This is a genomic window from Neobacillus ginsengisoli, assembly GCF_030813055.1.
The window spans coordinates 115,344-230,686 of record NZ_JAUSTW010000005.1 but is presented as its reverse complement, the minus strand read 5'-3'; the positions used below and the strand labels follow the sequence as shown (position 1 = coordinate 230,686).

Genomic DNA, 115,343 nt, shown 5'->3' with positions numbered 1-115,343 from the left:
TGTTAGCATTTTATCTAAGTATTTGATAATCTCTTCTGGATTTCCAGCAATTTTTTCTTCGCGAATTTGATCTGTCTTCAATTTTTCCAGTGATTTGGCTAAGACTTCTTGTTCAATGGATTGTGGAATGACAACGACACCGTCAGCATCCCCGACAATGATATCTACGGGATGGATCGTAGTGCCACCGCAGGAGATCGGTACGTTTATTTCGCCAACTCCAGCTTTACCGCTTGCTGCGACAGCCGTACCTTTTGAAAAGACGGGAAAATTCAATGCTTTAATACCGACGATATCGCGGATGACACCATCGACGACTAAGCCTGCAACACTAAGGGTTTGTGCCATTCCGACAACAAAATCGCCTGCAATCGCCCGATATTGATCACCTTTTGCATCAATGACGATAATATCGCCCGGTTTCGCTTCTCTAATAGCTTTTAAGACAGCTAGATTATCCCCGACAGGAATCTTAACCGTTAAAGCTCTACCGACAAGCTTGTATTCTTCCTTTAGAGGTTTAATAGAGGGATGTAAATTGTTTAATCCATCCATTGCATCAGAAATACAGGTAGTTGGAATATTTCGGAATTTTCTCACAAGTTCACCCATCAAAATTTCTCCTTTATTTGTTATTAATGATTACATTATACAGCGTTTTCAAAAAAATAGAAAAATATGAAAATACATTAGGGTTTGCTAAAATAAATTTATAAAAAAGCAGTCTGAATTTGTAAATAAAATGAAGGTCATAGCTTTACATGTCCCTATTTTCTAATTAGCCAATAAAGACCTGGCTAATACAAATTTACTCGTAACCATCAAGCATCAGCAATGTTTTGCATTTTCACTATGAAAAAAGAACAATCTTCATGTATGATGAAAAAGATAAATGATATAGGAGTGACAGCCATTGAATCAGCTTCATCTACATTGTAAAAAAATCCCTTTTGAGAATTCGAAGTTTTTTTCACAATACCTATGTATTTCTAAAGAATACAGCCATCATGTATTGCTAGAAAGCGGCAGAGGCGGAAGATACAGCATTGCCGCTTTTCAGCCTGATAAGATTATATTTGGAAAAAACAATCAATTAACCATCCAAGATCATCATGGGACTAAAATACTCAACGGAAATCCACTATCCTTATTCAAAGAATGGATGGGGCAATATCACGTTGAGAAACTTGAGGACGTTCCCGATTTTCAGGGTGGGGCGATTGGATACATAAGTTATGATTATGCACGTTATATTGAAAAACTCCCGGCACTAGCAAATGATGATTTGTTGCTCCCGGAATTATATTTCTTTATTTTTAAAGAATGGTTTGTATTTGATCATCAAAAACAAGTTTTATGGCTTTTATTTTTGTATGAAAAGGATGAAGCTATAGAAGAGAGAGTTTCGGTATGGGAAACATGCTGGATGGAAGAGCATTCTCAATTAACACCGATTAAAGCACAACCGATAAAAAAAGATGATTTAGAAGTGTCTATGAATGAACAACAATTTATTGATGCGGTGAAAAAGGTTCAACAATACATTGCCCAGGGGGATGTGTTTCAGGTTAATCTCTCTGTGCGGCAATCAAAGCCCATTCAAGTGGAAGCGATTGCTGTATACGAACAATTAAGAGTATTAAATCCTTCTCCCTATATGGCCTATTTTCACACACCGGACTTTCAATTAGTGAGCGGTTCTCCGGAGCTGTTAGTGAAAAAAAACGGAATGGAAGTAAGCACCCGCCCGATTGCAGGCACTCGTTCGCGAGGGAAGGACGAAGCTGAAGATTTAAAACTAGCAAATGAATTGATTGAAAATGAAAAGGAACGGGCCGAACATGTAATGCTCGTTGACTTAGAACGAAATGATCTGGGAAGAGTCTGTACGTACGGGACGGTGGAAGTCAATGAATTTATGGTCATCGAAAAATATTCCCATGTGATGCATATTGTTTCCAATGTAAGAGGAGAGTTAGCGGAAAATAAGACGAGCTATGATATTATTAACGCCACATTCCCCGGCGGAACAATTACCGGAGCCCCAAAGGTTCGAACCATGGAAATAATCGAAGAGCTAGAGCCTGTACAAAGGGGAATTTATACAGGATCGCTCGGCTGGATTGATTTTAGCGGTGATTTGGAATTAAATATTGTGATTCGGACCATGCTTATTAAGGAAGGAAAAGCACATGTTCAGGCAGGGGCAGGTATTGTCATCGACTCCAATCCGAAGCATGAATATAAAGAGTCACTTAAAAAAGCGGCAGCATTATGGAAGGCAAAAGAAATGGCGGAGGAAAAGCGATGATTTTCATGATTGATAATTATGATTCTTTTACCTTTAACTTAGTTCAATATTTAGGTGAACTAGGGGAAGATTTAATTGTGAAGCGAAATAATGAAACCACCATTGAAGAAATATCAAGGCTTGGCCCCAAGTTTTTAATGGTATCGCCGGGTCCTTGCAGCCCGAATGAAGCAGGCATTAGCCTTGAGGCGATTAAGGCATTTGCAGGTGAAATTCCGATCTTTGGTGTGTGTCTTGGTCACCAATCGATTGCGCAAGCCTTTGAGGGAGAAGTTGTTCAAGCCGAGAAGTTAATGCACGGGAAAACATCAGATATGTTTCATGATGGGAAAACGATTTTCGAAAATCTCCCAAATCCCTTTCCAGCTACAAGGTATCACTCCTTAATCGTAAAGAAGGAAACACTGCCTGATTGCTTTGAAATTTCTGCCTGGACGGAAGAAGGAGAAATTATGGCCATCCGTCATAAAGAACTGCCGATCGAAGGAGTTCAATTTCACCCGGAATCGATTATGACTATCGCCGGAAAAGAGCTTTTACGAAATTTCGTTCACCATTATGAAAATTTTTCAGAAAAAAAACTAGAGCTAAAGGGTTCTTAATATGTATCTATACATCAATGGTCAAATCGTAAATAAAGATGAAGCTAGAATATCTCCCTTCGATCATGGTTACTTATATGGGATGGGACTTTTTGAAACGTTTCGAGTGTATAAACGGCATCCCTTCTTACTAGATGACCATTTAGAGAGGCTAAACGCCGGGTTGGAAGTTTTGAATATTAAGAAGCAATTTCATCGAGAGAAAACAAATAAGGTACTGCAGCAATTATTAGAGGCAAACAAGTTAACAAATGCTTATATCCGGTTTAATGTATCTGCGGGAATAGGAGAGGTTGGGTTGCAGGTAGCACCGTACATGGAACCCAACATTGTCATATTCGCTAAATCACTGCCGGCAACGAAAGAAATGACCGAAAAAAAAGCAGTCATCCTAAAGCTGAAACGAAACACTCCCGAGGGCTTGGATCGCCTAAAGTCACATCATTATATGAATAATATGTTAGCCAAAAGAGAGATTGGGGACGCTACAGGCTTAGAAGGTATTTTTTTAACAGAAGAAGGGTTTATCGCAGAAGGGATTGTCTCCAATATTTTTTGGAAACAAGGCAACACCTTGTATACACCTGCGCTTAGTACTGGCATTTTAAATGGTATTACCCGCCAGTTTATTATCCAACTAGCAAAACGTAATCGGATGAGGATTGTTGAGGGCTTTTACCGATATCAGGATGCTGCTTCCGCGGAAGAAATGTTTGTCACGAATTCCATTCAAGAAATCGTACCGATTTCACAATTTGAAGATCTTCAAATGCCCGGTAAAAATGGTCTGTTTGTACAACAGCTTCATACCTACTACCGTGAATCCTGTGAGCTGCTTTGGTCGAGAAGTGGAATCATTTAAGCAATGTGCAATAAGTTTCCATTTTTAAAAGCCATTTATATTTGCTTTTTGCAACTTTAAAGAAAAAATATTCTTATAGGAAAGTATTTACCAAATATAAATAAGGGAAATAAAACACAATTAATTCCATTTAGTCATATTCTATAGCAGTCAGGCATTCAGGAGGTGTGGAATGGCTTTAGTCAGAAATTTAATTTGTAACATTAACAACTTTAAAATTATAGCCTTAAATGGAACAGTGAATGTCGGAATGACGTTAAATAAATATGGAGAATCACATGGGGATACCATTGTTTTTGGAGATGAAAAATTTCCAGTTGACGATATAAAACAATTAGAAAACGCAAAACTCCCGCAGGCAGCGATTCCTTTAGACTCAAGTGGACTAAAACCATCGAACGATGAATATTAATATTGGTTTGCTAAAGGTTAATTATGTTGCAGGTGGCGGAGGGATTAATATCGGTACGACCTTCCACATTAATCCTATTACCCACACCCAAAACCAGATTGGTACGCAAAATAACGGCGACGGTAATTCAATGGTTACTTACAACCCAATTTATGATCCTGATGTTATCGATTTTCCAGCCTATACAAATGGTTACTATTAGGAGGTGTAATATGTTGCCAATCTTTATTGGCGCCATTAAGGTCACAACTGTCCAGCATGGGGGTTCCTTCAATATTGCAGGTCTTGGGGGAATTCTAAATGCTCCTGCTTTTAATCAAAAGTTTCAAACCGGTGCGTTAAATAACGGCGATTTCTGTCTTAACACCCCCGTAACATCTATCATTGATCCGGATGTAATTGAGAATCCATCATCGATTATCAAAGGATTATAATCTTTATGATTAATTTAAATTTACCTATGATAACGATTACTTATAACCAAACCGGTGTATTTAACGCAGGAAAAAACGTTAATCTAATAAAGGTTAAAACTGCTTCTATTGAAACAAGTCCTTACAATGTGCCTCTTGGTTTACCTTTAGAATTACAAAAATGAATTAAAAATAAAGATTACAAAAAATAAAGTGAAACATAAAGAGTAAAGGAGTCCCAGTGAGGGCTCCTTTATTCTTTCAGATGTAAGTTTTTGGATTTGTAAGCGCTTTTAAATTAACAAAATAATAAAAATAGTCAAAAAATATTGACGTAGTCCTTTTCCAGTGGTACCCTTATTAATAATTTAACATGAGTCTATGAAGAGAAGAGTAGGATTTGCCCCTTGTTCTCCAGAGAGTCGACAAATGGTGGAAGTCGATGGCAGGACATATCTGAAAATCATCTCTGAGATGCTTAGCTGAAAAGTGAAAGTAAGCTATGCCGGAACAGTCCGCCGTTATAATGGAACACGTATTATTGTACGTTGATCGAGAGCCGCAGCTGTAGTTTGGTGTTTTGCTGCGGAAGTAGGGTGGTATCGCGAGTTAACTCGTCCCTATACATTATGGGGGCGGGTTTTTTGTTGTATAAAAATCGATAGGAACTCATGAAAACAATTTAAACAGCATATTTCCAATTTGGAGGGAACACATGATGAATCAACAAGTTGATAACAAGGAAAAGGCCGTAACGGTAGAGGATATTATTATTGCAAGCCACACCATTAAGGATGTTATTTCTCCAACACCTCTGCAATACAATCATTTATTGTCCGAACGCTATGGCGCGCATATTTATTTAAAGCGGGAGGATTTACAGAGTGTTCGTTCATTTAAAATTCGCGGAGCCTATAATCGTATCAAGAAGCTCAGTGAGGAAGAATTAAAAAACGGAATTATTTGTGCAAGTGCGGGGAATCATGCGCAAGGGGTCGCCTACTCCTGCCACATCCTCAATATCAATGGGAAGATTTATATGCCGAATACTACACCGAAACAAAAAGTCAATTCGGTTAAATTTTGGGGTAAGGAAAATGTCGAAATTGTTTTAGTGGGCGATACGTTTGACGATGCTTATGAAAAAGCGGTGGAATGCAGTATAGCGGAAAATCGTGCCTTTATTCATCCTTTTGATGACCGTGATGTAATTGCCGGGCAAGGTACCGTTGCCGTTGAGCTTCTCAATGATTGCGAGGAACACATCGATTATCTCTTTGCGGCAATTGGCGGAGGCGGACTCGTTTCAGGTGTCGGTACCTATATGAAACATGTTTCCCCGTCAACGAAGCTAATTGGAGTAGAGCCGCTTGGGGCACCGGGGATGAAAGAATCGATTTCGAAGGGAGAAGTGACTTCTCTAGTGGATATTGACTCGTTTGTCGATGGGGCAGCGGTAAAAACGGTCGGCACGAAAACCTTTACCATTTGTAAAAATCTTGTCGATGATATTGTAGTTGTACCAGAAGGCAAAGTCTGTACGACCCTATTGTCTTTATACAATGAAAATGCCATTGTCGTTGAACCGACTGGTGCCCTGTCGATTGCTGCATTGGATACATATGCCGAAGAAATCAAGGGCAAAACAGTGGTCTGTATCGTCAGCGGCGGGAACAATGACATCGGCCGGATGCAGGAAATCAAAGAACGCTCGATGATCTATGAGGGATTGCAACATTATTTTATCGTTCAATTTCCTCAGCGCCCGGGAGCATTACGCGAGTTTTTGGACAATGTTCTCGGACCAAATGATGACATTAGCCATTTTGAATATACGAAGAAAAATAATCGTGAAAGAGGACCGGCTTTGGTTGGGATTGAGCTAAAAGATAAAGAAGATTACCTTCCATTGATTGAGCGAATCAAAGCAAAAGGATTTTTATACCGGGAAGTAAATAAGGATAGTACGCTGTTTCAGATGCTGGTATAGAAATTTCAAAAAAAGAAGAATGCCCCTAATCAAAAAATCCCTGAATCCAAAACGATCCAGGGATTTTTTCTTTACCTTATAATAAGTGAAATCGTGTTGCGGATAGCTACCTAAAGTTGCGAATAAGCATAGTAATGAAGTTAAAGCTTGTTGAATATATAACAATACGAGCATTTTTGAAACAAAGGCGGGGCAATTTTAAGGTAAGGTACTACGCAGTATAAAGGTTTTGTTTAGATTTTAGCCCTAGAATTTTGTGTGAACCAAAAATGTATTGCTTTACCTTACACTCGGTCAAGGTTTTGTGTTTGCAATGATTCCATTGATACTTTTCATTTTGGCGGGATTTATTTTTCGGGCAAAAGAAATAGAAAAAAACACTTTAAAGGGAGTGTATTTCAATGAATATTGCCTTATGGATTGTTCAGCTGGTTTTAGGTCTAGCCTTTATTGCGTTTGGATCAACAAAAGTTCAGTATGATAAAGCCCTGGCAAGTCTGCCTTGGGTAGAGGATACTTCAAAGGGATTGGTCGTTTTTATCGGTGTTGCTGAGCTGCTAGGCGGAATAGGATTAATTGCACCGGGGATTTTTGGGATTTGGAAATTATTAATCCCAATTGCTGCTCTGGGAATCGCATTAGTCATGATTTTTGCTGCAATATTTCATGCAAAGCGCAAGGAAAGTAAAGCAATATTGATGAATATCATTTTTTTACTATTAGCCCTCTTTGTGGCATATGGTCGATACTAACGATAGATAAAAAAAGCACTCAGCTGAGTGCTTTTTTCACCCTAGAAAACTTATTTCACTTATTCTTCACCATTATCATTTTTTTCTTTATCAAACCAAAGTGGTTCATCATCATCCACATCGCCATTATAGTTGATTAATATTTCGTCTCCGGCCTTAATATCCGTGTAAGCATAAAACTCAAATGTATGATTATTAAAATTAATATCATAATGGGCATTAGGCTTATACGAATGATTAAATAGCATACCGTACCCTAAAAGGATGGCAGAATGGTTCTTTCCGTATTCAAATGCGTAATCAGCAAGAAGCGTTTTTTCAATGTGTTCATGCTCCCTGTTGGGGTAGGGAAGGACAGGCGCTTCGTGGATAAGCTCACCTTTTGCGATATCACGCGTCGCAAATACTCCTCTATTTAACTCTCCATCGCTAAGTGTTGAAGTCTTGATCTCAATCATGTTAGTCACCTTTATGTTTTTTCTATTTTGTCTAGTTTCTCCTTTAGCATGACAGTTAATGAAGATGAAAGCAACTTTTTTTAAACCCAACATTATTAAAATGGATCATTATATGGAAGAATACAAGCAGTCGTGTCACTATCCGACTGCTTGTTTCTTACCATTAATCAGAAGATTTATCTCCTCTAAATTTTACTTCTTCATTTCTTTTAGAAAAAGATTCACTTCTTTTATAATAAATCATTTTTTCTGGAGGGGTTTATGTGTCAAAAACGATCTATACAAACGGATTCATTTACACATTAGATGAAAACTATACCCAGGCTCAGACGGTGGTAGTGGAGAACGGAAGAATTCTTGATGTTGGATCACATAATGACATGGTCCTGCAATGGGGGAGATTTGGGTCTGACATTATTGATTTACAAGGAAAGATGGTAACTCCCGGGCTAATTGATAGTCACCTGCATCTTTCAGGTGTTGCTTTCAATTTTTTAGATCTGGATCTAACGGGAGTTAAATCAAAAAATGAAATGCTTGAAAAAATAAAAGTGAGAGCGGGTACGATTCATCCAGGTAACTGGCTGATTGGTATGGGCTGGGATGAAAATCTCTTTGAGGATGGTATCATCCCAACGATCGAGGAATTGGATTATGTCGCACCACATTGTCCCATTTATTTAAAAAGGATATGTCATCACGCATTTTTAGTGAATAGCAAAGCGCTTGAACTGGCGCATTACCATCCAGCAATTGAAGTTCCGAAGGGGGGGAGGGTCGTTGTTGATCCATTAACGAGAAAACCAACTGGACTCCTTCTGGAATCAGCTTCACAGCTTATTACAAGATACATACCGGAGAAAACATATGAAGAGTTAAAGAGAGGTTTGGACCAAGCAATGAAATTTGCTGTTAAAAAGGGGCTTACGAGTGTCCATTCCAATGATCCCGCTTATTTGGGCGGGCTGGGGCAAACCTATAGGATGTATGATGAATTAATAAATCAAGAACAACTAGGGCTGCGCTGCAATCTTCTTATTGATTATCCCTTCCTAAAAGAATTGAAGGAAAAAGGAATGTATGCCGGATACGGAAATGAAAAATTACAAATTGGCGCAATTAAAATTTTTGCCGATGGAGCGTTAGGAAGAAGAACCGCGCTGTTATCAGAACCGTATGCTGATGAACCGAACCAATACGGGGAAGCCATGCATAGCCAAGAAGCATTGTTAGAGATTGTAAATAATGTTAGAGACCATGGTTTACCTATTGCTGTACATACAATTGGCGATCGGTCTTTGGAAAATGTCTTAGATGTCCTGGACCGATTCCAACCTTCTAAACATCGAGATCGATTAATCCATGTTTCCGTGCTTCGAGAGGATTTAATTAAGCGCATGGTTTCTCCTAGCCGAATTGCCGACATCCAGCCACGATTTGTGGTAGGGGACTATCCATGGGTAAAAGAAAGACTAGGGGAGAAGCGAGAAAATAATTTATATGCATGGAAAACCTTGCTCTCGTCAGGTGTTTTATGTGCGGGTGGATCTGATGCCCCAGTGGAACCAGTTGATCCGTTGCTCGGTATTCACGCAGCTGTTACGCGTAGAGCACCTGGCCAATCACATGAAGGTTGGAATGAAAAAGAGAAATTATCGATGTTGGAAGCCCTAAAGTTGTTTACGATTGGCGGCGCCTATGCTACAAACGAAGGGCACCTAAAAGGAACAATCACCAGAGGTAAATTAGCTGATATGACGGTGTTTTCTAAAAATATTTTGTCTCTGGAAGACCCTGATGAACTATTACAAACGGAGATTGTCATGACCATCATTGATGGAAAAATCCAAAAAGGATAAAGATTTTGGATGGCGCTAAGCGCCATCCATTTTTTGTTTTTCCTGTAAAGGGTAACTGGAATCCGGACAAGTCCGTCTATGAATTTATCGGACAGTTTCTTAATCATGAAAACCTATTGTGAAACCTTAACCTGGTAGTTAAATTGTTTTTTAAGGGGGCGAAACGGAATGAGTTTCGTCCTCTTATTTTTTGAAAAAGTGTATTAATTTGTAGGTTGACCGATTTGAAAAATAGTAATAAAATAAGGAAAATTTCAAAAATTACGTAAACGCAATTTGAAAATTGTTTTCTTAAGGAGCCGTGACTGCTAAAGAATAGGACCAATCTTTTTGCATTAATCCTTTGATCAGTAACAGATTACCCAGTAAGATTGAAATGAACCTAAAGGGAGAGATGGGATAATGGTTATTGAAAGTATTTGTCCTAAATGTGGAGAGATTAATAATGTTGAGCATAAAGGTGAAGATATTCTTATCGTAACATGTAAGAACCTTCATATGTATGACCATATCGTCATCCCTTATTCGAGAACGGCGGGGATTAAGGATGATAAACGGAGAAAGCTAGAGGAAATGATAGTTGAGAAGAAGTTTCATCGAATGAGCGATAAATCAACTATTTGTCTTTTAATCTTTGATAATGGGTATGAAATTGAAGGGCGTTCTACTGTTCGAGATATGGCAGATTTCCGGTCAGTAATTGGTAAGGATAAAGCCTATGAACAAGCGCTGAAGAAAGCGATGGTTGCATTAGGAGCATTTTTAGTATAAAAAGGTTAAGATCGGGATCAATTTGTTATCGGATTCACTTATTAGCTACAAAAATATCATAATACAGGAATAAGTATGAAGGACAAAATTCCAATGCACCTCAAGGATTTTGTCCTTCTAAATCAATTTGAAGGACGCTTTCCCTGTTGTCATGGTAAATTTTGTCCTTGAAAACCAGTTTCAAGGACATTTCCCTTTATCCCTAGGCTGTTTTTGTCCTTGAAAGCCTATTTCAAAGACAATTTTCCCTTCCACTTGCTGGGTTTTGTCCTTGAAAACCCAGTTGCAGTTAATCTACTAAATTTTCATCAAACCTATTCCTCTTTTAAACTCTTTCCCATCCCTTTAAGGAAGTGTATTCCAAAACCAATTGCCCGATTGATGTCAGGATCGTTTAAAACCTTCATCAAATCCAAAATTCCCACTTTTTTATTACTTTGTACATATTTATTTCCTTCATCTATTCCTGAAGCAACACTGCTTACGAGTTTCGTCGTTTGTTCCGGCTTGAAATTTGTGAATGCCACCGACGCCCCTAAAAAGTTATTGATAAAGTTTGTGACCGGTTCACGGTTCACTTGATGAAGGGCGATTTTAGCGATATCTTCCTTCGTTTGAAGCATCGCATTGGCAGCTTCAAGGACACCGCTTTGATGTAATTCACCGACAATATCCATGATTTTATTTAATGCATCTTCATTTTCAGTTAGGAGCATTTTTAAAGAAGCTAATTTTTGTTCCGCTTGTTCTTCCACAGTTGGGATTTCTTTTTTTATGATTGTAATGGGCTGTGCCATACAATACCTCCTCATTAGTCTGTTAACTGAACGTAACCCGGACGCTTCCACTTTTGTTCGACTTCCACACCATTTTGCGGGAAGCGGTTTTTGTTACGAGGGTTCGTTTTCGGAAGTGGCTGTTCACCGGTTACGCTTAATACTTCCATTCGTACCTTTGTTTGCTTATAAGCTGGAGTATTTGTCCGAACATCCTTCGCCGGGCCTGTCAAAAAATTAATCGCAGAATCTTTATCCACTGAATTCATCGGTAGATAAAGCTCATTAGCCTTGACTCGGTCGGTCACCAGTGCATTTAATTTCAGTGCACCAAAAGGGGAGACTAAGCGGACAAGGGAACCATCCTGTAGGCCGCGTTCTTTCGCAAGCTCAGGTGATACTTCAACGAACACTTGAGGTACCTTAGCTTGAATTCCTTTTGATTTGTTTGTTAAATTTCCTTCATGGAAGTGCTCAAGCATCCGCCCATTGTTGATATGAAGGTCGTATTCTTCCGGGAATTCAGCAGGGACAACCCAATCTGATAGAGCAAACCGAGCTTTTTTATCAGGAAAATTAAATCCGTCTACATAAAGAAGCGGGGTACTAACTCCTTCGTGGCTCCCCCATAAAAAGCTGTTCCAACCCGCAAGAACCTCATAACTCGCATCTCCGAAAAGAGGGGTGAGGCTGGCCATTTCCGCAAAGATATTGCTTGGATGCTTGTAGCTCCAACCCGCACCTAAATGGTTGGCGATTTCTTGGACGATCCACCAGTCAGGCTTGGAATCTCCCAGCGTCGGGAGTGCTTGATACAATCTTTGGACACGTCGCTCGGTATTGGTAAAGGTTCCTTCTTTTTCAAGTGAAGGGGCTGCAGGCAAAATGACATCCGCATATTGAGCCGTTCTCGAAAAGAAAATATCCTGAACTACAAAGAAATCAAGGCTGGATAACACTTCATGAACATAATTAGCATTGGAGTCGACCAAAGCCATATCCTCTCCGATTAAATACATTGCTTTCATGGAGCCTTTTTCAACCTCATGAAGCATTTGAATATTGTCCAGTCCCGGTAGTCCATCAATCTTTACGCCGTATTCCTTTTCAAATTTTTCGCGAGCAATGTCATCAGTAACGTGTTGATATCCCGGAAGCCAGCCTGGCAGGGTTCCCATATCGCAAGCGCCCTGGACATTATTATGTCCGCGCAGCGGGTAGCCACCTGCGCCAGGACGGCGATAGTTTCCCGTGGCAAGAAGAAGGTTTGAAATCGCTGCAGAGGTATCAGAGCCTCCTGTATTTTGGGTAACGCCCATTCCCCAAAGAATGCACGTACCGTCTGCATCTCGAATCAATTCAGCTACCTGAATCAAGGTTTCTAAAGAAATTCCAGTAATTTCCTCAGCGTATTCAAGGGTATATTTTTCAAGGACCTTTTTGAAATCTTCGAAGTAATGCACATTTTCTTCGATGAATTCTTTGTCATGCCAGCCTTGATCAATCAGGTATTTCGATACCGCCATCAGCCACACCTGGTCAGTTCCTTGTTTTGGACTGATAAAGATATCGGAACGTTCTGCCATTTCATGTTTACGAAGATCCGCAACAATTAGTTTTTGGCCATGAAGCTTATGGGCACGTTTTACCCGAGTAGCAAGAACGGGATGACCCTCTGTCGGGTTGGCGCCGATAATGATAACAAGTCCTGCTTTAGCAATATCTTTAATCGTTCCGGCGTCACCGCCCATGCCAACGGTTCGGAATAATCCATCCGTTGCGGGGGATTGACAATAACGCGAGCAGTTATCTACGTTGTTTGTTTCAAACACCTGTCTGGCTAACTTTTGCATTAAATAGTTTTCTTCATTGGTAATTTTCGACGAAGAAATAAATCCAACAGAACCTGGTCCATATTCTTGTTTAATGGAACCTAATCTGCTTGCCACTAAATCAAGTGCTTCTGCCCAAGTTGATTCCACAAATGCACCATTTTTACGGATTAACGGCTTTGTGAGGCGCTCTTCACTGTTGACGAAATCCCAGCCGAATTTTCCTTTAATGCAGGTTGAGATCGCATTTACGGGTGCATCATGGGACGGCTGTACTTTAAGAATCTTTCGGTCCTTGGTCCAAACCTCGAAAGAACAGCCGACGCCGCAAAAGGTACAAACGGTTTTTGTTTTTTTCGTCCTTGTGTCACGCATGGCCGCTTCAATATCTGATACCGCAAGAATTCCGCTATATCCCGGTTCAACCTCCTTTACTAAATCAATCATTGGCTCAAGGAGGTCCTTCTTCAGTCCCGTCATAAATCCCGCTTCACCGAGCATCGATTTTTCCATTAGCGCGTTACACGGGCATATCGTGACACATTGACCGCAGCCTACACAGGAGGAGTCATTGATTTGAACTCCGTTATCCCAAATTACACGGGGACGATCTGCCTTCCAGTCAATGGCCAGCGTTTCATTCACCTGAAGGTTTTGACATACTTCCACACATTGGCCGCAGGCAATACATTGGTTTGGGTCATAGCGGTAGAAGGGATGTGACATATCCACGGCTGTTGAGGCAGCTTTTAAGGTATAAGGATATTTTTGGTGCTCGATTTCCATTAAATCAACGGTATTATGCAATTTACAATTTCCGTTGTTATTGTCACATACCGTACAGTAAAGCAAGTGGTTCTCTAATAACCGGTCCATTGCTTCTGTTTGTGCGGATTTAGCACGTTTGGAAGAAAGGGATATATTCATGTCATTTACAGCGGTAGTAGAACAAGACCGTGCCAGCTTTCCATCCACTTCGACGATACAAGTGTCACAGGTTTCGATTGGGTCAACTTCGGGAACGTAACAAATTTGTGGATGGGGGATCTCGTTTTGATTGATGATTTCCAAGATCGTTGAACCTGACTTTGCCGTATATTTTTTGTTATCGATTGTAATATTCACGATGTTAACGTCCATGGCTATGGCCTCCTCCATTTAGGAAAATAAAAAACTCCACCATGAAGACACATACCTCTTAAACAGGCAGTATGAGTTCATGGTGGAGTAGTGTATCAGCAGTCCTTGCAAATAAACCAATCCAATTTTACGGACAACATGATAGAGACAATACAGTCTATATATCGATTCCATCTTTAACACTATTATTATAGCGTTTACATGAAATATTCGCAATAAATACTGAAAATTAAAAGTTTTCGTTATTTATTTATTTATTTTTTTAAAATGATGTTTTATTATTAAAAGTTAATTACTCATTATAATTTTCAAATCAATACGGGGGATTTAGGCATGTCTAAAATGGTTCATGAATTTAATGATATTATTCGAAAGCTTCGAAAAGATTTATTTGGAAAAGGTCCTGAAAGAATCCATACCGTATTTGCCGAGAACATGGCGATTTCAACTCTTTATGGAAATTTGACGCCAACTGAAAAATTCATATCGCAAACAGCGGACGGGAAGGACATGGTTCATCTGGCCAGAACTAAAATGATTCAAGAAGTTTATTCTGTCAATCTTCCTGAAGGCTTGGAAAAGGTTGTTGGCGCCAAATTGATTCATCTTTTTTCAGATATTAAAGTGAAAGAGGATATAGCCGTGTCTGTGTTTGTGTTTGATAAAAACATCACATCATAGGGAAAACAGTATGAAACTAGTAAAAAATCAGCACCGACCGAACTGGCTTTAGAGCTAGCAGAAGAATTGGGGATCACGACCATTGGTTTTATCCGAAATCAGTCGCTTAACGTTTATACTCATCCAAAACGGATCATAAAAGAATAATAATCCCCGTATCCTTAGTGGAATAGGGGATTATTATTTAAAGCAATTATCTTGGTGTTAAGGTTTTTACTGAAATCGCCGGGGAGTAAGTCGTTATCAGACAGCCCTCTAAATGCTTTTCATTCAATAATCCCAGATTAAGAGCTGATTTGATTTTACGATCATCCGGTTTTTTAACCACCTGAATGAGATCATTCATTTGCAATTCCTCTAACCTTTTAATCGTGACTTCTTCATTATATTTCTCTGTTTTTCTCATCTGTCTTTGCAGTTTGTAGCCATTAATCGTCATTTCCCCTTTATCATTAGAACCTATTAATTTATCAAAATATTGATGGAATACATCTTTTAATTCATTCATCTCTACCTCAATTTCTTTTTTCTTCTTATTTAGTTCGTAATATCTGCGCAACATTTCTCCTGTAATCAAAGAATCATTGTTTTTCAACAACATCCTCTCCTTTTATACGAACATATATTCCATTTTATGAAACCAACCAAGAAAATATTACCTTTTTGAATGAAATTTCTTTGAATCAAACATATCTGCCTGAAGCTGCTTGGATAGGAAATGATGAAAAATTTTTTCGCGATAATCACAAAAAAAGATTCATCTTATTGAGAACTTTCTGTATAATGGTAAAAAAGTTGTAGAATTGAGGAAATAAAAGTGATAGGTTATGTAGAAGAAAGAATTAAAAATTATCAAGCACAAAATCAAAATAGGGGTCGTTTATTAATTAACTGTCCTGATGCCCCGGGTATTGTTGCGGCTGTCTCACGCTTTTTATATGAAAAAGATGCGAATATTATCGAGTCAAGCCAATATTCGACAAATCCTCAGGGAGGAACTTTTTTTATAAGAATTGTCTTTGAATGCCCTGACTTAAGACAAAAATCTGCTGCAATGGAGAGTCAATTTGAAGATATTGCTCAGTCCTTCTCAATGGAATGGTCCTTTACCTATGCCTATGAAATCAAAAAGACAGCCATCTTTGTTTCAAAGGAGCTTCATTGTTTACGTGAGCTTTTGTGGGAATGGCAAAGCGGTGACCTTTTGACTGATGTGGCATTAATTATCAGTAACCATGAAGATGCCCGGGTAGAGGCAGAAAGATTAGAGATTCCATTCTATTACATACCGGCAAGTAAAGAAAATAGGATGGAAGCAGAAGAAAGACATCAACAGCTATTAGCTGAATACGATATCGATTTAATTGTCCTTGCCCGTTATATGCAAATCTTAACACCGAATTTTGTGAAACAATATCCGAACCAAATCATTAATATCCATCATTCCTTCCTTCCTGCGTTTGTCGGGGCAAAGCCATATGAACGCGCCTACCATCGCGGGGTAAAATTGATTGGAGCGACTTCTCATTACGTTACCAACGATCTCGATGAAGGACCAATTATTGAACAGGATATACACCGTGTTGACCATCGTGACAATGTGGAGGAATTAAAGAAAATCGGCCGTACGGTAGAGCGAAGTGTTCTTGGCAGGGCGGTAAAGTGGCACTTAGAGGATCGGATTATCGTTCACGGAAATAAAACGATTGTATTTTAAATTTAACCTTTTAAAGAACGAAGGAGAGTTGCTCTCCTTCGTTTTATATTGATGTTTTTCTATTTTGATGTTTAAACTGATAAATCATTTGCTCAGAAATGGCCGAATATCCCGCCGAATTGGGATGGACTCCATCAGAAGATAAGTTTTGCGGATTGTCACCGTTAATCACACTCGTTGTTTCTACTACGATGGAGGAAGGGGAGTGATTCGCAACCTCATATATTTTTAGATTCCAATTTGGCAGCAATTTATTCGATAAGGAATACATTTGATTGGATGGAGATAATGGATTATACAATGCTAAGAACACGATGGTGGCTTTTGGATTTAGATCATTAATTCTCGCTGATATTACTTTCAGATTATTTGAAAAGGTGGATTGTAATTGATCAAATGTTTGGAAAACGTTATGGAAGTTCCAACCCTTTGCAACCCGTAAAATATCATTGCCGCCAACATTAATCGTTACAATATCTGCCTTTTTGATTTCCTCGTCAAACCTGCCTTGTTGGACAAGTGACTTTAATTCACTACTTGTAATTCCATTAATTCCTTCATTTTGGAATACAACCTTTTTATGAATTTTGATTTCTAATTTGTTTGAAAATTGAAAGACTAAATCCTCATTTTGTCGGGCACCCACACCGCGAATAACAGAATCTCCCAACCCCAGATGATAAATTTGGGGTTCTTTTGAGTTTCGAAAATAATTGATATATGAGACTTTTGAAGCGTAGGTGTTTACAGAATCAGCTTGTTTTTTCATTTTATTAATTTGATATTGCGGATAATAAATCCATGCAGAAACACCAAAAGCAATGATCACGACAAAAACAATCATGTATTTAAAAATTTTCATAATTTCCACTCCTAGATGTTCCTTATTATAACAAAGTGAACAAAAGAAATATTTAGGAGTTATTTTCCAAGCGACAAAAATCCTTATATTCTAATTAAGAATGAATGACAGAATGTGTGGAGAGGCTATTTTGTGAATGGGAGGAGGGGCTGGCTTGACGAAAAAAGAGGTTCTCAAGATTTTGGTGTTAATTGAAACGGTTTATTCCTATTGCATGACAAAGGATGAGACGGTATCCTATTGGTTTCAATATTGTTCTGAGATGGAATTCGATAAAGTAATGGCCAAACTTTTAGTACATATTCGAAAAAGTCCCTATCCTCCGTCAATTTCTGAACTTACAGAATTTACTTCCGAAAATACTAAACAAGCTTGGATCAGTGAATATACACCAAAAAAATCAGTTTAAAGCAGTGAGTAAGTAATCTTCTTTTATAATAAAACTTATGTTATTAAACAGGATAATTCAAATAAATAACCGCCGGGATGTTTGTTCCTAGCGGTTATACATTTTTTCCTTTAGTTATAATGACAAAGCATTTGCGAGAAGTCCGTTGGGACGGAATCGACTCATGATGATTTCATTAATAAACTTGCCACCCGTTTTTAAACTACCTTTTCTAACACCCTCTACGGCGAATCCAAACTTTTCATACAGTGCTTTAGCTCCGGGGTTTATGGTGAGCACACCAAGTTCAACCCTTTCAAGCATGAGCCAATTATCAGCAAGATCCAGCATTTTTGTTAATAGCGCCTTCCCGATACCCTTGTTATGATATTCACTGTCAACTCCAATGAATAGATCTCCTGCATGCGACCTTCGACCTTGCCCCTGGGTTAAGCCTACAAATCCAACAACGTTGCCATCAATTTCAGCAACAAATTCAAATTGGTTTGGACCCAAATTCCTAATTCTATTTTCTACTGCGTCCACTCGCATACTTGGAAGAAAAACCATGTATTGAAGAACAGCCTCTTGTGTATAAATACGATGGATTCCCTTAGCATCCTGGATTTGAATAGCACGAATATTGACATTCATAAATTTCCACCCCTTTAAACCTAAAGTATAGTAATAATAATCATTCTTCACTTATACAAAAAATTCCTACCAAGATTAATTTTTTATAAAGGTATTTTATAATATTCGAAGAATAATAATGTATGTATGTGCTAGAAAAAGTCACCATTATGGCCTTTTTTCTATTAACAGCATATAACGACTAAAATGAAAAAGGAGTGTTGTATAAATGGGAGCTTGGGGTACAGGGATTTTTGATGCTGAAACTACATGTGATGTTCGAGAGGATTTTATTAACTACCTGGAAGAAGGTCTATCAACTGAAGATGCAACACAAAACATTTTAGAAGAGTATATTGATGAATTAAATTTAGAGGAAGATTTAGAAGTAATTTCGTTAGTTTTTATCGGATTGGCTGCTGTACAGCTCGAGAAGAATTGCCTACAGGAACAAGTACGGATAAATGCAATTGAATTAATAAAACTTGGAGCGGACCTTGAACTATGGGAAGAAGCCCAACAAGTAGATTTTGAAGAAAGAATCACTGTTTTGACCGAATTTAAACAAAAGCTGCTTAATTATGAAGTTAAGTTAAACTAATAATTAGGTGACATCGAAGCTGTCGTTTAAGGCAGCTTTATTTTTTCTTATAAAACTAGATATGAATTGAGAGGTAATCATACATGAATGATTTAAGGTACCCAATAGGTTATTTTAATACTCAAATAGGAATTAGTGATATATTGATTGAAAACTGGATTAATGTAATTGAAATGACACCGTCGCTATTAAGAGATGCTGTTAGAGGGTTAAATGATGAGCAACTGGATACACCTTATCGCCCGGGAGGATGGACAGTTCGGCAGGTAGTTCACCATCTTCCGGATAGCCACTTGAACAGCTATGTTCGATTTAAGTTAGCATTAACGGAAGATACTCCTACTATCAAGCCGTATATGGAAGATAAATGGGCGGAACTCCCTGATTCTAAGCTGCCGGTAGAGATATCGTTAAAACTATTAGAAGGACTACATAATCGGTGGGTAAATTTATTGCGCAGTCTCGGCCCGGATGATTTAGAAAAAACCTTTCTTCACCCTGATTCCGGTGAAATCTCATTAGGGCTAAATATTGGTCTTTACGCATGGCATTGTCAGCATCACCTGGCCCATATTAACTCTTTGCGCGAACGGCAAGGGTGGTAAAAGGAGCTAGCTTTCAGGCTCCTTTTCAACAGAATTATTATTTTATCTGTTTTAAAATCACACGTTCAATCATTTTCCAGGGAAGCATGTTTTTTAGAAAAAGATTCTTTTTAACGCCCTTACCAATTGGATATCTGAGGTCAGGGCTTTTTGTTTGTGCGGCGATTTGAGCAACCAATTTTGCTACATCCTGCGGATCTCCATGTTCTGCTTTTCTGGATTCTATTTCATTTAAGAGGGCTGTCATATAGGGCAGGTATGGAGACTCTTGATCATTATTTATTGTTTCGATGCTTGACCAAATATTGGTTTCATAAGAGCCCGGCTCAACCAACATGACATCAATGCCAAATGGTTTAACTTCCAGCCTTAAGCTTTCACTAAAACCTTCAAGTGCGAACTTGGAGGATGTATAGGCAGATAATCCGGGGAATCCCATCCGCCCGCTGATGCTGCTTATATTGATGATTCTTCCTTGACCGTTAGCTCTCATAAACGGAAGGACCATCTGCGTAACTGCGATAACTCCGAAAAAATTGGTCTCAAATTGTTTCCGATAAGCTTCAACTGAAAGCTCTTCACTAAAGCCTCCGACAGCCAGTCCTGCATTATTGACAAGAACATCAATTGAAGAAATACGAGTCAGATAGTTTTTCAATTCAAGGATAGACTCAGTTAAAGTGACATCAAGAGGTTGGATATCTATTAAATCCGATACATTTTGGTCTTTTGCCATTGCTAACAAAGGAGCTGACTTGTTCAAATTTCTCATTGTCGCGATGACCTGATAGCCTTTCACTGCCAGTTCTATTACACACAAAAGCCCAAAACCACTAGAGGAACCTGTTACGATTGCTGTTTTTCTGCTCATTCATATCTCCTTCAACCCACGTTTTCTCTTATTTTACCTTTTATTCTTAGAAAGCAGCATATTTCCTGATTAATCAAAATTTAAAACAGCTAAAAATCGAAAAAAATAATTTATATTTGGTTAAATAGGTAAAAAACAGAGACTAAATTGTCTCTGCTAGTTTCTCAAATTATATACGTTTTCCTTTTTAACCCTTTTTTCTATCTTAAAAGCTCCTGACTCAGTTTTATATTTTTTTTCGTAATTAACAAACATGGAAACATTAACTAAAATACCTACAGCAATTGCTAATTGAATCAAAGACGATCCACCGTAGCTGACAAACGGTAACGGTACACCAGCAAGCGGGAGGATACCGGAAACACCTGCAAGATTAACAAAGCCTTGAATTCCAATCATACTTGAAATACCAATGGCTAATAAGCTTCCAAATGGGTCCTTGCAACGCGTTGCAATAATAAACCCTCTTAATACGATATAGGCTAGAGAAATAATGACAAAACCAACACCCCATATTCCTAACTCTTCTGCAATAACAGCCATAATGAAATCAGTATGTGGTTCTGGTAAATAACCTAATTTTTCAATGCCTTTACCTAACCCCAAGCCATTAATACCACCTGATCCTATTGCTATGTATGAATTTACCAGGTGATAACCGGATGTTTTCGCAGCAGCAAATGGATCCTTTAGGACAGAAAATCGATCCATACGCTTAGATGTAAAAACTTTATTATGAAATATAAGAATGATTGGTATTATGGAAACTAATGCCATAATAATAAGTTTTTTAATATTTTTAAAGCTTATTCCTGATGACAGAATAATTGAACTCGAAAATAATAAAATCAGCTCAACAGTACCAAAGTCAGGTTGACTTGCAATCAATAAACAAACTAGCCCTAAATAGATTAACGGAGGGACAGTTCCTTTATTAAATTCATTTATGTATGCTTGCTTTTTGGCGTAAACAGCAGATAAATATATAATGACACAAAGCTTAACAAATTCTGAAGGTTCAATACTTATTGGACCAAGTCTAATCCAACTTTGTGCTCCTCCTGCCACATGGCCGAAGAGAGATAGTGCCATTAAAAGAAACAATGATCCAAAAACCATAGTTCCCAGTATTTTATTGTTTATCAAAGCCTTGTAAGGAAATAAAGCGGTAAGTAGAAATACAAAAAATGCTACAATTAGAAAGAGCTTTTGTTTTTGATAAAAATAATCACTGGAAACACCGTATCTTTGGACTGCCATAGCCATACTCGCACTATAGACCATTATTAAACCAAAGACAGCTAAAAGAAACACAGCAATTACTAAAGAATAATCATACGATTTTAGAATTTTCCTAAACATAATCTCTTCCTTTCTTTTAAAATAATAATCCCTCATCATTCAACTACTTTTTTTAGCAACTGAAGAAGAGGGATTAATTTTATTTGGTCTACTTAACAGTGTTAAATTAAAATGGAAGCTCTCTTTTAATTAATGCGGAATGACCACCCAAGCATCTGGCAGGTAACGCATTCCAACATCCGTGTTAGTTGCAGGTTTTAATTGAAGCGTCCCATCCTTTATCATCGTAGTAGAACCGCCGCCATCCATTGCAATTGCATTGGTTACATTGTATTTCTCAAATAAATGAGCCATATCTGACATAGAAGCACCGCGATGGGTTTTATCCCAATAAAAACGGCCATCAGTTATGATCATTACAATACTTCCGTTTGTTTCTTGACCAATAGCTGTTCGCGGTGCCCAGCCCCATGCACCATTAATAGTTGGAGTAACACGATTTACTCCATTAACAATTAGTTGAGGGCCAAAGCTTACAGCATCTTTCACTCCTAAATGTAATAATTGATTGGTCGAATAATTTCCGGTAATAAATTGACCATCTTTTAAAAATCCACCTACAAGTGATGGCACGTTTTTACCACCCTTTGGAACCGAAAGGATGTTTCCGTTACTAATAACAATTCCTATCATATCACCACCGGACCCATTTCCCCTAGGGTCAAAAAATCCACCAGCGTTGATCCCGGCGATTCCATTATTTTCTTTAATTAAATCAGAAAGAGGTTGTCCTTTGTCTGAAAACTTTGTTCCCTCAATGTGAACTGTTGTTGGATCAGGAATTATCATTATTTTTGCCGTGTAATTGGGAGCATTTACCGTTTCCACTTGGATGTTCTCGGATGAACTTTTCTTAAAAGTAGATTTATTTCCTTTTGCAATCGTTGATTGTACAGCTTGTGGATGATTCCTTGCATTGTATAACGCATCGATTTCCGATTGTGGTAATAAAAGTCTCAAATATTTTTCGTATTGTGGATGGTAGGTTGAAAATACCGTCCCTAATAACATTCTACGTATTTGTAATCCTTGATTTGTACCGTATAAAAATCCACCCCCACCTAAGACGAGGATTAAAAAGACCGTTAAAAATACTCGCCAAATACGTTTTAGTTTTCGTTTTGGTTTTGGATTTCGGTTTGTGCGTGTAGTACTGACTGGATTAGTTGTTTGTAGTTCCATGATGCATCTCCTTTTTAAATAATTTGATAAAAATATGATTCTAATGGAAGCCTATTAAACTAACAAGTTAGCATTCATAATCATTTTTAGAGTGGCTGCTTTCGAAGTAGTTTCAATGTACTCTGAAAACGAGTTGATATTATGCAAAACGATAAAATAGCCTTTTTTATCAACTAGTGAAAATATATGATGTTATTGTCAAATTGTCAACATAAAAGCGAAATTCATTTAATAGATTTGTTTTGTCTATTAATCCCATATTGAAAAATTTATGTTAAATAACAACAATTTTGATTTGTTGACGAAATGTCAACGGTGATATATATTTTTAAAGAATACAAACCTTATTAAATGCTAAACAATTTACTATAAGAAAAAAATAATGAAAGGAAACTAGCGTATGTCTGAAGTCAATAAGTTTAGTAGCATTGGTTTGCTTCTAAAGGATTTATTGAAGGAAAAGTCTTTATCAATGAGGAAGCTTAGTGAACTTACTGAAATTGATACAGCTACTATCTCACGGATAATAAATGGTAAACGTAAAGCAAATCCAGATCACATTCAAAAATTTGCTAGATGTCTTGAAGTACCTATTGCTGATTTATTTGAGGCTGCAGGTTATCCTATCGAACAAAAGAATGAAACGGAACTAACTGATGATTTTCATTCGTCCATCGAGAGCATTCAAAAAATACTCGAAAACTCAAATATGTATGACAAAAAATTTTCAATTGAAAGTGTGGAACAACAACTAGCAAATTATATACAATACGCACAAACAGATGAGGGGAAAGAGACTATTCTTAAGGGTTTTGAGGAAAAACTTCAAAAGGTAGGCAGCATTGGCCCATTTATTAACAATTTAAAAGAAATGTTTGTAAAATTTAGCATGAAGAAGGGTACCCCGGTTCAACTCGCCCTAATGGGAAGCGCACTATTATATTTCATTTTACCGGTAGATGTGATTCCGGACTACATTTTTCCAATTGGGTATTTAGATGATGCAATCGCTTTACAACTTATATTAGGTTTAGTATCAGTAAAAAGATGAGTATAAATTTATTTAACATCATGAGTCAAACACAAAATGTATATTAAGGTGAAGATATGAAAACATCCAACTTTTTAAGAAGATTAGATGGTACAATACTATTAATCTTGTTTGCGTTTTTATTTATTAGTTTAATATTTATTTATAGCAGTCAACAAACAGGTGAATATGGAACACAGAATTTCGCAATGAAGCAGGGGATTAATTACATCATCGGATTTGTCCTTTTAATTTGTGTCGCCAAGCTTGATGTTGATCAAATAGAGAGAGTAGCTTGGCCTTCTTATATTATTTTATTTTGTTCAATAATCTTTTTGAAATTTGCGCCAAGTTCAATTGCACCCTCGATACTCGGGGCCAAAAGATGGTTTAGTATCCCTGTCTTAGGTTCCATACAGCCATCAGAGTATTTTAAAATTTCACTGATTATTTTAGTTGCTAGTTTAATTTCTAAGCATAATATTACTTACATTACAAAAACAATAAAAACTGATTTACTTCTCATCGGAAAAATCCTGCTAGTAACCATCCCACCATCTTTTTTTGTTTACCAGCAGCCGGATACAGGAATGGTATTCCTATATTTTATTGCCATCGCGAGCATGCTATATTTATCTGGACTTAAAAAAAGATTGGTTGCTGTTTTGGTCATAGTTCCACTTCTAATCATGGGTGTGCTCGTTTATTTGTATTTTTACCATCCAGACGTTATTTATAAACAGTTAATTCCCTTATTAAAGCCGCATCAACAAGAGCGAATCATCGGGTGGTTAGATCCAACGGGAAACAGTGATCAGGCGTATCAAACCCAAAGATCTCTTTTAGCAGTTGGGAGTGGCGAAACTTTCGGTAAAGGAATCATGCATGGCAATGTCTATATTCCTGAAAAACATACCGATTTTATCTTTTCCACGGTAGCGGAGGAAAGCGGATTTTTTGGTGCATCTATTGTCATTACTTTGTTCTTCCTGTTAATTTACAGAATCATTGTAATCGGGCATACATCCGAGACCCTCTTTGGTACCTATATTTGCGCTGGAATAGCATTTAGTATGACAGTCCAAATTTTTCAAAATATCGGGATGGTTGTTGGGATTATGCCTGTTAAAGGAATTTCATTACCTTTTCTAACCTATGGAGGAAGTTCTTTGTTTTCAAATATGATTTTACTGGGAATTATATTATCAATTAGAAAAACATTTGGACAATATATTTTTGCGAAAAAAAACGAAATCACTTAGGTTAAAATGCACATTTTTAAAAGTTTACAGAAATAAAGGTACGTTCCTTGTTTAAAAATTATTTTACAAAGAACAAAGCTTTTCTAGACGAAGGAATGAAAACATTGAGTAAAAAAAAGATTTTTTATGTGAAGCCTGAAATCAAAGACGACGCGTCAATTATTCAAGGTTTTGATATTGAAATTAATAAAAATGATGCACAGCGAATTGATCGATTGGTGGATAACTACGAAAGCAGTATCATGACTCATCTCGATGAAGAATATGTCAAACGAACAACGAGAGCAGACCGTCTTGCAGACCGAATTGCTGAATTTGGCGGAAGTTGGAAATTTATTATTTGGTTTGGAGTATTTCTTGCTGTTTGGATAGCTTGGAATACGATTGTGTTTACCAAACAAATTCATTTCGATGAACCACCTTTTATCTTATTGAATTTATGCTTATCCTTTATTGCTGCTTTTCAAGCCCCTGTAATCATGATGAGTCAGAATAGGCAGGCTGCCCGTGATAAACACGAATCCATTATTGACTTTGCAATAAATTATAAAGCCGAACAGGAAATTGATGATATGCAAAGTCACCTTCATCGGATCGAAGGGGAGTTAATTCAAATTAAACAACTTTTAGCCTCTATGCATCAAAGTGGTAATTTTGGATCAGAAGAAACCAAAAATTAAAATGAAAGAAATCCATAGGAGAAAATTCTCATTTTTAAAAAAGATACTTTCCAAATAGTGAGCACTGTGTTAGTATCAAAACGAAAGTTAAAAATTAGTTTCATATGCTCTACTAGGGGGGTCCGATGGTTCGGACTGAGAGAAGAATGCGTGAAATTCTTTGACCCTTTGAACCTGATCTGGATGATACCAGCGTAGGGAAGTAGTTTCGACGGCGTCGCTTGTTTATTTTGAGAATACGCCACTACTTTTTGACGATTTATCAGGTTCTGTGCAAACAGAACCTTTTTTTATTGTCATTCATTTACTCGTTTGTCCATATGGCTGCTTGTAATGAACTATGTTGTGACTTCCAGATCGCAAAATCTTATCCATTAAAGGAGGAAGTTATATGCAAAAGCAAGCAGAAGTGAACATTGAGTTAAAATCACAATTTACTGGAAGTAAAAAGGTTTATGTTGAGGGGTCAAGACCAGATATTAAAGTTCCAATGAGAGAAATTAAATTAAATCGTACAGTAACAACTTTTGGAGAAGAAGAAAACGCACCTATACGAGTATACGATACAAGCGGCCCCTACACAGATTCGAATTACGAAATCGATATTAGAAATGGGCTGCCTTCTTTACGCAAGCAATGGATCCTTGAACGAAATGATGTTGAGACTTATGAGGGAAGAGAAATAAAGCCTAATGATAATGGTTACCTTGATGGTGATGAACGGGCGAATCTTGAATGGTTTCCAGCTATTAACCAAACCCCGCTTCGTGCAAAAGAAGGGCAAAACGTTACGCAAATGCATTACGCTAAAAAAGGCATTATTACGCCTGAAATGGAGTACATCGCCATTCGTGAAAATATAGACCCGGAATTTGTACGTGATGAAGTGGCAAGAGGGAGAGCAATTATACCTGCAAATATTAACCATCCAGAGAGTGAACCAATGATAATTGGGAGAAACTTTCATGTCAAAATAAATGCGAATATTGGGAATTCGGCCGTTACTTCGTCAATTGACCAAGAGGTGGAAAAAATGACCTGGGCAACACGCTGGGGTGCCGACACCATTATGGATTTATCTACAGGAAAAAATATTCATACAACTCGAGAATGGATTATTCGTAATTCCCCAGTGCCATTAGGGACTGTGCCGATTTATCAAGCATTGGAAAAGGTGAACGGTATTGCGGAAAATTTAACATGGGAAGTCTATCGTGATACGTTAATTGAACAAGCTGAACAAGGTGTTGATTACTTTACGATTCATGCCGGCGTTTTATTACGCTATATTCCATTAACAGCTAAACGGACAACAGGTATTGTCTCCCGCGGTGGTTCGATTTTGGCACAATGGTGTTTGGCACACCATCAAGAAAACTTCCTTTACACCCATTTTGAAGATATTTGTAAAATTCTTAAGAAGTACGATATTTCTGTTTCACTTGGGGATGGATTACGCCCGGGCAGCTTAGCAGATGCCAATGACGAAGCGCAATTTGCTGAGCTTGAAACATTAGGAGAATTGACGAAAATTGCCTGGAAGCATGATGTTCAGGTAATGATTGAAGGACCGGGTCATGTACCGATGCACATGATTAAAGAGAATGTCGATAAGCAAATGGAGATTTGTCAAGAAGCACCTTTTTATACTCTAGGACCTTTAACAACTGATATTGCCCCAGGATATGATCATATAACATCAGCCATTGGCGCTGCAATGATTGGCTGGTTTGGAACCGCTATGCTCTGTTACGTGACCCCAAAAGAACATTTAGGCCTTCCAAATAAGGATGATGTCCGCGATGGTGTCATTGCTTATAAAATTGCCGCTCATGCTGCCGATTTGGCCAAAGGCCATCCGGGTGCGCAAATTCGAGACAATGCCTTATCGAAAGCGCGTTTCGAATTCAGATGGGAAGATCAGTTTAATCTTTCCTTGGACCCTGAGCGGGCAAGAGAATACCATGATGAAACACTTCCAGCAGAAGGAGCAAAAACAGCTCATTTTTGTTCAATGTGCGGGCCAAAATTTTGTTCAATGAGAATTTCTCATGACATTCGGGGAATGGCAAATGGAGATAATCTTGACATTGACGAGGAAATGAAGAAAAAGGCAGAGGAATTTGTAAATGATGGATCAAACATATATCGATAATAGCCATTACTCAGAGATAAAGATTTTAAAAGAAGAAGTGGAACTATTACAGGAAAGAGTTTGTCATTTACGGCAAAAAATTGATCACCTCCAACGCCATTGCAAGCATCTATTTTTGGAAACTGCCGGAATGAGAGAATGCCAAAAGTGTGGTTTTTCGGAGAGTACTTATTATTGATTTTCAGGAAGTATTTCCCATGAGCATACCTTCTTGGTGATTGGGGCCAGGGAAAGATTAGCGCATTTTAAAGCTGTCACTGGGTCACTTTCGTCGAGGAGCTCCCAAAAACAGCATCAGGGAAAATTCAAAAAGTCCACCTTCGCCATGAATACTGGGATGCCCAAGGGAAGTGCGGACGATTTGTAAATTAACATTCAAAAAAGAAAAAGCTGGTTTGCCCCAGCTTTTTCTTTTTATATGATACTATTTTTGATCGAACTACTATCAAGGAAATCAGAATCAAACACATAAGAGATAGGAATAATGACCGGTACGATATCCCCGTTTTGTTCCCCAAATCCTTGGTTCCGTTTATAGGTAATAAAATGGTCAATCCATTGGTTTGGGCCAAAATTCATTAATGAAGAATGGTCGATTGCATTAAGTTTAATCCCCAAAAAATTAACCATCATCGGTGCGAACATTATATAACCCCCCAGCTTAAAAATTGGCCATGATTCCTGCCGAACTTGTTAAATAATACTGTTTTTTGCCGAATTGCTATCCGTTACATCTGGGTCAACAACCCATGAAATAGGAATATATATTGGGGAGATATCGCCGTTTTGTTCGCCGACTCCTTGATTCCTTTTATAACTAAGAAATTGATCTAAATATTGATTGGGGCCAAAATTAACATTCGAAGCATTATCAATTGTATTTATTTTAAATCCCAAAAAGTTAATTGCATAAGCTCCAACTAACAAAAAAATCACTCCTAATCGTATTTTTAAACCTCAACAATTTAGCGCATAGTTAATTGCTATTAGTTAGATAGCAAACGGATATATGAACATAGCTCGTGGCTATTAGTTTAATAAATCGAATACTTTTACAAAATGGTTTCTTTTATTGATGGGCTATCTAAGAATTCGTCATCTAAAATAATGGAAATGGGAACAGCTACTTTGGTACAATCAGCCATTTGCTGGCCATACCCTTGATTCTTTTTACCGGAGACTCGAATACCAACTAAACAATTAAAACCAAACGAAACTGCACTCCCATGATCGGGACTGTTGACCTTGATGCCGCCAATGTTAACAATTGTCGGGATAAAAAACATTTTTCTTTCTCCCTTCTTTGTCCCAAATTTTCAATAGAAGTAATCTAAACTTGTATTCTTAAAGTTTATTCGAATTCATCAAGAAAAATGTGCAAATATATTCGTTCGCTTTGCGGCAGCCAGGTTTATGTGAAATTTTATAAATTTTCTTTCCCTTTTTATCCAATAAATCTGCTAAATTAAATTTTAGGAATAATTAAAATTGCTAAAAGAAGAGTCTGGGAGGAAACAGAAATGCTAAAGGATCAGGACACGAGATTAGCGTTTTATCAACCCATATATAAGCACTGGTTGGAGCATTACTTTTTACCTGAAGAGCAAAGTAAATTTTCGGCACATCCTTTGGATGCAATTGCGTTATGTGAAGTAGAGGATGAACGTTATCCTATTTTAATTTTCCATCATGATGTGCCTGCCGGCTTTTTCGTTCTTCATGGATGGAATGGAGTGCAGGCGTACAGTGATAATAAAATAGCTTTACTGTTGAGGGCATTTTCCGTAGACGCCTCTTTCCAAGGGAAAGGAATTGCTAAAGAGTCCTTAAGATTGTTACCATCATTTGTGAAGGAGCATTTTCCAGGGAAAAACGAAATCATTTTAACAGTAAATCATAGGAACGCTGTTGCGCAGCATGTTTATACGAAAAGTGGATTTGTGGATAAAGGGCTGCGCACAATGGGGTCTAAAGGTCAGTTGTTCATTATGCATTTGAATCTTTGACAAAGGAAGTTGGATTACAAACTCCATTCATTAAAGAATCTGTAATGAACATAATAAGTAAAGGCTTGGATTCTTTTTAAAGGATGGGAAGTTATGCATTTTTTTTTTTGAGGTAATAGGCCAATTTATAATTGAATGTATAATTGAAAAGGTTTTTCGAGGTATTTATTTAGAGTGAGTAATAAAAAAGGAAAATATGGGATTTTTTAGTATAAGTTTATCGGCTAATATACAAACTACTAGTTATGTGAAAATGGGGATGGGGGCTTAAGATGATTAAACTTTTTACTGACATCGATTTAGATGGTCTTGGCAGCGGGATCATCGCAAAATTAGCGTTTGGAGAAAACGCAGATGTGGAGTATTGTTCATATCGGATTTTAAACCAAAGAGTTGAGGGATTTATAGAAAACCTGCACCACAATCGTGATGAAGTATATATAACGGATCTTGCCGTGAATGAGTCAGTGGAAAAAAAATTAGACAAGCGTTTTCGTGATGGAAAACACGTAAGAATGCTTGACCATCATGTAACAGCCTTGCATTTTAATGAACACAAATGGGCTTTAGTTAAGCCGGAATATGATTCTGGAAAAAAGACCTGTGCAACTTCTTTATTTTATGATTTCATTATTGAACATAAAATGATGGAGCGGAGTAAAGGACTCGAGGAATTCGTTGATTTGGTTCGTCAATATGATACTTGGGAGTGGCAGGAAAATAATAATGTTACAGCAAAACGGCTAAACGATTTATTCTATATCTTAGGCCGGGAGAAATTTGAAGAAGAGATGTTACATAGATTGGCTTCAAACCAGGATTCATTTTCATTGTCGGATATGGAAAACAGGCTTCTTGATATAGAGGAAACTAAAATTGAGCGTTATATTCATTCAAAAAACAGACAGTTGGTTCAAACCTTTATTGATGATCTTTGTGTCGGACTTGTCCACGCTGAACAATATTTGTCTGAACTTGGGAATGCTTTAAATCAAATGAATCCGCATTTGGATATGATTGCCCTGTTAAATGTGGGCAGTAAAAAAATGGGATTTCGAACGATTCATGATGAAATCGATGTTTCTGCTTATGCCAAAAAATATGGCGGAGGAGGGCATCCAAAAGCATCGGGTTGCGGATTAACGGATGAAGCATTTAAAAAGTATGTTATTAATGTTTTTGATATCCCACCATTAAAACCTGAACCTGACCGCAATGAGTTGAATATTAAAGGGGCAGGCTATGGGACCTCCTATCAAAACGGCAACGGGGAGATTTCCTTTATTTATCCACAACAGGATGGGAAGTATGTGATTACCCATATAGGAAAAAAACTGTCTCAGGTCTTTCCTTCGTTTGAGGAAGCAGAACTGTTTCTTAAAAGAAAACATGCATCAAGACTGCGCTATGACCAGGATTGTCTCAAGGAGCTCGCGAGTTCAAAAAATATGCCGATCGAGGATATTAAGAAAATGTATCCCGAAATCGTGAACACGATTCTGAATGAAGTGTAAATGGGAGAATTCTAAAAAACAATCTTAGAAACAGCTAACTTTTTATCATCTGAAAAATAAAGAACGGACCATATTGTTTTGAAAATTCCATTAAAACTGATAGTATTGAGCATATCGAATGAATGGATAAAATTATTTTTGAATAGTGAGGTACCGCATGACATTTGTAAAGGTTCGCGACTATGTTAAAAAATTTGATGAAAATTTGGAGCCATTGGAGTTCAAAGAAAAGACAAATACGGTTGAAGAGGCAGCGAATGTGCTTGGAGTAAAGGGTGCGCAAATCGCTAAGTCAATACTTTTTAAAGCAGGGGGTCAATTTGGCTTGTTTGTTACAGCCGGCGATATCAGGGTTAATCAAAAAAAGGTTAAAATGCTTCTAGGAGCGGGGAAGCCAAAGCTTGCAACACCTGAAGAAGTTGAAGATATTACCGGTTTTAAAGTAGGCGGTGTCTGTCCATTTGCTTTGAATAAAGAAGTTCCGATTTACTTAGATGAGTCAATGAAAAGATTTGATTTAGTTTATACTGCAGCAGGTACTGCCCAGTCAGCATTGCCGATAACGTTTGAAAAGCTTCAGGAAATTACGAACGGATTGGTAATTGATACTCAAACTGCAGATTAGTATAAAATTAATTTTTATTTTATTGATAGCACACTTCAACATTTTTTTATTTTACATATGATAATAAAAAGGGGGAAGCATATTTCCTATAGAAAAATTCCCCCTAATCTTTTTTCTTGACTTTTCAAACTGTAAACAATAAAATTACAGTAATCTTCTTGAGGAGGTGATTACACTGAATAGTGATTTTACGATTGCCGTTCATAGTTTGGTCTATTTAGCTTATTTACCGGATCACATGGCAAGCAGTGATTCAATCGCCGTAAATGTATGCACAAATCCGGCAAGAATTCGTAAAATCATGAGCTGCTTACGTAAAAATGGCCTGGTAAAGACGAAAGAGGGAATAGGCGGTGGCTATATTCTGGACTGTAATCCTCAAGAGACTACCTTAGCAGATATTTACCGCACCGTATCACATGGAACTTTAAAACCAAATTGGTGTACAGGAGATCCGGAACAAAATTGTGTGGTATCATCTAATACCCAGGTGGTCATGGATGAAATCTTCACTGAAGCAGAGTTGTATTTTGAAAAATATTTAGAAAAAATTACGATTAGTTCTGTTTTAGAAAAAATTAAATTATGTCCCTAATTTGATTTAATTTTTTCTCTGCACATACTGTATATTTATTTATAACAGATTATTAACATTAAACTGTAACTATTTTTATAACAATTTAGGAGGAAAATAAAATGGCTATTACACATGTAACCGATCAAACTTTTGCGTCAAATATCAATGAAGGACTAGTATTAGTGGATTTTTGGGCACCTTGGTGTGGACCTTGTAAAATGATTGCACCCTTGTTGGAAGAAATCGACAGCGAAATGGTAGATAAAGTAAAGATTATTAAGCTGAATACAGACGAAAATCCGGAAACGACAAGTGACTTTGGTGTGATGAGTATTCCGACATTGATGTTTTTTAAAGATGGAGAAGCAGTAGAGAAGGTAATTGGCTATCAACCGAAAGAAGAATTAACTGATTTAATTTCCAAGCACTTTTCAAACTAATAGCGGATTTGTTTTGTGATTAGCGACACACTATTTTTGAAAAATAATTTGGAGGATTTGAAAATGAATATAAAATATGGACCATTATTTGAGGGATTCTCGTTTTCAAACGGAATTCAATTGAAAAATCGAATTGTTATGGCACCAATGACCAATTTTTCATCTAATCCGGATGGAACCGTAACGGAAGCTGAAGTAAAGTATTATGCACGCCGTGCAGGTGGAGTTGGTATGGTCATAACGGCATGCACCTATGTAACTAGGAATGGTATGGGATTTCACGGTGAATTTGGCGGGGATACAGATTCATTAATTCCAAGCTTGCGCCAATTAGCTTCAGCAATTAAAGAGCAGGGTGCTAAGGCAATTCTGCAAATTTTCCATGGCGGTCGCCAAGTGCCACCGGAATTAGTGCCGAATGGAGATGTGGTTAGTGCAAGCGCCGTTCCAGCAGAAGGAGCGGGAAAACCGATACCAAGGGAGTTATCTGAGAAGGAAATTGAATCAATCATCCACGATTTTGGTGAAACTACTCGCAGGGCAATTGAAGCAGGGTATGACGGGGTTGAAATTCATGGTGCCAATGGGTATTTGCTTCAGCAATTCTTTTCCCCTAACTCTAACCGGCGAGAGGACCGTTGGGGCGGCAGCCTTGAAAAACGGCTGGCATTTCCGATGGCAGTGGTAGATGAAGTGACAAGGGTTGTGGAAGCACATGCAAAAGAACCTTTCATTGTCGGCTATCGTTTTTCCCCGGAGGAGCCTGAAACTCCAGGAATCACAATGGCAGACACATTAGTGTTAATCGATGCATTAGCTGAAAAAAACCTTAACTATCTGCATGTTTCTCTACAGGATTTCTGGTCCACTCCAAGACGGGGTGTCGAGGATACTCGTTCACGGATTGAAATTATTCAGGAACGCGTTGGTAATCGAGTACCTGTCATAGGTGTTGGTTCGATTTATACTGCGGATGATTCATTAAAGGCCATTCAAACTGGGGTGCCATTGATTGCTTTAGCTCGTGAGTTGATCATCGATCCTGACTGGGTGCAAAAAGTGGAGCAGGGAAGAGAAGACGAAATCGTCACTAAAATAGATAAAAATAAGCAAGCGGAACTTGTCCTTCCGGATCCGCTCTGGCAAGCAATCATTAATAGCCCGGGCTGGTTTCCCGGGGTTGAATAAAAAATACCTTTAGGCATTTAATGTAATTTTGATTTTTAAAGGGTAAACAAACGAGCGTATGGTTTCATTTTTGAAATCATACGCTGTTTTTATGCAAAAAAAAAGAGACCCGGATTTTTTCGGATCAAAAAGATTTTATTTAAAAGGGGGTCGTTCATGACTCTATACTACAAGATGAACCTTAACATATTCTTAAGATAATTTTTAAAGTCATAGATATTAGATTTTAATGATTATTTGAACCATTTGGGCAAAAAAACCATTGGTACGTTTTTTATAGGTTACTACTTTTTTATCTTTAATTTTAGGCAGTTGCCCATGCCATTTTACTTCCTAAACATAGTCTAGACTGAAACCTATACGAAGGAGAGATCAGAGATATGTTTCATGGAGGATTTGGAGGTATGGGAGGTTTCCCAGGCCCAGGTGGAATGATGGGCATGGGTGGTTTCCCAGGCCAAGGTGGAATGATGGGCATGGGTGGTTTCCCAGGTCCAGGTGGAATGATGGGCATGGGTGGATTCCCGGGTCCAGGCGGCATGATGGGTATGGGCGGTTTTCCAGGCCCAGGCGGTATGACTGGAATGGGCGCATTCCCTGGGCATGGATTTGATGGTATGGGCGGATTCCCGGGCCATGGCGGCATGACAGGTATGGGCGGATTCCCAGGCCAAGGCGGTATGGCTGGCATGGGTGGATTCCCGGGGCAAACAGGTATGACAGGCATGGGTGGATTTCCGGGCCAAACAGGGATGACAGGCATGGGTGGATTCCCGGGCCAAACAGGTATGACAGGCATGGGTGGATTCCCGGGCCAAACAGGTATGACAGGTATGGGTGGATTCCCGGGCATGTAAGGGCTTAGAAAGGTTCCTGCTTGTTATTTAATAAGACAGGAAGACTTTCACAATATCGATTTTCATACTATAAAAAGTGTTTTAGAGTAAAATAAGCTCGATGATATTATATAAAAATTGAACTCTGGGATTACATTAATCGCGGAGTTTTTTGTATTGATTAAACAAAGAAAAAGAAAGTGGCGGCAACCACTTTCTAAAGAAGGAAAATTCACGGGATTAATACAACATATGAAATGGCTTGTACGTGCGTATAGTGAACTTGTCCCGAGTAGAAAAAATATTTACATATTTGGGGGCATAATTTTTTAGCAAGACAGGAGCAGTCCCCGTCAGGAAAAATGCATTAGCAAATCTTCCGGATGATTTCGATTGTATTGTTCTTCGGTGAGTTGACTTCGGGGGAAACTTCGTATGCTTCCATTTGATTTTCATCGAACGGCATCAAAAACCGGTTTAGAAAATTTGTATCAGAAATGGAAGGATCTAACCATTTTTTCTCATCTTCCGGCTTTAAAATAACTGGCATTCGATCATGTATGTCCTGCATTAATTTATTTGGCTTAGTTGTTATGACGGAGCAAGAAAACACTGAATTTCCTTCAGGAGATTTCCAATTTCCCCATATTCCTGCCATAGCAAAGAGGTCATCTGTTTTAAGTTTAATCCTCATCGGCGTTTTCGATTTATCTTCATGTCGTTTCCATTCAAAAAAACTATCTGCGACAATGATGCAGCGTTTCCTTTGGAAGGCATTTCGAAAGCTTGGTTTTTCGGATAAGGTCTCGGCCCGTGCATTAATCATTTTATAGCCAATCGACATGTCTTTTGCCCATGTTGGAATGAATCCCCATTTTAAAAAACCCATTCGATTAGATCGACCGTCATTTATCACTGCTAACACAGAATGTGAGGGAGCAATATTAAAACTTGGAGCATAATTCTCTTCATCCAGGAAGGATTGTATATCAAATCGGTCCATAATTTGTTCGATAGTAGCAGTTAAAGTGAATCGCCCGCACATAAAAATCACCTCATCAATTCCAATAATCTAAAAACTTTAGATTTCAGTATGAATCCAACTATACATTTTATCTAGATCCATTTTAACGGATTTTATCCATAGAGTACAATATAGGATGAGGCAATAAAAATGCTGGTTGCAAGGAAAACATTTTATGGGTAAAATAGTCTTCAATACCCATTATTTTTTAGTACTATAGATTTAAATTGTACTTTAACACTTTAAACTATTGAAAGAAAATTTAGAAAATGATATTATTAACTTGTTTAAATTCTTCTGAGTTTAGACCTCCTAAAGTGAAAGCTTAGCATAGACCACTAAGCTTTCTTTGAACCTTTGATTCTATTGATCAAAGGTTATTTTTTTGCTCCTTTGTTCATTTTTCTATGTTAAATGGTTAATTTTCCTATCCAAAAAGGTTTTATGCGACCGGAATAGCAATCATTGTAAAAGTGTGAATTTCTGTGGTAGAAATAATAAAGGAAATAGGCCGATATGGAGGAAATGTACATGAAGTTAATAACCATTGATCAATGGGACAAAGAAATTTGGGAAATGGCAAGCCCTGTTTACCAACAAGCTTTTGGGGGAAAGGGAGCAAAGCCGGAGAAAATCATCCAGAATATGTTAATGAAGCGAATTTGCTATCTTCATTTAGCGATAATCGGTGAAGATGTACTAGGAATGGCTTTGACAGGTAAGCTCAAAGGCACCAGTGCCCTTTTAATTGATTATCTGACTGTTCACAAGGATTGGCGGAATAAGGGTCTCGGACTGAAAATTATGGACTTATTAAAGGACTGGGCAGCTACGGAAGGGAACTTCGACAGCATGGTCATTGAAGTAGAATCAGACAAACATCCGCAAAATGCAGCAAGAATTCAATTTTGGGAAAAATGCGGATTTTCATTAACAGAATATATTCATCATTACAAATGGGTGCCAGAGTCCTATCAAGCAATGTACTTAAAACTTCACATAGATTCTTTATTGCCAATAGAGGGAGAGGTATTGTTTAAATATATTGGAGAATTTCACAAGGCTTCCTATAGGTGACAGGCACCGTTCGTGGACAGTTGCATGGTTTTGTCCACATGGAAAGGACAGAGAGCTATTGTGCTCTCTGTCCGGAATTGTAAAATATGTGTGTACCGAAACCTCAAAGGACTAAATCTCTTAATGCAGCTTCTAAATTACTATATTGAAAGTTAAAACCATGATTCCTCAGGATGCTTACCATCCCATTTTACATACTTGATTCCACACCTCTCCTTTTAATCTAAGAATCTTTTCTTCCATTCCGGAGGAGGGAGCATACAGCTCTCTTTTTTACCAAACCATTTGTATCGGTTTTCAGCAACTATATCGTAAAAGAAGTCCCTGATAAATCGAGGGATGATGCGGAAAATTGATAACAACTTCACAGGACCTTTTAGGTTTATGCATACCCGTAAAGCTGCTTCAGATTTAATGAAAATCCTTTCATTTTCAATTAAAATAATGCTATTGATCTCTTTATCATAGTCATACTTTTTGAATAGTATTTTCGCAGCTTCACCTTGAAGAGAAGCAAATTTAAATCGCCCATTTGGATCTCTTTTTAATATAAACTGCACGCTTTGATTGCAAAAATTACAAATACCATCAAATAAAATAATTCGTTCCATGTATTCACCAACTTACTATTCCATATTAATTTAGCATAGCATAAATTACCGGAAAGTCCATCCACTTGATTCCATCTATGTTAAAATTACCCATATCCTGAACGTTCCAATTTGAAAACAGTAACCGAATGGAATTTAGAATCAGTGGTAGCCAGTTGGTAGAAGGGGATGAAGGGAAACTACTATTTCACGGTATGTCTCGATGATCTATGAAAAATTAAATCAACATACTCAAAATGCTCTAGATATTTCTACGTCATTTGACCACGCTATTCCTTTCCTACCTATTTTCATTATTCCTTATGGACTATGATATGAATATCTATTTTTTTATTTAATTTACTTTTGTTTTAAGGAGACAAAAGTTTATCTTAAAAGAAGTCCAAAACTATGTACATTGAAAATGATTCATAGCTTTTAAGAGATGGAGAGCGAGCAGCAAATGTCCGTTTTTTTTTAAAATGGGGTAGAGGAGCACTAGCTTCGTTAAAACCTATTTTCTTATTTCAAAAAAAAGAGCGCCGTTAGACACTCTATTGGTTGTAAAAGCTTGTTTACTTTGGAGGCAAAAAAATGAAAGATATTATGTCATGTGAACAGTTTTGATATGGTGAAAATTTATAAACACAGGTTCTTCTTTTGCTCTGATTATTTCAACAAAATTATTCTTAATTACTTGTATTTTTCCGAACATTTTTTCATTTTCACCGATATTAAAAACAATTAATTTACCAATTAATTTTTCTATTTGAACCTCAAATGACCTTGCAAATGTAATATTAGAGGGGTTAACAGGTAAATTGGAGTTGCTTAATCCGTACGGCTTTTGATTGTTTGTGTAGGGAATTAACCATTTTAGGTGGTTTAGGGAAATAAACATCGTCTTATAAATTGGGGAATAAAAAACAAAGTAATTATTCATAATGCTAATAATGTAACCATGCAAGGATTGTGTGCTGGTTACAAAAATTTCTGTGAAAATCCCCTTTGCGGCAATAAGGGTTTTCCTAAGGGAAATTTCTTCATTATGATTATAAATGGGCGTTGGTTCATTTGTAATAAAGATTTCATCAATTTCATCTTGCTTTAAGAAAACCCAATTTTGTATATGAATAATTGGAATGTAAAGATAGTCATTACCATCGAAAAGAACCCAAATATCACTGCCAATATCAATTAGGATTCCAATTAGGTTTTTCTTTCCGGAAATCTCCAGTTTAATATACTGGCCAAGATGCTTTTTCAAATCCATTTACTCACATCCTTTCCATTTTAGTCCACGTTACAAAAAGAAAAGGGCTGACTGGTTAATCTGTTATAAAATTCATAAATCAGCAGGCCCAGCACTTTTTGTAATGGTTTTGGAAAAATAAAATACCATAATTACTTAGAAAAAATTATCGAAGCTTTTAAATCTTGTTTGACTTTTTCTCCTATTATTTGGCCAACCTGCAAACGGGAAAGCTCTCTCATTATCACGATCACGCGCAACTGGTTCACCAGCAAATCGGAATTGCTTTACTTCTTGCTCAATTTGATTCGTTTCTTGCTTATTTTTCTGATCCGTCTCCTGCCTCGTATTTGTTGGTTTTCTGAGTGATTGATTTTGTGAGTTGTCTCTTACTGAATTGGCAAAAGTTAGTGGCTCTAGCGGTTTAAAAACTTTAACTTCTTTCTCTATAGTTACATTCGTTTCTTTTTTGGTTTCTGATTTCACTTCTTTTTTCGTTACTTCCGAGAAATTTTCTTTCTTGGTTTCAACTTTTACTTCTTTATTTAATTTCGGTTCCATTGTTTCTTTTTTAACTTCTTCTTTTTCCTGTTTGATTTCTTTTGAAGAAGTCATTTGCTTTTCTTTCAATTCCTTTGGCTCTTCTGTTTTCGTATTATTTTGGTAATTTACACTTGTTTGCTTTTTCGTGGATGGTTGAACCTTTGGAGCAGTTACCTCAGTAGTAGGTACCACTACACTCTTTGTTTGTTCGGAAGATTCTTCATTCGTCTTTTCAGCTTCCATTTTTATTGAATGTGACCAAACGTTTGTTTGAATTGGTTCATCTTTTATAGCTTCAGAATATACTTCTTCCTGTTGAGCAGATACTGTAGTTTCCTTTTTTTCCGAAGAGGTTGATTTCGTTTCAGAACTTTTACTGTCCTCATTTGTCGATGATTTTGATTTATTCTCAGACTGATTTTTCATAGTGTTCTCTGAATTTTCTTTATTACCATTTTCACTATTTTTTCCTTGGTTATTGTCCTGTCCATTTTCTTTTTTGGGTTCAGGTTTTTTTTCTTCCTCCTTAATAAATCCTTTTAAGATATTGGAGATATGCGTTAATTTTATTAAAATCCGCTCTTCACCATTTATTAAGGTAACAAAATCTGGATCAATGTCACTTAAGACACCGCTGAACCTTTGTTTATTTAAAGTCAGAATGCTAATCCAGCAATTTTTAAAAGATTCTAATAGTTCTGTTAAGCTCTGGGTCTTTTGAAAAGTCGTGGCTATTTCCTCACCTTGGAACTGTTTCGTATTTTTGGTGACAGCTTGTATCTTATCAATGCTGTAATAAAAAATATAATTATTTTCATTTTCTATTACCACATGATCGGATTCAACACCAATCAATTTTCCTTTTATTACCTCTTCACCCACATAAAGATTTACGTTAAAACCTTTTAATAATTCCAATGCAGCTGAAAATTTAGCTAAGACCATTTAGTAATCCTCCTTTAGGAAAGTATGTCGCTCCTCGATTAGAGAAGCGACGTAGTGTTAATCGTTTTTATTTTCGCTATTGTCGTTTTCATCATTTTTTTCTTTTTTTTGTTTCTCGATTTTTAAACCATAGCTAATATTTCTGATGTGTTTCATGGAAAAACGGACAACTTCTGCATTAACAATTAAAGATGCAACTTCTTTATTTACGTCATTAAGGACACCTTCTAGAGATTCTGGACCTCCGCGATTAATTTTCACCCATTGATATTTTATCCCTTCTAAAAGCTTATGGAAATTTTCTTCCCATTTATACTTGAAATCTTCTGGAATAGCTATTTCAAACTTCAATTGGTCCTTGGTACTTTCCGTAACACTTTTGATATGTTCTGTTTTATAATAAACCACCCCATCATTTTCAGTTAAAAGGACAAAATAATCCTCAGCAACATCCATTAATTTTCCTTGCCTTGATTCCGGGCCTCCCCGATCAACCCTGATGGTTTTGCCCAAATATAATTCCATCACTTCTTTATTCATAATCCCAAAATGCCTCCTTTAAATTTTATAAACTTATACACTGCATCTATATGTATCATAGCGTGATGTTGTACTATTATAAGAGCCTTTTTTTACTATTTAGAGAGAAAAATAGGCAAAAAAAATATATGGTTATGGACCATATACCTAAATTAATGTTCCAAAATTTTGTTTAAGATACGAATTTCGCTTGTTAATGAAATCTAACATATAAATTTTTTCCTTTTTCAATTTTTCATTATCTATATTTATATAAGGATCTAGACTAATGTAGGGAGTTAATTTTTGGAAGAGCTTTTCTATAATTGGTTCTTGGGTTTCAATGGTAAATTGTTTTTCCAAAATTTCTAAAAGTGTTTCTACATACATCTTTTTGAATTTTGAAAAGTAAAGTAATCTACCAGTTAAGGTGTTATATCCAGTTATTGGGATATAATCATGTTCCAGCTTTTGCCCATGAAGATCTCTTCCCCAAGTCCCATCATAATCCCAAGGGGTGATTTCATACAAATTTGTTTTACCATTACGGTAAAGTGCATAATTATGGATAAAACCGTCGAAATTTTGTGTACAGATAACCCCAGAAAGCCAGGTGAAATACTGTTCCACGTCAAGAACTTTCGGTATTTCTTTTTCAAATTCCTCATTGTTAAGTGAATTGATCATTGCGATCATATATTCCAATTCTGTTAAAGAGCTTTTATCGCCATATTTTAACGTATAACCTTCAATTAAACTGGTTTTTAATTCATTTTCGGGATTTAGTAAAGAGAAATTGGCATAATAATTGGTGGCGTAGATAATAGGACCATCCGGTAATTTTCTTTTTTGCAAAAGATATTGGTCGAATGATTCAAGCTCTAGGTAAATTCCTTTACAAAATCCGTTGATATTTAAAAGAACATGTTGGGATTGTGGTGATATGACGCCAATTCGATCAAAGAAATCAAGCGAAAGTTTGTTTCGACTAAGCGATATATCATTATATTCGGCATTTAAATGAATTTCATGTGCGCCATTGACAGTGAAGGGTTTTTGAAAAATAATATGATAGGATTTTTTTTTCTTCTTTCTAATCACATTTCCCCGATAGGCAAGTTTAATTGAATATTGGTTGTCACCTATCTTAAGCACTGCAGGTACATGGTCATCCATCCAAATATCATTTTCCAATTTCTTTATCCATTTTGGATTAATGAATATTTCATATTTTTGCAATGTTAATACCCCTAAATATCATTTTTTTCTAGAATAATATGCTTTTTTCTGAATAAATGTGCAATATCTATAAATTTAGCATTATTTATTAAAAATATATAAATTTCAATGTCAAGCACCATCAATTCTCCATAAACTAGAACGGTAAAATACTTTTGGAAAGTGGTGGGAAAATGGTATTAAAAATTGACATTGATCAATTGCTTTCGCAGGCTAAAGAAAATGGAATTATTGGATTTCTAGATAATAATCCAGTAGAGGTAGAAGATGAAGTTCTAAGGATGGGCCCTAAATCACGTGGTAAAAAAGGACCTCTTTCAAAGGGAAAACGTAAAGGGTCTAAAGGCAGCAAAGGGTCTAAAGGCAGCGGCGGATCTAAAGGCAGCAAAGGGTCTAAAGGCAGCGGCGGATCTAAAGGCAGCAAAGGGTCTAAAGGCAGTGGCGGATCTAAAGGCAGCAAAGGGTCTAAAGGCAGCGGCGGATCTAAAGGTAGTAAAGGGTCTAAAGGCAGCGGCGGATCTAAAGGCAGTAAAGGGTCTAAAGGCAGCGGCGGGTCTAAAGGCAGCAAAGGGTCTAAAGGCAGCGGCGGGTCTAAAGGCAACAAAGGGTCCAAAGGAAATCGAAGACAGTAAAATCTCGTAAACAAAGGCAGTAACATTTATCCGATACAAGGTTTGTATCGGTTTTTCTATTGGATTCAAAATCTTACTTCATCATTACTATTCATGATTATTTTAGGAAATCACTTAAAATATGTATACTCCTAGTTCATTTTGGCTGTTTTCGTTAACATTGTTGTTTTTATAAAACTAAATCGTATTCAAGTCGATAGGCTACCTTTACTTGTGAATATGAAGCAGCTTTTATTTACGAAAAAGCCACAATCTTTTAGTAAAGAGCCTTTATTTTTGGGTATTGTGGCTATATTTCTTAAAATAAATATTTGTCTAGGTCAAGAACAACCATTTTTCCATAAATTAGAAAGAAAAAATATATTTGAAAGTGGTGTGATGATGTTAGTAAAAATTGACCCTCACGATTTGCTTTCTAAAGCAAAGCAAAATGGAGTAGATGAGTTTTTAACCAATAATCCTGTAGAAGTTGTAGCCATGCATAAAAAAGGTCGTAAAGGGAAACGAGGACCAAAAATCAGTAAGGGAAGCCGCGGCTCACAAGGCAGTAAAGGAACTCAAGGTAGCAAGGGTTCAAAAGGTAGTAAAGGGAAACGGGGACCGAAAATCAGTAAAGGAAGCCGCGGCTCACATGGCAGTAAGGGTACTCAAGGTAGCAAGGGTTCAAAAGGTAGTAAAGGGAGCTCGGGCTCTCACGGATCTACCGGTAGTAAGGGCAGCCATGGAAGTCACGGATCTCAAGGAAGCCGAGGAAGTCGTGGAACGCATCACACTAGTATCAGCCACGGTTCACACGGCAGTAAAGGCAGCCATGGAAGTCACGGATCTCAAGGAAGCCGAGGAAGTCATGGAACGCATCACACAAGTATTAGCCACGGTTCACACGGCAGTAAAGGCAGCCACGGTTCGAAAGGCTGTAAAGGTTGTATTTGCTTAAATATAAAACAAGATTCAAAAGGATTTATATGGTCATAGATTTAACGGGATATAGACAAGCACAAGGATAAAAGCTTTCACTACTCTCATAAAAAAAATTCTTAAAACCGGTACTTTAAAAGTATCGGTTTTTTAGTTTTCAATATCCTATCCACTAATAATTATTATTAATTGATTATTTTAATGCCAAAGCTCTATAATAGGTAATCTGCCTCGTTCTATAGGGTACTTAATCTATTTAATCCATAGGGGATACTTGTCTAAAAGAATAAATATAGGTAAAAAACTATTATTTTTATCAATTATTTTTTACCGTATACCTTTCAAATATTTTTGGTAGTGATTTCGGTTCGATAATACTACCAATTGGAACATTGGCAACATTGATATGGATGCATATCCTTAAGAAAAACCACATCAAAATCACTTGGATGGAATATATCAAAGTCACCTTCATCGTCATTCCATTAACACTAATTTTTACCCTACTCTGCTTATACCTATGGCTTTTGCTTGTATATGTCTAACAAACTCTAATTGATATGAAGGAAACACCTTTGGTGAGTCCTATTGATTTATAAAAAAACTGGCAAAAAAATCTTTTTTCTTTGGGACTTTTCCAAGAGATCATTAATATATTATCAGTAAAGAAACAAAGGGAAATTATTTTTATACCAAACTTTCTTTTTTTCATGATCATCATTATGGGGGGGGGATGAAAATGGAGAAACGATTGGCTGATATTCAAAAACGAGTAAAAAAAGAACACCAAGATATTGTAAAATTTGTTAAACACGTATTTGATGCGTTGGATCAAAAAACAAATGAGCACCGTAGATTAGCAGCATCTAATGCATTAGCAGGAATAAAAATAAATGGGCATGAAGAAAAAATTTACTATGATACCATTACAGAAACCAAAAAACTATTATTGGATGTGTTAGAAAAAACAACAGAGGATTTCGAACATCTAGGGGATAAACGCTGGGATAAATTCTTTAAGGACGGTGTGAAAGAATAAAAATTTTATTTTTAATACTACCTGTAAAGGGTCGATGAAGGGAGTCGTTTTCACATATGCGGCTTTCTTTTTTATAGTCCTAATTAGTTGGTATCTCGTATAACTGTTAATGACTAAAATTCTTAATGTGTATAATATTGAAAAGTTTTTTATAGACTCGTTCAGATTATTTTCATTATCCTTAAATTACTACATTAAAAAAGATGAAACAAAATCCCTCTTATAACTAAGAGAGATAGAGAAAAAAGAATGATTATATGCTTAATTTGGAATCTACCTCCATGAGTTTATTTCATTATTTCTATAGATCTAATGAAATTAATAATCTTAAAATAAATCATTGCCATTTCTTCAGGAGAATGGATCATACCATTTTCTAACCACTGTTCAATTACACCAAAATTTGCAGAAGTTCCAATTGCAGGCAAATATTCTTGTGCTATTGAAACATTCTTAAGAGTACTTTCTTTATTCTTAACCAGTTTCTCATAAATATTGTTTCTTATTAAATCTTTCATTTTTTTTGGAAAAGCGGGATCTCCTTTTGAACTTAATAATACCTTAAGGATTCTTCCGTACCCCTTTAGATAGTCAAAAATTTGAACCATTATTGGGTAAGGAGCATTTTGTGAGAAATATTTAATTGCCTCAATCGGATTTAGTTGAAGAATAATTTCCAGGAATCCTTGAAGAATATCACTTTGAAGCTTTTCCATTAAGTCATATTTATCCCGATAATGAAGATAAAATGTTCCCCGGTTTATCCCAGCTTTTGCCGTTAAATCTCTTATGGTAATCCCCTCAAAACCTTTTTCTTCAATCAATTCAATTAGAGCCTCATTTATTCGTTTACGCGTCCTGAGGACCATTTGATCATGAACGTTTTCAGTCATTTTAGTGTCTCCTCGTCCAATAATAAAAAGCCTACATTCTATAATGAACACTTTTCATATTATTGTTGATTGTAATATATTCAGTAGCATTGTAATCTAAATCTATAGCAACGGTCAACACAGTGTTCATTTTATTAAAATGTACACGTATAGGAGGTTTTTTAGATGAATCCTACCATTAAAGTCGAGCAAGTCACTAAAAGCTTTGGAAAAAAGACAGTTTTAAATGACGTAAACGTAACGATTCCAAAAGGCCAATTATTCGGTTTAATTGGGCCGTCAGGAGCTGGAAAGACCACTCTGGTAAAAATAATAGTCGGCATGGATAAAGCTGATACCGGAACCATTCATGTATTAAATGAAAAAATGCCAAATCTAGCTTTACTTCAGGATATCGGTTATATGGCTCAATCTGATGCCTTATATGTCGAGCTGACAGGCGAAGAGAATCTTAAATTTTTTGCGTCTCTTTACAAACTAAAAAAGGAAGAACAGATAAGGCGTATAGCATATGCCGCAAACTTGGTGAACTTGACTCCTGATTTAAAGAAACGAGTATCCGCTTATTCGGGAGGAATGAAACGGCGGCTATCTCTTGCGATTGCGTTAATTCAAAATCCCAAAATATTAATCCTGGATGAACCGACCGTAGGAATTGATCCTGAATTAAAGCTGTCAATTTGGAATGAATTATTACGGTTGAAAAATGAAGAGGAAAAGACAATTATTGTGACCACTCATGTTATGGATGAAGCGGAACGATGCGATTTTGTTGCTATGGTTAGGGATGGCCGCATTTTAACCAGCGGGTCACCAAAAGAATTAAAGGCATTATTTCATACAGATAATTTTGATGAGGTGTTTTTAAAAGCGGGGGTGAAGCAATCATGAGAACCTTTGCCTTAATTAAAAGAATTTGTCAGCAAATGCTCCGTGATAAAAGAACATTAGCATTGCTTCTTGTTGCACCGCTGTTAATTTTAACACTTATGTATTTTTTATTTAACGGAAACACAGTAAAGCCGAAATTAGGTGTAGTAAATATTGATAATAATATTGTAAAAGTATTAAAGGATTCCAAACTAAAAGTTATCCATTATGATAAAGTAACGGATAAAACGGTCGTCAATGACGACCTCGATGGCTTGCTGCAAGTAGAAAATGGAAAAATAAAATTAACTCTCCAAAATGATGATCCATCTAAAGCTAAAGAACTGCAAATTAAGGTAAACCAAGCGATTGGATCACAGGTTCAAGCCAACCTAATGAAAAAGATTGCTTCCCCTGTAGATTTAACGAAAAATAGACTTGAAACAAACTATGTTTATGGGAATAAAGATACTGTCTTTTTTGATGTATTAAGCCCCATTTTAGTAGGATATTTTGTATTCTTTTTTGTATTTATTATCTCCGGTATCGGTTTATTACGAGAGCGGACAACAGGAACGTTAGAACGGTTATTGTCTACTCCAATTCGAAGGGCAGAAATTGTAACGGCTTATTTGGTAGGGTACGGGATATTTGCCGTTATTCAAACGATTATCGTCGTGATCTATTCAATAAATGTATTAGACTTGGTCCTAATGGGTTCCATTTGGAATGTGATATTAATTAATTTGCTCCTGGCTTTGGTCGCTCTATCATTGGGAATTCTGTTATCGACATTTGCGGCTTCAGAATTTCAAATGATGCAATTTATCCCAATAGCCGTTATTCCACAGGTATTTTTTGCGGGGATTTTCCCACTAGAAGGGATGGCAAATTGGCTGCAGGCTTTTGCAAAAATCATGCCAATGTATTATGCCGGTGACGCATTAAGGGGAGTCATGTATAAAGGTTTTAGTTTAAGTGAAATTAGCGGAGATATTTTTGCTTTAGTAATTTTTGCAGCCATTTTTATTATCCTTAATATCTTTGCACTAAAAAAATATCGAAAATTATAATCAATCAACAGGAAGGCATAACCCACTCGGGTTGTGTCTTTTCTATTTTTGGGAAAACTTAAAAGTATATTTTTCATATATTGAAGGAAGTGAAATTTATGAATTTATTATCCTATACAGAAATTATTTTAGGATATATAAAAGAGTATTTAATCTTAAGGTTACTGCTAATGGCTTTGTCTTTATTGACCATTTCATTTATTATCAATCGCTCAATATGCCGGCGGCGAATTTGTTTTTTCGAACGGAGACAGGTAATTATCAAACTTCTGAAAGATAAAAACTTGATTCCTAAGGGTGTTATTTAATAAATCAGAACAGAAAGGATGTACCTAATTTACACCACGGATTGCTTTGCAATTTAGCTCTCAGTATGTTTTAGCTTTATAAAATGTCTTTTCAAGGGGATGATAAACAGTAAATGTCCAAGGAAGTGATGATATGTCAGAGACAGATATGTCAAAATACGAGAAGAAAATTGTTGTGCGTAACACAAGGATGGAAGACATTGATGAAATAATTGCTTTAGGGAGAAAATGCTTTCCTAACATGGATCCTTGGAAGCGGGAACAATTGGTGAGTCACATTCGAATTTTTGCTGATGGCCAGTTCTGTGTGGAATATGAGGACAAAATTGTGGGTTCCTGCTCGAGTCTAATGGTGAATTTTGATGAATATGAAGATCAGCACACTTGGAATACAATTACTGACAACGGTTATATCACCAATCACGATCCTGATGGCTTTAATCTGTACGGGATTGAAGTGATGGTGGACCCGGAATACCGTCGGATGAAACTAGGGCACCGTCTTTACGAGGCACGAAAGGAACTGGCCCGTGAGTTAAATCTTCAAAGCATTATCATCGGCGGAAGGATCCCGAATTATCACAAATACAAAGAGGAAATGACAGCTCGTGAATATGTTGCAGCAGTAGAGAAACACAGTATTTATGACCCGGTGTTGTCTTTCCAACTCCTTCAGGGGTTTACCATTAAACGGATTAACACAAGGTACCTCCCGGATGATAAAGCATCTGACTCTTTCGCGACACTGATGGAATGGAACAACATAGATTATCGTCCGAAGTCCCGTCGTGTATACCGTGCATCTTTCCCTGTGAGAATTTGCTCCATCCAATATATGATGAAAAAAATAGATTGCTTTACAGAGTTTACCCGCCAAGTTGAGTATTATGTTGACGTTGCCGCTGATTTCGGTTCAGATTTTGCCGTGTTTCCGGAGTTATTTACAACCCAATTAATGTCGTTTCTGGAAGAAAAACGCCCGGACAAGGCGATTCGTCTACTTGCAACTTTTACAGATCAGTATATAGAACTGTTTACAGAACTGGCTGTACGATATAATGTCAATATTGTCGGGGGATCACATTTCGAGGAAGTCGATGGGGATATATTCAATGTCGCTTATCTATTTCGTCGTGACGGAACGATTGAAAAACAGTCCAAGATTCATGCAACTCCAAACGAACGAAAGTGGTGGGGGATTTCTGAGGGGAATGAAATTAATGTGTTTGACACAGATTGTGGAAAAATCGCTATACAAATCTGTTATGATATCGAATTTCCGGAACTTGCCCGAATCGCCGTCGATAAGGGAGCTAACATTATTTTTGTCCCGTTTTGCACAGATGATCGCCAAGGATATTTAAGAGTTCGTTATTGTGCACAAGCTCGAGCGATTGAAAACCAAGTATATACCTGCATCGCAGGAACTGTAGGCAACTTGACACATGTAGAAAATATGGATATACAATACGCACAATCCGGGATTTTCTGCCCTTCAGATTTTGAGTTTGCAAGAGATGGGATTGTTGGGGAATGTGATGCAAATGTAGACACAGTTGTTGTTGGTGATGTTGACCTTGAGAAGTTAAGACGTTCACGAAACTCGGGTTCAGTACGCCAATTGCATGATCGCCGACATGATTTATACCGAATTGAATTGAAAGACCTGAAGACTGGAAAATGAAAAACTCATTGGTGTAAATCAAGGACCTATCACTCAGATTCCAGTGTATCAAGGACAATTTTTAGAAGAAAAAAGACGGAACTGGACCGTCTTTTAAGAAAGGCTTTTTTCGTAAGTGTTGTTTTTACAAAACTAAATTATTTTCAGGTCGAGAGGATGGATTAATTGACGTATTGTCTGCTTTTACTGGCGAATTTGCCGATTTCATTTGCGAAAAAGTCACTTTTATTTGCAGATAGCAGTTTTCTATTTCAAAAAGCGATTATCTTTAAGAAGAGCCTTAAGAAAACACGAAGGAATAATTTAGTCCAATTCTCTTGCAAGTGCCCGACCTGCCTGCCTTCCTGTGAAGAGGCACCCACCGACAAAGGTTCCTTCCAGTGAGCGATAGCCATGGACACCGCCTCCGCCAAACCCTGAAACCTCACCCGCGGCATAGAGACCCGGTACAGGACCTCCGGATGAACTGAGAACCCGGCCGGATAAATCCGTTTGCAAGCCGCCAAGTGTCTTTCGGCTGACAATATTTAAACGAACCGCAATTAATGGGCCGTTTTTTGGATCGAGAATTTTATGAGGCGGGGCGACTCTGATCAGTTTGTCTCCCAGATACTTTCGGGCTCCACGCAATGCCGTGATTTGCAGGTCTTTCGTAAATTGGTTATCCATTTCCCGGTCCCTTGCACGAATTTGCCGCTCAATGTCGGAAAGGTTAAGCAAGTTGTCACCGGTAAGTTTGTTCATTCCTGCAATCAGTTCAGGGAGTGTATTCGCGATAATAAAATCCTCACCTTTATCCATAAACGCTTTTACTGGTGCAGTAGGGCCGGGGAGGACTCTGGATAAAACTTTTTTTATGCTTTTGCCTGTTAAATCAGGATTTTGCTCAGAACCTGAAAGGGCAAATTCTTTTTCAATGATTTTCTGTGTCAAAATGAACCAGGAATAATCATAGCCGGTTGCTTGAATGGCTTCTAAAGTACCTAATGTATCGAAACCGGGAAAATTAGGTGCAGGAAAACGCCTGCCTTTTGCATCTAACCAAAGGGAGGAAGGACCGGGGAGAATTCGGATGCCGTGATTTGGCCAGACCGGGTCCCAGTTTTTAATGCCTTCCGTATAGTGCCACATCCGATCTCGATTTACAATTCGGCCGCCAGCTTTCTCTGTTATGGCCAGCATACGTCCATCCACGTGCTCCGGCACACCGGAAACCATATTTTTGGGTGGTTTGCCAAGCCGAACAGGCCAATTTTTACGAATCAATTCGTGGTTTCCGCCGATCCCGCCGCTTGTTACCATTACAGCTTTGGAATGGAACTCAAAATCACCGGCAACTTCACGTGAGCTTGCTTCACCCCGTAGGGCAGAGCTTGGAACAAGAATATTCCCGCGTACTCCGAAAACGGTACCATTATCTGTTATTAATTCATTAACACGGTGACGGGGACGATAGTCTACAAGATCATTTTTTATTTCTTTACGGACTCTTTCTTCAAATGGTTTAACAATCCCCGGTCCGGTTCCCCATACGATATGAAATCTTGGAACAGAGTTTCCATGGCCTTCAGCCAGATAGCCGCCACGTTCTGCCCAGCCAACTACTGGGAAAAAGCGGACTCCCATCGCATACAGCCACTCGCGTTTTTCTCCGGCAGCGAAATCGACATAAGCCTCGGCCCATTTTTTGCCCCAATAATCTTCGTCATCTTCGCGATCGAACCCGGCGGCTCCTAACCAGTCCTGCCAGGCAAGTTCCTTAGAATCCTTAATACCTATCCGCCTCTGCTCTGGAGAATCGACAAGAAACAACCCGCCAAAAGACCACCATGCCTGTCCGCCGATATTGGATTCAGGTTCTTGATCGAGAAGCAGCACCTTCTTTCCTGCATCTGCAAGTTCTGCTGTAGCCACTAAGCCTGCAAGTCCGGCACCAACTACAATCACATCAAAATTCAATGTTATACCTCCCTTTGCTTTAAGAATCTAGTATTATTTCAATTTTACAAAAAGTTAGACAATTATTTCTACCCGATTGATTATATTTTTTTAGAATAAGTGGTGAGAGTGGGGGTTTGTCTCTTACATTTATATATTTCTCGAATACTATTGATATAAAAGGCCGGTGAATAAAATGTACTTGGTTGGTTTCTATTCGCCAAAAGCAAAATCAGGCGTGACTGAATTGTGTTTATCTATTTACAATTGGCTTAAAATGAATACAACCTTATCAGCTGCCTATATTTCCTATGGGACGTTAGAAAAAGAAGAGATTTCCAATGAAATCATCCATGAATTCTCCAAATTATCATTAACCGAACAAAAACAAAAGGTTAAAAAGTTGAAGAAAGAATACGATATTGTTATTTACGATGCCTCCAGCCAGCTTTCAGAGGGAGTATTAAAACTACTACCAATAGTGGACAGGTTATTTGTTGTAGGTGAAGAACATAAGGATTTTGCAGTAAAACTTCAACAAATCATTCAATTTGACAAAATTTTTGATAAGACCGTAAAAAATTTTATTACCCATTTACAAGGTAATAAAACCTTTATTATCCGTGAAAAAAAGGAAGATCATGTAATTGGCTTTAATTACTCAAAAAAAGAAACTACTGATATTGGGCAAATGATTTATACAGATTATGTAACACATTATTTAAATGAAAAATTTATTAAAAAAAATGAAAGAGTGTTAAAGATAGTTAAACAAATTCCCAAAGATGAGTTGTTTCAAGGCATATATGGGTTAGGTGTTGATTTTGAAAAAGCGATGCTATTTCATAAATATGTGATTTTGCGGGAAGTATTAGGCCAGAATTACACAGATGCATTAGAATCCCTTTTTCCACTTTTAATTGATTCCCCATTCGAAGAGTTGTTAGAAAAGTTTCAAAATGAATTATTTTTTATAACGAAGCTTAAAATTTAACAATTTTCATTTACTCGAAACCGGGCAGAAATCTTTTTCTCTTTCCATATGGACACATACACTAATTTGCAACCAGTTGAGGAGGAGATTAGAATGGAAGAACAATTCCTAAGAAATATTAGTGCTTATCCTGATCATGGCTATCACCATGGTCACGGGGGTTATTATCCTGATCATGGCTATCACCATGGTCACGGGGGCTATTATCCTGATCATGGCTACCATCATGGGCATGGCGGTTATTATCCAGGTTATGGCTATCATCATGGGCATGGCGGTTATTATCCAGGTTATGGCTATCATCATGGACACGGCGGTTATTATCCAGGTTATGGCTATCATCATGGTCATAGCGGTTATTATACAGGACATATGTAAGACACATAAATTCATTAAACAAAGGCTGCTTAGGGCAGCTTTTATTGATTTACACGGATCTACGGTTTTACATTTCTTAAAGATTTTATGTGGGATGTTAATTGAATAAAAATGGTAAAATAACTTATATTCAACGGAGGAAGGAAGATAAAAATGGATATAGTTAAAACACTAAATAAAACGAGAATCTACATATTTTTTCTGATTTTACTTCCCCTTGTTATCGCTTCAGTATTTTATTTTAATAAGCATGCAAATGGACAAGCGGTCAAAAATTTACATCTAAAATATGGGGACAACGCTATGCAATCATTCGATCTTTATGCGCCGAATGTTACTAGCACGGCAAAAATGCCTGTGATTATTTATGTACATGGCGGGGGATGGTCGGGAGGAGATAAAGATAACGTTGCAGAAAAGCCGTCCTTTTTTACAAATAAAGGCTATGTATTTGTTTCTGTCAATCATCGTCTTTCTCCAAAAGCAACGTACGAAGAAATGGCAAATGATATTTCTTTATCGGTTAAATGGATTTATGAAAATGCAGACAACTATCATCTCGATAACACCAAAATCAATCTGATGGGACATTCTGCCGGCGGGCATTTAGTGATGCTTATCGGAACGAATCCAAAATATTTAAACAAAGTCGGCCTATCCCCAAATTCATTGAAATCTATCGTCAACCTGGAAGGCCCTCTTGATTTGACAGATTTTATCCAAAGATTCGGTACCTATAAAAAAGTATTTGGGAATGATCAGAAGGTCTGGGCTGAAGCATCTCCTATTACCTATGCAACTAATAAAAACCTTCCGCCTATGTTTTTAGTTACCCGACGGAAAGATTCCATTTCCACATTTGTTCAAACGACCACTACAGCCGGCAATACGGCTGAGTTTTTTGAATGTAAGACACTCTCTCATAGCGGAGTCACCAAATTCCTTGGGGCTGCCAAATCAACAGAGGAGGCAAAGAATATGACAAATGAGGTAGTAGCGTTTTTGAATAAATATAATCGGTGATGGCTATAAGGAAGGCGAGTTAGGGCAACTCCTAATTCCCCATTGAAAAAGGATTTTATAAATAAATCTATAACTTACCGAATACAAATTACCATAATACTTATTTTGAATTTTCAATATTATTGAAAGTAGGTATTAGGTGATGAAGTCCAAAATACATCGATGTAACTGCCGAAAAACTTGGTCAATTCAAAACAGAAAAACGCGTCTAACCGCGAGTACCGTACTTCTTAATGGAAAATGGATAGCAGAAATAAAACCCGAAAGAACATGTAACCCGAAAGGCTTTGTTTCAACCAATAGCATCCAAAATATCATTTTTAATCCTGCAATTGAATTAGTCGAGCAATTTGTAAAGGTCACAAAACTGATTTATGACAAAAATAATGTTAATTTTAATGTGAATCAGGGAGAGTATTTATATTTTGCGGAAGATGGCAGCTGTTACATTCTTAGAAAAAAATGAACAATTGAGTCAATTCTTAATAGGATCGAGCTAGGAGCTGTCACTGAGGCAGCTTTTTTTATTTACTCTCCCAGGTTTATATTTTTGGTAAAAACGAGAAAACATGTATTCATGTTTGGATTTTTCACGAGAATATAGGTACAATCTATTACATGAAAGTTTTATCGACAAAATTATTATGATTGGGGAAAGGATTCATGATTGCAAAAACACCTGAGGATTTTAACGGTTTGAAAGAAATTGGCAAAATTGTTGCAGCCATTAGAGATGAATTGGTACAAAGAACGGTTCCAGGCATAACGACCAAAGAACTTGATGATATAGCCGGTGAGCTTTTTGAAAAGGCGGGAGCGATTTCGGCTCCAAAGGGTGAATATGAATTTCCAGGCTATACCTGCATTAGTGTTAATGAAGAAGTGGCACATGGCATTCCGGGTAAACGGATTATTCAGGAAGGGGACTTAGTTAATATAGATGTTTCAGGCTCCAAGAACGGTTATTTTGCTGATACGGGGATTTCGATTGTAGTTGGCGAAGGAGATGAAATGTTAACTAAAATATGTGAGGTTGCAAAAGAGGCATTTGAAGCAGGACTTAAGAAAGCTAAACCTGGTTCCAAAATAAGCGGTATGGGGAAAGCAGTATTCCAAACGGCAAGACGGCATGGATTAACAGTTATCAAAAACCTTACAGGCCATGGGATTGGCCGAAAAATTCATGAAACACCTGAGTATATTTTTAATTATTACGAACCGTCGTATGATAATTTGCTAAAGGAAGGAATGGTTATCGCTTTCGAACCATTTATCTCAACCCGTGAAGAGGAAGTTTTGGAGCTGGAAGATGGCTGGACCTTTGTTACCGAAAACAGCTATGTAGCTCAGCACGAACATACGATGATCATCACTAAAGATGGTCCGATTATTTTAACACTTTAAGAAAAGCGGAACCGCCAGTTTAGAGACGTACACTAGTCGCTGGGCGCCGGGGCTGGACGCAGTGTGTTTTATCCTTTTAATCCACTGCTTTTTAATATTTTTGGTATCGATTCATTGCTTGGGAACACGTGAAATTGATTAATTAACATTTGAATTTAAAAGATTTTTGGGTATATAATAATTAATATTCAATAGGCGATGGAGTTCGCCATAACTGTCTCTTGTGACTAATGACTCCTACCAGTAAATGTTATGTTGTTACTGGTAGGAGTCTGTTTTTTTAGACGATATACGAAGGAGTGTTTGGATGAATATAATAGCAGTCGGGATAGGCGGGTTTTTTGGTGCCGTTTTGCGGTATTCGATTGGAAAAGTAATGCCTTCTCCGTCAGGATTTCCGTTTGGAACCTTAATGATCAACCTTTTGGGGTGTTTATTTCTTGCATGGTTTTTCACCATTTCAGCAAAAAAGTGGAAGATAAACCCAAACTTAAAATTAGCTATTGGATCAGGATTCACCGGGGCATTTACCACATTTTCCACTTTTTCTGTTGAAACATTGAATTTGATAAAGAATCATCAATATGTATTTGCTATCCTCTATTTGCTGCTGAGCATAGTTGGAGGAATAACTCTGGCCTTGTTTGGTTCAAAATTGGCCACATATAGTTCACAATCTAAAAGGATATCAAAAGGAGAGTCGTAACGATGTTATTTGTTGGGATCGGGGGTATATTTGGCGCAATTTCGCGGTTTGTACTTGGAAAATGGATTACAAGCAAGACAAAGGGGAAACTCCCATATGGCACTTGGATCATTAATTTGAGCGGTTCACTTGTACTTGGTTTTCTTGCCGTTTTGCATCTGCGACATCTAATTTCAGATTGGTTATGGTTTTTTTTCGGTACTGGTTTCATTGGAGCTTATACTACTTTTTCAACCTTTGGCTATGAAACCATTCAGCTGTTACATAAAAAGGAAACAAAAACGGCACTAATTTATGTTACTAGCTCAGTATTATTAGGGGTCCTTTTCGCATGGATTGGAGGATGGGTTGGAAGTACGTTTTAACAATCATTTTAAGAGTGAAATGAATCGGAACTTAGCCACCTTTCCCTTGCACATTGCCAATGGCAGTCCTAACCAAGGCTTAGTCGGCCAGGACAAGTAGGAAAATGCCTATGTCAGTCCGAATGCGAGGGTTGTTCGGACAGAACAAACAGGAAAATTACTTATGATAGTCCGAATAAGGGGGGTGTTCGGACAGGACAACCAAGAATTTACCTATGGCAGTCCGAATGCGAGGCTTATTCGGACATGCCAAACAGGAAAATTACTACTGGTCCTTAAATTTGTTCTTTCGGTGTTTACGATGTCCACGTTATCAGGATTTATATAACTTTGCCATCCAAATTTCTAAAAATCCTTCCTAATGTTAAGCACATCCGCAGCAGGGCTTAATTTGTGGTTGTGTTTTTGCTTGAGAGTTTAATGGTTTATTTTCATCGTCTGTAACAGTGTAGAACTTCCAAGCGTCTCTGGCATTCCTTTCAATTTCTTCCTGACGAAATTTGATCCATTGTAAAACTCCATATTCATTAAACATCCTTAACTCCTCCTGTTAATCAAATTATATTGATATATTAATCAAAAAAAGTTGATGAAACGATGAAAAAAATAGCAATCAGCTTGGTTTGAATAGACAAGAAAGGTCATGATACAAAAGATGGTTGAGTTCTTCTTGATACAGTTCGTAATAACTCCAAGTTTCTTTTGTGATAATGTTTGCATCTTATAAATCTTTTATGATAAGACAATTTTGATTTGAATTTTTTTCACCAACTTCATAAATCAAATAATCTTGATAAATTTATATTATATCCAATATTTTCTTTTGTCAACAATATTTATCAAAAAAATTTGATTTAGGTTAGTGCCTATTCAAACGTAAGAAGATGCCAATTTCTTTAAATGAAAAAATGTATAAACACCAATGACATAAATAGGAAGGTAAGTGAATAAAAAATTATTATTACTAAATAAATTTAATAGATAGGATGGTATTATATTGAATTCAGAAGAAGTGCTATACAATGGAAACCTCTACACCATTATTTATAAATATACTTCCGGCTATTGTGAAATAAGAGAAGTAGATAACAAATTAAATGTGGTATTAGTCCATGAATCAGAAGTTCATAGGGTACATGAAAGGCCGTTATCTAGGTAGGGGAATGGCCTATTTTACTATTCATCATGATATAAGGATATAGTTCTAGAAACTATCATAAAGACACATTCATATAAAAATGAGGTGTCTTTTATCTTTAGCCATCGATAGGAGGGGTTAAAGGGATGTTCGTGCAAAACGTATAGCATGTTTTATATAAATGGAATATCTCGGAAGACAAACAATATTATGAATATATATCAAACAATACATGGAGGTGTTCTTGATGTTAAATAAAAAAATGTATCGTTCTCTTTTGCTGGTAGGAATTCTCACCACAAGTGTATTAGCCGGATGTGGTACAAGTTCCTCATCATCCTCTCAATCACAGGCATCTAAGCAACAGATAATCAAAGTGGCTGCTGACACAACTTTCCCTCCATTTGAATCCGAAAAGGATGGGAAGGTTCAAGGGTTTGACATTGACATGATCAACGCTATAGCTAAGCAGGAAAATCTCAAAGTAGAGCTTTCGACGATGCAGTTTACTGGACTTATTCCAGCTCTGCAAGCTCAGTCGGTTGACGTGGCTGTTGCGGGAATCACGATTAAGAAAAGCCGATTAAATGCAGTCGATTTCTCCAATGCATACTATAAATCGGGTCTTTCGGTCCTAACAAAAACCAATTCCCCAATTCAAAGTGTCGACGATCTCAAGACCAAACTCGTTGCAACAAAAAAAGGAACGTCATCTGTCGATTTGTTGAAATCTAAAGGGATTCCGGAAAAGAATATTAAACAATTTGATAATATCAATGATGCATATAGTGCACTCGCAAGCGGGGGGGCCGAAGCTGTTGTTTTTGATAACCCGGTTAATTTAGATTATGCCAACAGCAATAAAGATGTCCATGTAGTCGGAGGTTTGTTAACCGGTGAGTATTATGGGATTGCTGTAGTTAAAAATAATCCGGAATTGCTAAAAAAAATCAATGATGGGTTGAAAACAATCAAAGCAAATGGAGAATATAAGAAGCTGTTTGCCCAATACTTTGGCGGGGATCAAAGCGGAGCGGTTCAGGAGGAGCTTGACCCAGCTAAAGTTGCCTTGGATGATTCAAAAAAATAAGCATCAGGCGTAGCTCTCTTTGCTACGCCTTTGTTTTCATAAGGGGGGAATTTTCTTGAACTCTTGGAGCATTATGGTACATGCCTTTCCTCAATTACTGCATGGTTTAGGGAGAACCGTAGAATTTTCGCTTGTCGCTATTTTTCTAGCAAGCATTATTGGACTTATTGCCGCATTGTGTAAACTTTCCCGTTTTCCAGTGTTAAGAGGAATAAGTTGGCTATATGTTGAGGTTTTCCGCGGAACTCCTCTGTTAGTCCAACTCCTTTTTATCGCATTGGGTTTACCTACGATTATTCCATTAAATAAATGGTTTGGGGCAGACGTTTATCCCTTTATCGCGGCTGGAATCGGATTAGCCTTAAACGAAGGAGCATATATTACAGAAATTATTCGTGCCGGTATACTGGGTGTGGACCGCGGCCAAAGCGAAGCCGCTCATAGCATTGGTATGACTCGGATTCAGACTATGATCTATATAATATTACCGCAAGCCTTTAAACGAATGATTCCTCCTTTGGTCAATCAATTTGCACAAACAATTAAGGATACGTCGCTGTTAGCTCCTATTGCGATCGTCGAACTCCTATACACAGGCCAAATCATTATTGCTGAAAACTTTGCGGGATTTCAAATTTATGGAGAAGTCGCGATTCTATACCTCGTCATCATTTTCACTCTTACTCGAATAGCAGGTTATCTAGAGAGGAGGCTGCAAATTGATAAACGTTGAACATTTGAAAAAATCCTTTGGTTCATTGGATGTATTAAAAGATATCAATGTTCAGATTCAACTGAAAGAAGTAGTCGTGGTTATCGGTCCATCCGGAAGTGGCAAAAGCACTTTTCTTCGGTGCTTAAATGGGCTAGAAAAGGCAACGGGGGGGACGATTTCGATCTTTGGCACGGAAATCACCCATCCAAAGACAAATATAAATCAACTTTGTCAAAAAGTCGGAATGGTTTTTCAACGATTCAACCTGTTTCAGCATTTAACTGTCCTTGAAAATATTACGATTGGAACCCGGAAAGTGCTAAAAATGTCTAAGGAAGACAGTGAAGTGCTGGCCCGACAGCTGCTTCAAAAAGTAGGGTTATCTCAAAAAGAAAGCAGTTATCCGGATGAATTATCCGGAGGTCAACAACAACGGGTAGCAATCGCTCGTGCCCTGGCGATGAAGCCGGAGGTCATGTTATTTGATGAACCGACGTCTGCGCTTGATCCTGAAATGGTAGGCGAAGTGTTGAAAGTAATGAAAGATTTGGCAAAAGAAGGCATGACCATGATTGTGGTTACGCATGAAATGGGATTTGCAAAAGAAGTGGGGGATCGAGTGTTATTTATGGACGAGGGTACTATTATCGAGGAAGGGAAACCAGAGGACTTGTTTCATTACCCTAAGTATGAGAGAACCAAAAGCTTCCTTGGGAAAATTTTGCATTAACAGAAAACGTCTGCCATTGAGGTAATCTTTTTACTAATGCTGATGTTTGGCGAATTAGTTGGAGAAACTTAAAGATTGATATTTTAGGATATCACCTATTAGATCTCGGTATTCAATTTTTAGCCCTGGGTAACCAGGGCTTTTTTGGTAATTTCATATTTTGTTATTTTTCCTTCATATATTTAAGCTATTGCTAAAAAAATGAAGGGCTGGGAATGATTCTATGATCCAATGAACCAAGTAAAATTCCAGTCCAACTGGCATTATCGTGAGTTAGAAGCAGCACTAAAGTTAACGAGGAGGAATAAAGATGAGTCTTTCCCATATATTTGAGTGAGTACTCAATCAAGAAGGGAGAGACTTAAAATGTCCAAAGTGGAAGGAAATCCGTTTTTACATGTGGATTTTAAGAGCATACAATTTTCTTTTTCTGAAATAAAGGATGAACTTAGCAGTGAAATGAACTTTTCCAAAAAACACTGGGAAATTATTGAGGCAGCGATCCGGGTGTTCTCTGAAAAGGGGTTTTCTGCAGGTCGAACAAGTGAAATCGCTAAAGAAGCCTGCGTGTCAGAAGGAACCATTTTCAACTATTTCAAGACGAAAAACGACTTGCTGCAAGCTTTATTGCTTCCATTTTTTCAGCTAGTTACTCGTCCTTTCATCCTCAATGGTATCGATTCATTCCTGACTTCACGACCAGAGATAGGGGTTGAGGAGGGCCTAGCTAATCTTGCGCTAGATCGGGTAAAACTCATAGAAGAACATCGTGGCTTGGTAAAAACTGTGTTTGCCGAAACGATGTTTCACCCAGAGTTGTTCGAATCCATTCGGGAAAAGATACTTCCTGTTGTAGTTGAGGCAACTCAAACGATTTTCGATTCAGAAGTCGAGCGCGGGACTTTTCGTAAAGTGGATAGCCTGGCAACAATGAAGGTTTTTATGGGGATGATTTTTGCACATGCAACATTTAAGCAACTGAAGTTGTTTTCAGAAAATTATGATCAACAGGATGATGAAGTAGAAATTCGCCGTATGATCGATATTCTTCTTTATGGTGTGAGTACTAATCAAACCACTCATTTTTCAGAGGTATGCACGAAGTAAACGAAAATATATGTTAAAAACTATCAAGTAATTACTCAATCTAATGCTCTATTTTTGCTTAAATTGATTTTAACGATGGAGGTGACAGAGCATGAATCAAACACCAGACTCAATCTATGAATTAGAGCGGATAAAATCCCCTGCTATACAAATGACACTCATTATTCTCGGAGTGTTTATGGCTATTTTGGACACAAGTGTAGTCAATGTGGCGATCCCCAAAATGGAGACAGCGCTGAACGCTAGTACTGATCAAATTCAGTGGGTTGTGACAGCCTACATGCTCGTACTTGGGATGCTAATTCCAATTTCCGGGTGGCTGACCGATAAATTTGGAGCAAAAAAGCTCTTTCTGTTTGCCTTAATCACCTTCACTATTGGATCAGCACTATGCGGAGTTGCATGGAATCTGGACTCAATAATTTTATTTCGAATCGTTCAAGCCATTGGAGGGGCTTTGATGCAGCCAGTTGCTATGGCGATGATCTTTCGTATATACCCACCTGAACGACGGGGGACAGTAATGGGCCTCTTTGGTATTGCCATGATGGCGGCACCTGCCTTTGGTCCTGCACTGAGTGGCTATTTGGTGGAATATTGGTCTTGGCGTTTCATTTTCTACATTAATGTTCCAATCGGTATTGGAGCAGTGATTCTTGGAGCGCTTATGATGCACGAATTTCCACACGAGGCGAAAGGCAAGTTTGATATTTTGGGCTTTATCTTCACGGTTATCGGTTTCGGAAGCCTATTGTACGGGTTCAACCAAGTATCTTCCAATGGGTGGGGTTCGACAGAAGTTGAATCATTGCTTTTTGTTGGTGTAGTTTGTTTAGTCATCTTGGTCATCGTTGAACTAAAGGTAAAGAATCCGATGATTAAATTGCAGGTGTTTAAAAGCTACCAGTTTAATATGAGCCTCATCCTTATTTCGATTATGAGTATTTCGATGTTTGTGGGGATTTTTTTCCTTCCGATCTATCTTCAAAATATCCGGGGATTTACGGCTATACGTACAGGACTTTTTATGACACCTGCTGCTTTAGCCTCGGCGGTCATTATGCCAATCAGCGGCCGATTATTTGACCGGATTGGAGCACGCCCGTTAGGTATCATTGGACTCGTTATTGTTACACTGGCCACACTGGGATTTACCAATCTAGGATTGGATACAAGTTCATCAACTATCCAATGGCTATATATTATGCGTAGTGTTGGAATATCCGTTGCCATGATGCCTATCATGACAGCCGGTATGAACGCGATTCCATTTGAATTGACCAGTCAAGGTACGGCTATGAACAACACAATGCGGCAAGTTGCGTCCTCATTTGGCACTGCAATCCTCACGACCTACATGATCACTCAATCAAAAATACATGCTTCGCAAGTTTTATGGCAAGTAACACCGACCTCCCAATCTGGTCATTATTTCATGAAGATTCAACAATTATTACAGTCTCACGGTATGTCGGTTTCCAAATCTAAACAGACAGCCCTAACTATGATGAATGGAATGATCCAACAAAGGGCAATTGTTGCAGGTATGAACGAGGCATTTATGGTAGCAGCCATTTTAACAGTGGTAGGTGTCATTCTTGTCCTATTTTATAAAAGAAAAAAGGAGGAGATAGAGGAGTCTAAAAAGACAAGAGCTGCGGTAATAGATTAGATCATTGATACCAAATATTGAAGGAGATCACACTTATTAATTTAAGTGAAAACCATAGGGAGTGACTAATTATGAAAGAAACTAAACGGTTGATACTCTTTAATGTTGTAATCATTCTGATTGTTGTTATCGCTGGATTTGCAGGCTACTACTTTTATAATCAATCTTCACTATACTTAAAGACGGATAATGCCCAGGTCACGGGACAGCAACTAGTCATTGCAGCGCCGGAAGCAGGTAAGCTTGTTTCCTGGAATGGTTCAGCTGGCACAAAATTCAATTCAGGGGATACAGTTGGTCAAGTTCAACTATCCAATGGGAATACGTCTAAAAACATTAATATACCGATACCACAGGACGGGACCATCGTTCAAAACAATGCAACGACGAATGAATATGTTGCACCGGGTACACCACTGGCTTATGCCTACGATATGAATAAACTCTATGTGACTGCAAACATTGACGAAACCAAGATTCAGGACGTAAAAGTTGGAAATACTGTTGACGTATACGTAGATGCATTCCCTGATACTACTGTTACAGGCACTGTAAATTTCATTGGTCAGGCTACAGCTTCAACATTTTCTTTGATTCCTTCATCAAGTACGAATGCCAATTTTACTAAGGTTACTCAAGTCATACCGGTTACAATTGAACTGAAAGGTATACCAGCAGGCCTTGAGCCAGGTATGAACGTAAGTGTTCGGATACACAAATAGCAAAAAAAACTCTACTCTCATTTATTATGATGAGGGTAGAGTTCATATGAGTGACAAAACTGCTTATCGAAAGGTTCTTTTTGGAACTAAGTTTAATTTCGTTTCCTTATTCTTATTCTCCGCATCCGTTACTTCATCCATTAAGCTTAAACACATTCCAAACATTAAGGTAATTAAAGAAGCAATGACAACGCCTATACCTGTTGCGGTATAAAAATAGCCTCCATTGGCAGCGCTTACAAAAAAGCTTGTAAAAAAAATGATGATACCTAAACCTACCCCATAAATAGACGCTTTAAATATCTTTAAATATTTATATTGCATGGTCATCATCTCCTTTACTGAATATTCTACCAATTGTCACAAAATTGTCAAACTTTTTTAAAAAAATACTTCCGACAAAACAAAATATTTGCAATTTAAAGTTTCCTATAGACAACTTTCCGAAAGAGGGAGTCTTCATTCAGGAAATGATAAAAAAAAATCCTAAACTTTGAATTTAGGATTTTTTTAACTACTTTGAAAGCAAATAATACTGTGTATTCCAACAAGAAGGGACAAAATGGAAACATGAATGAGGACTGCTCCCAAACTCAAATGAGTATAAATCAAAAGAGCGCCACTTAATCCTTGCAGGAGAATGAATAAAAAACTAATGAGACTAAAGCGATAGATGTTTGGTCGAACTTGGCGATATTTTTTGGCCATCCTTATCAGTAAGAAAAATAAAATGATTAAACCGAGTGCAAACAATCGATGAATCACGTCGATCCAAAAGGCATTTCCGACTGCTGCGTAGTTTTCAGTTGGAATGGGAAAACCGCGAAAGGCTTCACCCGAACCAGTTTTGGCCACATATCCTCCAAAATAAATGGCTGCATATAAAAATAAAAAAGTAAACCATGAAAGAATTCTAAAAGAAGATGGCATCTTTCCTAAATGATGAATGTCCCTTTCTTCCAGATAAATAACATAAGCAATATTCACTAAAGCAGAGAATGATATGAGGGCAATGCCAAGATGAGCCGCCAGAAGCATCGAAGAAAGAGAAATCATAACTGTCAATGCACCTAAGGTCGATTCCCCAAGGATTCCTAAAATAGCAAAAAGAACCAGCCATTTAATCTTACGTGATCTGTAACGAAACCAAGCGACGGCCGAAACAACGAATAATAAAATACTCGCCAGGCCAACAACCACTCGGTGGGTGTATTCGATAACAGAATGATAGTCTGAAAAGGTAGGAAAGAGACTTCCGTTACATAGAGGATATCCACGTCCACACCCCATTGCCGAATGGGTCATGGTATCAACAAACCCAATAATATTCACCAAAAATAGTGTTGCAGCCGCAATAATAGAGAGCCAAAAATAGCGCATCATTACACACCTCCTAAAAGATTCCGATTACCATGGTCGAAAACATCCCTAAAATATAGAATAATGAGCAAATAAATGTGCGTTTTGCCCAGATAAATTGATGGTCATCCTCTTTCCACATTTTCCATGTGCAATAAAGAAGAAAGCTATTAAAAATGATGGCACCGGCAAGATAAAAATAATTAAAGTTCCCGCTTACAAATAAGACTAAGGAACAAATAAATAAAAGAGCCATATAAAATAGACTTTGAATTTTTGTTGAACGAGGGCCTTTTACCACTGGCATCATTGGAATCCCTGCTTTTGTGTATTCCTCATTTTTATATAAAGCAAGTGCCCAAGAATGGGGAGGAGTCCATAGGAAGATAATCAAAAACATTAACCATACCGTAATGTTCAGACTGTCTGTTACGGATGCCCAGCCAATCAAAATGGGAAACGCTCCGGCTCCGCCTCCGATGACAATATTTTGAGGTGTCCGCCGTTTTAGCCACATGGTGTAAACAACAGCATAATAAACATACCCAACAGCATTTAATAAAGCTGTGAGAGGATTCACAAAGACAAACGCAACAACCACAGATAAAATTCCTAAAAAGATACCAAAGCGAAAAACAGATGGGTGAGTAATCAACCCGGCAGGAATAGGACGTTTTGCTGTCCGTTCCATCATTACGTCTATGTCTCGATCATACCACATGTTAATGGCCGCTGAGCCGCCGGCGGAAAGAGAAGCACTTAAAAGCATAGCAATTATCACAGAAATAGAAGGAACTCCTCTTTGGGCTACTATTGCTGCACAAAGCGAAGTAAAAGTTAACATGATCAATATTTTTGGTTTCGTTACTTCTATGTATGCAGAAATAGCCTGAGTCCATAGATGCATTCGAGAGGGCGATTCCTGACGAATTTCATTTAAAACTGACATTGACCCCTCACTCCTTTTTGTCTAACTCTAACGCCCAGCGATTAAAGTCCTTCGCTGGGCGCTTGAGCTATTTTTTGTATTATCAGAATTTCTATCTTTACTTCGATAACTGTCTAGCTCCAGCTCCGCAAAACGGACACTGGAGTTCTTCTTATTTTATTGAACTTGAGAATTAAACGACATAATCCACATTGCTCCGGCTACAATCGTTACAACGAATACTAGACCCAAAATCAATGCCATGACATTGTATCTTGGTCCTTCTCCATCACGGATATGCATAAAGAAGAACAATTGAATTACAAATTGCAATACAGCTGCAAGCAAAATACTGACCACGAGAGCAGATTTTGCTAACAAATGTTCTAAGACAAGTACAAGTGGGATGATCGTCAAAACAATCGAAAGAATGAACCCGATGATATAAGCTTTTATCGATCCGGTATGTTCATGATTTGACATTTACATCACCCCCATCAAATAAACAACCGTAAAGATAAAGATCCAAACAGCATCTAAAAAGTGCCAGTACAGACTAATAATTGAAATTTTTCGTTTCGTCACAGGAGTAATCCCTTTACGAGAAAGTTGAAAAATTAACCCAATCATCCAAAATATCCCAAACGTAACGTGAATACCGTGTGTGCCAACAAGAGAGAAGAAGGAGGTTAGAAAAGCACTCTTTGAAATGGTAGCTCCTTCAGCAACCATATGGGTAAACTCATTGATTTCAAGTCCTACAAATGTTGCACCTAGAGCAACAGTGACAACCAACCAGCTAATTAGTGCTTTTTTGTTTCCTTTATGCATTGCTAAAACAGCTAAACCGCTCGTAAAGGAACTTATTAATAGAATGAAAGTTTCGATGATAAAACCAGGGATATCGAAATCCTTAGCTGTAAACCCGCCATTTGTATGAGTGTGCAAAACAGCATAGGCAGCAAAAAAAGTAGCAAATAATAGACAGTCTGTTACAAGGAAAATCCAAAAACCTAAAACTTTTAACCCTTCCTGGTCAACATGACCATGATCGTGGTCAGAAACATGAGCAGAAACGCTTTGTTGCATGTTTACAACCTCCTAATTTGCAGTTCGTTGAACTGAAGTGTAATTCCTTAATGCTTTTTCAGTTCGCTCAATTTCTTCAACCGAAATGTAATAATCTGTATCGTACTGGAAAGAACGAGCGAATAATGTAGCGACTACACCAATTAAACCGAGAATTCCCATCCAGATCCATTCAAACGTAAAGCCAAACCCAGCAATAAAGAAGAAGCATGACATGATGAAAGGAATTCCTGTATTTTTCGGCATATGAATCGGTTCATACTTAATCGGTTCTGTTTTATAGCCTTCTTTTTTCATTTCTTCTTTTTGATACCACCAAGCATCGCGACCTTTTACAGTTGGTAAAATAGCGAAATTGTAAATTGGTGGAGGAGATGGAATCGACCACTCTAATGTTCGACCATCCCAAGCATCACCGGTTACATCACGTTCACCGTGTTTGAGGCTATAAATGATTTGCCATGCTTGGAAGATGAAACCAATACCCATTAAAAATGCACCAACGGATGAGATCATATTAAGAGGGGCCCAGCCCATATCCCATCCAGCGGATTGGTTATACGTATAAATCCGGCGTGTCATTCCCATGAAGCCAAGGGCATATTGAGGCATAAAGCATACATAGAAACCAATTTGCCACAACCAAAATCCCCATTTTCCTAACCGATCATTTAATTTAAAGCCGAAAATTTTCGGGAACCAATAATACATACCTGCTAGATAGCCAAACACGACACCACCGATTAATACTTGGTGAAAGTGGGCGATAAGGAAATAACTGTTATGATATTGATAGTCCGCTGGAGCAGCAGCAAGCATGACACCAGTTGCTCCTCCTACAAGAAAGGTAGGAACAAATGCATAGAACCAAAGCATTGGTTGTGTTAGACGAATTCGACCGCGGAACATTGTAAATATCCAGTTAAATACTTTAACACCTGTTGGAATAGCAATAATCATCGTACAAATGGCAAACACAATATTTACATCAGCACCGGCACCCATTGTAAAGAAGTGGTGTGCCCATGTGTAATACGAAACAACACTAATGGCAATCATTGAAAATACCATCGAGCCATAGCCAAAGATTCGTTTTTTAGAGAATGTCGCTACAACCTCAGAATAAACTCCGAAGGCAGGCAAAACCACGATATATACTTCAGGGTGACCCCACATCCATATCAAATTTACATACATCATTGGGTTTCCGCCGGCGTCCATAGTGAAGAAGTGACCACCGAGTAAACGGTCAATCGTTAGCATGGCTAATGTAACAGTTAGAATAGGGAATACTCCTAAAATCGCGATAGACGATGATAAAACTGACCAAGAAAATAAAGGCATATCTCTTAAACGCATAGAAGGTGTGCGCATTTTTAAAATAGTCACAATAAAGTTGATTCCTGTTGCCAAACTTCCAATACCGGAAATCTGAATGCCCCAAATCCAGAAGTTTTGACCAGGACCCGGACTAAAAGCATTTTCAGATAAAGGCGGATATGAAAGCCATCCTGCATCTGCCGAACCACCGATGACAAAAGAAATATTAAAGAGCATTGCACCAATGAAGAACAACCAAAAGCTGACTGCATTTAACATCGGATAGGCAACATCTCGTGCTCCAATTTGTAATGGTACAACCATGTTAAATAAAGCAAACATGAATGGCATAGCCATAAACAAAATCATAATCGTTCCATGCGTAGTAAAAATTTCATTATAGTGTTCAGACGGTAGAAAATGATTATTCGGAACAGCTAGTTGGAGTCGCATTAAAACTGCGTCTACCCCACCACGAAAAAGCATTATTAAAGAAGAAAGAAGATACATAATTCCAATTTTTTTATGATCAACGGTTGTTATCCATTCTCTCCAAAGATAGCCCCATTTTTTAAAATAGGTGAGAGAAAATACAATCGCAATTATTGCTAGAACAATAGAAACATCGGCACCATAAATCATTGGATCGCCTGTGACAAAAAAATGCGATTTATCCATAGAAATTTCCTCCTGATTTTTTATTTTCCCATATCCATTCCAGGCATGGACATTGACATACTGCCATCACCCATACCATTCATGTGGTGATAATATTTTCCGCCATTTTTATTAACAATGTCTTCAAATAGACCCTTTGGATAGGAAGAAAAGCTTAACTCTTTTTCTGTACTTGGTTTGGCTAATTTTTTATATCCATCATTAGTTAAAACAGGGGAGGTTTGCTTAACGCCATCTGCCCATTTATTGAAATCAGCTTGACTTACAGATTTGACCCTAAATTGCATATGTGCAAATCCTTTTCCTGTGAAGTTGGCACCCGAGCCAAAATACTCTCCCGTTTTATCCGCTTGGAGCCACAACCCCATTGACATACCAGGCATGGTATATTCCTGTCCACCTAATTGCGGAATCCAGAAGGAATTCATCGGCGCATCAGAAGTTAAAATAAACTGAACTGGAACACCTGCAGGAATCTCAGCATAATTGACAGTGGCAATCTTTTTGTCAGGATATGTAAACATCCATTTCCAATCCATTGATGTGACTTGAACCACAATCGGTTTAACATCCGTAACAGGTGGTTTTGTTAAATTCAAAGTTGTTTTAGCGGTGAATACACCAAGAATAGCGATAATAACAACAGGAATTCCCCACCAAATGATTTCCAGCACTTTGCTATCTGCCCATTCTGGTTGATAAGGAGCTTTGTTGCCTGGTTTATCACGATACCGAATCGCAATATAGACGAAAATACCTAAAACAGGAATAATAACGACAGCACATAAAATTACCGAAATGATAATTAAATGTAATTCTTGCTGGGCGACAGGTCCTTTTGGGTCAAGAACAATATATTTACTCTTATCGCAACCAGCCAAAAGTACCATGCCCAATAAAGCTAAAACAGAAAATTTAGCAAATTGGATCGATTTACTCAATGTAAGTTCCCCTTTCATTTGAATTGATTTTTAATCTAATCACTTTAATAATAGTAAAAAGCTATACAAATATATCAAAAGTAACAAAATTTGAGAATGGTATTTTTGAAAAAATAGATAGTTGTCACAAAAAGTTCATTATTGAATGCAAGATTATTCCTTTCATGTAAAAATTTTAATTAAAATCAAGAAAAATTATTTTCGTAAATACCCTAATAATCGGGGAGGCTTGTAACCATTTTTAAGTTTAAATTATTATTATTTTTATAGGTTAACTTGCAGATATTTTATAAAACCAAAAATAGGTCTCCCCATATAGGAAGACCTACAAACAAATATATCTTGTTTTAGAGTTTTAAAAGATTTCACTTTTTCTTCAGCGGCTCGTGCTCCTCCGACATTTCCATTCCATAAGCTAGCCTATCGGTAGCTAGATTCCTATTTCTGTTTCCTTCCCGCATGGATCCAATAAGCAATCGGTGAACGAAATATTCCCCAGTTGTTATGATTAAAGCTGAAATAATACTTCCCCAGGCGATTTGCAAATAATTGTCGAGAAGTACGCTACCAAAAATCCAAACAACCATATATGATAGAAGAAAATCAGCAATAAGTGCGTTCTTATTTCCGATCCGCGACAGCAAAATTCTGTCCCCGGCAAGATAGGAGACGACGGTCATCAGCACACTAAACAAAACAATATCCATCCAAGTGGCATTGAAAAATAGGTCAAGACCTACCGCATAAGCAACCAAGCACGTCACAAATTTCACAATTAAAGCTATAATATTATTCATTATTACTACCTCCTCAGCTTTCATTTTAGACAATATTAATAAAATCCATTCATCCACCCTATTAACTATAAATTGAAAAGGAAAACTAGTTATCCTTTTTCCAGAGACTGCACATTTTTAATTATTTTTTAAATAAAACAATAATCCAAGTTTGTTATAATGAAAATGCACGTTCTTTAAGATTAATTTTAATAATTTGATTTATGGGAAGGAGTTAAGATGTTAGAACTTATTTATCCATTTAATCCAATTGCACTTCATTTAGGACCTGTTGCTGTTCATTGGTACGGTGTTATTATCGGCTTCGGTGTTATTTTGGGACTATTGTTAGCAGACAAAGAGGGGAAAAAGAGAGGGATACCTTCAGGAACAATTTCCGATTTAATTATTTTAGCATTACCTATCGCAATAATTTGCGCTAGGACCTATTATGTTCTTTTTGAATGGAGTTACTATAAAAATCATCCGAGTGAAATCATTGCTATATGGCACGGTGGAATTGCGATTCACGGTGGAATTATCGGTGCTGTTTTAACTGCTATTTGGTTTTGTAAAAAAAGAAATATTTCTTTTTGGAAAATCTCAGATATTTTAGCTCCTAGTTTGTTACTAGGGCAAGCGATTGGACGATGGGGAAACTTTATGAATCAGGAAGCTCATGGTGGACCTGTATCTAAAAGTTTTCTTGAGTCACTACATTTACCTGGCTTTATTATTAACCAGATGAATATCAATGGCATTTATTACCATCCGACATTTTTATATGAATCAATCTGGAGTTTCACAGGTGTAATAATTTTAACCCTACTGAGAAGAACAGATTTTAGAAGAGGAGAGATTTTCTTAACATATCTGCTTTGGTATTCAATCGGAAGATTTTTCGTCGAAGGACTACGAACAGATAGCTTAATGTTAACATCTCATATTCGAATTGCTCAATTGATATCTGTTGTTTTAGTTATCGTTAGTTTCGTCCTTGCTTGGTATCGAAGAAAGAAAGGATTTGCACTTTTAAGTTCTGCTGCTGATTAAAAAGCTTACGATTTTTTCAAAAAGTCGTATAATATCAAAAATCTGAAAATAACATCGTCTTTTCTTCGGAAAAGGCGTTTTTTTGTCATCGACGAACTTCGTTTCATTTTAAAAAATGGAATGCTTTGGAGAGTAATATTCATTAGGAGAATAGAGGTCATCATACAATTGAATAATATAGAAGATGATTATATTATGAACATTTTAACGAATAATGTTAATTTGATTAGGTTATTGTAATAGTATCAAATATAAATCCTTTAGGAAGGATGTTTTTTTTTGGAGAAAAAATTGTTAAACCTTCTTTTTGCTTTGTGTATTGTTTCCTTGCCATTTTTATTCAAAGGGTCAAAAATGAGAGAAAATCTAGTTATTTTTTTCTCAAAAGGAGTTATAGCAACTTTATTTGATGCATATGTTGTCGGTTCCAAAAGAGTTGAATATCCAGTTCGTCCATTTCCAAAAATTTTTAAGACTAACATCATTTACGACATTTTGTTTTACCCCATTTTAAGTGTCATCTGGGTTAAACTTTCATATAACGATAATATAGGTAAAATTCTATTGAAAAGCTTGATATTTAGTATCCCTATGAGTATCGGTCAATGGTACTTTGAAAAAAATTCCAGATTATTCAAATGGAAAAAATGGTCACCATTCCATACTTTTGGAAGTGTGAATATTACTCTGTTTATAATTAGAGGTTTTGTTGGATTACTAAGAAAATTGGATAAACTCAAGAATGCATAGGTAAAGCTAACTATATAAATGTAAAAATCAGAGGAACTGATATTGTTCCGAGTGAAAGCGCAATTTATGATTGTAATGAAGTTTTTAATGGAATATTTAACTAGCAAAATCACCGACAAACGAATGAAGAAATTTAAAAGCTTGGATACCCAAGCTTTTTTATTATGGCTGAATCAATATCGTAGTTTAGAAAAATTACTTACAACTTCTAATTTTAAAACCACTACTCGATCTTTACACCAACATCAAACACATAAGGCTGTTTTGGAGCTGTAATTTTTGAAATCTGTATTATGTTTATAATCGGGATTGCAGAGCCATCATATTGGGTTTGCCCAATCGTTCCAGTAACCTGTACCCATTTATCCTTCGGTAAGGCTGCTACATCTCCTTTTGCCATAAATCCAAATACGGAAGCATCCGCCACACAACAAGTAATGCCAAATCGAGCGACGATAATTTGGTTTTGGATGAAATTCTTTTCTCGATAAACAAACCCTTTTGCGGTAACGGTTTTACCAATCATACCCTTTAGATTATCTTGAATGATATTCATCATGGGTACATATTGATCATCATTAATATTAATCATTTTTGCTTTTAACAGTTTCTCCTTCAATAAGGTGTATTCAGATTCAGATAACGGCTCAGGTTGATTATTGGGTGTTGTTGTAGAATTAGTGGTAAAAGAATTTATTTTTTGAGAATTTGAGATGTTTTTAACATTATTGGTTTTGTTCGTAACAAGTGAATCTGCTCCAAGTTTAATGGTTCGATTCATTGCCACAGAGCTATTAAGAACGTTGTTTGCAAAAAGAAAGCCAGTTATGATCGGAAGAATAAACAATAAATAAAATAATAGGCTTTTAAGGATTGAATTCGGATAGGAATGTTCTGCATCACATTCACATTGGTAATGATCTTTCTGATTCGAAGTTCCTCTAATTATTAATAGAACGCCTAAAATTAGAAAAATAAAAAGCGTAAGGTAAATGAAATGAACCATTTTGGGTGCAATCAAAAGTGTAATATCCTGTGTAAGGAGTAATTTAAATAACAATAACATAAATCCTATAAGAATAATTCCCCTAATAAGAGGATGAAAGGATGCTGCTTCTTCATTTTCCTTCTTCATCATTTACCTCCTATAAAAAAATCATCTGAAATATTAATACGGTAATATAGACGGTTACAGGCGTTACCAATAGTAGTGTAACAACCAATTTTTTCTTAAAATAGGCGAATAGCATCAGAGTGTTTTTTATGTCAATCATCGGTCCAAATACTAGGAAAGCAAGCAGTGCTCCTTCTGTGAAAGTTGAACCAAACGAGGAGGCAACAAAGGCATCTGCTGAAGAACAAACGGAAAGAACATAGGCAAAACCCATCATAACCCCTGGAGCTAATGCGGTGTTTGTCCCTAATGATAAAAGTGCATTTCGGTCAAAAAATGCCTGAAACAAACTTGCAAGGAATGCACCGATGAATAAATATTTTCCGGTATCAAAGAGTTCATCACTGGCATGATATAACGTTTCAAAAAATTTATTTCCCTCTGAATGATGGTGAGGATGGCGGTGTCCATCTATTCGATCTTTTAAAATATTTTCTCCCTTAAAAAATCGGAAGATGATTAACCCAATGACGATCGAACTAATAAAACCAACAAGCATTCTAGCATTTGCAATGTAAGGTGTGCTTTTAAAAGCAAAATAGGTAGAAGCATAGACAACAGGATTGATGATAGGAGCACTAAGCATAAAGACAACTCCAACATGTGAAGGCATGCCTTTCTTTATTAACCTGCGAATTACCGGAATAATGGCACATTCACAAATAGGAAAAATAATTCCTAGTAAAGCAGCTGGAAAAATGGCTAAATAAGCATTACGCGGTAATAGTTTTTGAATGGTATTCTCGGAAACAAAAGATTGAATGATCGCTGATACAAATACCCCTAATAAAATAAATGGTATGGCTTCTAAAATAATACTTAGAAAAATGGTATTAACATTAAAAAAAGAACTTGGGATTCTATTAAAAATTGAGTTATTTCTGATTTCCTCAGCAAAAAGAAAGAGAACCACAAATAAACAAAATAGAAGAAAAATGGTCCAATCTCTTATCATCCTTTTAATTATTACCAACACAATTTACCTCCTTAATCTAGTAGCTCTATCATATTGTTATGCACCGAAAAGGAGTTAATTCATTAAAAATAGATTATCCTACTCCAAATACGTAAATTCTTGAGTTAAAGCATTAATTTTGAGGCAAAGGCTATGGAATAAAAAAATAAAGGGAGTGGCGCGGACAATGCCGAAATTTCATTAATTGAATATTATTGAACCTGATTATTTTATGAATCTTTTAAAGAATAATGTTAATTTGAATAGGTAATTGTAAAAGTATCAAATATAATCCACCAACATCAAACTTTATTAAAAATAATAAAAAAGATCCTTTTATATGTTAACGATATATTTTAATATGTATAAGTAATAGTTAATTAAAATAGAAAGAAGAGAAAAAGATGAATAAACTTCTCCAATTATTCCGAATAGGTTTAGGGCTTTTATTAGGCAGTATCATTTTTCTGTCTGGATGTAGTAATCCTTATTTGCCGTTAAATAAAAAAGCAGAAGCACCCATGAAAAACACTAGTACTAAACCTTCTCCGAATAAGAATATCTCAAGCAATCAACAAATAAAAAATGATAACAAGGTGAAAGCAGTTAACTGGTTAATGCCTACGGGAGGAGCCTATCCAGTAATAGGACCAAACGATCCCATATGGATAAAAGTTTCTAAAGAAAAGCAAAGGGTTTATATAATGAAAGGCAATGAAATTACCTATACAATGATTGCATCTACAGGGTTAGATACAAGTCCCGACACTTCGACACCTGTAGGAACCTTTTATATCCAAAAGGAAAGGGGGACAAGCTTTTATAATGCCAACGAAAAAGAAGGTGCCAAATACTGGGTTTCGTGGAAAAATCATGGAGAGTTTTTGTTTCATTCGGTTGCAACGGACAAGAACGGCAATGTGATTCAAAGTGAAGCAATGAAGCTAGGACATAAGGCATCACATGGTTGTGTTCGGCTAGCTGTTCCTGATGCTAAATGGATTTATGATAACATCAGATACAACACAAAGGTCGTTATTGAAAGCTAAATCAATAATCCATATCCGTAAAATTTCACACGTATAGTTTGTTTAATTGTAATAGTCAAAAAAGCTTCTTCTGTTGAAGGAGCTTTTTTTCGTAATGCTTAATTCATAAAAAAGAGGAACTAGTACGTTTTATTGGTGAAATTAAATGAAAGGTTTGAAAGAGAATTAAACAGAATGGATGATTTTCAAACTACCTAGAAGGAATAGATAGGCTAAGATCCCTCAACTAGTCCTATTTTACCATCTATTTTCTTTTAAATTTTGTTTTCCCAGCGTTGATGATTTCCACGTCAATATTTATATTTCTCAACATTTTTGATTCAAGCTTTAATCCTCCATTTTTGCTTAAGTTATGCCACGATTTAGGGTCATTCCTATATAATGCGTCAGACAAACGATAAACGTCGGCATACCGTTTGATCCCTTGCTTATAGGTATTGTTAATCTCCTTTCGAATCGCGATGACTGCTTTCTCTTTAAGTTCATCTTCTGTTGATGCTTGATCCATTTGAATAATACTTCCCTTACTCTTTACATTTAAAGTATAAAAAAGTTTTTTATCTGCAATATTTGGTATAATCTTTGTTTTAGGATTTTGGAAAACAATCGTTCCTAGTTGTTTCTCACCATTATAAATATATATGGGTGCCCGTACGGTATTTTTTTGAACCCACCTTAGACCATGTATTTCAGAAGGTGATAAATGACCCTTATAATGATAGTTCTGGATAATCCCGATTCCATCATTTATTGTCACTTCGAAGGGATCTTTATCTTTGTTCCATTTCTTATTAGTTGTGGATAAAAATGGCAGAATGGCCGTCTTACTTCCATCTTTTAATTGAGCAATAAACTCATATAATTGAATAGGTTTAGATGTGGAGAATTGACGGTAATTACTCATTGGACTAGTTAATTTTGAATAGGCTGGTGAGTAACTCATAATAGGTTTTGCAGTAAACAAATCCATTAATGGACGTTTTGTGCCATAAACCCATATGGTATTTCTTATTTCATTAAATCGTTCTGTTGTATCCAGGGCAGCTTGAACCACTTCAGGGTGCTTCAATGCTCTTTCACTAAAGACTATATCAGCTAAGTGTGACCAGGAAACACGCTGTTGAGCGGTATGATAGAGCTGATCAGTGGCGAGATCAAATGACTTTCCTTCACCTTTGCCTACCCATATAGGTTGGGCGGTAGTCTGTCCACCAGCACTTTCTTGTTTTGCTACATTAGAAAAACTAATCACTTGAAAATATATCTTGACTTTATGATTTTTATAATCTACTCCAATTGCGTGAATATAACGAGTATGCTCAATTTCCTGCGAATCCCAGCATGCTGTTAAGCATAAAGGTAATGCGATAAAAACAATCATCCATTTCCATTTCATGATTGGTTCCCACCTTGACTAGTCTGATCGTTTGAGGTTAGGGATGGGGAACGCTCTTTTTCTCTACTTTTTGGCACTCGAAGTAATCCAGAAATCAGTTCCTTAGGATCTAGTGTACTAAGCGTGGATAAATAACTAACACCAAATGATTCTAAATTAGCTAAGTAAATTAATATACAAAAAGCAGAAATAAAAAAACCCACTATACCTAAAATGGACGAAGCAAGAACAACAAAAATCCGCAAGAGTGATACAGTACCAATTAATGCTTGACTCACTAATGTAAAAGTGGAAACAATTGAAATAGCTGTGGCGACAAGGATACCAGGGGATGTCAACCCAGCACTAATGGCAGCTTGTCCGATAATCAATCCACCAACAACGGAAAGAGTTTGGCCTATTGCAGCGGGTAAACGAAGGCCGGCTTCACGAAAAAGTTCAAAGAGAAACAACATAATAAAGCATTCTAATTGAGCTGGAAACGGAACTCCCTGTCTTGAGACCGATAAGGTAGCCAATAATGTAAACGGCAGTTGGTCTGAATGATAAGAAATTAAAGAAATAAAAAATCCAGGAAGCAGCAAGGAGATAAACAATCCACCTATTCTTAATAATCGTTCAACCGAAACGAAAAAATAGGGGAAATGAGCGTCTTCTGGTGTTTTAATTAGTAAGGATAATGTTGCAGGCGCAATCAAAGCCGTTGGAATACCGTCAATGATTAAAACAAACCTTCCACGGAGCAAAGAGTCGGCGATAAAATCCGGCCTTCCACTATAGGCACAAACCGGAAAAATAGTAAAAGGGGAATGGGTTAACAGTAATTCCTCCATTTGATTTGAGCCGATAATACCATCTATCTTCAAAGCCATTAACCGTTCTCTGATATTTTGGATAATGGTTGGTTTAGCAATATCGTGAATATATAATAAGGCGATCCTCGTTTGGGTTCTTTCACCAACAGTAAATTGTTCATAATGTAAACTAGCGGTCCGCAACCGTTTGCGAATAATCGCTACATTTGTAGAGAGGTCCTCAATCAACCCATCCTTTGGACCTTGAATGGAAAGTTCAAGGTTAGGTTCATCGGGTGCGCGTAGTGGAGGTTTAGCAATATCTATCGCTAAGAGACGCTCAAATTTAGGGAGAAATATAAAAAGTTTCCCCCTAAAAACTTGGGCTATCACTTCCTCCTGAATTTGCTCACCATTGCTGCAATCCAAATGATATACTTTTTCTTTTGCTAGCGTTTCGTCATGGAACCATTCATCATTTATTCCGATTTTTGCAAACAAAGGTAAAATCACTTCATTTATCTTCTCTGAATTACATAAACCTTCACAGTAAAAAATAAGAGACTCTTGTTGACCAATAAAAACCGTTTGAAAAGAAACATCTGCACATTTCGAAAACCAGTCTTTTAAAACTTCTCCTGAAATTCCAGTTTTTTTCCTAAACTTACTTTTTTTGTCATGAAAAAGATCTTTAAAGCTCATATTCTCACCTTCTTTATTCTTGAAGTGATAAAAATGTTAAGGGCGATCAAGATGGTGATACCAGTAACCACTACCAAACTCCATGGAAAATAAACCGTTAAGAAAGCAAAATATTTCATATCGCTAATCGGATAAACAGCTAAGAAAATATAAACAAGATACAAACTGACTAATGACCACATACGTTGTCGTTTCTTTTTGATACTTAACAGATCAACAAGTAAAAATGTGGACAGAGATATCCGAATAAAAGCACCAGCTAACCATTGGTAAACAGATAAAAAATCTAGGTGCTCAATGTAGCGCCCAATCGATACTAATCGCCACTCTTCAAAAGCAGGATAACGAAAGTTCTCCGCTTCCTCAGGGCCAAATTCTGTAATCGCTCCGATTAATGGCCCTAAAATTAAAATCATTAAAATGAAAAAAAGAATAAGCAGCGTACGCCATTTTACGGAAGAATTAAGATACGGTACCATAAACACGATGATCACCATTTCAATGAAACCTGATCCTGTATAAGAAGTGCCCATTAGAACAGGATGAAATCCATTCTCTAAAAAGGGTTTTAACATAGTAAAATTTTTGTGTGGAATATTTGCTGTCATAACAAAAAAACCCAAGACCACTACGATGGGAAGCAGCACACCTGATGTTATAGCAATTGAACGAATACCTGAGAAGCTATTGTAAAAACATATCAGACTTAAAGCGAAAGCAATGACCATACCTGGTGTGTTTGGCAAATAAAACTCATTAAATGTAATGGTTTCCCTTAACGTCATCGTACTCATAAATAGTAAGTACAAAACGAATATAAACAAAAATAGGTAGGATATTACGGTACCAAAGTATTCTTTAAGCCAGATGGTGATGTGCTTTGATTCTGTTTTTTTTAAAATATAATAAAGTAATGGTACCCAAAGTGAAAATACACCTGAAGTCATTATCACAGACAACCATGCATCACGTTTTGATGATTGGAGCAACAAAGGAATCAGCATAACATGGCTCAGTAAGCCTGTTGATAAAATAATCATGCTTGCCATTTGTCCAATATTTATTTTTTGGTTCATATTTTTCTCTTTTCCCAGTTATATATTTATGGTTTTATTTTGATCAACAAATAATCGTATATTAAATGGTATTTTTTTACATTACAACTATCATTAAACACCCCCTATCATTTTTACCTACATTTAGTATTAGCCACGGTGGATTTCTTATCCAAAGTTTGGAATAAATTGCAGAGATCCCTTGGGATTGGGTAGGGAAGGATAATATTTTTCCACTAAACAACCAAAAATGGAGAATATAAAACTGTTATTATTCAGTTTTCATGTAAGTGCTTTCAATAAAATCCCCTTGACCTCGACGAATTTCGACAATATAATTTAAAAAGTGAAATTTTTTTGATAATTTAATTTAAAAAAAAACGGAGGAATTTATGAGCAATCTATTTAGGAAAAAATCTATAAAAACTATGATTGCACAGAGCCAGAAGGTTGAATTAAACCGAACATTAAGTTTATTTGATCTGATCTTTTTAGGTGTAGGCTGTGTAATTGGGACAGGGATTTTTGTTGTGACAGGTGTAGTGGCTGCAGAGAGTGCAGGACCGGCCATTATTATTTCATTTATTATTGCGGGAATTGCATGTGCGTTGGCAGCCCTTTGTTATGCGGAATTTTCTTCAGCAGTTCCAGTATCAGGGAGTGTTTATACCTACACCTATGCAACTATGGGTGAAATCTTTGCCTTTTTGATTGGTTGGGACCTAATGCTGGAATATGTTTTGGCTATATCCGCAGTAGCTACCGGATGGTCGGCCTATTTCCGTTCCTTAATTGAAGGATTCGGTTTTCATTTCCCTTCATTACTATCTTCTGCACCAGGAACAGGGAAAGGCGGAATGGTTGATTTACCCGCAATCATTATTATTCTATTGATTACGGCGCTCGTCAGTATCGGTGTAAAAGAAAGCACGCGCTTTAATAATGTAATGGTTTTTATTAAATTAGTCATTATCATTACTTTTATTATCGCCGGGATAGGATATGTCAAACCTGAAAATTGGACACCATTTGCACCATTTGGATTTAAAGGGATAGTCACAAGTGCTGCAACGGTTTTCTTTGCGTATATTGGTTTTGATGTTATTGCCACGGCTTCAGAGGAAGTAAAACACCCAAAACGCGATATGCCAATTGGAATTATTGTTTCGTTGGCGATTTGTACGATTTTATATATGGCTGTATCACTTGTGTTAACCGGTATGGTTCCTTATACTCACTTAAATGTTGGCGATCCCGTTGCACTTGCACTTAAGTTTGTTGGACAAAATCAGCTAGCGGGCCTGATCTCCGTCGGAGCGGTGGCAGGGATTACAACTGTTTTGCTTGCGTTAATTTATGCACAAGTCCGTTTATCCTATTCAATGAGTCGTGACGGATTACTTCCGAAAGGACTTGCAACGGTCCATAAGAAGTACAGAACTCCCTTTTCAAATACATGGTTAACCGGTTTTGTTGCAGCAGGAATAGCAGGATTTGTTGATTTAACCACACTCGCACATCTCGTTAATATGGGAACACTTGCCGCATTCACGTTAATTTCGGTTGCGATTATTATTTTGAGGAAGAAACACCCTGAATTAAAGTCCACATTCCGTGTACCTTTTGTTCCTGTTCTCCCGGCAATCAGTGCAATATTTTGCATCTATTTATCAATCAGTTTGCCAGCGATTACATGGATCTCATTTCTGATTTGGCTTTCAATTGGAACATTGGTTTATTTTTTGTACGGAAGAAAGCATAGCCTTTTAAACAAGGAACAATAATAGAAACAAAATTTAATGATGGGAATCTCTATCAATAAAAAGGACAATTTCCTCCAATGTAGGGGTATTGTCCTTTTTTCATTTTTTATTAGTTGAAGTTTGAGTAAGTTAAGCCCCCGTTGGAAATAGGCACCTAAATCAGTAACAGTGACCTAATTTGAAACATATTTTGTTGAAGAGAGTACAGATGAATCTGGTGGTTCTATCTATCTAGACTAACTCATGACCTTAGTTATTCTCTGTTTAAATATCAGTTTTCATTTTTAAAATTAAGGGGGAGGTACGTATGCAAAGTTTTCAAAATGATTTACAAATGTTGGGCATGGATCCCTACAACGTCGGTGAGGTAATTCCAATGGACCCTCAAAGCCAACTATATTCTCAAGATGCTCGGCGTTGCGGAGGATTTCGTTGTGGAGGATTCGGATGCGGAGGATTCCGTTGTGGTGGATTCCGTTGTGGTGGATTCGGATGCGGAGGATTCCGTTGTGGTGGATTCCGTTGCGGTGGATTTAGTTGTTTCAGCTGCTTTAGCTGCTTTGGTTGTGCCGGCTGTTTTGGAGGAATTGGATTTGGAAGTTGTTTCGGATTGGGTATCGGTTTTATATAAAAGAAAATGCTCCAGCAGAAGTGCCCAAGGGGCACTTCTTTTTTAGTCTTAACATAATGGACAAATTAAAGAACATAAAATGATAGTGGCAAATTAGAATGAATTTTAGGAATAAGGAGGCGCTGAATGACAAAATTGACATCTTCCTCACGTTTAAAAGTAAAAAGGGATACATTTTTTCTCCCGGATCAATCAGGGGGTGTTTATTTTAGAAATAATGTAAGCTCGTTCCAGATGGAAGGAGCCACCATCTATCAGTGGATTGAAAAACTAATGCCGATGTTCAATGGGGAAAAGACATTGGAAGATCTGACAGTGGGATTAACTCCTCCTTATCGGAACAGGGTATATGAGATCGGTGAAACGTTGTACAAGAATGGCTTTGTTCGAGATATTGGCCAAGATATACCACATCAATTAACCAGTAATGTGCTTCATCACTATGCTTCACAAATAGAATTTATCGAAAATTTTGTGGAATCTGGTGCGTTCCGATTTCAGCAATATCGCCAAGCTAAAGTACTGACAATCGGGTCTGGCGACTTCATCGTTTCAACGGTTTCGTCGTTACTGGAATCGGGCCTGCCTAAATTTCATGTCATGGTAACAGATACCCCTCCAACCAATCGGCAGCGATTAAATGAATTGGTGGATAAAGCTAAAATGACGGATCCTGAGGTCGAAGTAGAGGTGGTATCTTTTCAGAAAGAGGAGGGGAGAAGTTTTTGGCGCGAAGCTTTGAAGCCCTATGATTGGGTTCTATATGTGTCGCAGGATGGAAATATAAAAGAATTAAGGGATCTAAATTTGGTTTGTAAAGAAGAAGGGAAGGCCTTTATACCCGCTATATGTTTAGACCAGGTGGGGTTAGCCGGTCCACTTGTTCATCCAGAATCGGATGGCTGCTGGGAGTCCGCTTGGCGTCGCCTTCATCAAACTGAAGTAACTATGAATAAGCAGCCCCAAACTTTCTCTCCGATTGCAGGATCACTATTGGCGAATGTTACAGTGTTCGAATTTTTCAAGAAGGTAACAGGCGTTGCAGGAACAAATCAGGGAAACCAAATTTACCTACTTGATCTTGAAACGCTAGAAGGAGATTGGCTTTCGTTCCTAACACATCCGCTAGTGACGACTAAAATGGAGACACCAAGACAGGTTGAGGATCTTGATGCTAGGCTCAAACAAGAAACGGAGAGAAATGACCCGAAAAGTTACCTATTGGACTATTTCAGTCGCTTAACTTCAGAAGAAACCGGAATTTTTCATATCTGGGAGGAACGAAATTTGTCCCAGCTGCCGCTTGCACAGTGCTATGTTCAAGCAGTGAACCCTCTGTCAGAAGGTCCGGCAGAGCTGCTAACAGAAATTATCTGTGGAGGTTTAACCCATGAGGAAGCAAAAAGGGAAGCCGGGCTGACAGGTATTGAAATGTATGTATCAAAAATGATGGATTCACTCGTTAAGGCAGGCAGCAATAACGAATTAGCATTTTTTTCAAGAAGTTTTATAGGAATAGGTGCTGGTGAAACAATTGAAGAGGCTGTTTGCCGAGGGTTGCAAGCCTATTTAGAGGAAGAATTAAGAAATAGAAAGGTCGATCAACTGAAAACGATTTCTCATATGGAGCTCGGGTCGATGGAAGATCGACACTGCCGATTTTATTTAAATTCCCTGACTACCTTGAATAGCATACCGGCGATCGGAATAGAAGAGGAAATCCATGGCTTCCCCGTCATAAGGGTTAGATCAAACGACCGATGGTACACAAGGGTAGGTCTAAATACAACATTGGCGTTAAGGAGTGCATTACAACAAGCGCTAATGGATGCTCAAAATCAAGTGAATTTCAAAGATAGGCAAGTGGTAAAGCCATCCGTTTTTTTGAAAAATAACTCTTCAAAACTTGAAATTCCTTCTTGTGAGGAAATTACACAATTTGAGCTATATCAATCCGCTATTCAAGTCCTTCACAGTAACAACAAACGACTAAGCGTTTATGATCTTAGCTTAGAACCTTTTTTAAAGCAGCCTGAGCTGGCAGGAGTGTTTGGTGTGCAACTACGAGAGGGGGAATCCTGATGGTTGCCCAAATTCTAATTGAAGGTGAGGGAATATTAGCGGAATGTGTCGGTAGGCTTTTATCTGATCAATATAACGTAAGACGACGTAGCGACTCAGTGGAAGTTCCCGAAGACACAGATCTAGCATTGGTATTACAAGATGGCTGGTATCCATCGATTTATCAAAAAGCGGAAGAAAAATTCCGGTCTTCGGGAATCCCATGGCTTCGAGGGGTTGTTTCATTTGGGGAGGGAATCATAGGTCCAATCGTATTGCCAGATGGACAGGGATGCTCTCTCTGTGCAGACATACGGCGGATTATCGCCGGACCGGATAGTCTGCAAATGTGGAGCCTCCAAGTAAGCATGCCGAAAGAAGAAGGATCACTGCGTGATGCATGGGCATCACGAACAGGACTAATGCAGATGGCATTCTTAATAAGCAAGGAGGTACAGAGGATTCTTAATGGTGAACGTGCCTACTTGGAAAATAGGGTGTACATTACCAATCTAAGAACGTTACTCACTTCCAGCCACTTTTTCTTGCCCGATCCTAAATGCCCGGTTTGCAGCCCTATACCAGAGGACACTGCTACATTAGCCCAAATTAGCATCAAATCCAGTCCTAAAATCAGTAAGGATAGTTACCGCTGTCTTTCTATTAGTGAATTAAAATCAGTATTGGACAAAGAATATCTGGATTATCGAACCGGGGTTATGAATGGAAGAATGCAGGATTACAGACTTCCATTTGCAGATGTCCTGGTGAACATGCCCTTGTTTGGAGCTGATGAGGGGGTAGCCGGTCGGTCGAATTCCTATGAGATGAGTGAGCTAACGGCCATTTTGGAAGGGTTGGAGCGATATTGCGGGCTTGAGCCACGAGGGAAGAAGACGGTAATTCGAGGCAGCTATCGCAATTTGGAGAAAATAGCACTGCATCCTGAACGTGTCGGTTTACATGATCATGAACAATATGCCAAGGTTAATTTTCCATTTAAACCATTTCATCTTGATGCACAAATGAATTGGGTATGGGGATATTCGTTTTTACAAGAACGCCCAATTCTGGTTCCGGAGTTACTCGCCTACTACAGTTTAGGCTATAGAGAGGGCCTTGTTTACGAAACGTCGAATGGATGTGCAGTAGGTGGGAGCCTTGAGGAAGCTATTTTCCATGCGATTATGGAGGTTGTCGAGCGAGATTCATTCCTGTTAACCTGGTATGCAAAGCTGCCTCTTCCGCGTCTTGACCTTGGTTCTGCAGACGATAAAGAATTACAGCTGATGGTCGACAGGATACGAGAGGTTGCGGGTTATGACCTCTACTTTTATAATTCGACGATGGAACATGGGATTCCAAGCGTTTGGGCAGTCGCAAAAAATAGAAAATCCAAGGGTGTCAACATTATTTGTGCAGCCGGAGCAAATCCGAATCCGGTAAATGCTGTTAAAAGTGCGATTTACGAGCTGGCAGGAATGATGTATAGACATGATGAAAAATTGGAGGAAAACCGAAAACAATATGAAAGGATGTTACTAGATCCATTCGAAGTCAAGACGATGGAGGACCACGGCATGCTGTATGGTTTGCCGGAGGCGGAGGAGCGCCTGAATTTTTTATTGAATAATAAACAACCTTTAAGAACATTTAAAGAGGAGTTTAAGCCCCAGCCGACATACAAAGATTTGAAAGATGATCTAGAGAACATCTTGCAAAGGCTCCGCCGGTTTAACCTCGAGGTTATTGTGGTTGACCAGTCAACACCAATAACTAAACGGAACGGATTATTTTGTGTAAAAGTATTGATTCCAGGAATGTTACCGATGACATTCGGTCATCATCTAACCCGTGTAAAAGGGCTGGAGAGAGTTCTGAACGTACCGATGAAACTTGGATTTACAATGCAGCCGTTAGAATATGAACAACTAAATCCATATCCTCATCCGTTTCCATAATGGAAGAGTAGGAGGTAACAGGTTGAATCTAGATACATTTCTATACAATCTGCATTTTGAAACAGATAAACTATTTCCGCCTGATTGGCAGGTTGATTGGGAAGATGCACCACTTTCTTATAAATTGTATCGTGGCTTACCGGAGATTCCACTATCTGCAGAAGTACCGTTATCGCTCATGGGACGTGTTGCTCCTGTAAAACCAAACCTTGAGGACATCAGTCATTTTCTATGGTATATATACGGCTTTACTCAATACTCACAGACCGCTTTTTTCAATGGATTCACGGAACATGATGTGAGTATTGTCCCTTCGTTACGGAGATTTGTTCCCTCGGGAGGGGCCATGTATCCCAATGAATTATACGTCTATTTAAAGTTGGATGATATCCCAGAAGGAATCTACCACTACTCCGTTGCTCATCATCGCCTCGAATTGTTGAGAGAAGGAAATTACGACTCCTATATATCTAGGAGTCTAGGATATGGCTGTGATGTTTCAGACTGTTTTGGGACCCTTTTTATTTCGACGATGTTTTGGAAAAATTTTTATAAATATAATAACTTTTCCTATCGTTTGCAAGGGCTAGATACAGGAGTGGTAATTGGGCAATCATTAGAAGTGGCGGATCGGTTAGGCTTCTCTACACGGGTATGCTACCAATTCCTTGATCGACCAATTAATCATTTACTAGGTCTATCCGAACAGGAGGAAAGTGTATATGCAATTATCCCCTTATCGAATCATACAGCTTTTCATTTCGGTGATAGCGATGAGCTAGAAAGTGTTTTTGCCAGTGCTTTATGCCAGGAGTTACCAGTTTTGAATCATGAAACCATTCAACGATCAAAAAGAATATTAGATTTTCCAATGATAAGAAAGGTAAATGAAGCATCGATGTTAGAATCAACAGATCTATTTGTTAAAATGGAGCAAGATACTCGTGTGAGTGTTTCCTCTAGCATGGAAACTGTCATGATGCCTTTTACAGAGTCTTTATCTTATGATCTTGCGGATGTTTGCAGAAAGCGGCATTCTCCTGATGCGGATTTTTTGATAGGAAAGGTAAGTCAAGCACACATAGCCACTTTGCTAGAAGAGATATTTTCCTTTTCTTATCAGAATGACCTTGACAAAATAGATGGAAATATTGAGTCTCGTTTGGCTTTGGTTAGTTGTCTTTATCATGTAGAGGACGTTCCAAATGGGGCATACTCCTATGACAAAAGGGCTAATGCTCTTCGGAGAATATCCTCTGGTGATTATCGGGAGTATTTACAAAAAGGGTTAACATTAGATAATGTGAATCTGTTTCAGGTCCCGCTTTGCTTCCATGTAGTTGGAGACAAGGATCATCTCTTCATGACATTGGGGTATAGAGGATATCGGATTCAGCAAATGGAAGCGGGCATTCTTGTGCAACGACTCCTCTTGGCGGCGAATGCTTTAAATATGGGCGGCCACCCGCTTCTGGGTTTTGATGCGAAATCATGTGACGAACTTTACCAGATTGATTCAAAAGGAAAAACCAGTTTAATCCAAATTCCTGTCGGTCACTATCGCCCACGCGCATGGTTAAAGGGGAGTTTGCATAGCTAGATAGAGAAATGATCTGGATTGCGTACAGATACATGGCAACAGTAGCGGTTATGTTCATGGTATCTATGGTACTTTTGATTAGTCTTCATTGAAATTACCTATAATACCAAATCACGTTTAAAGTAAAACGGTCAAAATTAGGGTACTTCTTAAAACAACAATCAATCTAAAAACAGCAGTTAAAAGATAGAATGGCTTGGAGAAAAACTTAGAGCCATTCTTTTCTGTGTTTTCTTTGGTGAATTGTTTGGGATTAGTGGTAGATTTCTCCTTCGGTATACAGGTTGCACCTCATAAGTAAACCCCTTAATTTTATATCATTTTAAATAGTATAAAGACACTTGAATAGATTTAGTGTCTTTTTCGTTTTTTAGGGCAAACTTTATTAAGAGCTTTAGCAGGAGGTTGAAGATAATGAAATGCCCTCATTGTGTCTATTCAAACCCGGAAGAGGTAACATTTTGCTTAAACTGCGGCCATGAATTTAGTGAAAATGCCCATCAGGAACAAAACAGTCTATTTTACGAGTTTGCCCACTATGTTGATATGGTTCCCAGATATGAACGATCAGTTGAACCTAAATTTCGAAATATATTCTCGCGGGTTTTCCGAAGGCATAGTGATCTTGAGGCTGAAAGACTTTTCATCGTAGGGACCGCGCTTACCACACCCAAAATCGAGGAAGTAAAGGAAACGTGGCCGAAGCCTTGGCTTTTTGCGAGAGTATTCCTTATTGCTTTAATCGCATATGTAGGATTGTATTTGGGTGTCATTTTGTTCAGAAATATAAACTTTATACCGGGTCTTATCGTAGTTGGAGCTTTTGCCGTTCCATTTACGACTCTGATTTTCTTCTGGGAAATGAACGCCCCCCAGAATATTGCTATTTACAAAATCGTCTATGTAGTATTTATCGGCGGGATTCTCTCGATGTTAGTGGCATTGGTGTTTTATGATATTCTTAGGAATAACATTAATCCAATCACGATTGGAATCGTAGAGGAACTGGCAAAAGTTATAACCGTCATCTATTTCGTGCGAAACCTTAAATATAGATATGTCCTAAATGGGCTTTTGTTGGGCGCAGCAGTAGGAGCCGGCTTTGCGGCATTTGAAACCGCAGGTTATGCGTTACGGGCACTCCTTTCCGGCAGCTTCCACTCACTTTTCTTCACTATCCTTGTGCGCAGTATTTTCGCTCCCGGCGGGCATGTCGCTTGGGCTGCTTTGACAGGCGCCGCAATCTGCAGGATCCAAGGGAACAAAAAATTTGAGTTGAATTTGATGCTAAAACCTAAATTTGCCCGTATATTTGTTCTTGTCGTTTTCATGCATGCCCTATGGGACGCCCCCTTACAAGGCATTTTTCCAGTTGGACAACTCATTCTGATGGCCGCATCCTGGATTTTGGTATTTCGAATGATCCATATCGGATTAAAGGAAATCGCGGATAAAAAGTGGGAGTTGGCCTATTTTCAATAAGAGCCAACAGGAACATTGAAATTTACTCGAATGGGCGGGGGCGGTCCATTCCCTTCCCCAAGACGTTACATATATGTAACGTTCTTTTTTATTACTGATTCGTGGTAGTTTAACTTACTTCATTTTTCCTTTCACTTAATTTTCCATAAAAGTTTCCCTTGACTAAAAAAATTTATATTATACAATTTTAATAAGAAACATTTCATTACTCCTTCATATAATTAAATGACGAGGGTAAGAGATTTTTTTTACCCAAAAAGTTTCCTTAATGCAAAATGTTTAGCATATACCAATAATGAGGTGATATGAAATGAGTGAAAATGTAAAAGAACTGCCTTTGGCAGTGGAAGAAGGTTGGAGAAATAAACGGACACAGCCTACCTTACCGGAAGTTTATAGAAGTATTCGTATTCCGAAGGCAGGTTCGTGGATAAAAAAATTCTTAGCTTTTGCCGGACCAGGGTACTTGGTTGCTGTTGGTTATATGGATCCGGGTAATTGGGCAACGGATATAGCAGGTGGGTCGTTATTTGGATACACTTTACTTTCCGTTATATTATTGTCTAATTTGATGGCAATTCTACTTCAAGCACTTGCTGGAAAATTGGGAATTGTTACAGGAAGAGATTTAGCTCAAGCATGCCGTGACCACTACAGTAAACCAGTCGCAATAGGTTTATGGATTTTATGTGAATTAGCGATAGCAGCTTGTGATTTAGCAGAAGTAATCGGTTCGGCAATCGCATTAAATCTTTTGTTTGGAATTCCTTTAATATATGGTGTTATCATTACTGCTCTAGATGTACTAGTGGTTCTACTGCTACAAAATAAAGGGTTTCGTTTTATTGAAACATTGGTGATTATTCTAATTATTACTATAGGAGGTTGTTTTGCAACTGAAATCTTTCTTTCTAAGCCGGATGTAGGTGGCATATTAAACGGATTTGTGCCAAGTACAGAGATTATTAGTAACCCAACGATGCTCTATATTGCAATTGGGATTTTAGGTGCAACCGTCATGCCACATAACTTGTACCTTCATTCTTCCATTGTTCAAACTCGAAAGTATCCACAAACCAGTTTGGGAAAACGACAAGCGATTAAATTTGCAACGTGGGATTCAACCATTGCCTTGTTTTTTGCACTATTTATCAATGCTGCCATCCTTATCGTTTCATCTGCTACTTTCCATAAGGCAGGAATGACAGGAGTTGCAGAGATTAATGATGCTTATCAATTACTTACTCCCATTCTAGGAACAACGGTTGGAAGCATCTTGTTTGGAGTCGCATTGCTCGCTTCTGGTCAAAACTCAACATTAACGGGAACATTGGCAGGTCAAATAGTAATGGAAGGCTTTTTAAATATTCGTCTTCCTGCTTGGCTAAGAAGACTTATAACTCGATTAATTGCCATTGTACCTGCTGTTGTTGTAACGATTCTTTATGGCGAAAGTGGGACAGCTCAACTTCTCATATTGAGTCAAGTAATACTATCTTTACAGCTTTCATTTGCAGTTGTGCCGCTCATTAAATTTACAAGTGATAAAAAGAAAATGGGTGAGTTCGTAAATCCATTATGGCTTAAAATTCTTGCTTGGATTGTAGCTATTGTTATCATTAGTTTAAATATATATTTACTGTTTCAGACGTTTTTCGGTTAGTTATTGTTAAAAAGGCATAGTTTAAACCTATGCCTTTTTGTATGTATTTAATTTAATTTACTAATTTATCCAATTTTAAACCATTCCTTAAAGGAAGACATAGGTAAGCTATTAGAATGACCCTTAAAAACAAAAAAGCTGCATGGACTTTTCCGACAGCTTCTATTAATGTTCACTATAATCCCAATATCTTAGGATATCTGTTTTAGATGTTGGCTCACTTTTAATAACTTTACCATTTTTGTCTTTATAAACCTCATATTCTTCGTACGTTTCGACGATATACCCATCCACTTTTTCCCGTTTTTCTAATTTTTCCTCCAACACTGGAACATCTGTCGGCGGGGATTCATCAATTGGTTGAGCTACCGCCGGCTCACTTACATCTGCTGTGTAGGAGTAATCTTTATTAATAATGGAAAACGGTGAATCCAGATATGCAACAAGGGCTATTATGAGTAAAAGGAATAAACCCATAATCACGTTTTTCGATTTCATGGTTACCAGCTCCTTTTTCAACACTACCTATGTAACCCATTTTATGCATGTCCTAAAAACATATACCATCAAGATTATTGTTGGATATTCGCTGCTTTACTTGCTTTTACCCAAGGGCGGTAAATTTGAAATAGGACAAAAGCTAAAATGGAGATTATAGCCCCTGTTAGATAGGGAAGCCCTATTGCAAAAGAAAATAGCCAGCCCCCTAAAGGGGGTCCAATAATCCTCCCTAATGAATCAAACGAAGACAGTATCCCTGTGGCACTGCCGTGTCCTGCAGTGGAAGTTTTGGTAATCAAGGATGAGACACTTGGGCGAATCACCCCATTACCGATTCCAAAAATCGTTAAATAAAGGGCTGCAGTTGTAAAACTATGAACAAGCAAAATTAAGCAAAAACCGATGGCCGATACAATGATGCCTCCTTGAATGACCGAACTTTCCCCGTGTTTTTTCGCCAATCTGCCTACTAAACCACCTTGAACCATAGCCCCTGCAAACCCCATAATCATGAAAATGTAACCGAGCTGACTGGAATCCAATCCGGCTTTTTTGGCTGCAAAGTACGCAAAGGTTGCTTCTAATCCGGAAAGGGACACGGAAATAAAGAATTGGACAATAAACAAAACAGAACCAGAACCGCTAAATGCTTGCCAAATTGATTGCTTTTTCTCTTTGTGATTTTTCACCGAAGACTCTTTCAATAACAGAAGTACTAATATCAGCGTAAGAACTGATGAACCGCTGGCAAGATAAAAGGGCATACTTAAGCTAATTTTTGAAAAAATACCGCCAATTGCAGGACCGAAAACGAAACCAAGTCCTATCGCGGCCCCGATGATGCCCATCCCTTTACTACGATTTTCTTCTGTTGTGATATCTGCCACATATGCCATCGCTGTCGGCATATTTGCTGAGGAAAGAAGTCCGCCGAAAATTCTTGCAGCAAATAACATCCATAACTGAGTTGAAACAGCTTGGATAAAAAAAGAAATGGCCAACCCGGTAATTCCAAGCATCATGACAGGCTTACGGCCAATACGATCGGAGACTCGGCCCCATAAAGGAGCAAAAATGAGCTGCATGAATGAATATACCGCCATTAATAGCCCTAATTGGGTAGGGCTTGCCCCTATTTGTTCAGCATAAAAGGGAAGTACGGGAATGATGATTCCGAAGCCCACCATCACCAAGAACATCACTAAAAAAAGTATCGGCAAAGCTCTGTTTGTTTTCAAAAATATTTCACTCCTTAAAGGATATGAATCTTTTCCATCTGTACAGTGTATATTCCATCAACTATTTTCATGTTATTTTTTATTTAAAACTCTTATACTAATGTAACCTGTTTAATGGAAAATCATGAACGATATAGGTAATAAGCACATTTTAATATTCTTTTTATTGATGGGGATGATAGAAATTGTGAACCATTTGATCATGGGGATGATTTGTGCTAAAAAGTACGAGGGAGGCATTCGAGTTGGTTAAAACCAGCAGCCATCTAATTTGATCAAAAAACCAAGTTGATACAATAGGTTAACAAAGTGATAGCTAATAGATATCGAAGACATAGCAAAAATTAGCATGATGCTAGATAATATTGTGGATGGCAATGGAGAGCAAGGAATACGAAAAAAGAACACATCTCGAATATGAAAGATGTGCTCTTTTCTTTATTTTATCCTATTACACTGTTTGCTGTGACCATTCTTCAACATTCCAAACCTTTGTCACCCAGTCTTCATAAAAGTCCGGTTCGTGGCAGACGAGGACAACAGTACCTTTATATTCCTTTAATGCACGTTTTAGTTCTTCTTTTGCCGTGATATCTAAGTGGTTTGTCGGCTCATCGAATAAAATCCAGTTACTTTCATTCATCATCAGTTTACACAAACGAACCTTCGCTTGTTCACCACCGCTCAACTGATTCATAGGACGAGAGATATGCTCATTTTTCAAACCGCAACGAGCGAGTGCCGCACGTACCTGATGCTGATCCATGGAAGGAAAGGCATTCCAAACATCATCAATCGGTGTGATTCCGCCAGCTTTAACTTCTTGTTCAAAATAAGAAGGGAAGAGGAAGTCACCGCGTTCCACGTTTCCGTTCAATGGCTCAATTTTACCAAGCATGGTCTTAAGTAGGGTTGATTTCCCAACACCGTTGCAGCCAATGATCGCCACTTTTTCGCCGCGCTCTATGGTTACATTCATTTTTGGTAAAAGAGCATGAGTATACCCAATTTCTAAATCCTTTGCTTCAAATACATAACGGCTGCTGCTACGGGATTCTTTAAAGCCAAAAGTCGGCTTCATTGCCGTTTCGGGACGGTCAATCCGTTCGATTCGATCCAACTGCTTTTGACGGCTCTTCGCCCGACCGGTAGTGGAGTAACGCGCTTTATTTTTTGCAATAAAGTCTTCTTGTTTTTTGATAAATTCCTGTTGTTTTTCATAAGCGTTAATATGCTGATTCTTATTAATTTCCGCTAATTCAAGGAATTTTTCGTAGCTGGCAGTATAGCGAGTCAGCTTTGAAAATTCTAATTGGAAAATGACATTTGATACCGGATTCATGAATTCCGTATCATGGCTAATCAAGATAAACGCATATGGGTACTCTTTTAAATAAGAAGTTAACCAGCGGATATGCTCAACATCCAAATAGTTGGTCGGCTCATCAAGTAAAAGTACTTTAGGTTGTTCTAAAAGCAATTTAGCAAGAAGGACTTTTGTACGCTGTCCACCGCTAAGTGCTGAAACATCACGGTCAAGACCGATCGCATCCAGTCCCAACCCCCGTGCCGCTTCTTCAATTTTAATATCCAATGAATAAAAGCCGCCCGCATCAAGTGCGTCTTGGATTTCACCCATTTTTTCAAGAAGAATTTCAAGCTCTTCAGGTGTAGCATCCGCCATTTGAGCAGTTACTTCATTTAATTCCTTTTCTTTTTCAAAAAGAGGAAGGAAGGCATCACGTAACACATCTCGCATTGTTTTTCCCGAAGTTAAGACGGTATGCTGATCCAAATAGCCATAGTGGACACCCGGTGTCCACTCAACGCGGCCGCTATCGTGAATCAATTGACCTGTAATAATATTCATTAACGTGGACTTACCAACGCCATTGGCACCGACAAGCCCAACATGATCTTCAGCTAATAATCGAAAGGAAACGTCTTTAAATAAAGTACGGTCTCCAAATGTATGGGATAAATTATCAACAGTAAGTAAGCTCATTATTTCGTAATCCTCGCTTTGTTCAAGAATCAATACATTACTACATAATACTAAATTTTCGAGGATTCGACTAGATTTTTAACGAGAATATTAATTGGAAATATCGTTTTGCACTGTTTTCCCTTTGTAAAATAACTTTTCCAACTGAATTGGGTTTTCTTTAGCAGTCATATCTTTTGCTTTAATTTTATAAACTGCTGTTCTGCTGCCAAGCGAAGAACGGTACTTGTCAACATGCGATTTCGACAATAACTCCTCATAATAACCTGGAACATATTTATCCAGCATTTTTTGCATCACTTGTACTGCCTCATCAAGATCATTCACGATTTTTGCCTCTCCAAAAATCATTACGCTCATATAAGCAGTATCTGTTTTAGCCGGAACGGGGTTTGTTATTGTTCCTTGATCCTCACTAACCGTAAAGCAGGCACTTGCATTTTCTTGGATTATCTTGACTTTACGACCTTCTGAGGCGCCGTGAAAATAAATAGCGTCATTCATCCAAACAAAATTAAGAGGAATGACATAGGGCAGCGCCCCATCAGATAACCCTAAAAATCCTGTTTTCGCTGATTGTAAAAATTCATGGATCTTTAATTGATCGGTACATGCTAATTTTTGTTGTCTGATTGGTAACATAAAACTATCTCCCTTCAAAATGAAATGTTACACTCATTTTAAAAAACAATTGTCCTTATTAAAAGTGACAGAATCGGATAATTTTACAGGGACAGAAAGGGGAGCAAAATGGAACTAACACCGTTTATCAAAAAAGATGGAGTCATTCCGATTTATTTGCAGTTATATTATTTTTTTCGTGATGAAATTGAACAAGGCAGATTGACTGCCGGCGCAAAACTTCCTTCAATCAGACAGCTTTCACGGAGCTTAAATATAAGTAGAAATACTGTCGAATTCGCGTATCAGCAGTTGATTGCAGAGGGCTATGTGGAAAGTAAAGAAAAAAGCGGATTATACGTTCTTAAATTAGAGTATTTTAGAATGGAGCATAATAAAATCCTAAAGGATGCAGTAAAACCAACTAAAGGTCCTGACCTAAAAAGAGTGATTGATTTTCAATATGGAGACATTGAACTTGATCGTTTTCCTCTTAAGGTATGGAAGAAATGTTTGCTAGAAACGATGGACACTGCTAAACAAGAGGTATTCTCGTATGGAGATAAGAAAGGCCATTTAGGTCTAAGAAGTGAAATTGCCGGATACCTTCAAAAAGCGAGGGGAGTGAACTGTGATGCCAGCCAAATTGTGCTTTGCGCAGGAACCCAGACATCAATCACTTTATTATGCCAGTTGCTGTCATTAACAACTAAAGAAGTGGCTATGGAAAATCCGGGCTATGATGGTGTACGATTTGTTTTTGAAAGTCATGGTTGCAATCTAATCCCAATATCTCTTGAGTCTGATGGAATTAACATCGATGAATTGGAAGGAAGTTCGGCAAAATGCGCTTATGTAACACCATCACACCAGTTTCCAATGGGAATGATTATGCCGATTCAAAAAAGGATAAACTTGCTGCAATGGGCACAAAAAACATCAAGTTATATCATTGAAGATGATTATGACGGAGAATTTCGCTACCAAGGGCAGCCGATTCCCTCATTAAAATCACTTGATACCAACGATAAAGTCATTTATTTAGGTACATTTTCAAAGGCGTTTCTTCCTGCAGCCAGAGTCACCTATATGGTTTTGCCACAGGTATTAGCGGAAAGATTTCAAGCCGAATTCTTTTTTTATAATCAGTCTGTTTCATCACTCATCCAAGAGGCATTGCACCGGTTCCTACAAGAGGGTCATTTCAGCAGGCATATTCAAAAAATGAGAAAAATTTATCACGGGAAGCAGAAAGTGTTACTTGAGTCTATCGAATCATTTTTAGGTGACCGCGCAAGAGTGATCGGACAAAAGGCAGGACTTCATATCCTTATTGAATTTAAAGGGATTGATGCACGTGAACTGGTCGAAAAGGCAGAAAAATCGGGAGTGAGAATTTATTTAACGGAAAAGTACTGGATGAATGTTTGTCAAGGTGCTTCTCAGCCGATTATTCTTGGTTATGGCGGACTGAAGGAAGAGGATATTAAATTAGGAATTCAGAAATTAGCATGTTCCTTAACTGAATGTAAAGATATTTTATTTGCTTCTAATTAATTCACAGTGAACAAGTACCGAGCTTGTACATAAAATAATCTATGCATAAGTGTAAGGGGAGGGAATTTTATTGGCCATTAATAAAGATGGCATTAATATTGGTACCGTATCAGGCGGAATTGTTAATTTTGGAGGAGCTGTTACGATAGCGCCCATTTCCGTATCAAAGTCAGTTAATGGAGCTGGTGGAAATAATACAGGAGGACAGATCATAACGATTTCAGGTTCAAGTTCTAGCAATCAAATAAATATAAAAGAATAAATTGATTTCATCAGACAGAGCTTGGAATAGCTCCATTTTTTTATTTTAGAGGACATACCCCTGTCAAATTTCTACGGTTAAAAGTCTGCATCCATTTTTAAGACTATGATATACTTTTATAAGTTTGAAAATATTTCAGGGGGTACAATAAAGATGGCTCAAATAAATAGTTCAATTCCCACACCGCAGGTTAACTCTAAAAAAACTGTTGTATTTGCTGTTTTATTTCTATTAATCGCGGCTGCTGGATTAGCTTATGTTAAATGGATTCCTTATTACAATAAGAGCATTCTTGCTTCTACTTCTCATTCTATTGGATTATCCATTTTAGGTGACAAACCTAATCTGCCTGCTGCATCATGGCACAGTGCCTGGGCTTACGCACTTACGTATTTTATTGCTGTATGGAAAGCTGCTTTACTTGGTATTTTACTTGGATCATTACTGCAGGTATTACTGCCAACCAACTGGCTTTTGAAAGTGCTTGGAAAAACTTCCTTTGGCAGCACTGCTGTTGCAGGACTTGCGGCGCTTCCGGGGATGATGTGCACTTGCTGTGCTGCTCCAATGGCTGTTGGTTTACGTAAAAAGAATGTCTCTGTCGGTGCCAGCCTTGCTTTTTGGTTAGGCAATCCTACCATTAATCCTGCCACATTGATTTTTATGACATTTGTATTATCATGGAAGTTCACACTTCTCCGCTTACTATTTGGCGTCGTTTTAACATTTGGTGTAAGTTATCTAGCGAACCGTTTTGCTCCGGAAGTGAAGCCGGTTGATATTGATCAAATTATTGAAAAATCCGAGAAAGAGGCTTCCGGTTCATTTACCAGTAAATGGATAAAATCAATAGGAAGCATGATTTTATATATCGTACCAGCATACGTACTTTCAGTGCTTCTAATGGGGGCGGTTCGTGTTTGGTTATTCCCGCACATTAGCGAGGCAGCTGCAAATAGCCTGATTACGGTAATCGGTTTTGCCATTGCGGGTATGCTGTTCGTTATTCCAACCGCTGCTGAGATCCCTATCATTCAGACGTTTATGTCCTTGGGTCTTGGAGGAGGGCCTGCAGCAGCACTTTTAATTACCTTGCCATCCATCAGTCTTCCTTCATTAATCATTGTTGCAAGATCTTTTCCTAAAAAGGTTTTATTCTTCGTAGCAGGTTCTGTAGTCGTATTCGGGATTTTAAGCGGAATAGCAGGGATGTTTATCCTTTAGTTTTTTCGTAGATTTTTAGGTTCAATTAGCTTGTAGACAAAATTCTACAAGCTTTTTTATATTAAAAAATACTTGAAAATGAAATTTTAAAATAAAAGATTGTTAAATGAATAAAGGAGATTTAATTATCATTATAGAATTCTGAATAGTAACAAAATTTAGTCAGGAGTGAGTTAAGTTGAAAATTAAAATAGTAATGGATAGTGGGAAAGAATACGTAATATGTGAAAAAAATTATTCATTAGATGACTTCACTCGTTCTTTTTATAATGAATTACCAAATGGAGCAAGAGTTATGAGTAATACTTTTGCTTATCTAGACGGAGAAGAAAAAATTGTGGTTAATCCAACGCATATTTCATCTATTGAAGTAATTGAAAAATAATTCTAAGCGATGCATCCATTTAATTGGGTGCTTTTAAATGTGGGTATTTTTTATAAAATTTTTCTAGTTTTGAATGCTTCAATACCTTCATAAAATTTAATGGAGGTGTTAATATTGGAAAAGAAAATAAGTGAAATTGAGTGTCTTGTATGCAATGGAAGACGTTTTAGAAAAGGGTATTTTGAAGCGGAATATGAAAGATTTGATGAATATGTTCGGATTAATGAGAAATCAAAAGCAAAAATAAAATTTTATTTGGAATCTGAAGAGGAAAATCCATTACAAAGAATTCCGGAACAATCAAATCTTCATACTTATATTTGTGAGGAGTGCGGCTTTATCATGAATTTTAATAAGGCAAAACGAGTTGAAAGTAAGAAGGAAGAACGATTTAGAAAGCAAAAGGAAAGAATGTATGATTGGACTAAATTTAAAAAATAACCAACTAACATGTAGGCACTCATTAGTTGAGTGTTTTTTGTTTGAGAAGGTGATCGAAATAATAAAAAGAGTATCCCTTCAGAGGATACTCTTTTAATGTCAAAACCATATTCTCTTTTGATAGTCATATTCAAAAATATCAAAATCCTCTTCCCTTTCTTTTTTGGGGGCACACTCTTCACAAGGTTCTTCCGCATGGTTATGTTCACATTGTTCTAATAAAAGGTCCATAGTCTGTATCCCCTTTCATATCTCTTACTCTCTATTTTAATAGAAACGCTTTCATATGTCTGGAATTTTCACTGGAAATTTAAAATACATATTTTTCCTCCTTAGATGATATTTATAAAAAATAAAAATAAGCCACTAAAGAGGGGCTTATTTTAAATATTTGCATTAGGAATTATTTTCGTATGTTTTCCTGCTCTTTTAAGAAGGGTTAACTTTAGTAAGCAATACTTTGACCGTTTTTGCTGAGTAGATGCCTCATTTTACAAAGGACTCCAAAAGGAGTCCAAAGTGTTGTTATTCTCCTAATACATAGAGGATTAAACTTAATTCTACTCGTCTCGGCTCGTGGCGCGATTGTTGGCATCATCGGCACCTTCGCCCACTTTGTTGCCCATTGCACCACCGGCAATAGCACCTGCAACAGTGCCAAGTGGTCCTAAAACTGAACCCACGGCAGCACCCGCAACGGCACCGACACCGGTTCCTACAGCTTCACTAGCGTCGCCACGATCTTGATTGCGTTCATTGTTATCAGTCATCTATCTCACTCCCTAGTTTGTTATGGGAAGCGCTTATCCATTGCCAGCACATTCCCATAAAATATTTTACCCAATAGCGACAAATTTACGCTGAGGGATAAAAATGAATAGGTTCAATAATTTTCCAGATATTAAATGGTTTAAAAATTTATTTCAAAATAAAAAGGACTTCCATTAAAAAATTGGAAGCCCTAATCTGTCGTAACATCCTGAGAAGGTATCTTTTGAAGTATCATGTTAAAAAACATTAATAAGCCATCCTTAAAAGGGGCTTATTCTCTCTTTTCTATATGCCATCCATCTGGAAATTTTTCTAAATGGAAAATATCTTCATTATACTTTCTTCTGAGTTTTTTATATTCCTCATTTTCAAATTTAACCTGTGCTACTCTGATTTTTCTTAGTGTTATTTCAGGTTTTTCTACTTCAAATAACAAATCATCAATCAGAAAAAACGTTCTTTGACGTATCATTCTCCATTTCCTTCCTTCATTTTTCTATATAACGGTTATGTAGAGAATTAAAAAGAGAAAACCACCGTTTAGGGGAATTCTGTGGTTTTCAAAAGAAAAAGCAATTAGGCAAATATATTATAGAATTTAAGCCGACAATATTTCAATCACAACGTTAAATAATCTAACATACTTTTTTGTTAATACCCTTTTTAGCAGTGGATAATTAGTAAACAAACTATTTTGAAATCTTGAAAACGCTCACAAAAAATGCTAATATAATTAGGAATTATTTTTGTTCGGTGTAAAGGATCGTATAAGTACCAACTTTTCGTCTTGATGATCACTAAAGAGCAAGGATAGTAACACAATGTGTGCAAAGCACACAATAGGAGGAAACATAAATGGAAAACGGCAAAGTAAAATGGTTTAACAGTGAAAAAGGCTTCGGATTCATCGAACGTGAAGGTGGAGAAGACGTATTCGTTCATTTCTCAGCGATCCAAGGCGAAGGCTTCAAAACGTTAGAAGAAGGTCAGTCAGTAACTTTTGACGTTGAACAAGGTCAACGTGGAGCACAAGCAGCTAACGTTCGTAAAGCTTAATATTATTAACATTTAGACAGGCTCTTATATAGGGTCTGTTTTTAATTATTTAAAAACAAAATTCCCCACTCATGAATGAGTGGGGAATTTCAAAACAGTAAAATAAATGGTAATCACAGTGTAACACACAATTAGGGATTCTCCAAATTGTATTTATTTTGAGAAATAGTACATTTTTATCATGAAAATGTAGGCAACGTTTCCGTGTATTTTAGGTAGAAATACGTTGGGTACGGTAAATTAATTACTTAAAAAAATAGTGTAAAAAAGCAGGACATACCAAAAGGTAATGTCTTATTTGTGTTTATAATTATCCTATTGTAATCTTACCCAGCTAATCCATTTCCGTCAACGAAAAATTGGAAACTCTTAATAAAATTCCTAAAATACATAAAAAACCCACAATTTGAACAATTTAAATAATACAGAGCAAGGTTTGACAACCTCCAAGAATAATACTCACTTTGCCTTGCTCTATATTTTTTTATCCAAGCCAACTCTATATAATTAACTGGAATAATATGGAGTTAAATCAAACCTTCAACCAACTACTTCTGAAAGGCACCTATACAGTGCCTTTTATTTTCCTTTATAAATTTAGTGCAATTTAGTTCTTTTTCCTCATTTTAACAATTTTGAATAAGACTATAATAAAAATACACCTTTTCCCCCCCTAGGGAAAATTACTACACATTTTGGGCTCCCAATGAGAGCCCATTTGTTTTTAGTAATTCAATTCAGCCTCTTCAATTAAATTTCCAGTTCTCATTGTAAGATTAAGTTTTTTTATACAATTTCAAGATTTGATAAAAATAATCAGCACTTGTCCATTCACTTTTATTCAGAGTGCATATGTTATTATTACCTCCAGCATATCCTGGCATATAGAAATACCACCGTAGAGGCGTTTGCATGTATTGCAGATGCCTTTTCATTTTTAAAAAATGTTTAAGCAAATCGCTGATTTTGTCCTAACACGATGATGTTTGTCCAATCAATCCTTGTCTTATGAAATATATATATATAGCGAGTGTTTATACTTCGGATATTCAAATGGGGGGTGAAAAATATGGGCTTTGGATACGGCGGCTGTGGCTTTGGCGGTTACGGATACGGCGGCGGCTTTGGCGGCGGCAGTACCTTTGTATTAATCGTTGTATTGTTCATTCTATTAATTATCGTACTTTCTAGTATGGTTTTTTAATGTTTAATTAAACCTTTTTAAGTAAGTACTGGAGGTGTTATACATGAGTGACGGTTTGAGAATGTCTACTGCGATAATCGTTGTATTATTCGTTCTACTAATCATTGTAGGGACTTCTTTTATGGGCGGCTACTAAACTGTACGGAGCAAAGGGCAGATTGAAAGTTAATCTGTCCCTTTGTCAAATAGACTGGTGAAATGAAAGGAGGATGAATTAAATGCGAAATTTCGCTATGAGAAATCGTGGACGAGCTGTTGAGGTCAGGGACCATTTTGGAAGAGTTCACAGAGGAGTAATAGAAAGGGTTGACCCATCCAGAGGAATGTTTATTCGTCGAGGCTTTTTTCTTGATTTCATTCCCTTCTTTATAATCGCCTCTCTTTTCCTTATATAATATTGAAAAGTATATACATTACAGAAATGGATTAAAAGACGATACCAATAAGTATCGTCTTTATTATTATCTTAGTTTACCTTTACGTTTAACCTTATAAGCCTGTTCAAAAGTAAAAATTATTGAATTTGATTCTTCATTTACTGCTCTGCTTTTTAATCTTTTTCTTGTCATTTACGTCACCTTAATCACATTTTTTATTAAGAAAATATAGGCAACGTTCCAACATATTTTAGGTATTAATAGGTGGGATATAAACTCAAAAATTCAACAGCTTCCTTAAGCATTACTTTGACCATTTGCCTGAGCGGTGGCTTGGTTTTGCTTGTTTGGTTTTATATTGAACACTATATTAAGAAAAATTGCAGTTAAACTCCCTGCAACGATTCCGCTATTTGAGAGAATTTTTACGGTTTCAGGTAAATGTGAAAATAAATTTGGGACTGCCGTTACGCCAAGCCCCATTCCAACAGAGCAGGCAATAATTAACAGATTTTCCTGGGAAGCAAAATCAACCTTGCTAAGCATTTTTATCCCTGCTGCAATGACCATTCCAAACATGGCAACCATGGCACCGCCAAGAACAGGAGTAGGAATGACCGTTGTTAAGGCAGCGATTTTTGGAACAAATCCAAGAACCACAAGAATGCCGCCAACTGTATAAATCACATTTTTTTCTTTTACACCTGAAAGCTGAACAAGTCCAACGTTTTGTGAGTAAGTCGTATAAGGGAAAGAATTGAACAATCCGCCGAGAATACTGGCAAGACCTTCAGCACGATAACCTTTTACTAAGTCCTTTTCCGTAAGCTTTCTTCCGGTGATATCGCTAAGCGCAAAATATACCCCGGATGATTCAACAAGACTGACAATGGCAACAAGTGTCATCGTAATAATAGGTGCCAATTGAAATGTTGGTGTACCAAAATATAAAGGTTTAACCATATGGAACCATGAAGCATCACCCACAGCCAACAAATTCACTTTTCCCATAAACGAGGCAGCGATCGTCCCGGCAATTAACCCTAATAAAATCGCAATCGAACGAATGAAGCCCTTAAAGAACCGATAAAGAACAATGATAAATAATAGCGTTCCAAATGCAAGAGCAAGATTGGATCCAGCTCCAAAGTCAGGGCTGCCTTGACCGCCGGCAACGTTGTTCATGGCAACGGGAATAAGTGTAATGCCGATAATCGTTACAACAGAACCTGTCACAACAGGTGGGAAGAATTTAACTAGCTTACCAAACAAATTCGCAATGAGAATAACAATAATACCTGACATGATGATCGAACCATAAATGGCCGAAAGACCATATTGACCGCCGATTGCGATAATCGGACCAACTGCCGTAAACGTACATCCGAGGACAATAGGAAGCCCAATGCCTGTAAACCGATTCTGCCAAACCTGTAAAATCGTTGCAATCCCGCTTGTAAGAATATCAATCGAAACTAAATAGGTTAATTGTTTACCGGACAAATGTAAGGCCCCGCCGATGATTAGCGGTACGATCACTGCACCGGCATACATCGCCAATACATGTTGAATACCTAAAGAAGCAACTTTAAAAGGAGTTCGTTTCATTAGATTAATTCCTCCACTTTTTCACTGATAAATGTAACCACACCGTTTGCTAATGACTCAATTCTTGCTAGGGATTCTACCCTTAAACCAAGATCTTTCAATTTCTGTGCACCCGGCTGGAAGGACTTTTCAATCACAATGCCAATTCCTGCTACCTGGGCATTTGCCTGCTGTACCAAATCTACTAAACCAAGAGCCGCCTCTCCGTTAGCAAGAAAATCATCTATAATAAGGATTTTATCGTTTTCATCTAAATATTTTTTTGAAATGGAAATATCATTTGTCTCTTTTTTAGTAAATGAATGGACGGTAGTTGTGAGTAAGCTTTCGTAAAGAGTTAACGATTTTTGCTTTCTTGCAAAAATGACTGGGACATTCAATTGCAGCCCGGTCATGACAGCAGGAGCAATTCCTGAAGATTCAATCGTGACGATTTTTGTAATTTCTTCATTTGCAAAAATCTTTGCAAACTCTTTGCCGATTTCAAGCATTAAATCAGGATCAATTTGGTGGTTCAAGAATGAATCCACTTTTAAAACGTCTTTTGAAATAACCTTTCCATCCGTTTTGATTTTTTCTTCTAGTAATCTCATGATTGCAATTCCCCCTATTTTTAAAGCAGAAGCGCCTTGCTCAGCCCTGACAAGCATAAGGGAGCCCTTCTAGAAGGCGGTTTTTTCCTTCTGAAAGGGATTGGTTTATGATCTCGTGGGGCTAGGCGCTGCAGCTAGATAGTAAAAAAAATAAAAGCCCAAAGACATTCCTCACTTCAAAAACTGAGTGAGGTAATGACCTTTGGGCTTTTTATCCGAAAGGAATAAAAAGAATTACGCAGGTAAAAATACAACGTTATTCTCATTACCCACTCATAGTCAGATTGTTAACGGCAATCTGGTAGAAACTTGCGGGCCATATTCCCGCGATTATATGAGTGAAACCTTATGAATTTATTCACATTATAGCATGGTGAAAAGGGAAATCAACCCTTTTTCCGCAAAAAAACGAATAATTGTTATTTTTTTAAAAATATCGTTCGTCTTTTGGAAACACTAAAATAAACTGAGACATTCGCCAACTCAAAGATTGAATAACCATTCATTTTAAGGTACTATTAAAGTGAAGTTTTTATTCAGAAAATTCTAAAATAAGGGTGTGCTTAATGAAAAAAACTATTCCTGATAACTGGTGGAATCAATTGAAGCTGCCTGTGATTTCGGCGCCAATGTTTCTTGTTTCGGGACCCGATTTGGTAAAAAATTGCTGCTTAAATGGTGTCATCGGTTCATTTCCAGCCCCGAATGCCCGTCCTATTGAAGTGCTTAACAGCTGGATGGGGCAATTAAATGAGGAGCTTGAAGCTGCCCGTTCAAAAAATCCAAATCAAAAAATTGCTCCTTGGGCGATGAATATGGTCGTTCATAGCTCATACAGCCGCCTTAAGGACGAAATTGAATTAATCAAAAAGCATAAGCCACAACTTGTGATCACCTCTTTAGGGAGTCCAAAAAATGTCGTCGAGATCGTTCATGAATATGGCGGACTTGTTTTTTCGGATGTAAGTGATTTGAAATTTGCCAAAAAAGCTGCGGAAGCAGGTGTTGACGGCTTAATATTAGTTGCCAGCGGAGCAGGTGGGCACGCCGGGCAAATTAATGGATTTGCTTTTGTCGATATGGTCCGGACCTTCTGGGATGGAATCATTGTTCTTGCCGGTGCCATTTCAACAGGGAAAGGCATTTTAGCCGCCCAAGCCGCCGGTGCCGACCTAGCCTATATGGGGACAAGATTTATTGTCGCAACGGAAAGTATGGCGCAAGAAGATTATCGCGAAATGCTGGTCGAGGCGACACAGGAGGATATTATTCTTACGGATGCATTTTCCGGAGTTAAAGCCAATATGTTAAAGCCAAGCATTATTAAAGTAGGTATGGATCCGGATCAATTAGTAAAGAAAGCAAAAGTTGATTTCGATGACATGCAGAGAGAACCAAAAGCGAAGGCATGGCGCGATATTTGGTCCGCAGGTCATGGCGTTGGGGCTATTGATAAAATTGAAACAACAACTGAAATCGTTGCCCGTTTAGAAGCTGAGTACCGGGAGGCATTGCAAACAATTAATAGCAAAGCTGCTAGATTAGCTTTTTTATAAGTAAACTAAATGTCTGAATACCTGGCTATGAATCGACATTATATTTTTTTATGGGAACGAAATTACTTATTTTATAAAAAACCTATCCTGTCGACAGGATAGGTTTTTTATTTGCTTTTCTTTTTAACGATATTGACAACCTTATAACCCGGCTTTAATTTTACCTTTTTCGTTCCATTGCCGGTTTCCACTGTGTATAAAGTGAATTTTCGCGGTTGATGCTCAATGAGGTCGATTTTTTTTATGGTTTCTTTACGAAAATGCTTGTGTATTTTACGTTCTTGTTTTTCTTTTTTTTCACCATACAAAAAATCAAAAGCGAAAATAAACAAATAGACAAATATGCCGCCAATGATGAGCGAATAAAGGAGGGAAGACAAAAATGACACCGTGTGACATCCTTTCCATTAGACCGATTTGTAATGAACCTATTATACCGTCTTTTTCCTTTTTAATAAGTTATTCTATTTTTAAAATTATTCCGATAATGTATTGCAAATTCAACAACGAAAAATATCCTTATTTCGAATTGGTTATTCTAAAAGGGTAAGAAAAAATTTTTTCAACTTATGTCCTCTAGGTATGAACAATTTTCAAAAAGTGTGATAAAGTATTATACAGAAATCCTTTTGTACCGGTAATAAACAAGGATTTGTATGTCCGTACACGGCGGACAATTGTTTTCAAGCTAGCGACACATTGATGTTCATGATTATTGAGGGGGAATTATAACGTGTCTAGTCATATTTTAGAACAATTTTTAAATGAAAACCTTGATGAACTTAAAAGTAAAGGTCTTTATAATGTCATTGACCCGCTGGAAAGCCCGAATGGTCCTATGATCACCATTAATGGGAAAGAGTTGGTCAATCTCTCATCCAACAATTATTTAGGATTAGCAACTGATGAACAATTAAAAAATGCTGCAACAGAAGCGATTGAAAAATATGGTGTTGGCGCAGGTGCCGTTCGTACGATCAACGGAACACTTAAACTCCATGTTGAATTAGAAGAAAAATTAGCAGAATTTAAGCATACTGAAGCAGCAATTGCCTACCAATCAGGATTTAATTGTAACATGGCTGCTATCTCTGCTGTTATGGACAAAAATGATGCGATTTTATCGGATGAATTAAATCATGCTTCGATTATCGATGGCTGCCGTCTTTCAAAAGCAAAAATTATCCGAGTAAATCATTCCGATATGGAAGATCTACGTGCAAAAGCTAAAGAAGCTAAGGAATCCGGTCAATATAATAAAATCATGGTGATTACCGACGGCGTGTTCTCGATGGACGGGGACGTTGCCTTATTACCGGAGATCGTAAAAATTGCCGAGGAATTCGATCTGATTACATATGTAGACGATGCCCACGGCTCAGGGGTACTTGGTGATGGGGCAGGAACAGTAAAGCATTTCGGACTTTCGGATAAAATTGATTTCCAAATTGGTACCTTATCAAAGGCAATTGGTGTTGTTGGCGGTTATGTTGCCGGGAAAAAGAACTTAATTGACTGGTTAAAGGTTCGCAGCCGTCCGTTCTTATTTTCCACTTCCCTTACTCCTGCTGACGTAGCAGCAAGTAAAAAATCCATCGAAATTTTAATGGAAAGCACAGAGCTGAACCAGAAGCTATGGGAAAATGGGAATTACCTAAAAAAAGGTTTAAAGGAGTTAGGCTTTAATATTGGTAACAGTGAAACACCAATCACACCGTGTATTATTGGAGACGAAACATTAACGCAGCAATTTAGTAAACGACTTAATGAAGAAGGTGTATATGCAAAGGCGATCGTATTCCCAACTGTTCCACAGGGTACAGGGCGCGTACGCAATATGCCAACAGCGGCACATACAAAAGAAATGCTGGATAAAGCGATTTCTATCTATGAAAAAGTTGGCAAGGAAATGGGCATTATCTAACATCAGAAAAATAGCATATATGTAGAGGACGGAGAAGAAATGAAACGGATTTTAATAACTGGTGCATTGGGGCAAATTGGTTCTGAATTAACGATGAAACTGCGGGAAACATATGGTTCTGATAATGTCATCGCAACTGATATTAAAATGAACGACAGTGATGCAGTAATAAGCGGGCCTTTTGAAATTGTAAATGTGACTGATGTGAAAAATATGGTCGACGTAGCAAAAAAATATAAGGTTGATACCGTTATGCATTTAGCCGCACTTTTATCAGCAACTGCTGAAGCAAAGCCTGTTTTTGCCTGGAACTTAAATATGGGTGGTCTGATGAATGCGCTTGAAACGGCAAGAGAGCTGAATGCCCAATTTTTCACACCAAGCTCTATCGGTGCATTCGGACCATCGACTCCGAAGGATAATACACCACAGGATACAATCATGCGTCCATCCACGATGTACGGAGTAAATAAAGTAGCCGGCGAGTTATTATCTGATTACTATTTCCAAAAGTTTGGTGTCGACACACGCGGCTTGCGTTTTCCTGGATTAATTTCCAATGTAGCCCTTCCAGGCGGCGGAACAACGGACTATGCAGTTGAAATCTACTATGAAGCAGTCAAAAATGGTAAATATACCTCCTATATTGATAAAGGGACCTACATGGATATGATGTATATGCCAGATGCTCTGAATGCAATCGTTGATCTAATGGAGGCAGACCCTGCCAAATTAATTCACCGAAATGCTTTCAATGTGACAGCTATGAGCTTTGATCCGGAAGAAATTGCAGCTGAAATCGCAAAGCAAATTCCAGGCTTTAATATGAGTTACGATGTAGACCCTGTCCGTCAGCAAATTGCCGATAGCTGGCCGAACTCCATTGATGCTACGGCTGCAAAAGAAGAGTGGGGCTTTAAAGCGGAATATGATTTAGCAAAAATGACGAAGGACATGATTGAAAAACTACAGCATAAACTATAATTATTAATCCCGAACCAAATTGGGTTCGGGATTTTTTATTTCGGTTTTAAGTAAATTGCTCACCTAAATTGAAATTTGTCGATAACCCGCTGATATTTGTTGATATCCAGCAGTTTTCTATTTCAAAAAGCTACATCTTTAAGAAAAGAGCCTTTATAAAAGAAAAAGATCGAAGCAAAACTAGCCCTCAAGCAAGCATGCCGTCATCGCCGCATTATTAATGGTTTTCCTGAGAGTTTAATGTAATTCTTCATACTAAAACAGCGAAGCAACCATGCTTCGCTGTTATCTTTTTACAAAAATAAGTTTTTCTTTTTTCTCAATAACTCGCCCTATAATCGATGCGTGAGGTAATCCGCTAGTCTGAAGTGCATCGACATATTTAGTTGCTTCTTCTTCTCGTAACGAAACAAGAAGCCCTCCGGAAGTTATTGCGTCACAAAGTACTAATTGTTCCTCCGGGAGGATATCCTCATAACTGACATCATCACTTAACCATTTATGATTGGATTTTGAGCCGCCAGGGACAACTCCATTTCTTGCTAGCTCGATTGCGCCGGATAACAATGGTACTTGTGAGAATGATATTTCAAAACTAACATCGCTGCCTCGTGCCATTTCGCTTCCATGACCGAGAAGACCAAAGCCTGTAACATCCGTAACCGAATGGGGATGAAAGTCAGTTAAAATCTCTGCCGCAGTTTTATTCAGCATAGCCATTGTTTCTGTTACTACCTGTTCCTGCTGAGATGTTACTGCGTTTCTTTTTATTCCGGTAGTTAAAATTCCGACACCGATTGGCTTTGTCAACACAAGAACGTCACCCGGCAAGGAACCAACGTTTTTCCAAACCTTTTCGGGATGGACGATACCCGTGACAGAAAGGCCGAACTTTGGTTCTTGATCTTCGATTGAATGACCGCCGACTGTAATCGCACCGGCCTCTTTCACTTTATCTGCGGCACCGCGAAGGATGTCAGATAGCATATCAGCACCAAGCTTTTTAATCGGATAACCGACAATGTTCATGACTGTTTTTGGTACACCGCCCATTGCATAAACATCACTTAAGGCATTAGCAGCAGCAATTTGTCCAAACATATAAGGATCATCCACGATGGGTGTAAAATAATCTAACGTCTGAATAAGTGCAATAGAATCAGTCAGACGGTATACACCAGCATCATCTGATGTTTCATGTCCAACCAGTAATTCCGGAACAGGTTCTTGTTTTGGTAAAAGACGCAAAACTTGCGCCAGGTCCTCAGGACCGATTTTGCAGCCTCAACCTGCTTTTGTTGATAAAGAGGTCAGGCGAATTTTTTCTTGTTCACTCATCATATCCACCTCCATTTTATTAGTATAACTCTTTCATTTTGAAACCGCACGAATAGAGATAGAACATTTGCGAAAGAGTAGAGGATGCATTAAACTTATTTTACTTTAATACTATAGAAATATTGTTTTTAGGAGGTTAAGAAATGAAAAAATACCATGTGATTGTCGAATTTTGCATGCAATGAAACTACGCACCAAAAGCCGCGAGTTTCGCGGAAGAACTGTTTAACCATTTTTTCCGAAACATTGAAAAAATGGAACTAATCCCGAGTTCCGGTGGAGCTTTTGAAGTTTCCGTTAATGGAGAAAAGTTCTACTCGAAGCTGGATACAGGTATTTTTCCTGATACTGAAGAAATTATAAAAAAAATGGAGTCCATTTAAAAGAAACCTCATTTCTGAAAAGGGAATGAGGTTTCTTTTTGTCAATAATACAATTATGTAAACTTCATATAAAAAAAATTAAGTCTATTAAAGACTTATGGAAGGATAATATATCGATTTTTTCCGGAGACCGCTTCTGTCTTTGATATTTGAACTTCTAAAATCCCATTTGTAAATACTGCAGTCACTTTCTTTTTATTGATTTGAAAAGGGAAATCAATAACCCGAATTCGTTTTTGTTTTTTGGAGACAGAATGTTTTAATGCTGAAATAATAAGCCTTTTTTCTTCGGTATAAACCGAAATTTCCGAAGATTCATACTCACTTAATATAGCTTCAACGATCCATTCCTTCTCCGTCTCATACAAATCGATTCGGAATTGGGTCTGGTCAAAGTATGAAGTAAGCGGGTCAAGGAAATAATTTTTAAGCCATATTTCGACTTGGTCATAATCAACAAATTGCTCATCCTTCTTGGGCTTCATTTTCAACCCTCCCTTGCTTGTTTATTTTATTCAAACCGTTTGAAAATGTGAAAAATGGTATAATGGGACTAGAAAGAATAATAAAGGAGTTTTTATGGTGAAAGAATGGCTGCGCTCTATTCCGGCTGTCCATGAACTGCAAAATCATGGCAAGTTTATTGCTCTCCTTGAAGAGAGTTATTTGGATTTAACCAATCTAACGAAACAATTAAAAGAAGTAGTCGATCTGATCAGAGATTCCATAATAAATGGAACTTGGCAAGGTCCCATACCTGGAACAACGCAATTTATTGATAACATATTTCATTTGCTTGAGGGAAAGGTGCAAAAACAATTTTCTTATACCTTGAAAAAGGTAATTAATGCAACAGGAACCATATTACATACCAATCTTGGCAGGGCTAGACTTAGTGAACATGCGATTGATCATGTTATTGAAGTCGCCAGAAATTATTCAAATCTTGAATACAAGCTAAAAGAAGGGGAGCGCGGTTCAAGGCACAGTCATGCCGAAGCACTGCTGAAGGAAATAACAGGTGCAGAGGCAGCTATGGTCGTCAATAACAATGCTGCTGCAGTATATCTAGTTTTAAGAGCACTTGCTGAAAATAAAGAAGTCATCGTTTCCAGAGGACAGCTTGTAGAGATCGGTGGTTCTTTTCGCATCTCATCGATTATGGAGGAGAGTGGTGCAAAACTGATAGAAGTAGGTACAACGAATAAGACTCACCTTTACGATTATGAAAAAGCAGTGACTTCTGAAACAGCAATTGTTATGAAGGTACATACCAGCAATTTTAAAGTCATTGGTTTTACGGAGTCCGTTGAGACATCCGATTTGATTGCTTTCACCAAAGAGTTGAAAGATGTTATTTTTTATGAAGACCTTGGAAGCGGTGCACTATTTGATTTTAGAAAACTTGGTATAGGGGATGAACCGATAGTAAAAGAGGTTATTGAGATGGGTGTAGATCTTGTTACCTTTAGTGGAGATAAGCTTCTTGGCGGTCCACAAGCCGGAATTATCGTTGGAAAAAAAGAATTCATAGATCGATTAAAAAAACACCAGCTAGCCAGAATTGTACGGGTTGATAAAATGACCTTAGCTGCGCTTGAGGGAACATTAATTGATTATGCAAGGGGAGAAAAGGGACTTCGTAACATCCCGACGATTCGTGATCTGCTTCTTTCTGATAATGATTTAGACGTTAGAACGGAATCGTTTGTTACAAACTTATTACAACAAACAGGAAAATATCAAATAAAAATCTCTCGGGGCACAAGCCAAGTAGGCGGCGGGACAATGCCGGAGGTAGAGCTAGCTACGAAGGTCATTTCGTTAAAACATATGTCGTTGACTGCAGAACAACTTGGAAGAAAATTACGATCGGATTCCACTCCGGGAATTGTTGCTCGAATCCAAAAAGATGAAGTGATTATTGATTTAAGGACAGTTTCACAGGAAGAAGAACATTTGCTGCTTGTAGCATTGGTTAAGATAAAGGCTGACTGAGAAGGTCAGCCTTTTTATGTCATTTTTCTATAAGAATATGCTGAAATATCGATAATTCATTCCATGCGGATAAGCTCGCGGGATAAATTATAATCTCGCGGGAATATGTGGAAATTCTGCGGAAATATCCTAATTTTCGCGGAATTAATGATGAAATACGCGAAATAATAACTAGATCCTGCTGAGTAAACCAGTAATATTTTTTTAATTACATATCATGGTGAGAATTATGTTTTGCCCGAGTATGCTGGCGATTTTTCACCTTATGTGACCCGCTCATCGGTTCCGGCTGTCCGGATTGTTTTGGAGCATTTTTGCGCATGTCTTTCCCATCGTTTTTGTTCATTTTCATCCCTCCTAATTGATAGGATGCAGCGTAGACATGAATTTATGTACTGAATATTTTCTTCAATTTAAGAGCAATTTAAGTTGTAACAAAATGAAGGAGTGAGACAAGAGACATGCAAAAATATCCTTATCATAAGGACAAACAACAAGCTTTCCAAGCTGCACAGCAAGGATATGAGAATGCCCAGGGACTTTTTTTTGACATTGTCAGCGATAGCGCCAGTTATGGCCATCAGTTGAAACATTTAAAAGATGAAGTCAATGAAGCCTACCAGCAAATTGCAAATGCTATGGAAGTAGCATCAGAACATCAAAAAGCTCAATTAGAGCGCTTTCAACAGGATTTGCAGGGTATGGTTTCTGAAGTGAATCAAACAGAATAGACGCATAAAAACATAGACAAAAAGCGGGGAGACCCGCTTTTTTATTGGTTCTTTTTCCGTTTTTTGTTGTTCATTTTTTCTTTCACAGTTAACGGTTCATTCGACATTTCTTCATTGAATCCGGCTCCCATTCCTTGGGCCTTGGCAGCATTCGCACCTGGTATCACATGGTTTGCTTTTCGTTTCGCCAATCCATTCACCTCCTAATACTGTTAATATTTCCTCTTTGGCATGAAAAATGACAAAGAAAAGTTTTTTTGACATAATAATAGGGAACACATGCGAATTCCCAATAATGAAATTCATGTGTGATGCTCTTATATTTTCAAAATATTTTGAACAATTTTCATTAAAAACATAAGAAAAACTTATCAATCACAATAACTTTCTTTTTATTTACTTATGTAGAACGCTGTATTAAGATTGAAATTGTGAGAAAAGTAAGAGTGGATGGGAATATTCAAACTTTTCGACTTTTCATTTATTTTGGTTAATTATGACGAATGAGGGGGATTTTACACATGGTAAAAAATGATGTATTTAATGCACATTCTTCGTTTGATGTAAACGGCAAACGCTACCATTATTATCGTTTAAGTGCACTTGAAGAAGCCGGAATTGGTAAAGTTTCTAAACTTCCATACTCTGTAAAAGTATTACTTGAATCCGTACTTCGCCAATTAGATGGCCGTGTTATCACAAAAGAGCATGTTGAAAACTTAGCAAAATGGGGAACCGATGAGCTTAAAGAGGTTGATGTACCATTCAAGCCATCTCGTGTTATCCTTCAAGACTTCACCGGTGTTCCGGCAGTCGTAGACCTTGCTTCATTAAGAAAAGCAATGGCTGACCTTGGTGGGGATCCGGACAAAATCAATCCTGAGAAAACAGTTGACCTTGTTATCGACCACTCTGTACAGGTTGATTCATATGGAACTGCTGATTCCTTAAGAGTGAACATGGATTTAGAATTTGAACGTAATGCTGAACGTTATCAGTTTTTGAGCTGGGCTCAAAAATCATTTAATAACTACCGTGCAGTTCCGCCGGCAACAGGAATTGTTCACCAAGTAAACCTTGAGTACTTGGCAGATGTCGTTCACGTTGCTGAAAATGCAGACGGTGAATTGGAAGCATATCCGGATACATTAGTCGGAACTGACTCACATACTACCATGATCAACGGTCTTGGCGTACTTGGCTGGGGCGTAGGCGGTATTGAAGCAGAAGCTGGAATGCTTGGACAGCCTTCATACTTCCCTGTTCCTGAAGTAGTTGGGGTTAAATTAAAAGGCGAACTTCCAAACGGTGCTACTGCTACTGACTTGGCTTTAAAAGTAACTCAAGTTCTTCGCGGCCAAGGTGTTGTCGGTAAATTCGTTGAATTCTTCGGCCCTGGTGTATCTGTTCTTCCACTTGCAGACC

At 37.5% G+C, this 115,343-nt stretch carries 121 protein-coding genes, 2 pseudogenes, 3 riboswitches and 1 other annotated feature (2 of these 127 cut by a window edge); of the genes and pseudogenes, 74 read left to right on the top strand and 49 right to left on the bottom strand.

Annotation, left to right across the window (positions count from 1 at the left end; all coding sequences use genetic code 11):
* On the bottom strand, positions 1–612 hold the 5' portion of the coding sequence (locus J2S10_RS16515) for an RraA family protein (RefSeq protein WP_307409723.1). 6 nt of this gene lie to the left of the window's left edge; only the first 612 of its 618 coding nucleotides appear in the window; the start codon lies at positions 610–612; the stop codon falls past the left edge of the window.
* A 301-nt stretch (positions 613–913) separates the two neighbouring features.
* Here J2S10_RS16515 and pabB point away from each other — a divergent pair, with 301 nt between their 5' ends.
* The 9 genes from pabB (at position 914) to J2S10_RS16470 (ending at position 7,342) form a co-directional block, all read left to right on the top strand.
* The gene (gene pabB / locus J2S10_RS16510; protein WP_307409721.1) at positions 914–2,311 is read left to right on the top strand and encodes an aminodeoxychorismate synthase, component I; all 1,398 of its coding nucleotides are present in this window, start codon (positions 914–916) and stop codon (positions 2,309–2,311) included.
* Complete coding sequence (pabA, locus tag J2S10_RS16505; protein ID WP_307410056.1) at positions 2,308–2,913, top strand: aminodeoxychorismate/anthranilate synthase component II; 606 nt, start codon at positions 2,308–2,310, stop codon at positions 2,911–2,913. Before pabB ends, pabA begins: the two co-directional genes overlap by 4 nt.
* Before the next feature lies 1 nt (position 2,914).
* Positions 2,915–3,775, top strand: a complete 861-nt coding sequence (gene pabC, locus J2S10_RS16500; RefSeq protein WP_307409719.1) for an aminodeoxychorismate lyase — start codon at positions 2,915–2,917, stop codon at positions 3,773–3,775.
* Positions 3,776–3,947: 172 nt separating this feature from the next.
* A complete protein-coding gene (locus J2S10_RS16495; protein ID WP_307409717.1) occupies positions 3,948–4,187 on the top strand; it encodes a hypothetical protein in 240 nt (79 codons plus the stop codon).
* Positions 4,177–4,389 (top strand): spore germination protein, encoded by a 213-nt coding sequence (locus J2S10_RS16490; protein ID WP_307409715.1) that lies wholly within the window; start codon positions 4,177–4,179, stop codon positions 4,387–4,389. The genes J2S10_RS16495 and J2S10_RS16490 overlap by 11 nt, the downstream gene beginning before the upstream one ends.
* A 10-nt stretch (positions 4,390–4,399) precedes the next feature.
* Positions 4,400–4,621: a hypothetical protein gene (locus J2S10_RS16485; protein WP_307409713.1), complete on the top strand. Its 222-nt coding sequence runs from the start codon at positions 4,400–4,402 to the stop codon at positions 4,619–4,621.
* Positions 4,622–4,626: 5 nt separating this feature from the next.
* Complete coding sequence (locus J2S10_RS16480; RefSeq protein WP_307409711.1) at positions 4,627–4,785, top strand: hypothetical protein; 159 nt, start codon at positions 4,627–4,629, stop codon at positions 4,783–4,785.
* A gap of 187 nt (positions 4,786–4,972) precedes the next feature.
* Positions 4,973–5,225: a binding site (T-box leader), on the top strand.
* 93 nt (positions 5,226–5,318) lie between these two features.
* Entirely contained in the window at positions 5,319–6,590 is a 1,272-nt protein-coding gene (gene ilvA, locus J2S10_RS16475; protein ID WP_307410054.1) for a threonine ammonia-lyase IlvA, read from the top strand.
* A 401-nt stretch (positions 6,591–6,991) separates the two neighbouring features.
* A complete protein-coding gene (locus J2S10_RS16470) occupies positions 6,992–7,342 on the top strand; it encodes a DoxX family protein (RefSeq protein ID WP_307409710.1) in 351 nt (116 codons plus the stop codon).
* 59 nt (positions 7,343–7,401) lie between these two features.
* Here the strand turns inward: J2S10_RS16470 and J2S10_RS16465 are convergent, their stop codons facing one another.
* Positions 7,402–7,800, bottom strand: a complete 399-nt coding sequence (locus J2S10_RS16465) for an SET domain-containing protein (protein ID WP_307409707.1) — start codon at positions 7,798–7,800, stop codon at positions 7,402–7,404.
* A 263-nt stretch (positions 7,801–8,063) separates the two neighbouring features.
* On the opposite strand from J2S10_RS16465, the gene J2S10_RS16460 reads away from it, so the two are divergent.
* Entirely contained in the window at positions 8,064–9,659 is a 1,596-nt protein-coding gene (locus J2S10_RS16460) for an amidohydrolase (protein WP_307409705.1), read from the top strand.
* 402 nt (positions 9,660–10,061) lie between these two features.
* Entirely contained in the window at positions 10,062–10,430 is a 369-nt protein-coding gene (locus tag J2S10_RS16455) for a Gp49 family protein (protein WP_307409703.1), read from the top strand.
* Between the two features lie 314 nt (positions 10,431–10,744).
* On the opposite strand, the gene J2S10_RS16450 is transcribed toward J2S10_RS16455, so the two are convergent.
* Both J2S10_RS16450 and fdhF read right to left on the bottom strand, forming a co-directional pair.
* Positions 10,745–11,227, bottom strand: coding sequence for a helical membrane plugin domain-containing protein (locus tag J2S10_RS16450; RefSeq protein ID WP_307409701.1), 483 nt, complete (start codon positions 11,225–11,227; stop codon positions 10,745–10,747).
* 14 nt (positions 11,228–11,241) lie between these two features.
* On the bottom strand, positions 11,242–14,178 hold the full coding sequence (fdhF, locus tag J2S10_RS16445) for a formate dehydrogenase subunit alpha (protein ID WP_307409699.1): 2,937 nt from the start codon (positions 14,176–14,178) through the stop codon (positions 11,242–11,244).
* Positions 14,179–14,511: 333 nt separating this feature from the next.
* Between fdhF and J2S10_RS16440 the strand changes: the two genes are divergently transcribed.
* Together J2S10_RS16440 and J2S10_RS16435 are read left to right on the top strand one after the other, a co-directional pair.
* Positions 14,512–14,859, top strand: coding sequence for a Na-translocating system protein MpsC family protein (locus J2S10_RS16440; protein WP_307409696.1), 348 nt, complete (start codon positions 14,512–14,514; stop codon positions 14,857–14,859).
* Between the two features lie 24 nt (positions 14,860–14,883).
* Positions 14,884–15,006, top strand: a pseudogene (locus tag J2S10_RS16435) (formate dehydrogenase accessory sulfurtransferase FdhD); the annotation flags it as partial.
* A gap of 46 nt (positions 15,007–15,052) precedes the next feature.
* Here J2S10_RS16435 and J2S10_RS16430 read toward each other — a convergent pair.
* The gene (locus J2S10_RS16430; protein WP_307409694.1) at positions 15,053–15,460 is read right to left on the bottom strand and encodes a hypothetical protein; all 408 of its coding nucleotides are present in this window, start codon (positions 15,458–15,460) and stop codon (positions 15,053–15,055) included.
* A 216-nt stretch (positions 15,461–15,676) separates the two neighbouring features.
* On the opposite strand from J2S10_RS16430, the gene purU reads away from it, so the two are divergent.
* Positions 15,677–16,576, top strand: coding sequence for a formyltetrahydrofolate deformylase (gene purU / locus J2S10_RS16425; protein WP_307409692.1), 900 nt, complete (start codon positions 15,677–15,679; stop codon positions 16,574–16,576).
* Positions 16,577–16,619: 43 nt separating this feature from the next.
* Here purU and J2S10_RS16420 read toward each other — a convergent pair whose 3' ends face one another.
* The gene (locus J2S10_RS16420; RefSeq protein WP_307409690.1) at positions 16,620–17,438 is read right to left on the bottom strand and encodes a GDSL-type esterase/lipase family protein; all 819 of its coding nucleotides are present in this window, start codon (positions 17,436–17,438) and stop codon (positions 16,620–16,622) included.
* 154 nt (positions 17,439–17,592) lie between these two features.
* Here J2S10_RS16420 and J2S10_RS16415 point away from each other — a divergent pair, with 154 nt between their 5' ends.
* The gene (locus J2S10_RS16415) at positions 17,593–17,847 is read left to right on the top strand and encodes a replicative helicase loader/inhibitor (protein ID WP_307409688.1); all 255 of its coding nucleotides are present in this window, start codon (positions 17,593–17,595) and stop codon (positions 17,845–17,847) included.
* Positions 17,848–17,961: 114 nt separating this feature from the next.
* Here the strand turns inward: J2S10_RS16415 and J2S10_RS16410 are convergent, their stop codons facing one another.
* Complete coding sequence (locus J2S10_RS16410) at positions 17,962–18,480, bottom strand: GNAT family N-acetyltransferase (protein ID WP_307409686.1); 519 nt, start codon at positions 18,478–18,480, stop codon at positions 17,962–17,964.
* Between the two features lie 208 nt (positions 18,481–18,688).
* Here J2S10_RS16410 and J2S10_RS16405 point away from each other — a divergent pair, with 208 nt between their 5' ends.
* Positions 18,689–19,060 carry a DUF4259 domain-containing protein gene (locus tag J2S10_RS16405; RefSeq protein WP_307409684.1) on the top strand — a complete coding sequence of 124 codons (372 nt, stop codon included), beginning with the start codon at positions 18,689–18,691 and terminating at the stop codon, positions 19,058–19,060.
* 83 nt (positions 19,061–19,143) lie between these two features.
* The gene (locus tag J2S10_RS16400; RefSeq protein ID WP_307409682.1) at positions 19,144–19,665 is read left to right on the top strand and encodes a YfiT family bacillithiol transferase; all 522 of its coding nucleotides are present in this window, start codon (positions 19,144–19,146) and stop codon (positions 19,663–19,665) included.
* A gap of 37 nt (positions 19,666–19,702) precedes the next feature.
* Here the strand turns inward: J2S10_RS16400 and J2S10_RS16395 are convergent, their stop codons facing one another.
* From J2S10_RS16395 to J2S10_RS16385, 3 genes are all read right to left on the bottom strand, one after another.
* Positions 19,703–20,536 carry an SDR family oxidoreductase gene (locus tag J2S10_RS16395; RefSeq protein ID WP_307409680.1) on the bottom strand — a complete coding sequence of 278 codons (834 nt, stop codon included), beginning with the start codon at positions 20,534–20,536 and terminating at the stop codon, positions 19,703–19,705.
* A 156-nt stretch (positions 20,537–20,692) separates the two neighbouring features.
* Complete coding sequence (locus tag J2S10_RS16390) at positions 20,693–21,898, bottom strand: FtsW/RodA/SpoVE family cell cycle protein (protein ID WP_307409678.1); 1,206 nt, start codon at positions 21,896–21,898, stop codon at positions 20,693–20,695.
* A 129-nt stretch (positions 21,899–22,027) separates the two neighbouring features.
* Positions 22,028–23,080 (bottom strand): phosphodiester glycosidase family protein, encoded by a 1,053-nt coding sequence (locus tag J2S10_RS16385; protein WP_307409675.1) that lies wholly within the window; start codon positions 23,078–23,080, stop codon positions 22,028–22,030.
* A 400-nt stretch (positions 23,081–23,480) separates the two neighbouring features.
* Here J2S10_RS16385 and J2S10_RS16380 point away from each other — a divergent pair, with 400 nt between their 5' ends.
* The 4 genes from J2S10_RS16380 (at position 23,481) to thiC (ending at position 28,207) form a co-directional block, all read left to right on the top strand.
* Positions 23,481–24,131, top strand: a complete 651-nt coding sequence (locus J2S10_RS16380) for a DUF1232 domain-containing protein (RefSeq protein WP_307409673.1) — start codon at positions 23,481–23,483, stop codon at positions 24,129–24,131.
* A 56-nt stretch (positions 24,132–24,187) separates the two neighbouring features.
* Entirely contained in the window at positions 24,188–25,372 is a 1,185-nt protein-coding gene (locus J2S10_RS16375; protein ID WP_307409672.1) for an FtsW/RodA/SpoVE family cell cycle protein, read from the top strand.
* Positions 25,373–25,476: 104 nt separating this feature from the next.
* Positions 25,477–26,052: a DUF1003 domain-containing protein gene (locus J2S10_RS16370; RefSeq protein ID WP_307409670.1), complete on the top strand. Its 576-nt coding sequence runs from the start codon at positions 25,477–25,479 to the stop codon at positions 26,050–26,052.
* Positions 26,053–26,156: 104 nt separating this feature from the next.
* Positions 26,157–26,270: riboswitch (TPP riboswitch) on the top strand.
* A gap of 173 nt (positions 26,271–26,443) precedes the next feature.
* Positions 26,444–28,207: a phosphomethylpyrimidine synthase ThiC gene (gene thiC / locus J2S10_RS16365; protein WP_307409668.1), complete on the top strand. Its 1,764-nt coding sequence runs from the start codon at positions 26,444–26,446 to the stop codon at positions 28,205–28,207.
* Between the two features lie 414 nt (positions 28,208–28,621).
* On the opposite strand, the gene J2S10_RS16355 is transcribed toward thiC, so the two are convergent.
* The 3 genes from J2S10_RS16355 to J2S10_RS16345 all read right to left on the bottom strand — a co-directional run bounded on the left by J2S10_RS16355 (position 28,622) and on the right by J2S10_RS16345 (position 29,493).
* On the bottom strand, positions 28,622–28,852 hold the full coding sequence (locus J2S10_RS16355) for a hypothetical protein (RefSeq protein WP_370876225.1): 231 nt from the start codon (positions 28,850–28,852) through the stop codon (positions 28,622–28,624).
* Between the two features lie 48 nt (positions 28,853–28,900).
* The gene (locus tag J2S10_RS16350) at positions 28,901–29,134 is read right to left on the bottom strand and encodes a hypothetical protein (protein ID WP_307409666.1); all 234 of its coding nucleotides are present in this window, start codon (positions 29,132–29,134) and stop codon (positions 28,901–28,903) included.
* A 125-nt stretch (positions 29,135–29,259) separates the two neighbouring features.
* Positions 29,260–29,493, bottom strand: a complete 234-nt coding sequence (locus J2S10_RS16345) for a hypothetical protein (RefSeq protein ID WP_307409664.1) — start codon at positions 29,491–29,493, stop codon at positions 29,260–29,262.
* Positions 29,494–29,727: 234 nt separating this feature from the next.
* On the opposite strand from J2S10_RS16345, the gene J2S10_RS16340 reads away from it, so the two are divergent.
* The 7 genes from J2S10_RS16340 to J2S10_RS16310 all read left to right on the top strand — a co-directional run bounded on the left by J2S10_RS16340 (position 29,728) and on the right by J2S10_RS16310 (position 35,414).
* Positions 29,728–30,213: a GNAT family N-acetyltransferase gene (locus tag J2S10_RS16340; protein WP_307409662.1), complete on the top strand. Its 486-nt coding sequence runs from the start codon at positions 29,728–29,730 to the stop codon at positions 30,211–30,213.
* Positions 30,214–30,485: 272 nt separating this feature from the next.
* Entirely contained in the window at positions 30,486–31,727 is a 1,242-nt protein-coding gene (locus J2S10_RS16335) for a DHH family phosphoesterase (protein ID WP_307409660.1), read from the top strand.
* A gap of 157 nt (positions 31,728–31,884) precedes the next feature.
* Positions 31,885–32,352, top strand: coding sequence for a YbaK/EbsC family protein (locus tag J2S10_RS16330; protein ID WP_307409658.1), 468 nt, complete (start codon positions 31,885–31,887; stop codon positions 32,350–32,352).
* A gap of 175 nt (positions 32,353–32,527) precedes the next feature.
* Positions 32,528–32,947 (top strand): RrF2 family transcriptional regulator, encoded by a 420-nt coding sequence (locus J2S10_RS16325; RefSeq protein WP_307410048.1) that lies wholly within the window; start codon positions 32,528–32,530, stop codon positions 32,945–32,947.
* Between the two features lie 101 nt (positions 32,948–33,048).
* Complete coding sequence (gene trxA / locus J2S10_RS16320) at positions 33,049–33,369, top strand: thioredoxin (protein WP_307409656.1); 321 nt, start codon at positions 33,049–33,051, stop codon at positions 33,367–33,369.
* A 63-nt stretch (positions 33,370–33,432) separates the two neighbouring features.
* Positions 33,433–34,557 carry an NADH-dependent flavin oxidoreductase gene (locus J2S10_RS16315; RefSeq protein ID WP_307409654.1) on the top strand — a complete coding sequence of 375 codons (1,125 nt, stop codon included), beginning with the start codon at positions 33,433–33,435 and terminating at the stop codon, positions 34,555–34,557.
* A 380-nt stretch (positions 34,558–34,937) separates the two neighbouring features.
* On the top strand, positions 34,938–35,414 hold the full coding sequence (locus tag J2S10_RS16310) for a hypothetical protein (RefSeq protein WP_307409652.1): 477 nt from the start codon (positions 34,938–34,940) through the stop codon (positions 35,412–35,414).
* Positions 35,415–35,760: 346 nt separating this feature from the next.
* Here J2S10_RS16310 and J2S10_RS16305 read toward each other — a convergent pair whose 3' ends face one another.
* On the bottom strand, positions 35,761–36,438 hold the full coding sequence (locus J2S10_RS16305) for an SOS response-associated peptidase (RefSeq protein ID WP_307409651.1): 678 nt from the start codon (positions 36,436–36,438) through the stop codon (positions 35,761–35,763).
* Between the two features lie 510 nt (positions 36,439–36,948).
* Here J2S10_RS16305 and J2S10_RS16300 point away from each other — a divergent pair.
* Positions 36,949–37,494 (top strand): GNAT family N-acetyltransferase, encoded by a 546-nt coding sequence (locus J2S10_RS16300; protein ID WP_307409649.1) that lies wholly within the window; start codon positions 36,949–36,951, stop codon positions 37,492–37,494.
* Positions 37,495–37,712: 218 nt separating this feature from the next.
* Here the strand turns inward: J2S10_RS16300 and J2S10_RS16295 are convergent, their stop codons facing one another.
* The 5 genes from J2S10_RS16295 to J2S10_RS16275 form a co-directional block, all read right to left on the bottom strand.
* Positions 37,713–38,105 (bottom strand): thiol-disulfide oxidoreductase DCC family protein, encoded by a 393-nt coding sequence (locus J2S10_RS16295; protein ID WP_307409647.1) that lies wholly within the window; start codon positions 38,103–38,105, stop codon positions 37,713–37,715.
* A 583-nt stretch (positions 38,106–38,688) separates the two neighbouring features.
* On the bottom strand, positions 38,689–39,357 hold the full coding sequence (locus tag J2S10_RS16290) for a DUF2642 domain-containing protein (protein WP_307409645.1): 669 nt from the start codon (positions 39,355–39,357) through the stop codon (positions 38,689–38,691).
* Positions 39,358–39,492: 135 nt separating this feature from the next.
* Positions 39,493–40,734: a hypothetical protein gene (locus J2S10_RS16285; protein WP_307409644.1), complete on the bottom strand. Its 1,242-nt coding sequence runs from the start codon at positions 40,732–40,734 to the stop codon at positions 39,493–39,495.
* A 147-nt stretch (positions 40,735–40,881) separates the two neighbouring features.
* Positions 40,882–41,364 (bottom strand): DUF6897 domain-containing protein, encoded by a 483-nt coding sequence (locus J2S10_RS16280; RefSeq protein WP_307409642.1) that lies wholly within the window; start codon positions 41,362–41,364, stop codon positions 40,882–40,884.
* Between the two features lie 147 nt (positions 41,365–41,511).
* On the bottom strand, positions 41,512–42,582 hold the full coding sequence (locus J2S10_RS16275) for a CotH kinase family protein (RefSeq protein WP_307409640.1): 1,071 nt from the start codon (positions 42,580–42,582) through the stop codon (positions 41,512–41,514).
* 173 nt (positions 42,583–42,755) lie between these two features.
* Between J2S10_RS16275 and J2S10_RS16270 the strand changes: the two genes are divergently transcribed.
* The 4 genes and pseudogenes from J2S10_RS16270 to J2S10_RS16255 all read left to right on the top strand — a co-directional run bounded on the left by J2S10_RS16270 (position 42,756) and on the right by J2S10_RS16255 (position 45,171).
* Positions 42,756–43,214, top strand: a complete 459-nt coding sequence (locus J2S10_RS16270) for a hypothetical protein (RefSeq protein ID WP_307409638.1) — start codon at positions 42,756–42,758, stop codon at positions 43,212–43,214.
* 381 nt (positions 43,215–43,595) lie between these two features.
* Complete coding sequence (locus tag J2S10_RS16265) at positions 43,596–44,189, top strand: hypothetical protein (RefSeq protein ID WP_307409636.1); 594 nt, start codon at positions 43,596–43,598, stop codon at positions 44,187–44,189.
* A 275-nt stretch (positions 44,190–44,464) separates the two neighbouring features.
* A pseudogene (locus tag J2S10_RS16260) lies at positions 44,465–44,677 on the top strand (ArsB/NhaD family transporter); the annotation flags it as partial.
* Positions 44,678–44,871: 194 nt separating this feature from the next.
* Positions 44,872–45,171, top strand: coding sequence for a hypothetical protein (locus tag J2S10_RS16255; RefSeq protein WP_307409635.1), 300 nt, complete (start codon positions 44,872–44,874; stop codon positions 45,169–45,171).
* Between the two features lie 287 nt (positions 45,172–45,458).
* Here the strand turns inward: J2S10_RS16255 and J2S10_RS16250 are convergent, their stop codons facing one another.
* Positions 45,459–46,040 carry a TetR/AcrR family transcriptional regulator gene (locus J2S10_RS16250; RefSeq protein WP_307410046.1) on the bottom strand — a complete coding sequence of 194 codons (582 nt, stop codon included), beginning with the start codon at positions 46,038–46,040 and terminating at the stop codon, positions 45,459–45,461.
* A gap of 189 nt (positions 46,041–46,229) precedes the next feature.
* Here J2S10_RS16250 and J2S10_RS16245 point away from each other — a divergent pair, with 189 nt between their 5' ends.
* The 3 genes from J2S10_RS16245 to J2S10_RS16235 all read left to right on the top strand — a co-directional run bounded on the left by J2S10_RS16245 (position 46,230) and on the right by J2S10_RS16235 (position 49,999).
* Positions 46,230–46,955: an ABC transporter ATP-binding protein gene (locus tag J2S10_RS16245; RefSeq protein ID WP_307409633.1), complete on the top strand. Its 726-nt coding sequence runs from the start codon at positions 46,230–46,232 to the stop codon at positions 46,953–46,955.
* The gene (locus tag J2S10_RS16240; RefSeq protein WP_307409631.1) at positions 46,952–48,007 is read left to right on the top strand and encodes an ABC transporter permease; all 1,056 of its coding nucleotides are present in this window, start codon (positions 46,952–46,954) and stop codon (positions 48,005–48,007) included. Before J2S10_RS16245 ends, J2S10_RS16240 begins: the two co-directional genes overlap by 4 nt.
* A gap of 441 nt (positions 48,008–48,448) precedes the next feature.
* Positions 48,449–49,999 (top strand): bifunctional GNAT family N-acetyltransferase/carbon-nitrogen hydrolase family protein, encoded by a 1,551-nt coding sequence (locus tag J2S10_RS16235; protein ID WP_307409628.1) that lies wholly within the window; start codon positions 48,449–48,451, stop codon positions 49,997–49,999.
* Positions 50,000–50,302: 303 nt separating this feature from the next.
* On the opposite strand, the gene J2S10_RS16230 is transcribed toward J2S10_RS16235, so the two are convergent.
* Positions 50,303–51,958 carry an FAD-binding dehydrogenase gene (locus tag J2S10_RS16230; RefSeq protein WP_307409626.1) on the bottom strand — a complete coding sequence of 552 codons (1,656 nt, stop codon included), beginning with the start codon at positions 51,956–51,958 and terminating at the stop codon, positions 50,303–50,305.
* Between the two features lie 175 nt (positions 51,959–52,133).
* Here J2S10_RS16230 and J2S10_RS16225 point away from each other — a divergent pair, with 175 nt between their 5' ends.
* From J2S10_RS16225 to crcB (J2S10_RS16195), 7 genes are all read left to right on the top strand, one after another.
* Entirely contained in the window at positions 52,134–52,931 is a 798-nt protein-coding gene (locus J2S10_RS16225; RefSeq protein ID WP_307409624.1) for a hypothetical protein, read from the top strand.
* A 93-nt stretch (positions 52,932–53,024) separates the two neighbouring features.
* Positions 53,025–53,309, top strand: coding sequence for a hypothetical protein (locus J2S10_RS16220; RefSeq protein WP_307409622.1), 285 nt, complete (start codon positions 53,025–53,027; stop codon positions 53,307–53,309).
* 153 nt (positions 53,310–53,462) lie between these two features.
* A complete protein-coding gene (locus tag J2S10_RS16215; RefSeq protein ID WP_307409620.1) occupies positions 53,463–54,332 on the top strand; it encodes an alpha/beta hydrolase in 870 nt (289 codons plus the stop codon).
* 142 nt (positions 54,333–54,474) lie between these two features.
* Positions 54,475–54,798: a hypothetical protein gene (locus J2S10_RS16210; RefSeq protein ID WP_307409619.1), complete on the top strand. Its 324-nt coding sequence runs from the start codon at positions 54,475–54,477 to the stop codon at positions 54,796–54,798.
* Positions 54,799–54,995: 197 nt separating this feature from the next.
* Positions 54,996–55,736 (top strand): type I methionyl aminopeptidase, encoded by a 741-nt coding sequence (gene map, locus J2S10_RS16205; RefSeq protein WP_307409618.1) that lies wholly within the window; start codon positions 54,996–54,998, stop codon positions 55,734–55,736.
* 185 nt (positions 55,737–55,921) lie between these two features.
* Positions 55,922–55,983: riboswitch (Fluoride riboswitch) on the top strand.
* 60 nt (positions 55,984–56,043) lie between these two features.
* Positions 56,044–56,442 carry a fluoride efflux transporter CrcB gene (crcB, locus tag J2S10_RS16200; RefSeq protein WP_307409616.1) on the top strand — a complete coding sequence of 133 codons (399 nt, stop codon included), beginning with the start codon at positions 56,044–56,046 and terminating at the stop codon, positions 56,440–56,442.
* Positions 56,443–56,444: 2 nt separating this feature from the next.
* The gene (crcB, locus tag J2S10_RS16195; protein ID WP_307409614.1) at positions 56,445–56,807 is read left to right on the top strand and encodes a fluoride efflux transporter CrcB; all 363 of its coding nucleotides are present in this window, start codon (positions 56,445–56,447) and stop codon (positions 56,805–56,807) included.
* Between the two features lie 364 nt (positions 56,808–57,171).
* Here the strand turns inward: crcB (J2S10_RS16195) and J2S10_RS16190 are convergent, their stop codons facing one another.
* The gene (locus tag J2S10_RS16190) at positions 57,172–57,342 is read right to left on the bottom strand and encodes a hypothetical protein (protein WP_307409612.1); all 171 of its coding nucleotides are present in this window, start codon (positions 57,340–57,342) and stop codon (positions 57,172–57,174) included.
* Positions 57,343–58,192: 850 nt separating this feature from the next.
* Here J2S10_RS16190 and J2S10_RS16185 point away from each other — a divergent pair.
* The 6 genes from J2S10_RS16185 to J2S10_RS16160 all read left to right on the top strand — a co-directional run bounded on the left by J2S10_RS16185 (position 58,193) and on the right by J2S10_RS16160 (position 63,981).
* Positions 58,193–59,035, top strand: coding sequence for a basic amino acid ABC transporter substrate-binding protein (locus J2S10_RS16185; RefSeq protein WP_307409610.1), 843 nt, complete (start codon positions 58,193–58,195; stop codon positions 59,033–59,035).
* A 55-nt stretch (positions 59,036–59,090) separates the two neighbouring features.
* Positions 59,091–59,768: an amino acid ABC transporter permease gene (locus J2S10_RS16180; protein ID WP_307409608.1), complete on the top strand. Its 678-nt coding sequence runs from the start codon at positions 59,091–59,093 to the stop codon at positions 59,766–59,768.
* Positions 59,755–60,480 carry an amino acid ABC transporter ATP-binding protein gene (locus J2S10_RS16175; protein WP_307409606.1) on the top strand — a complete coding sequence of 242 codons (726 nt, stop codon included), beginning with the start codon at positions 59,755–59,757 and terminating at the stop codon, positions 60,478–60,480. Before J2S10_RS16180 ends, J2S10_RS16175 begins: the two co-directional genes overlap by 14 nt.
* A 366-nt stretch (positions 60,481–60,846) precedes the next feature.
* On the top strand, positions 60,847–61,587 hold the full coding sequence (locus J2S10_RS16170; protein WP_307409604.1) for a TetR/AcrR family transcriptional regulator: 741 nt from the start codon (positions 60,847–60,849) through the stop codon (positions 61,585–61,587).
* A 91-nt stretch (positions 61,588–61,678) separates the two neighbouring features.
* Positions 61,679–63,259, top strand: coding sequence for a DHA2 family efflux MFS transporter permease subunit (locus tag J2S10_RS16165; protein ID WP_307409601.1), 1,581 nt, complete (start codon positions 61,679–61,681; stop codon positions 63,257–63,259).
* Between the two features lie 71 nt (positions 63,260–63,330).
* Positions 63,331–63,981, top strand: a complete 651-nt coding sequence (locus J2S10_RS16160; RefSeq protein ID WP_307409599.1) for an HlyD family secretion protein — start codon at positions 63,331–63,333, stop codon at positions 63,979–63,981.
* Between the two features lie 63 nt (positions 63,982–64,044).
* On the opposite strand, the gene J2S10_RS16155 is transcribed toward J2S10_RS16160, so the two are convergent.
* From J2S10_RS16155 to J2S10_RS16120, 8 genes are all read right to left on the bottom strand, one after another.
* Positions 64,045–64,305: a hypothetical protein gene (locus J2S10_RS16155; RefSeq protein WP_307409597.1), complete on the bottom strand. Its 261-nt coding sequence runs from the start codon at positions 64,303–64,305 to the stop codon at positions 64,045–64,047.
* 186 nt (positions 64,306–64,491) lie between these two features.
* Positions 64,492–65,364, bottom strand: a complete 873-nt coding sequence (locus J2S10_RS16150) for a COX15/CtaA family protein (RefSeq protein ID WP_307409595.1) — start codon at positions 65,362–65,364, stop codon at positions 64,492–64,494.
* Positions 65,365–65,374: 10 nt separating this feature from the next.
* Positions 65,375–66,289, bottom strand: coding sequence for a heme o synthase (locus J2S10_RS16145; protein ID WP_307409593.1), 915 nt, complete (start codon positions 66,287–66,289; stop codon positions 65,375–65,377).
* A 156-nt stretch (positions 66,290–66,445) separates the two neighbouring features.
* A complete protein-coding gene (cyoD, locus tag J2S10_RS16140) occupies positions 66,446–66,751 on the bottom strand; it encodes a cytochrome o ubiquinol oxidase subunit IV (RefSeq protein ID WP_307409591.1) in 306 nt (101 codons plus the stop codon).
* Positions 66,752–67,357: a cytochrome o ubiquinol oxidase subunit III gene (cyoC, locus tag J2S10_RS16135; RefSeq protein ID WP_307409589.1), complete on the bottom strand. Its 606-nt coding sequence runs from the start codon at positions 67,355–67,357 to the stop codon at positions 66,752–66,754. It lies immediately after the preceding gene.
* Between the two features lie 12 nt (positions 67,358–67,369).
* A complete protein-coding gene (locus tag J2S10_RS16130; protein ID WP_307409587.1) occupies positions 67,370–69,355 on the bottom strand; it encodes a cbb3-type cytochrome c oxidase subunit I in 1,986 nt (661 codons plus the stop codon).
* Between the two features lie 20 nt (positions 69,356–69,375).
* A complete protein-coding gene (locus tag J2S10_RS16125; protein WP_307409585.1) occupies positions 69,376–70,296 on the bottom strand; it encodes a ubiquinol oxidase subunit II in 921 nt (306 codons plus the stop codon).
* A gap of 365 nt (positions 70,297–70,661) precedes the next feature.
* Positions 70,662–71,093, bottom strand: coding sequence for a YndM family protein (locus J2S10_RS16120; protein WP_307409583.1), 432 nt, complete (start codon positions 71,091–71,093; stop codon positions 70,662–70,664).
* 219 nt (positions 71,094–71,312) lie between these two features.
* Here J2S10_RS16120 and lgt point away from each other — a divergent pair, with 219 nt between their 5' ends.
* On the top strand, positions 71,313–72,125 hold the full coding sequence (gene lgt, locus J2S10_RS16115; protein WP_307409581.1) for a prolipoprotein diacylglyceryl transferase: 813 nt from the start codon (positions 71,313–71,315) through the stop codon (positions 72,123–72,125).
* Between the two features lie 279 nt (positions 72,126–72,404).
* A complete protein-coding gene (locus tag J2S10_RS16110; protein ID WP_307409579.1) occupies positions 72,405–72,875 on the top strand; it encodes a CBO0543 family protein in 471 nt (156 codons plus the stop codon).
* Positions 72,876–73,098: 223 nt separating this feature from the next.
* Here the strand turns inward: J2S10_RS16110 and J2S10_RS16105 are convergent, their stop codons facing one another.
* Positions 73,099–74,010, bottom strand: coding sequence for a TIGR03943 family putative permease subunit (locus J2S10_RS16105; RefSeq protein ID WP_307409577.1), 912 nt, complete (start codon positions 74,008–74,010; stop codon positions 73,099–73,101).
* Between the two features lie 10 nt (positions 74,011–74,020).
* Entirely contained in the window at positions 74,021–75,022 is a 1,002-nt protein-coding gene (locus J2S10_RS16100; protein ID WP_370876229.1) for a permease, read from the bottom strand.
* Between the two features lie 386 nt (positions 75,023–75,408).
* Between J2S10_RS16100 and J2S10_RS16095 the strand changes: the two genes are divergently transcribed.
* Positions 75,409–76,053 (top strand): L,D-transpeptidase, encoded by a 645-nt coding sequence (locus J2S10_RS16095; protein WP_307409573.1) that lies wholly within the window; start codon positions 75,409–75,411, stop codon positions 76,051–76,053.
* Positions 76,054–76,297: 244 nt separating this feature from the next.
* On the opposite strand, the gene J2S10_RS16090 is transcribed toward J2S10_RS16095, so the two are convergent.
* Genes J2S10_RS16090 through J2S10_RS16080 form a run of 3 tightly spaced genes read right to left on the bottom strand, consistent with a single transcriptional unit; the run spans position 76,298 to position 80,021 of the window.
* Entirely contained in the window at positions 76,298–77,449 is a 1,152-nt protein-coding gene (locus tag J2S10_RS16090; protein WP_307409571.1) for a Ger(x)C family spore germination protein, read from the bottom strand.
* Positions 77,446–78,945 (bottom strand): spore germination protein, encoded by a 1,500-nt coding sequence (locus J2S10_RS16085; protein WP_307409569.1) that lies wholly within the window; start codon positions 78,943–78,945, stop codon positions 77,446–77,448. Before J2S10_RS16085 ends, J2S10_RS16090 begins: the two co-directional genes overlap by 4 nt.
* Positions 78,942–80,021 (bottom strand): GerAB/ArcD/ProY family transporter, encoded by a 1,080-nt coding sequence (locus J2S10_RS16080; protein ID WP_307409567.1) that lies wholly within the window; start codon positions 80,019–80,021, stop codon positions 78,942–78,944. Before J2S10_RS16080 ends, J2S10_RS16085 begins: the two co-directional genes overlap by 4 nt.
* Positions 80,022–80,392: 371 nt before the next feature.
* Here J2S10_RS16080 and J2S10_RS16075 point away from each other — a divergent pair, with 371 nt between their 5' ends.
* The 7 genes from J2S10_RS16075 (at position 80,393) to J2S10_RS16045 (ending at position 91,161) form a co-directional block, all read left to right on the top strand.
* Positions 80,393–81,784, top strand: coding sequence for an amino acid permease (locus J2S10_RS16075; RefSeq protein ID WP_307409565.1), 1,392 nt, complete (start codon positions 80,393–80,395; stop codon positions 81,782–81,784).
* Between the two features lie 286 nt (positions 81,785–82,070).
* Complete coding sequence (locus J2S10_RS27485; protein WP_370876224.1) at positions 82,071–82,394, top strand: heterocycloanthracin/sonorensin family bacteriocin; 324 nt, start codon at positions 82,071–82,073, stop codon at positions 82,392–82,394.
* A gap of 126 nt (positions 82,395–82,520) precedes the next feature.
* A complete protein-coding gene (locus J2S10_RS16065) occupies positions 82,521–84,476 on the top strand; it encodes a putative thiazole-containing bacteriocin maturation protein (protein ID WP_307409560.1) in 1,956 nt (651 codons plus the stop codon).
* Positions 84,476–86,416, top strand: a complete 1,941-nt coding sequence (locus tag J2S10_RS16060; RefSeq protein ID WP_307409558.1) for a TOMM precursor leader peptide-binding protein — start codon at positions 84,476–84,478, stop codon at positions 86,414–86,416. Before J2S10_RS16065 ends, J2S10_RS16060 begins: the two co-directional genes overlap by 1 nt.
* Positions 86,417–86,438: 22 nt before the next feature.
* Complete coding sequence (locus tag J2S10_RS16055) at positions 86,439–88,016, top strand: SagB family peptide dehydrogenase (RefSeq protein ID WP_307409556.1); 1,578 nt, start codon at positions 86,439–86,441, stop codon at positions 88,014–88,016.
* A gap of 414 nt (positions 88,017–88,430) precedes the next feature.
* On the top strand, positions 88,431–89,498 hold the full coding sequence (locus tag J2S10_RS16050; RefSeq protein ID WP_307409554.1) for a PrsW family intramembrane metalloprotease: 1,068 nt from the start codon (positions 88,431–88,433) through the stop codon (positions 89,496–89,498).
* Between the two features lie 310 nt (positions 89,499–89,808).
* Entirely contained in the window at positions 89,809–91,161 is a 1,353-nt protein-coding gene (locus tag J2S10_RS16045; protein ID WP_307409552.1) for an Nramp family divalent metal transporter, read from the top strand.
* 165 nt (positions 91,162–91,326) lie between these two features.
* Here J2S10_RS16045 and J2S10_RS16040 read toward each other — a convergent pair whose 3' ends face one another.
* The 4 genes from J2S10_RS16040 to J2S10_RS16025 form a co-directional block, all read right to left on the bottom strand.
* Complete coding sequence (locus tag J2S10_RS16040; RefSeq protein WP_307409550.1) at positions 91,327–91,659, bottom strand: hypothetical protein; 333 nt, start codon at positions 91,657–91,659, stop codon at positions 91,327–91,329.
* Positions 91,660–91,733: 74 nt separating this feature from the next.
* Positions 91,734–92,900, bottom strand: coding sequence for an MFS transporter (locus tag J2S10_RS16035; RefSeq protein ID WP_307409549.1), 1,167 nt, complete (start codon positions 92,898–92,900; stop codon positions 91,734–91,736).
* 451 nt (positions 92,901–93,351) lie between these two features.
* Entirely contained in the window at positions 93,352–94,905 is a 1,554-nt protein-coding gene (locus tag J2S10_RS16030; RefSeq protein WP_307409547.1) for an ABC-F family ATP-binding cassette domain-containing protein, read from the bottom strand.
* Between the two features lie 90 nt (positions 94,906–94,995).
* Positions 94,996–95,547: a pyridoxamine 5'-phosphate oxidase family protein gene (locus J2S10_RS16025; RefSeq protein ID WP_307409545.1), complete on the bottom strand. Its 552-nt coding sequence runs from the start codon at positions 95,545–95,547 to the stop codon at positions 94,996–94,998.
* A 108-nt stretch (positions 95,548–95,655) separates the two neighbouring features.
* Between J2S10_RS16025 and pdxR the strand changes: the two genes are divergently transcribed.
* The 5 genes from pdxR (at position 95,656) to J2S10_RS16000 (ending at position 99,395) form a co-directional block, all read left to right on the top strand.
* Entirely contained in the window at positions 95,656–97,083 is a 1,428-nt protein-coding gene (gene pdxR / locus J2S10_RS16020) for a MocR-like pyridoxine biosynthesis transcription factor PdxR (protein ID WP_307409543.1), read from the top strand.
* Between the two features lie 70 nt (positions 97,084–97,153).
* Positions 97,154–97,345 (top strand): spore germination protein, encoded by a 192-nt coding sequence (locus J2S10_RS16015; protein ID WP_307409541.1) that lies wholly within the window; start codon positions 97,154–97,156, stop codon positions 97,343–97,345.
* 153 nt (positions 97,346–97,498) lie between these two features.
* Positions 97,499–98,569, top strand: a complete 1,071-nt coding sequence (locus J2S10_RS16010; RefSeq protein WP_307409539.1) for a permease — start codon at positions 97,499–97,501, stop codon at positions 98,567–98,569.
* A 178-nt stretch (positions 98,570–98,747) separates the two neighbouring features.
* Complete coding sequence (locus J2S10_RS16005) at positions 98,748–98,954, top strand: hypothetical protein (protein ID WP_307409537.1); 207 nt, start codon at positions 98,748–98,750, stop codon at positions 98,952–98,954.
* Positions 98,955–99,068: 114 nt separating this feature from the next.
* On the top strand, positions 99,069–99,395 hold the full coding sequence (locus J2S10_RS16000) for a hypothetical protein (RefSeq protein WP_307409535.1): 327 nt from the start codon (positions 99,069–99,071) through the stop codon (positions 99,393–99,395).
* A 99-nt stretch (positions 99,396–99,494) separates the two neighbouring features.
* On the opposite strand, the gene J2S10_RS15995 is transcribed toward J2S10_RS16000, so the two are convergent.
* The 3 genes from J2S10_RS15995 to J2S10_RS15985 all read right to left on the bottom strand — a co-directional run bounded on the left by J2S10_RS15995 (position 99,495) and on the right by J2S10_RS15985 (position 100,638).
* On the bottom strand, positions 99,495–99,626 hold the full coding sequence (locus J2S10_RS15995) for a hypothetical protein (RefSeq protein ID WP_307409533.1): 132 nt from the start codon (positions 99,624–99,626) through the stop codon (positions 99,495–99,497).
* A gap of 329 nt (positions 99,627–99,955) precedes the next feature.
* The gene (locus J2S10_RS15990; RefSeq protein ID WP_307409531.1) at positions 99,956–100,165 is read right to left on the bottom strand and encodes a glycine zipper domain-containing protein; all 210 of its coding nucleotides are present in this window, start codon (positions 100,163–100,165) and stop codon (positions 99,956–99,958) included.
* 272 nt (positions 100,166–100,437) lie between these two features.
* The gene (locus tag J2S10_RS15985) at positions 100,438–100,638 is read right to left on the bottom strand and encodes a hypothetical protein (protein ID WP_307409529.1); all 201 of its coding nucleotides are present in this window, start codon (positions 100,636–100,638) and stop codon (positions 100,438–100,440) included.
* 383 nt (positions 100,639–101,021) lie between these two features.
* On the opposite strand from J2S10_RS15985, the gene J2S10_RS15980 reads away from it, so the two are divergent.
* The 3 genes from J2S10_RS15980 (at position 101,022) to J2S10_RS15970 (ending at position 102,562) form a co-directional block, all read left to right on the top strand.
* On the top strand, positions 101,022–101,222 hold the full coding sequence (locus J2S10_RS15980) for a cold-shock protein (RefSeq protein ID WP_160723702.1): 201 nt from the start codon (positions 101,022–101,024) through the stop codon (positions 101,220–101,222).
* A gap of 1,069 nt (positions 101,223–102,291) precedes the next feature.
* Positions 102,292–102,426, top strand: coding sequence for a YjcZ family sporulation protein (locus J2S10_RS15975; RefSeq protein WP_307409526.1), 135 nt, complete (start codon positions 102,292–102,294; stop codon positions 102,424–102,426).
* A gap of 61 nt (positions 102,427–102,487) precedes the next feature.
* Complete coding sequence (locus J2S10_RS15970; protein WP_370876228.1) at positions 102,488–102,562, top strand: YjcZ family sporulation protein; 75 nt, start codon at positions 102,488–102,490, stop codon at positions 102,560–102,562.
* 538 nt (positions 102,563–103,100) lie between these two features.
* Here the strand turns inward: J2S10_RS15970 and J2S10_RS15965 are convergent.
* Complete coding sequence (locus tag J2S10_RS15965) at positions 103,101–104,411, bottom strand: nucleobase:cation symporter-2 family protein (protein WP_307409521.1); 1,311 nt, start codon at positions 104,409–104,411, stop codon at positions 103,101–103,103.
* The gene (locus tag J2S10_RS15960; protein WP_307410044.1) at positions 104,411–105,004 is read right to left on the bottom strand and encodes a xanthine phosphoribosyltransferase; all 594 of its coding nucleotides are present in this window, start codon (positions 105,002–105,004) and stop codon (positions 104,411–104,413) included. The genes J2S10_RS15965 and J2S10_RS15960 overlap by 1 nt, the downstream gene beginning before the upstream one ends.
* Positions 105,005–105,260: 256 nt before the next feature.
* Positions 105,261–105,362, bottom strand: a riboswitch (purine riboswitch).
* Between the two features lie 208 nt (positions 105,363–105,570).
* Between J2S10_RS15960 and J2S10_RS15955 the strand changes: the two genes are divergently transcribed.
* Entirely contained in the window at positions 105,571–106,560 is a 990-nt protein-coding gene (locus tag J2S10_RS15955; RefSeq protein WP_307409519.1) for an NAD(P)H-dependent flavin oxidoreductase, read from the top strand.
* 107 nt (positions 106,561–106,667) lie between these two features.
* Here the strand turns inward: J2S10_RS15955 and J2S10_RS15950 are convergent, their stop codons facing one another.
* A complete protein-coding gene (locus J2S10_RS15950; protein WP_307409517.1) occupies positions 106,668–106,949 on the bottom strand; it encodes a hypothetical protein in 282 nt (93 codons plus the stop codon).
* A gap of 344 nt (positions 106,950–107,293) precedes the next feature.
* On the opposite strand from J2S10_RS15950, the gene J2S10_RS15945 reads away from it, so the two are divergent.
* Together J2S10_RS15945 and J2S10_RS15940 are read left to right on the top strand one after the other, a co-directional pair.
* Complete coding sequence (locus tag J2S10_RS15945; RefSeq protein ID WP_307409515.1) at positions 107,294–108,484, top strand: glycine C-acetyltransferase; 1,191 nt, start codon at positions 107,294–107,296, stop codon at positions 108,482–108,484.
* A gap of 39 nt (positions 108,485–108,523) precedes the next feature.
* Positions 108,524–109,468, top strand: a complete 945-nt coding sequence (locus tag J2S10_RS15940) for an L-threonine 3-dehydrogenase (protein WP_307409513.1) — start codon at positions 108,524–108,526, stop codon at positions 109,466–109,468.
* Positions 109,469–109,753: 285 nt separating this feature from the next.
* Here J2S10_RS15940 and selD read toward each other — a convergent pair whose 3' ends face one another.
* Entirely contained in the window at positions 109,754–110,806 is a 1,053-nt protein-coding gene (gene selD, locus J2S10_RS15935; protein ID WP_307409511.1) for a selenide, water dikinase SelD, read from the bottom strand.
* A 143-nt stretch (positions 110,807–110,949) separates the two neighbouring features.
* Here selD and J2S10_RS27480 point away from each other — a divergent pair, with 143 nt between their 5' ends.
* On the top strand, positions 110,950–111,189 hold the full coding sequence (locus J2S10_RS27480; protein WP_370876223.1) for an Rdx family protein: 240 nt from the start codon (positions 110,950–110,952) through the stop codon (positions 111,187–111,189).
* A 95-nt stretch (positions 111,190–111,284) separates the two neighbouring features.
* Here the strand turns inward: J2S10_RS27480 and J2S10_RS15930 are convergent, their stop codons facing one another.
* Positions 111,285–111,674 carry an Hsp20/alpha crystallin family protein gene (locus tag J2S10_RS15930; RefSeq protein WP_307409509.1) on the bottom strand — a complete coding sequence of 130 codons (390 nt, stop codon included), beginning with the start codon at positions 111,672–111,674 and terminating at the stop codon, positions 111,285–111,287.
* A gap of 97 nt (positions 111,675–111,771) precedes the next feature.
* Here J2S10_RS15930 and selA point away from each other — a divergent pair, with 97 nt between their 5' ends.
* Positions 111,772–113,187 (top strand): L-seryl-tRNA(Sec) selenium transferase, encoded by a 1,416-nt coding sequence (gene selA, locus J2S10_RS15925; protein WP_307409507.1) that lies wholly within the window; start codon positions 111,772–111,774, stop codon positions 113,185–113,187.
* Positions 113,188–113,395: 208 nt separating this feature from the next.
* Here the strand turns inward: selA and J2S10_RS15920 are convergent, their stop codons facing one another.
* Positions 113,396–113,533, bottom strand: coding sequence for a small acid-soluble spore protein P (locus tag J2S10_RS15920; RefSeq protein WP_307409505.1), 138 nt, complete (start codon positions 113,531–113,533; stop codon positions 113,396–113,398).
* 115 nt (positions 113,534–113,648) lie between these two features.
* Between J2S10_RS15920 and J2S10_RS15915 the strand changes: the two genes are divergently transcribed.
* Positions 113,649–113,918, top strand: a complete 270-nt coding sequence (locus J2S10_RS15915) for a hypothetical protein (RefSeq protein WP_307409503.1) — start codon at positions 113,649–113,651, stop codon at positions 113,916–113,918.
* Between the two features lie 41 nt (positions 113,919–113,959).
* Here J2S10_RS15915 and sspO read toward each other — a convergent pair whose 3' ends face one another.
* The gene (gene sspO, locus J2S10_RS15910) at positions 113,960–114,109 is read right to left on the bottom strand and encodes a small acid-soluble spore protein O (RefSeq protein WP_307409501.1); all 150 of its coding nucleotides are present in this window, start codon (positions 114,107–114,109) and stop codon (positions 113,960–113,962) included.
* Between the two features lie 330 nt (positions 114,110–114,439).
* On the opposite strand from sspO, the gene acnA reads away from it, so the two are divergent.
* On the top strand, positions 114,440–115,343 hold the start of the coding sequence (gene acnA, locus J2S10_RS15905; RefSeq protein ID WP_307409498.1) for an aconitate hydratase AcnA. Its footprint extends 1,805 nt past the window's final position; the window shows 904 of its 2,709 coding nt (coding positions 1–904); its start codon is at positions 114,440–114,442; its stop codon lies beyond the right edge, outside the window.

Coding starts and splice junctions, on each gene's coding strand:
- J2S10_RS15960 (WP_307410044.1), bottom strand. CDS start 105,004: ATGAGATTACTAGAAGAAAAAATCAAAACGGATGGAAAGGTTATTTCA.
- J2S10_RS16065 (WP_307409560.1), top strand. CDS start 82,521: ATGACAAAATTGACATCTTCCTCACGTTTAAAAGTAAAAAGGGATACA.
- J2S10_RS15965 (WP_307409521.1), bottom strand. CDS start 104,411: ATGAAACGAACTCCTTTTAAAGTTGCTTCTTTAGGTATTCAACATGTA.
- map (WP_307409618.1), top strand. CDS start 54,996: ATGATTGCAAAAACACCTGAGGATTTTAACGGTTTGAAAGAAATTGGC.
- J2S10_RS15915 (WP_307409503.1), top strand. CDS start 113,649: ATGCAAAAATATCCTTATCATAAGGACAAACAACAAGCTTTCCAAGCT.
- J2S10_RS16375 (WP_307409672.1), top strand. CDS start 24,188: ATGAAAACATCCAACTTTTTAAGAAGATTAGATGGTACAATACTATTA.
- J2S10_RS16095 (WP_307409573.1), top strand. CDS start 75,409: ATGAATAAACTTCTCCAATTATTCCGAATAGGTTTAGGGCTTTTATTA.
- J2S10_RS16225 (WP_307409624.1), top strand. CDS start 52,134: ATGTACTTGGTTGGTTTCTATTCGCCAAAAGCAAAATCAGGCGTGACT.
- J2S10_RS16250 (WP_307410046.1), bottom strand. CDS start 46,040: ATGGTCCTCAGGACGCGTAAACGAATAAATGAGGCTCTAATTGAATTG.
- pdxR (WP_307409543.1), top strand. CDS start 95,656: ATGGAACTAACACCGTTTATCAAAAAAGATGGAGTCATTCCGATTTAT.
- J2S10_RS16045 (WP_307409552.1), top strand. CDS start 89,809: ATGAGTGAAAATGTAAAAGAACTGCCTTTGGCAGTGGAAGAAGGTTGG.
- J2S10_RS15985 (WP_307409529.1), bottom strand. CDS start 100,638: ATGATACGTCAAAGAACGTTTTTTCTGATTGATGATTTGTTATTTGAA.
- J2S10_RS16025 (WP_307409545.1), bottom strand. CDS start 95,547: ATGTTACCAATCAGACAACAAAAATTAGCATGTACCGATCAATTAAAG.
- J2S10_RS16300 (WP_307409649.1), top strand. CDS start 36,949: ATGAAGTTAATAACCATTGATCAATGGGACAAAGAAATTTGGGAAATG.
- J2S10_RS16210 (WP_307409619.1), top strand. CDS start 54,475: ATGAAGTCCAAAATACATCGATGTAACTGCCGAAAAACTTGGTCAATT.
- J2S10_RS16150 (WP_307409595.1), bottom strand. CDS start 65,364: ATGATGCGCTATTTTTGGCTCTCTATTATTGCGGCTGCAACACTATTT.
- J2S10_RS16410 (WP_307409686.1), bottom strand. CDS start 18,480: ATGAATGTCAATATTCGTGCTATTCAAATCCAGGATGCTAAGGGAATC.
- J2S10_RS16030 (WP_307409547.1), bottom strand. CDS start 94,905: ATGAGCTTACTTACTGTTGATAATTTATCCCATACATTTGGAGACCGT.
- fdhF (WP_307409699.1), bottom strand. CDS start 14,178: ATGGACGTTAACATCGTGAATATTACAATCGATAACAAAAAATATACG.
- J2S10_RS15955 (WP_307409519.1), top strand. CDS start 105,571: ATGAAAAAAACTATTCCTGATAACTGGTGGAATCAATTGAAGCTGCCT.
- J2S10_RS16395 (WP_307409680.1), bottom strand. CDS start 20,536: ATGAGCAGAAAAACAGCAATCGTAACAGGTTCCTCTAGTGGTTTTGGG.
- J2S10_RS16090 (WP_307409571.1), bottom strand. CDS start 77,449: ATGAAATGGAAATGGATGATTGTTTTTATCGCATTACCTTTATGCTTA.
- J2S10_RS16215 (WP_307409620.1), top strand. CDS start 53,463: ATGGATATAGTTAAAACACTAAATAAAACGAGAATCTACATATTTTTT.
- J2S10_RS16495 (WP_307409717.1), top strand. CDS start 3,948: ATGGCTTTAGTCAGAAATTTAATTTGTAACATTAACAACTTTAAAATT.
- J2S10_RS16240 (WP_307409631.1), top strand. CDS start 46,952: ATGAGAACCTTTGCCTTAATTAAAAGAATTTGTCAGCAAATGCTCCGT.
- J2S10_RS16105 (WP_307409577.1), bottom strand. CDS start 74,010: ATGAAGAAGGAAAATGAAGAAGCAGCATCCTTTCATCCTCTTATTAGG.
- J2S10_RS16235 (WP_307409628.1), top strand. CDS start 48,449: ATGTCAGAGACAGATATGTCAAAATACGAGAAGAAAATTGTTGTGCGT.
- J2S10_RS16405 (WP_307409684.1), top strand. CDS start 18,689: ATGGGAGCTTGGGGTACAGGGATTTTTGATGCTGAAACTACATGTGAT.
- J2S10_RS16470 (WP_307409710.1), top strand. CDS start 6,992: ATGAATATTGCCTTATGGATTGTTCAGCTGGTTTTAGGTCTAGCCTTT.
- J2S10_RS16120 (WP_307409583.1), bottom strand. CDS start 71,093: ATGAATAATATTATAGCTTTAATTGTGAAATTTGTGACGTGCTTGGTT.
- J2S10_RS15990 (WP_307409531.1), bottom strand. CDS start 100,165: ATGACTGATAACAATGAACGCAATCAAGATCGTGGCGACGCTAGTGAA.
- crcB (WP_307409614.1), top strand. CDS start 56,445: ATGTTATTTGTTGGGATCGGGGGTATATTTGGCGCAATTTCGCGGTTT.
- crcB (WP_307409616.1), top strand. CDS start 56,044: ATGAATATAATAGCAGTCGGGATAGGCGGGTTTTTTGGTGCCGTTTTG.
- J2S10_RS16155 (WP_307409597.1), bottom strand. CDS start 64,305: ATGCAATATAAATATTTAAAGATATTTAAAGCGTCTATTTATGGGGTA.
- J2S10_RS16040 (WP_307409550.1), bottom strand. CDS start 91,659: ATGAAATCGAAAAACGTGATTATGGGTTTATTCCTTTTACTCATAATA.
- cyoC (WP_307409589.1), bottom strand. CDS start 67,357: ATGCAACAAAGCGTTTCTGCTCATGTTTCTGACCACGATCATGGTCAT.
- J2S10_RS15980 (WP_160723702.1), top strand. CDS start 101,022: ATGGAAAACGGCAAAGTAAAATGGTTTAACAGTGAAAAAGGCTTCGGA.
- J2S10_RS16010 (WP_307409539.1), top strand. CDS start 97,499: ATGGCTCAAATAAATAGTTCAATTCCCACACCGCAGGTTAACTCTAAA.
- J2S10_RS16465 (WP_307409707.1), bottom strand. CDS start 7,800: ATGATTGAGATCAAGACTTCAACACTTAGCGATGGAGAGTTAAATAGA.
- J2S10_RS16380 (WP_307409673.1), top strand. CDS start 23,481: ATGTCTGAAGTCAATAAGTTTAGTAGCATTGGTTTGCTTCTAAAGGAT.
- J2S10_RS16185 (WP_307409610.1), top strand. CDS start 58,193: ATGTTAAATAAAAAAATGTATCGTTCTCTTTTGCTGGTAGGAATTCTC.
- J2S10_RS16385 (WP_307409675.1), bottom strand. CDS start 23,080: ATGGAACTACAAACAACTAATCCAGTCAGTACTACACGCACAAACCGA.
- J2S10_RS16440 (WP_307409696.1), top strand. CDS start 14,512: ATGTCTAAAATGGTTCATGAATTTAATGATATTATTCGAAAGCTTCGA.
- J2S10_RS16265 (WP_307409636.1), top strand. CDS start 43,596: ATGTTAGTAAAAATTGACCCTCACGATTTGCTTTCTAAAGCAAAGCAA.
- J2S10_RS16245 (WP_307409633.1), top strand. CDS start 46,230: ATGAATCCTACCATTAAAGTCGAGCAAGTCACTAAAAGCTTTGGAAAA.
- J2S10_RS16480 (WP_307409711.1), top strand. CDS start 4,627: ATGATTAATTTAAATTTACCTATGATAACGATTACTTATAACCAAACC.
- J2S10_RS15940 (WP_307409513.1), top strand. CDS start 108,524: ATGAAACGGATTTTAATAACTGGTGCATTGGGGCAAATTGGTTCTGAA.
- J2S10_RS15920 (WP_307409505.1), bottom strand. CDS start 113,533: ATGAACAAAAACGATGGGAAAGACATGCGCAAAAATGCTCCAAAACAA.
- J2S10_RS16060 (WP_307409558.1), top strand. CDS start 84,476: ATGGTTGCCCAAATTCTAATTGAAGGTGAGGGAATATTAGCGGAATGT.
- J2S10_RS16080 (WP_307409567.1), bottom strand. CDS start 80,021: ATGAACCAAAAAATAAATATTGGACAAATGGCAAGCATGATTATTTTA.
- J2S10_RS16145 (WP_307409593.1), bottom strand. CDS start 66,289: ATGTCAGTTTTAAATGAAATTCGTCAGGAATCGCCCTCTCGAATGCAT.
- J2S10_RS16290 (WP_307409645.1), bottom strand. CDS start 39,357: ATGGATTTGAAAAAGCATCTTGGCCAGTATATTAAACTGGAGATTTCC.
- J2S10_RS16305 (WP_307409651.1), bottom strand. CDS start 36,438: ATGTGCGGGCGATTCACTTTAACTGCTACTATCGAACAAATTATGGAC.
- trxA (WP_307409656.1), top strand. CDS start 33,049: ATGGCTATTACACATGTAACCGATCAAACTTTTGCGTCAAATATCAAT.
- J2S10_RS16190 (WP_307409612.1), bottom strand. CDS start 57,342: ATGTTTAATGAATATGGAGTTTTACAATGGATCAAATTTCGTCAGGAA.
- thiC (WP_307409668.1), top strand. CDS start 26,444: ATGCAAAAGCAAGCAGAAGTGAACATTGAGTTAAAATCACAATTTACT.
- J2S10_RS16085 (WP_307409569.1), bottom strand. CDS start 78,945: ATGAGCTTTAAAGATCTTTTTCATGACAAAAAAAGTAAGTTTAGGAAA.
- J2S10_RS16450 (WP_307409701.1), bottom strand. CDS start 11,227: ATGGCACAGCCCATTACAATCATAAAAAAAGAAATCCCAACTGTGGAA.
- J2S10_RS16335 (WP_307409660.1), top strand. CDS start 30,486: ATGATTAAACTTTTTACTGACATCGATTTAGATGGTCTTGGCAGCGGG.
- J2S10_RS16295 (WP_307409647.1), bottom strand. CDS start 38,105: ATGGAACGAATTATTTTATTTGATGGTATTTGTAATTTTTGCAATCAA.
- J2S10_RS16485 (WP_307409713.1), top strand. CDS start 4,400: ATGTTGCCAATCTTTATTGGCGCCATTAAGGTCACAACTGTCCAGCAT.
- J2S10_RS16220 (WP_307409622.1), top strand. CDS start 53,025: ATGGAAGAACAATTCCTAAGAAATATTAGTGCTTATCCTGATCATGGC.
- J2S10_RS15995 (WP_307409533.1), bottom strand. CDS start 99,626: ATGGACCTTTTATTAGAACAATGTGAACATAACCATGCGGAAGAACCT.
- ilvA (WP_307410054.1), top strand. CDS start 5,319: ATGAATCAACAAGTTGATAACAAGGAAAAGGCCGTAACGGTAGAGGAT.
- J2S10_RS15975 (WP_307409526.1), top strand. CDS start 102,292: ATGGGCTTTGGATACGGCGGCTGTGGCTTTGGCGGTTACGGATACGGC.
- J2S10_RS16255 (WP_307409635.1), top strand. CDS start 44,872: ATGGAGAAACGATTGGCTGATATTCAAAAACGAGTAAAAAAAGAACAC.
- J2S10_RS16050 (WP_307409554.1), top strand. CDS start 88,431: ATGAAATGCCCTCATTGTGTCTATTCAAACCCGGAAGAGGTAACATTT.
- J2S10_RS16075 (WP_307409565.1), top strand. CDS start 80,393: ATGAGCAATCTATTTAGGAAAAAATCTATAAAAACTATGATTGCACAG.
- J2S10_RS16400 (WP_307409682.1), top strand. CDS start 19,144: ATGAATGATTTAAGGTACCCAATAGGTTATTTTAATACTCAAATAGGA.
- J2S10_RS16345 (WP_307409664.1), bottom strand. CDS start 29,493: ATGTTTTTTATCCCGACAATTGTTAACATTGGCGGCATCAAGGTCAAC.
- lgt (WP_307409581.1), top strand. CDS start 71,313: ATGTTAGAACTTATTTATCCATTTAATCCAATTGCACTTCATTTAGGA.
- J2S10_RS15930 (WP_307409509.1), bottom strand. CDS start 111,674: ATGAAGCCCAAGAAGGATGAGCAATTTGTTGATTATGACCAAGTCGAA.
- J2S10_RS16490 (WP_307409715.1), top strand. CDS start 4,177: ATGAATATTAATATTGGTTTGCTAAAGGTTAATTATGTTGCAGGTGGC.
- pabC (WP_307409719.1), top strand. CDS start 2,915: ATGTATCTATACATCAATGGTCAAATCGTAAATAAAGATGAAGCTAGA.
- J2S10_RS16455 (WP_307409703.1), top strand. CDS start 10,062: ATGGTTATTGAAAGTATTTGTCCTAAATGTGGAGAGATTAATAATGTT.
- J2S10_RS16170 (WP_307409604.1), top strand. CDS start 60,847: ATGTCCAAAGTGGAAGGAAATCCGTTTTTACATGTGGATTTTAAGAGC.
- J2S10_RS16130 (WP_307409587.1), bottom strand. CDS start 69,355: ATGGATAAATCGCATTTTTTTGTCACAGGCGATCCAATGATTTATGGT.
- J2S10_RS16330 (WP_307409658.1), top strand. CDS start 31,885: ATGACATTTGTAAAGGTTCGCGACTATGTTAAAAAATTTGATGAAAAT.
- J2S10_RS16310 (WP_307409652.1), top strand. CDS start 34,938: ATGTTTCATGGAGGATTTGGAGGTATGGGAGGTTTCCCAGGCCCAGGT.
- cyoD (WP_307409591.1), bottom strand. CDS start 66,751: ATGTCAAATCATGAACATACCGGATCGATAAAAGCTTATATCATCGGG.
- J2S10_RS16315 (WP_307409654.1), top strand. CDS start 33,433: ATGAATATAAAATATGGACCATTATTTGAGGGATTCTCGTTTTCAAAC.
- J2S10_RS16280 (WP_307409642.1), bottom strand. CDS start 41,364: ATGAATAAAGAAGTGATGGAATTATATTTGGGCAAAACCATCAGGGTT.
- J2S10_RS16420 (WP_307409690.1), bottom strand. CDS start 17,438: ATGAAAATTTTTAAATACATGATTGTTTTTGTCGTGATCATTGCTTTT.
- J2S10_RS16165 (WP_307409601.1), top strand. CDS start 61,679: ATGAATCAAACACCAGACTCAATCTATGAATTAGAGCGGATAAAATCC.
- J2S10_RS16430 (WP_307409694.1), bottom strand. CDS start 15,460: ATGTTGTTGAAAAACAATGATTCTTTGATTACAGGAGAAATGTTGCGC.
- J2S10_RS16390 (WP_307409678.1), bottom strand. CDS start 21,898: ATGTTTAGGAAAATTCTAAAATCGTATGATTATTCTTTAGTAATTGCT.
- pabA (WP_307410056.1), top strand. CDS start 2,308: ATGATTTTCATGATTGATAATTATGATTCTTTTACCTTTAACTTAGTT.
- J2S10_RS16270 (WP_307409638.1), top strand. CDS start 42,756: ATGGTATTAAAAATTGACATTGATCAATTGCTTTCGCAGGCTAAAGAA.
- J2S10_RS27485 (WP_370876224.1), top strand. CDS start 82,071: ATGCAAAGTTTTCAAAATGATTTACAAATGTTGGGCATGGATCCCTAC.
- J2S10_RS16160 (WP_307409599.1), top strand. CDS start 63,331: ATGAAAGAAACTAAACGGTTGATACTCTTTAATGTTGTAATCATTCTG.
- J2S10_RS16355 (WP_370876225.1), bottom strand. CDS start 28,852: ATGTTCGCACCGATGATGGTTAATTTTTTGGGGATTAAACTTAATGCA.
- J2S10_RS16340 (WP_307409662.1), top strand. CDS start 29,728: ATGCTAAAGGATCAGGACACGAGATTAGCGTTTTATCAACCCATATAT.